Here is a 115343-nt window from a genome sequence, read left to right as displayed (position 1 = left end):
TGAGGTGAAACGTATCATAGCTACAAAAGGGCTGGCCCGCTATACCCGCCACACCATTACCGATCCGCGCCAACTTGAAGCGGAGCTGGCTAAAATTCGGGAGATGGGATATGCCGTTGACAACGAAGAAATCATGGACAGCCTGCGCTGTGTGGCAGCTCCTATAAGGGACCATAACGGCAAAGTCTGTGCCGCCGTAAGCGTTTCCGGTCCCGTCGCCAGGCTGGAGGGGGAAAAATTCCGGCTGGCCGTAGAACAAGTTGTACGTACGGCGGCAGAGATATCGGCGGGACTGGGATACAGGCCTGCTGTGGGAAGTGATATTAGTGGAACTTAGAGAATTTCTCTTTGCCCCTTTAGGAAGGCAGACCGCATCTTTTGCCATTACCGCCCGGGAAAAGGGGATATTATCCGGTGCGGACAGATTAAAGCAGGTAGCCGATGAGCTGGGACTGGAAGTAACCTGGTCGGCCCCCGAGGGGTATGCTTTAGAGCCGGGCAGTTGTCTTTTCCGGGCCATGGGCGAAGCCACGGTGATCATCCAGGCTGAAGAAATGCTCCTTGGTATAATCGGAAAACCTTCCGGAGTTGCCACGGCGGCGGCCGACTTTGTCCGCCGGGCGAGGGGACGCATCAAAGTCGTCTGCGGCGCCTGGAAAAAGGTAACCCCGGAAATACGAAGCGAGCTGCGCCGGGCCATCGCCACCGGCGGCGCCGGCATCCGCATTAGCGATGAACCCTTTATCTACCTGGATAAAAATTACGTCCGCCTTCTGGGAGGTATTGAGCCGGCGGTGGGCCGGGCACGGACATATGACTCGAAACGGGTAATCGCCGTGCAGATCCGCGGGGAGACCAGGCCCGTAGCCGCTGAAGCGGAGGCGGCTGTAAAGGCCGGCGCGGGAATTATCATGGTCGATACCGGTCGTCTGGAAGAACTGGCCACCGTAATCGAGGCGGCACGGCGAGGAGGATGGCGGGAGAAAGTGAAAATTGCCTTTGCCGGCGGCGTTACGCCGGCAAATCTTGAGGCAGTAATTGCCGTCGGAGCGGATATCGTCGACGTCGGCCGGGCCATTATCGACGCCCCCCTCTTAGATTTAAGCCTGGATGTAGAAAGAGTTTCATTATAAATGGAAGCATTGAACATGACATAATATACCATTGAAAACAAATTATAAAAATCATCGAACCAGTATTATGAAAAAAAGGGGATAAGAAGTGGAATGGGACCTGCTGGAGAAAACAACCTTCTGGATTGAGAACGTCGAGCTGAACAACGCCGATCTGGGGCTCGTAGCGGCAACGGCGGCCGCCGCCTTAGAACTGGAGCCCCGGGAAGTGATGGTGGTGGACGTGCGGCCGGGGCTGGTAGCCTTTGACATCCTGCGGCGCCGGGTGCAGGCGGAAACGGTGGCCGGTAAAGAACAAGAAATCTTACGGTCCCTGGCGGAATTGCCGGGAGTGAATATTAAACCGGGAGCCGCCGTCCACTCGGAAGGGGTACTTGGCTTAATTGCCCTAGAGCCGGAAGAAGCCGCCCGGGTGCTGGCAGAATCGGAGGCCATGGCCCGGGAAATCGGCCAGGCTGTCGCCCGGCGGGCTATCGTCTTTGCCTCTGGATCCGAAGTTATAGCCGGGAAAATTAAAGACACCAATTCACCATATATAATATCGGCCCTGGAAAAAACGGGTTACCGGGCAAAATACGGCGGCATCCTCGAGGATGATGCTGTAGCGGCGGCCAACCGTCTGGAAGGGGCCCTGGAAGAAGGCTACGGCCTCATCATTACTACCGGCGGTGTGGGGGCCGAGGACAAAGACTTCAGCATCGAAGCCATCCTGCGCCTGGATCCCGGGGCCTGTACCCCCTGGATCCTGAAATTTAAGCCTGATTACCATAGGCACCATAAAGAGGGGGTGCGCATCGCCGTGGGGAAGGTAGGCCTGGCCTACCTGGTAGCCCTGCCAGGTCCCCACGAAGAAGCCAGGTTGGGCTGCGACCGGCTCCTGTCCGGGCTGGAACAGGGACTGGAGAAAGAAAGCCTGGCGGAGTATATAGCCGGCGCCCTGCGGGAACGCTGGCGCAGTGTAATGAAAGAAGGAGGCCATGAACATGGATTACCAGGCCGTTGCTGCTGAACTTCTGACGGCAGAAGTCAGCTGCAAACCCATTGAACCTTTAACCGAGACTTATCCAGATTTAACGGTAGAAGATGCCTACCGCATCCAGCTCGCCGGCATCGAGATGAAGAAAGCCCGGGGCAGCAGGGTTATCGGCAAAAAGATCGGTCTGACGAGCAGGGCCATGCAGAAGCTTTTGGGGGTAAACGAACCCGACTACGGCCACCTGCTGGATAACATGTTGCTACTGGAAGGCGAACCCTGCCGGAGGGATGAGCTCCTTTTACCCCGGGTGGAAGGGGAACTGGCCTTTATCTTAAAGGACACCCTTAAAGGCCCCGGGGTGACCATTGCCGACGTCTTCCGGGCCACGGAAGGTATCATGCCGGCCTTTGAGATCGTCGACAGCCGCATCCGCGACTGGAAGATCAAGCTCCCGGACACCATTGCCGACAACGCCTCCAGCGCCCGCCTGGTCCTGGGCAGCCGTATGGTGCCCATCAAAGACCTGGACCTGCGCCTCATCGGCATGGTGCTGGAGAAGAACGGCGAAGTGGTCAGCACGGGCGCCGGTGCCGCCGTCTGGGGCCATCCGGCGGCGGCCGTGGCCTGGCTGGCCAACAAACTGGCGGCCTTTGACATCGCCCTGGAGGCCGGCGAAATCATCCTTTCCGGTGCCGTCACGGCAGCTGAAAACGCCAGCGCTGGCGATGTCTTCACCGTTTCCTTCTACGGCCTGGGGAGCCTGAGCCTGAAGTTTATTTAACAGGGTGAGCGAGTGACAACCAAAGTCAAATTAAAGGGGATGTGAGTGTGGAAAAAGTAAAAGTAGCCGTCATCGGTCCTGGAAATATCGGCTCAGATTTGATGTACAAGATCTTGCGCAGCCGGCATTTAGAGATGGCCCTCATGACTGGCATAGTCGAATCGGAAGGCATCAAAAGGGCCAGGGATTTAGGCATTAAAACCTCCATTGAAGGCGTCAATGCCGTCCTGGCCGAAAAGGACATCAAGATCGTCTTCGACGCCACTGGCGCCAAACCCCACCTCCAGCACGCACCACTGTTAAAAGAGGCGGGCAAAATTGCCATCGACCTGACGCCAGCCGCCGTCGGCCCCTATGTGGTACCCTGCGTCAACCTGGACCAGGTCAAGGCCGAGCCCAATCTCAATATGGTCACTTGCGGCGGCCAGGCGACGGTACCTATAGTTTACGCCATCAACCGCGCGGCCGGGGCAAAATATGCCGAGATCGTAGCCTGCATCGCCTCCAAAAGCGCCGGGCCGGGGACGCGCCAGAATATCGACGAATTCACCCAGACTACGGCCAAGGCCCTGGAGGTTGTGGGCGGGGCGAAGAAGGGCAAGGCTATTATTATTCTAAACCCCGCCGAACCCCCGATTATGATGACCAACACCGTTTACGTCGAAGTAGAAAAACCGGATGAGAAGGCCATTCAGGCCTCTGTGGAAGCCATGGTAAAGGAAATCCAGGGCTACGTGCCTGGCTATCGGCTCCGGGTGCCGCCGCTGCTTGATGGCAACAAAGTGACGGTCATCGTAGAAGTTGAAGGGGCCGGCGATTTCCTGCCTAAGTACTCCGGCAATCTCGACATCATCACCTCCGCTGCTGTGGCCGTAGCGGAAAAACTGGCCCAAAAGATTTTAGCAGGGGAAGTGGCAGCATGAACAGCACTCCATTTATTCACATCGTCGATACAACTTTACGCGACGGCAGCCATGCCGTCAGCCACCAGTTCACGGCTGAACAGGTCGCCGCCATTGCCGGGGGGCTGGATGCCGCTGGGGTGGAATATATTGAGGTTTCCCACGGCGACGGCCTGGCCGGTTCGTCCTACAACTACGGCTGGGCCAAACTCAGCGACGAAGAAATGCTTAAAGCCGCGGCCGGGGCCATCAAGAAGGGCAAATTAACCGTCCTGCTTCTCCCCGGCATCGGCACCGTTGAAGATTTAAAAATGGCGGCCGACTGCGGCGCCAAAGTCGTACGGGTGGCCACCCACGTTACCGAGGCCGACATCGGGGAGCAGCATATAGGCATTGCCAAAAAAATGGGCATGGAAGCCGTAGGTTTCCTGATGATGTGCCACATGGCGCCGCCGGAAAAGGTGGTGGAGCAGGCCAAACTCTTTGAAGCATACGGGGCCGATTATATTAATATCGCCGACTCGGCTGGGGCCATGCTGCCGGAAGACGTCAAAGCCCGGGTAGGGGCTGTAGTTGAAGCCGTAAAAGTCCCTGTCGGTTTCCATGCCCACAACAACCTGACCATGGCCACAGCCAACGCCCTGGCCGCTGTGGAAGCGGGGGCCACCTTCCTGGACGGCGCCTGCCGGGGCCTGGGGGCCGGGGCCGGCAACGCCCAGACCGAGGCTTTAGTCGGCGTGCTGGATAAGCTGGGCTACCAGACGGGTGTCGATTTCTACAAAATTATGGATGTGGCCGAGGATATCGTCGAGCCCGTCATGCACCGGCCCCAGGTGGTGCGCAACGCGCCGCTTATGCTGGGCTATGCCGGAGTCTACTCCAGCTTTCTCCTGCATACCTACCGGGCGGCCGAGAAATTCAACCTCGACCCCCGGGACATTTTAGTTGAACTGGGAAGGAGGCGGATGGTCGGGGGACAGGAGGATATGATTGTCGACGTAGCTTACCAGCTTGCACAGAAGAGGGGAGGGGCTTGAACTTTGAAGGTAGTCAATTTGCTGGCGGCAGTCGATGCCGAAAAGTGCCGGGGCTGTAAAACCTGCGAAAAGGTCTGCCCGGTGCTGGCCATCAAAGTGGAAAACAGGAAAGCTGTCGTCGATGCAGAACGCTGCCGCGGCTGCGCCGCCTGCGAACAGCGCTGCCCGGATTATGCCATTACCATGGTGAAACGAGAGCAGCCGATAGTCGTCAAAGTTGACGTCGACGCCGTCGATTACGGGCAAATTGAAGAACTCTGCCGTCGCGCCCGGTTGAACCCGGAGCAGATCATCTGCTACTGCACCGCCACCCGGGCGGAAGAAGTTGCCGCCGCCATTTTGCAGGGGGCGAGGTCCCCGGAAGAGGTTTCTTTCCTCACGGGAGCCCGTACCGGCTGCAAGGTGGAGTGCATCCAGCCCATCCTGCGCCTCCTGGAAGCGGCCGGCATTAAGCCGGAACCGCCGAAAGACGGCTGGCAGTGGTATGGCCGCACAGTGACTGTATGGGAGATACCTGAGGAAGTCAAGCGCAAGTATGCCACCCGCGGTTTTTACTTCGACGAGGACATCAAGCTTTTAGATCGGGTAGTGTCGGCACCGGTACAGGGAAGGAGGGAACCCGATGCGTCCTCCCATTAAACCTATACCGCCCCGGCAGTCCCAGTATGGCATTGACCCGGCGTTAGTCAAAACCAGGGTCTGCGAACTGCCGGGAATGACCTCCGTACTGCTGAAAGAGCTCTTCCCCGACCTGCCGGAGGTGATTTACCCTGGTGAAGGGGGAGTGGCCGCCGTCCGTAAAGCTACGGAGGAAGCCTTACAAAAAATCGATATGAGCAAGATCAAGCCGGAGCATTCGGTGAACATTCTGGCTTCTCACCACGGCTTCACCCTTTTAGGCGGCGAACCCTATGCCGAAATGCTAAAAACCATAAAAGACGTCATCGAAACCCGGACGGGGTGTAAGGATATCCGCTTGCGGGCCGGTGTGGGCCTGCGCTTCCGGGAGACGGAAGAGTATATCAAGCGTTATGGCCTCGACCAATACTTTAACGGCAAGGCCATCGGTGTGGCCCCCATCGACCAGGGGATCCCCATTGAAACGGAGATCGGCACGTTATACGGCATCCGCAAGATTTACGACGCCGACTGGATCGTCCACGCCCATAACAGCGACGTGCGTGAGGTCCACTTCCACCGCCAGGTAGACCGGGCCGTGAAGCCCTTCGGCATGTCCTACGCCCGCATTGAAACCCGGTCCACCTATCACCAGAACCTGGGGCCGCGGGCGGCCAACTTTACGGCCAGGGCCATCTTTGACTCGCCCTTCGTCCAGAAGAAATTTGCCTTTGCTTCCTTCCTGACGGTGGCGCCCAACGGCATCATCGGCGTCGACGCCGACAGCGACCTCTATGCCCTGAACGACCGGGTGACCCAAATCGGCTGCCTTTATTACGGTAAGATGATGACCCTCTTCGGCGAGATCGACGAGTGCATCGCCGCCCTGGACTTCCCCTGCCCGGTGGTGTATGTCTTCTCGGCCGGGGTCATTTACGCCAACTTCGCCGGGGCCAATACTGACCTCTACGACCTGGATCTGCCCCTGCCGGCCTATACCTGGTATACCGAGGCCTTCTACGGCAAGGCGGGGAGGCCCCTTTTGGCGGATATACCGCCGGTCAACCCGGCCATCAAGATGTGCGTGCACAACTACGCCTGGACGGGTTATCCCAGCGCCTTCTTCAGCGAGCACATCCCCACGGTGGTAGTGGGCCAGGAACAGGCGGACCTCTTCAACCGCGACCCGCAGAACCTGACCTATATGAAGCACGCGGTGGTGGCGGAAACCACGGAAGCGGCCATGGAATTTGCCTATAAGGTTACCGGCACCAGGAAGGTCATTATCTTCGACGGGGCCATGGGAGGCATCAACGTCAGCGAACCCATGGCGGAACTGCTCCTTAAAAAAGCGCCGGCCGTCAGCGAGCGGGTAGAGAATGAGCTCCTGCCTAAATGGCTGCGGCAGCGGGGCGTAGACAGATGAAGGAGGTGAAAAGTAAAAAATAATTGCGGCCTGGCAAAGTAAAGATTTTTAAAGTGGAGTAATATTAAGCCAGCTACGTAAAAAATACAAAAAAGGCAATTAATAAACGAAAGGGGCGAAAGATATGAGCGTTCAGTATTATTCACCCGGCAGTTTTACCGAGGCTTTACAAGTCCTGGAACGTAATAGCAATTATACACTACTGGCCGGGGGAACGGATGTCGTTCCGCGGCTGAATTTAAGGCAAGTAAAGGGTTTACAGGGTTTAATCTATCTCGGCAATATAGTGGAAATGAAAAAGATAGTTGAGCATAATGAGCATATTTTCATTGGCGCCTTGGTAACCCATGCCTGCATAGCCGCCTCGGAACTTATAAAACAAAAGGCTTATAATGTCTGGTACGCCAGCTACCATATGGGTACGCCAGCCATCCGTAACGTAGGTACTATCGGCGGCAACCTTGTCAATGCATCCCCTGCCGGCGATAGTTGTGTGGCTTTACTGGCAGCCGGTGCCCTGGCCAGTATAAAATCATTGCATGAAAACAGGCTGGTGCCTATTAAAGAGTTTTTTGTTGATAAAGGAAAGACGGTATTAAAACCGGGCGAAATTCTTTATGGTGTTTATTTACCCAAGGCGGCAACTGGTATAAAGAAAGGTTGTTCTTACCAGAGGATTGGAACCCTGAAAGGTAGTTCAACGGCTATTATAAACATCGCCGTGGAAATAGAACAGGATACCGATGGTATGTGCAGGGCCTGTCGGATTGGCGCCGGTGCTGTGGCAAGCACCCCTGTTCGTTTATACAGCTTGGAAGAAATTTTTGTAGATAAAAGAATAAATTGGAATTTAATCGAACAAGCGGCCAATGAGGTAGATGCGCATATCAATCCTATTGATGATACTTACGCGACAGCATGGTACCGTCGTAAAGTAATTAAGGTGCTGCTTAAAAGGGCTCTGGCCGAGGCGAGCGGCCTTGCAAGTGAGGAAAAGGAGGTTTAAAGAAATGGAAGTCAAGTTTGTTTTAAATGGAAAGGAAGTAAAAGTAGACGTCAAACCTACTGCTATTTTAACTGACGTTTTGCGTGAGAAACTGGGTGTAACCAGTGTTAAGAAGGGCTGTGAAACAGGCGATTGTGGTGCATGTGCTGTTTTACTTGATGGGGAACTAGTGAACTCGTGTATTGTTTTGGCTCCAACGGTAGCGGGTAAGAGCGTGACGACAGTTGAAGGTTTAATTATCAATGGAGAAATGGATATTATTCAGAAACGCCTGGCTGAATATCACGGTACCCAGTGCGGTTATTGTACTCCCGGTATGGTAATAGCTATTAAAGCCTTATTAAATAAAAATCCCAAGCCATCAGAAGCAGAGATCAGGCGGGCTATCGCAGGTAACCTTTGCCGCTGCACGGGTTACCAGAAGATAGTAGAGGCAGTCCAGAGTATTACAGCGTGAGGAGGGATATGTAATGGGAAAAGTAATCGGCCAGAGGATTCCGTTATATGATAGCTATCGTCATACGACGGGGCAGACTAAATATGTGGATGATATTTATCTACCTGGTATGCTCTATGTAAAAACAGCTAAAATACCAGTGCCCCATGCCCGCATTCTGAATATCGATACCAGCGCCGCAGAAAGAGTAGCAGGAGTGGCAGGAGTTATAACTTATAAAGATGTGCCCAATAATTACTGGGGACCTTTTGTTCAGGACCAACCAGTTTTACCCGATAAGTTTGTAAGGTATTTAGGTCAGCCAGTAGTTGCTGTTGCCGCAGTGGATGAAGATACCGCCTACGAAGCCGTAGATAAGGTTAAAATCGATTACGAAGAATTAACTCCTGTATTTGACCCTGAAGAAGCAATGCAGCCAGGAGCTCCTGAAGTTCACGAGGGTGGCAATATTGCCAAATTTGGCGGTTATGATGCCATGATGGTTCGCCTAGGTGATGTCGAAAAAGGTTTTGCGGAATCAGATTATATTATTGAGCATAAATTCCGTACTTCTATGAATGAACATGCTTCATTGGAACCCCATTGCAGCGTCGCAGAAGCAGATGCCAATGGCCATATTACTATTTATACTGCTTCTCAAACTACTTCCTGGCATCAGTTTTTAATCTGCGGTGTACTTGGTGTACCTATTAACACTGTGCGGATAGTCTCCAGTCCTACTGGTGGCGGTTTTGGCGGCAAGTCTAACCCGTCGACAGAATTTGTTTGTGCCCTCTTGGCTAGGAAGACCGGTAAACCTGTAAAATGGCGCTGGACTAGAGAAGAAGAGTTTTTAATTTCAACAGTACGCAGTGCTGATATCATGTGGATGAAGACCGGTTTTAAGAAGGATGGGACGTTGGTAGCCCGTAAAATTCGTTATATCCAGGATACTGGTGCTTACAATGATTTTGGCACCTACGGGATGATGAAATTAACTTCTCAAATTAATGGTCCTTACCGAATTCCTAATGTATGGTTTGATGGATATGTTGTTTACACCAATAAACAGGTGACTGGTCCTATGCGGGGTTACAGTATTACCCAATCTGTTTCGGCAAACGAAACACAAATGGAAATTATTGCCGAAATAACTGGTCTGGATCCGATTGAAGTACGGATGAAAAATCTATTAAAGGACGGTGATATACTCCCGACCCAGCAAGTACTTGAAGCAGTAGGTGTCAGGGAAACCTTGGAAGCTGTTATCAAGGCTTCCGGCTGGTATAATAAATAAACCTGAGGAGGGACAGGGTAATGAAAAGACGAGGTAAGGGAGTTGCAGTAACTATACATTCTTCAGGTTTAACTGGAGGCAATGACCCCAGCGAGGCTATTGTACGTTTGCATGCAGATGGATCTGTAACAGTTAATATAGGCTCGGTCGAAATGGGACAGGGTATAAAAACAGTAGCACGCCAGATAGCAGCAGAAGTTTTGCAACTCGACCCGAATCTGGTCAGTGTAATTGCCGGCGATTCCGATGCCGACCCCATGTGTACCGGACAGTTTGCCAGCAGGACAACCCTGGTTTGTGGCAACGCAGTGAAGAAAGCTGCTGAAGCCTTAAAGTATAAACTACTGGAGTATGCCGGTGCTAAATTCCAAACGCCAGTAGAAAAATTGATATACAGTGATGGTATAATTACCTCAATTTTAGAACCAGAAAAGAGTGTAAGTATAAAGGAACTGGCAGGTGAAGCTTTTTGGGTAGCTCAGGAAGCGCTTATAGGTATTGGACGGCATTGCCCAACTTTTGCACCCCGGGATAATGAAACAGGCAAGGCTGATTTTTTCCAGGCTCTCCAGTATATATCCTGTGTAGCTGAGGTTACCGTTGATGACGAGACAGGTGTTGTAGAAGTAGAGAAGATGTATGTCGCCCTGGAAATGGGCACGCCCATAAATCCTTTGTTGCTAGAAGGGCAGATAGAAGGCGGGGCCGGTTTTGGTATTGGCTTTGGTTTGTCCGAAGATGTATTGCCATATTATCCCTCTATTAAACATATGCGCACAAGTTTTCGAGAGTACCGTATTCCTACGGCATTGGATATGCCGCATATAGAAAGTATTCTTATTGAAAAGCCCAGTTCTTTTGGTCCCTTCGGTGCTAAAGGCTGTGGAGAGATAGTAGCCAACGTTGGAGGACCTGCTATCGTCAATGCCGTTTCCAATGCCCTGGGTGGGGTTAAGTTTTATGAGTTACCGTTAACACCTGAAAGGATTCTCCGAGCACTGGAAGAACAACGGCAGAAAGGTTAACCAAGAGGTTAACCCGGAGAATAAATAATAACCTAATAGGCGCTTGCAAAACTAACGTTCTTTAAAAATCAAAAAGAGCCCTTATGCAAAGTCAGGTTCTTCTACTTACAAATAATGGATTTAAGGTACCTGTTGTACCGAGTTTCAAAGAAAAAGATAACCAAGAGGCGCGGCTATATGGACAAGATAGGGAAGCAAGTTCTGCCCTAAGCAACAAGCCAGCGTATAGACCTTACTTTATCATTGAGCTTGGCTCTCAAAGCGATTAAAGCGACAAGATTTTGAGCAATCGCTGCCAGGACAAGATCGCAAGAAGCACTAGCAAAGTCCGTCACCGTTAATCGGCCAAGCATGAGGGGAAGCTTTAGCCGGGAGATGGCTTGCTCCACGGCAATGCGCAAAAGGTAGATTTTCTTCCATAGCTCAGAGTTCCTTGGGACGGGAGTATTTTTTCGGTAGTTGTCCTGGGGATAAGTGTAAACCATCCGGCCGCTTTTAGAGGGGGTACACGGGTCTTGACAGGTGCAAGTATAACCCTTTTTCCCCGGCTTACTTAAGGGGCAGAGCCATTTAATACGGTTTCTGGATTTACAGAAGCCGGCGTATTTAAACTTTAAGGATGGATTTTTGGGGCACACTGGTACTCCCTCGGGAGCGAGCCGGGGCTCAGGCAGCTCTTTAGTATTCCGGGGATTGAGGTTAATAACCGGCTTAAGGTTGCAATCTTGCACCAGGTAACGGAAGTTTTCCGTGCTGTCGAACCCGGCGTCACCGGCAAAAAACTCGTAACGGGAAAGGTCATGGTGCTGCCGGAAATCCTCCAGGACCGGTTTTACGAGAAGCGAATCTTTCTGTCCTTCAAAAAGCATCACATTCCGGACGAGGCCGAAACCGTTAGTCAGGATAGCAGCGGTGTAGGCATAAGCAAAGTGACCGTTGGTATACATGAGTTTGGCCTTTGGGGCGGCCCTGGCACATTTGGGCATTTTGGCAATAGTCATGGCATAAATCTCGTTTTCAGGTTTTTCAGGGGCTCCCTTCTCGACCTGGTTTTTCAAGGAATAAAAGAACTTCGGGTTATTTTCTCTTACCGGCACTTCTAAGCCGGTTGTATCCAGGACGAGAAGGGAGGCCGCAAAAGGGTCGAGCTTTTTTAAGTAGGGCTCGGTTAGTTCCACCAAACGGTCTAAGATTTTTTTAAGCTCCTTTGGCCCGATTTTATCTTTAAACCTCGAGAAAGTAGCGGGGTCAGGAACGCTTTGAGTAAAGCCGCAAAAGTCTCTCAGGGGCTCTGACAATTCAAGGAAGGTAACCAAAAGTTCAACTGTGGGAATGGATAAGATCTTCTGGAGGATTAAGGCAGACAACATGGACGCTAAAGAATAAGGGGGGCGACCAGTGGATTTGTAGTAAGCCAGTTTAACCTCTAAGGGGATAATCTCTTCGATGTCTACGTAATCGGTGAGCATTTTCAGTTTGTCTTTGCTTGAAGCCTGTTCAAATTCTTCGTAGAGATCACACAAGGAAATTTGCTTATGTTTGGGCAACAGGGGCTCACCTCCAGAGTAATTTCTCCTAAGTATTTCGATGAAAACTGGAGGAAACCCTGCTTAAAAAGCCTGCAAAATCCCTTGTCTCTCAAGACCTCTGGGGTTTTGCAGGAGGCTATAATAACCTAACTGAAGGAGGTATCTTTTATGAAACTGCAAGTGCCCTATGAAACTGCAGAGGATCGCGGCGTGTTCCTTGAACTTGAGGTAGATGAAAAGAATTTTGCAGGAAGTTTTATTCCTCGTGAGCAGACGCCCTTGCCCAGTATCGCCAAGGCCGTAGCTGAAGCAGTAGAAAATCCTGTGGGCAGTAAAAAATTATCTGAACTTCTAGTTGGTGCCAAGAAAGTTACAATTATCACTGAAAACCAATTTCGCCAGGCACCGGTGCGTGAGGTCCTGCCTGTACTGATTGAAAAGGCTAAAAACGCGGGCGCGCAGGTAACGATTGTCATCGGTTGCGGCAAGGTTCCGGCTCTATCGGCTGAAGAAATAGAAGAAAAGTTAGGGCATGATATTGTTGAAAGCGGTATCGAAGTCTATTGCAATGATGTAAGTAAGCCAGAAAACTATGTTTTTAAAGGTATCACTTCTGCCGGGACGCCTGTCTGGATCCACCGTAAGGTAGCAGAAGCAGATGTTATTCTTACAGTAGGTACTACGCAGGCTACTTTATGGGGTTATGGTGGGTCGGGTATGATTATACCTGCTGTATCCAGCAACGAAACGATTGAAATAAATCATATTATGTCTCTAGCACCGGATTGCGTGCCCGGTAATAATAATTGCCGGATGCAGCTTGATAAATACGAAGCTGCTCGCCTGGCGGGAGTAACGATGGGTATCAACATGATCGTCAATAATCGTTTTGAAGTAACTTATGTTAATGCTGGTGATTTTGTCACGGCTCACAAGGAAGCTGTCAAAGTTTATGATCAGGTTTATCGTTTTAAAGCCGATGCGTTTAAGAATAATAAGGCTGATATAGTCATTACCGGTTCATCAGCACCAACTGATCATTTGTTCTTCCATACCGGCTGGGCAATTGTCAACTGCCTTCCAATTTTGAAACCTGGAGGAACGGTAATCTTTACCTCTCCTTGCCCGGGCTATGGTTCCTGGCCGGGGTTTGCCCTGATGGACCTGGTAAAGGACTTTATGCCACCTACTCCAGAGAATAATGAAAAAGCCCTGAAGGCTTTCTATACCCATTCCCGGGAATTATGGGCGGGATGCATCTGGTACAAGATCTATAACGCAATGCTTCATGCTGATTATTATATTGTTACTCGCCCTGAAAACCTGGAGATGGCACGTGATTTTGGGTTTGTTGTTTATGACAATTTAGAGAAGGCTTATAAAGATGCCCTGGCCAAACATGGTGCCAGTGCCCGGGTGGCCTTTGTTCCTTATGGACGCTATAGCGTGCTTGAGGTGTAACCTCAGAATTGTTATTAACCGGGTACAGGCAAAATTTGCCTGTACCCGGACAAAAATAAGAAATTAAATAAAATAATTAGGAGGATTTATAATGGCTGCTATTGTATTATTAATTGCTGCTTTTATTTTCCTGGTAGATTCCGCTTTCATGTTTGGCAAAGTCAATCCCAAAGGGGCCGCAACCGCTAATGCCATAGTAGGCTCCTTAATGGCGGTTCTGGGTTTGTGGTTGTCTGGTACAGCTAAAGATGGGGCGACATTAATAGTTGCGGGACTTACGATGGCCTTTTCGATGTTTTATCTTATTCTTGCTTGGGACTTATTTGGTGAACATGATCTGGCCGGCCTGGGATATTATTGCCTGGGGGCAGGGCTTTATGTTGCCCTTACCTGTTATTACTATTTTAGTATCGGCGATTTACGATTTGGTATTTTCGCTTTGTCGTGGGCCGTATTATTCCTGGCGGCTTTTGCGTCTATGGCTTTGAAACTGGCGTGGGGAAAATTTATCGGCTGGCTATTGGCGGTAGAAGGTATAATCACTCTCTTATTCCCGGCTTTTCTAATAATGATCGGTAAATGGTAATATTGAGTATAGTATTAGCAAGTAGGGAGATGAATTGAAGGTAGCAGAGAGGGACTGCATCAGCGTTACTATTGACGCAAAACAGGTTCCCTTAACTGGACCGCCTGGCAGTCCCTTCCTTATTTAATATGGAAAAATTTGGGTAATTTATTGGGAACGGGTTCTTTCAATATAAAATGCCATACGATTAAATTATTTTTTAGAAGAGGTAGAAAAGATGCTCCAGAGAGTCCGCGTAGAAGACAGCGTAGGCATGGTGTTGGCCCATGACCTAACTAAAATCGTCCCGGGTAAATTTAAAGGACGGCGCTTCAAGAAAGGCCATATTATTCAGGCGGAAGACATACCCGAGCTGCTGTGCATGGGTAAAGAATACCTTTATGTAATGGCCCTGGGGCCGGACGAGATCCATGAAGATGAGGCTGCCATTCGCCTGGCAAGGGCGGCGGCGGGCGATGGCGACCACGGTTTGGAGTTTAGCGAACCCCAGGAGGGAAAAGTAAATATAATCGCCGCCAGGGACGGCCTGTTAAAAATAAACCTGGCCGCCCTGGAGGAAGTGAACAGCAGATCGGAGGTCATCCTGGCCACCCTGCACAACAACTATCCGGTGAAGGCGGGTCAGGTGGTGGCCGGTACGCGCCTTATACCCCTGGTGGGACCGCGGGTGGAGATTGAAAAGATAGAAGAAGTCTGCCGTCTGGCCGGAGGGATTATCCGGGTGGCGCCTTACCGCCGGCTGCGGGTAGGTCTAATCACCACCGGCAACGAGGTTTACAAAGGGCGGATAAAGGACGCCTTCGGTCCGGTTGTTCGCGCCAAGATTGCCGATTACGGTTCTAAAGTCGAGCGGGAAGAGGTCGTACCTGACGACGCCGAAGCAATACAGCAGGCCATCGCCGCCATGATTGGCGCTAGGATGGAAATGGTGGTATTGACGGGGGGCATGTCTGTAGATCCCGACGACGTGACGCCGGAAGGCATACGCCGCAGTGGGGCGGAGGTCGTCACCTACGGCGCCCCTGTGCTGCCGGGGGCCATGTTTATGCTGGCCTACCTTGGGGAGGTGCCGGTTATGGGCCTGCCGGGTTGCGTCATGTATTACCGGGCGACGATTTTTGATCTAGTGTTGCCACGGATTTTTGCGGGAGAAAGGCTTACGCGCAAAGATATAGCCGGGCTGGCGGCCGGGGGTCTCTGTCAGGGCTGCCCCCAGTGCCGCTATCCCGCCTGTGCCTTCGGTAAAGGGTAAGATGACAACATTGTGGAAGTGTGTAGCTATGTTTCGTAAAGCTAAAACAATAGTAATTTAAAATGTTTTTTAGCCTGGAAGGGCGATAGGAAAGACATAATTAGGGGTTGAAAAAGATGAAAATTGCCTACTTTGACTGCTTTTCCGGTATCAGCGGCGATATGTGCCTGGGGGCCCTGCTGGCCAACGGTCTCTCCCGAGAAGAACTGGTAGCAGGATTAGAAAGCCTGGCCCTGGAGGGATGGGAATTAGAAGCCAAAGAAGTCCAGCAGCAGGGTATTGCGGCTATAGACATAGATGTAAAGGTATCCGATCACCAGCCCCACCGCCACCTGGAAGATATCCTGAAATTGATTGACAATAGCCCGCTGCCTGCTCCGGTGCGGGAAAAAGCAGGGGCTGTCTTCCGGCGCCTAGCGCAGGCAGAAGGGAAAGTGCACGGCATTGCTCCCGAAAAGGTCCACTTCCATGAAGTCGGGGCCGTTGATGCCATTATCGATATCGTAGGAACCGTCCTAGGACTGCACCTACTAGGTATTGAGCGGGTTATGGCCTCACCCCTGCCTCTGGGTTCTGGCTGGGTCGAATGCCATCACGGCAAGCTACCGGTACCGGCCCCGGCGACCCTTTACCTGCTCCAGGGCTACCCTGTTTACGGCACTGATGATGAAGCCGAGCTTGTAACCCCCACCGGCGCGGCCCTCATCACTACCCTGGCTGATAGTTTCGGCCCTTTTCCGGCTATGAATTTGACCAGCGTCGGTTTTGGCGCCGGTAAAACCCTTCTCTCCCATCCCAACCTCCTGCGCCTTGTCCTGGGTGAGGTTAATAGCGGGCAACTAGAAGGGGAAGAAAGCAGCCTGGTTATCGAAACAACCATCGATGATATGAACCCCGAGTTTTTTCCCGCCCTAATGGAGCAGGTATTGACGGCCGGAGCTGTTGATGCCTTCTTCACCCCGGTACAGATGAAAAAAGGCCGCCCTGGTGTCCTCTTTACAGCCCTTTGCCCGGAAAACCGCCTTGCCGCAGTAGCGGCGGCTATTTTTCGCCATTCCAGTACCCTAGGCCTGCGCTTCCGCCGCGACCGGCGCCTGGTCTGCCGGCGGCAGAGTATCGAAGTGCTGACACCCTACGGGCCGGTCGCTGTCAAATTGGGAGTTTATCATGATCCCGATGGCCGAGCAATCACCAACATTGCTCCGGAATACGAAGCCTGCCGCCGGGCCGCGCTAGCCGCCGGTGTTCCTGTGAAGGAAGTCTACGCCGCCGCCATGGCTGCCGCCCGGGCCGTAAAGGTACAGTAAGGTACATGCCAGGGGGCTGGCTTTTTATTGCCACCATAAGGATGGAAGGGCAATAAAGACCAGAGAGGTAAAATGCTGCCGGCATCAGGCAGTTCTGAAGGAGGTACCATCGTGGTGGCGCGTTTCGCTAACCGTTTTGAAAAAGTCCAAAAATTAATGGCTATAGAAAACTTGGACCTCCTCCTGGTGGTCAACCGGGAAAACCTGATTTACTTTACCGGCCTGACCCAGATCGAGTGCCTGGCCGTGTTAATACCCCGAGAGGGCGACCCCTGTGCCGTCACCCTCTGGCTGGATGCCGCTTATGTAGAGCGAGAGTCGGGGCTTAAAACTTATGGCTACCACTTTCCGCGGGAGAGCCTGGCCAGCAAGGTCGTGGAACGCATTAATGCCTACGGGTTTAAAAAGCCGCGAATCGGGTTTGAACGCTATTTCGTCGACTTCGCCCTTTATGACGGCCTGCGCCGGGCCTTTCCGGAAAGCGACTTTGTAGGGGCTGCCGATCTGTTTTACCGGATCCGCGCGATAAAAGAACCGCAGGAAATCGAGCTTATGCGGCGGGCGGCGGCGGCCACGTGCCGCGGCATGGAAGCGGCCGTCAAAAGCATACGGCCGGGGGTGACGGAACTGGACATTTTAGCCGAGGCGGAATATGCCATGTTGAAGGCAGGTTCCGGCGGTTCCTCTTTTCGACCCCAGGTGGTATCCGGAGAGCGTACCCTCCTCACCCACCCCTGTGCCAGCAACAAAAGGATCGCTTCCGGCGAGGTAGTAGTCATTCACCTGGGAGCGACCTACGAAGGCTATTGCGCCAAAATGTGCCGGACGGTGGCGGTAGGGGAAATACCGGCCGAGCAGGAAAAAGTTTATAAGGTCCTTTTAGAGGCTCAGGAGCGGGCTATTGCCGCCTTAAGGCCGGGAGCTACGGCAGGTGAGGTCGACGCCGCTGCCAGACAGGTAGTAGAAAAGGCCGGTTACGGCAGTAATTACCTGGACGTGGTCGGGTACGGCGTAGGTCTGCGCCAATCGGAGTTTTATCCGATTATCGGTAAGGGCCGGGAAGAAATAATAGAGGCGGGCATGGTGGTGGATCTGCTCCTGCCGACCGTTTATTACCCCGGTATCGGCGGGCCCCGGGTTACGGATGTTATCTTTGTGGGCGAGAAGCAAAACGAGATCCTCACTGATTACCCGCGGGAAATGATGCGGATAGCCTAAAGATTGCTTCCGGCATGAAGGAAGAAATGGAGGCGGCGGCGAAATACTTCAACCGGTGGCGAAAGGGGAAGCGGGAACATGAAATTAGTCGTGGCGGTTACCGGGGCCACCGGCGCCATCTATGCCGTACGACTGCTAAAAGCTTTAAAGGCCAGACAGGTTGAGGTGCATTTAATTCTAAGTCGTTGGGCCGGGGAAACCCTGCATCTGGAAACAGGCCTGACCGAGGAAGATATCCGTCATTTAGCTTCGTATTATTATAAAGAAGAAGATTTGACGGCACCGGTGGCCAGCGGCTCATTCCAGCACCAAGGCATGGTCATTGTCCCCTGCAGCATGAAGACCCTCTCCGCGATTGCCCACGGATACGCGGAGAACTTAATAGTACGGGCTGCCGATGTTACTATCAAAGAAGGGCGGAAACTCATCCTTGTTCCCCGGGAAACGCCTTTAAATGCTATTCATTTGGAAAATATGTTGGCCCTGGCGCGGCTGGGAGTCACCATTATGCCGCCTATGCCCGCCTTTTATTACCGGCCGCACAGCATCGACGACCTGGTAGAGCACCTGGTAGATCGCATTTTAGACCATCTAGGGCTTGGAGGGGGAACGGCAACGCGGTGGCGCGGCGGGAAAAAGGGTTTTTAGCGCAGGTGTTCCAGAATCTGGAGCAGACGGAAGGCGGGTTCGTCGGTCGTTTTCAGATTTTGCCGTGCCGCATCCCGTAAGCGGCGGATGCAGGCGGTATAGTCGCGGTTGAGGACCAGCTCTACTGTAATGTCCGAGACAGGACAGTTTTCTTTTATGGCAAACAAATCTCGCACCAGGCCCCGGGATACCACCGGGGCCCAGAGCATGAAAACCGGCACCCGCCCGGGGAAATTGGCGGCGGCAAAGGCAGCTGCCCTTTTTATTTTATGAATAATACGCGTGCAGGTGGCGGCGTTGCTGTCGCCGTAAAGAAGACCCCGCAGGTGGGTGGCTACTTCACACAGGTACACCCGGCTGCCGTCCGGCGCCAGGGCGATGATATCTATTTCGCCGTTGCCTTCCAGGTGGCAGTTGTAGACGACGATTTTGCAGCCCAGGACATATTTAAAATAAGAACCGACCAGGCTTTCGCCGATGTCCAATCTATAATATCCCCCTTTATCCTGCCAGGGGAAGTTACAGGCAACCCTATTGTTACCGGGGGACGGCCCTGTTATAACTGAAGGGGTTTGGCAGATTGCAGGTACAAAAATTGTTGAATACTGTAAAAAGGGATGATATAATCTACCTGTATAAGTGAAAAGGCGTCCTTTTCATAGGGCGCTTTCATCTTTAGGGAGGAGAAACTAGTTAATGACCGACGGCAGGGAGACGGTTCTACAAAAAGCGGCCGATCTGGGCGTTAAATTCGTGCGCCTGCAGTTTACGGATATCTTTGGCGTTTTAAAAAATGTGGCCATAACCATCGACCAACTTCCCAAGGCCCTCAACAATGAACTCATGTTTGACGGTTCCTCCATCGAAGGTTTTGTCCGTATAGAGGAATCCGATATGTACCTGCGACCGGACCCCTCCACCTTTACCATCTTTCCCTGGCGCCCCAACGGCGATGCGGTGGCAAGGCTTATCTGTGACGTCTACAACGCCGACGGCACCCCCTTCATCGGCTGCCCCCGGGGAACCTTGAGGAGGGTCATCGCCGAAGCGGAAGCCATGGGATTTACGATGAACGTGGGGCCGGAGGCGGAGTTTTTCCTTTTTCACACCGATGCCAGCGGCCGGCCCACCCTGGAAACCCATGACCGGGCCGGATATTTTGATATGACACCGGTGGACCTCGGTGAAGACGCCCGGCGGGACATGGTGCTGACTCTGCAACAGATGGGCTTTGAGATCGAGGCCTCCCACCATGAGGTGGCACCGGGCCAGCATGAAATAGACTTTAAATACGCCGAAGCCCTGCGGACGGCCGACAACATTGCTACCTTTAAATTTGTGGTGCGTACCATTGCCCAGCGCCACGGCCTCCACGCCACTTTTATGCCTAAACCCATTTACGGCATAGCCGGGTCGGGTATGCACTGCAACATTTCCCTTTTCCGCGACGGTAAAAACGCCTTTTACGATCCGCAAGACAAATTGCAGTTAAGTGAAATTGCCTACTACTTTATCGGCGGCTTGATAGCCCATGCCCGGGGTATGACGGCCATTACCAACCCGACGGTCAATTCCTATAAACGCCTGGTTTCGGGGTATGAGGCGCCGGTATATATTGCTTGGTCACCCCAGAACCGCAGCCCGTTAATCCGTATTCCAGCCAAACGGGGCCTTTCTACCCGCCTGGAGGTACGCCATCCCGATCCGTCGGCCAACCCCTATCTGGCCATTGCCGTCATGCTGAAGGCCGGCCTGGATGGTATAAAGAACCGGATTCAGCCGCCGCCTCCCGTAAACGGCAACATATATCACATGGATAAGGCCACCTTAAAGGCCCAAGGCATAGAACTCCTCCCGGCCACCCTGGATGAAGCCCTGGATGAACTGGAAAGGGATCCCGTGATCCAGGAGGCTCTGGGTCCCCATATTTACCAGCGCTTTTTGGAAGCCAAGCGCATTGAGTGCGAGGAATACCGCACAAGGGTACATCAATGGGAAATCGACCAGTATCTTACTAAGTTTTAAGGAGGAAGGCAGCGATGGGTTACCAGATTGCCATCATCGGCGGCGGGCCCGGGGGCTATGTGGCGGCCATCCGGGCGGCTCAACTGGGAGCTAAAGTGGTGGTAGTCGAGCAGGACGCTTTAGGCGGCACCTGCCTCAACCGCGGCTGTATCCCCACCAAGGCGCTGCTGGCCGGTGCGGCCTTAATTAAAGGTATTCAGGGAGCTGCCGCCTTCGGCATCGACGTAACCTCTTACCGGGTAGACTACGGCCGCCTGGCGGCGCGCAAGGATGCTGTGGTCAAGCAGCTAAATCAGGGAATTGCCTTTTTGTTTAAAAAGAATAAAGTCGATCTCATTAAAGGGCGGGGTTATCTTAAAGGACCCGGGCGAGTGGCGGTGACCACCGCCGAAGGTGCCGTAGAAGACATCGAGGCGGAGAACATAATACTTGCCACCGGTTCGGAACCGGCATTGCTAACTTCCCTGGGCTACAACGGGAGCAGCGTTGTTACCAGCAACGAAGCCCTGGCCTGGACGGAAGTGCCGGGGGAACTCCTCATCATAGGTGGTGGGGTCATCGGATGCGAGTTCGCCAGCCTGTTTGCCACCCTGGGTAGCAAGGTTACCATTGTAGAAATGATGCCCACCATCCTCCCTATGATCGATGTTGAGATATCCCGGCGTTTCAGCATGCTGCTCAAAAAAGCCGGGGTGGAGATTAAGACTAAGGCCCAGATAACGGAAGTCCGCGAAGAAGGTGGCCGGGTGCGGGCCACCTTGGCAGACGGGCAGACCATAGAGGCCGACAAAGTACTTATTTCCATCGGTCGCCGCTTCAATACCCGTGATTTAGGCCTGGAAGAAGCCGGCATCGAACTGGGACCCAAAGGCGAGGTAATCGTCGACGAATATATGCGGACGAACGTCCCCGGAATTTATGCCGTCGGTGACATTACCAATAAGGTACAGCTCGCCCATGTGGCCTCAGCCCAGGGTTTGGCGGCGGTAGCCACCATCATGGGTCGACCCACAAAAGTTAACTACGATGCCGTGCCCAGCTGCATCTATACCCTGCCAGAGATTGCCGGAGTCGGCCTGACTAAAGAAGCAGCTGAAGAAAGGGGCTTCAAGGTCAAGGTAGGCAAATTCCCCTTCCAAGCCAGCGGCAAGGCTTTATGCAGCGGGGAAACGGAAGGCATGGTCAAGATAATTGCCGAGGCAGAAAGTGACCGGATCCTGGGAGTCTTTATCATGGGGCCCCATGCCACCGAGCTCATCGCCGAAGGCGCCCTGGCGGTAAACAAGGGTATTACTGCCGGCGAGCTTGCGGCGACCATCCATGCCCATCCCACCCTGTCTGAAGCGGTAATGGAAGCCGCCGAGGCGGTGCACGGGATGAGCATTCATATTTAAATTCTTATAAAGCGGGGAAGTAAAATGGCAAGTTCCTTTCAAGGGGGCGGGCACAGACGCCTGCCCCCTTGGCTGCACAAGCGGCTGCCTTCCTCGGGAAATATAGAAGCCACGCGGCAACTTTTAGCCGATCTCAACCTCAACACCGTCTGCCAGAGCGCCCTCTGTCCCAACCAGGGGGAATGCTTTGCCAGGCGTACGGCCACCTTTATGATTATGGGCAATACCTGCACCCGGAATTGCCGCTTTTGCGCCGTCGAACACGGTCGGCCGGAAGCACTGGACCAGGACGAACCCTTCCGTGTGGCGGAAGCGGCGCGGCGCCTGGGTTTAAAGCATGTGGTTGTAACCTCAGTAACTCGAGACGACCTGCCCGATGGCGGCGCCGGCCATTTTGCCGCTACCATTAGCGCTTTAAGGGCCGCCCTGCCGCAGGCTTATATCGAGGTCCTCACGCCGGATTTCCGCGGCGATGAAAAGGCCCTGACCACTATTGCTTTTGCTAAGCCGGATATATTTAACCATAACGTAGAGACGGTACCCCGCCTCTATCCCGAAGTCCGGCCCCAGGCCGACTACCGACGGAGCCTTATGGTTCTTAAAAAAATAAAAGACTATGACCCGACCATTTATACCAAATCGGGATTGATGGTGGGCCTTGGCGAAACGGCGGATGAAGTTTTACAGGTAATGGCCGATCTCCGGGCGGTAGGCTGTGATATCCTGACCATCGGCCAGTATCTGCGGCCTTCACCCCAACATCTAGAAATAAAAGAATTCATTACCCCGGAAACCTTTGCCTGGTATGCAGAAAAAGGCCGCGAAATGGGCTTTTTATATGTAGCTTCGGCCCCCTTTGTCCGCAGTTCCTACCATGCGGCCGAGTTCAGCGAGCAGGTAGCTGGAAAACACGTCCCTTGACATAGGGTGATTTTTTTGGCATAATACAATGTGTCGACGGTAAACAAAAAGCGGGTTCGTAGCTCAGTGGGAGAGCACCTCCTTGACGCGGAGGGGGTCGCAGGTTCAATCCCTGCCGGACCCACCAAAGGAAGAGAACGGTCCTGTGAAAGCAGGACCTTTTTTATTGAAAAAAATCCCTAAATGCCAATTTCCACCGGGGAAAAAACCTTACAATACATGGCCTTTTAAAAAGGGTCGGCAGCGACGTAACTGTATACAAAACATGGGCGGCACATATAATAGCAGCACAAGGAGGTGCTGCGTCCATGAATATTACGCTAGTTACTGCCAGGCCCATTGATTTTTTACAGGCCGAGTTTACCCATAGATTTGGTTACAGCGTTGGCCTCCACTTGTGGCAGGAGGGGGGCTTTAATTTCTGCCGCTGTTTTATGGAAACAGGTAGAGGGCGGACTGCAAAAAAAGACCTGAATTCCTTTAAAGAGCAGGTGGCCGAGATCGTGGCCGCCTTTGTTGTCGAAAGATGGGAAATGACTCTACTGGAAAATATGCTTTTAAACATGTATGAAGGCTTAGATGCCGAGGGTGTTGAAGAGATCTGCCGTCGTGCCAGATTTATCCTGGATCAGGGGGAGAATAGTTGCCTGCAGCTGCAGCAGCGGGAGGAGGCTATCGCCGCCCGCGTGCAGGAATATTTCCAAGAAAATTCCTGGCTGAATATCGACGGTTTCGTGCGTTTTCGTCTGCCCGATTATTTAGCAGAATTGGAGCAGGTCCTGGAAGAAGCCGTTGATGAGTACCTATTGGAAAAGGAATATGATGAATTTATCCGCCTTTTACGGTACTTTGTAGATGCCCAGGAACCGAGGGTGGAAAAGGTCCATGTAGTTTTGGGTCCGGGCGGCGGTTTTCAGCTTTATGACAGTGAAAATCGCAATTTAAACAGCGACTACCTGGAGGGTTTTGTCGTGGACATGGCCGATAGTGAGCTTAATTATGAAGACCTGTTAATAAGTGCCTTAATCACCATTGCCCCACGCCAGGTAATCCTCCATACCGTCGATAAAAGCCGCCACCATAACGCCGTGAACACCATAAAAAGCGTTTTTGGGGAACGGCTCATCCAGTGCGGCGGCTGCAGCCGCTGCCAGCAGTCCCTGCAGAAGCGCTGATAAGTTATACCAAGTTTTGCTCCAGCCGGGCCAGTTGTCATTTGGCCGGGCTTTTGTTATTATTGCACTTGTATGGGGTGAAATAAATGCTTGCCAGGTGGATCTTTATCCCTCTTATCGGCGCCTTTATCGGCTGGATGACCAATGTTATAGCCATTAGGATGCTTTTTCGCCCCCGCCGGCCGGTAAAAATTCTTTTTTGGACGCTGCAGGGACTTATACCCAGGAGAAAGGCTGAAATAGCGGCCAACATCGCCGGCGTCGTCGACAAAGACCTACTGCCCGTTAAGGAAGTATTGGCCTATTTTAATACGCCTGAAGCTACCGCGGGGCTGACGAAAATAGTGGCGGATCTGGTCAGGCGACGTCTAGTGGAGCGCCTGCCATCCTTTATTCCCCTAGGTCTCAGGGAAGCGGCGGGCAAGGCGATAGAAGAAACTATAATGAAGGAGATGCCTTCGGCCCTCGAGGAGCTCATTGAAGAGTTGAGCCGCAATCCCGCCTCTTTTTCTATAGGTGAGATTCTCGCCGAAAAATTTAACAAGCTGGATATAGCCCAAATGGAAGATGTAGTTGTAACGGTGGCCGGTCGGGAATTGCGTTATATAGAATGGCTGGGTGGTCTCCTGGGTTTATTGATCGGTGTAGTTCAGGCTTTTCTGGCAGGCTGGAGGTAATCTTGACACAATTTGTTTGATGCCGGTATAATGTACATAACGGCGAAGAAGGAGACAAGGCCCCTGGAACGGCCCTCCAGAGAGGGATGCCGCGGCTGGAAGCATCCCGGGCGACGGCAGGGCGCCGCACCACTCCGGAGCTGCCGGGCCGAAAAACAGTAAGCCCGGCCGGTCGGCACCGTTATCAGCCCTAGAGGGGGGGCTTCCCCTGAAGAAGGGTGGAACCACGGGATAATCTCCCGTCCCTTTGCGGGACGGGAGTTATTTTATTTACCACGGTTTTCGGAGGGAACAATGATGCAGGTAATTTTACCAGACAGCAGCGTTAGGGAATATGCCGCCGGTACTACGGCCTTAGATGTGGCCAGGGACATATCGCCGAAGCTGGCCCGGGAAGCCCTGGCGGCGCGGGTTAACGGCGAAGTGTGGGATTTGACCCGTCCTCTGCCGGAGGAATGCCGCCTCGAGATTTTGACCTTTGCCGATGAAGGTGGGCGTCTGGCTTACCGCCACACCGCGGCCCACGTATTAGCCCAGGCAGTGAAACATTTGTTTCCCGGCACCAGGTTGGGTATCGGCCCGGCCATCACCGACGGGTTTTATTATGATTTCGACAGCGAGCATAAATTCACGCCAGATGATTTAAACGCCATTGAGGCCGAGATGGCCAAGATTATTAAGGAGGATCTCCCTCTGGAAAGGCAGGAGATCAGCCGGGAGGAAGCGTTGGAACTCTTCCGCCGCCTCAACGAACCCTATAAAATCGAGCTCATTAACGACCTGCCGGAAGGGGTGCCCATTAGCACTTATCGCCAGGGCGACTTTATCGATCTCTGCGCCGGGCCCCATCTTCCCAGTACCGGCTATCTCAAGGCCGTTAAACTCACCAGTCTGGCCGGGGCCTACTGGCGGGGCAACGAGGCCAATCCTATGCTGCAGCGGATTTACGGCACCGCCTTCCCCAAAGCTAAAGACCTGGAAGAATACCTCCATCGTCTGGAAGAGGCTAAAAAGCGGGATCACCGGCGGTTGGGGGCTATGCTTGGCCTTTTCAGCCTCCAGGAAGAAGGGCCGGGTTTTCCCTTTTTCCATCCCAAGGGCATGATTATTCGCAACGAGCTGGAACAGTTCTGGCGGGAAGAGCACCGCAAAGCCGGCTACCTGGAGATCCGCACGCCCATAATCTTGAACCGTTCCCTGTGGGAGCAGTCGGGCCACTGGGATCACTACCGAGAAAATATGTATTTCACCAAGATAGACGAGGCCGATTACGCCATCAAACCCATGAACTGCCCGGGAGCCATTCTGGTCTATAAATCAGAGCAGCACAGCTATCGCGACCTGCCTTTGCGCCTGGCCGAGCTGGGGCTGGTGCACCGTCATGAAAAATCCGGCGTCCTCCACGGCCTCATGCGAGTACGGGCTTTTACCCAGGACGACGCCCACATCTTTATGCTGCCCCACCAGATAACGGCAGAGATCCAGGGCGTCATCGACCTGGTGGATCGTTTCTACAGCCTCTTTGGCTTTAAGTATCACGTCGAGCTCTCCACCCGGCCGGACAATGCCATGGGTTCGGATGAGATCTGGGAAACGGCTACCTCGGCTTTGCGCCAGGCCCTGGAGGCAAGGGGCATGGCCTATGTGGTCAATGAAGGAGACGGAGCCTTCTACGGCCCCAAAATCGATTTCCACCTGGAGGATTCCCTGGGCCGGACCTGGCAGTGCGGCACCATCCAGCTAGATTTCCTCATGCCGGAAAAATTCGACCTTCATTATATCGGCGAAGACGGCCAGAAACACCGGCCGGTAATGATTCACCGGGTCGTATTCGGCAGTATAGAGCGGTTCATCGGCATTTTAATCGAGCATTACGGCGGAGCCTTTCCCGTGTGGCTGGCTCCGGTACAGGTGCGGGTGCTGCCCATCACCGACCGTCATAATGAATATGCCTATAAGGTGAAAGAAGAACTGGTGCGGGCTGGCATCCGGGCCGACGTCAACGACCGCAACGACAAAATCGGCTACAAGATCCGCACCGCGCAGCTGGAACAAATCCCTTACATGCTGGTGGTGGGGGATAAGGAAGCAGCCGAAGGTACCGTATCTGTCCGGGAACGCCGCGCCGGGGATACGGGCAGTGTGCCGCTGCGTACCTTTATTGACAGGGTAACAGGGGAGATTCAAAGACGAGAATAAAACTTTCGCTAAAACAAGCCCACCTGGCAAGGAAGCCGGGCGGGCTTCTATGTAGGGCGGCTTAAATAAGTTTCACTTTGAATGCAACGACTGCTTCATGGATTTTATGAAATGCACCAGGGCCTTTATGGTCGACGGCTGTATTTCTGCTAATTCATTTATCAGCTCGCCGATCTCCGGGCGCAGATTGACAATAGTTGCCGCTTTGTTGCCCATATCTTCCATAAGAAGGTTAAGCTCGGCCTCATCCATAAGAAAAGAAGATAAGCAACGTGGAGTCGGAACGTTTTACCTGCCATAATTAACTTTGCGTTGTTGTAGTTTTTTGGGAGGATTTTGGAAAAAAAACGCGAATATATAATTACACCTAAGGAATTTGGAAGGAGATTGTTAAAATGGCAAAATATAGAAATGGGGGGGGGGGGGGTATATAATTCCCAAACCTCCCTATTATTGGAAACAAATCCTCTCTCCATCCTCTTTCTATTTTACCTTCTTTCCCTCTGTCTCGCCCGCGGTAAAATCATTCTTTTTTTTCCATAATTCCCCTAAATCAACATTAAACTCACTTTCCCTGCGTATCTTATGCTCAAGGGCAAACCATGTCGAAAGACATTGGCGCAGAGCCTTAAGCCCCTTTCATGGGTTTTATCGCCAGGCTGCAGCAGGTTTTTTGCCGGCCAGCCTTCAAAGTTACGAAGAATTAACAGCCCAGATTAAGGAGGGCAAAGTGTTGGCACTCACCTAGCTGCCTTTACAGGAAGAAGCTGGCGATAGTGGATCTTTTGAAGAAAAATAGCAGATTGCTTTCCCGATAAGCGATAACGCCAAATGTTTAAAGGGCGGTTAAATTGGAACTACCCTGAAGACTTATAATTGGCAAAAACTAACTACACCCGATCACCCCTGATACTAAGCAAATTGTTAAATAAGTCAACGTTAAGGGCAAACCCGTTAAAAGACGGGGTCGCAAAGCCATGGGCCTAAGGCTTGTATAAGCTATGGTTGCCAGGTTGCCGGTGGACCTTCGAGGAGATAAAGTGAATTGTATAGGCTCGTAGAGGGAACAGGTAACCTGTTCCCTTTATTTTTTGCTAGACGAAAATTATTTCCTCTAGTCACTATCGTATCCAAACAATGTTTGGTTAAAATGGTTAAACAAATACCGAAAACATTAAGGAGAAGTTTGTAATCATGGCAATTAATGCCTCTAAAACATTGGAGCCTTTACCTTCTGCCAACCGAGGAATATACGGCGAGACTCGCAAGGGTGAACCGGACAAAGAAAGCGATAAGAAAGAAATGGAGGCACGGACTTTTGCAAAGCTGCAACAGATTGCCGAGCGGATAGCCAGCGCGGCGGAAAAACTTTCTGCCGGCGTGGAGGAAGCCTCCAGCGCGGTAGAAGAACTACGAACTGCCATGGAACAAATAGCCAGCGGAGCCCAGAAAGCGAGCGGCGCTACCCAACAGTCCTTGTCCGCTATCCAAGCTATCGGCGAAGCTGCCAAGCTTTCGGTGCAGCAAGCGCGGGAATCCTTGAACCGGTGTGAAGCCATAAAGAATCTGGTGAGCCGCATGATTGACGATATTGAGGTTTTGATCCAAGGGGTAGACGCCAGCGCAGCCAGGAACGAGGAGTCGGCCAGGGTCGTAGCAAAACTGGAAGAAGAGGCGTCCAAGATTGACGAGATCGTCCGGACCGTAGTAAGGATAGCCGACCAGACAAACCTTCTAGCCCTGAACGCTGCAATTGAGGCGGCGCGGGCTGGGGAGCACGGCCGCGGGTTTGCTGTAGTGGCGGACGAAGTAAGAACCTTGGCAGAGACTTCCGAGAAAGCGGCCAGCGACATACGGAAGATAGTAGACAGTGTGCAGGAAGACGTGCGCACGGTGGCTGAAGCCATCAACAAGGCAGCTGAGGTAGCCAGGGGCGAGGCGGAAAAAGGTAAGACTATCACGGAAGAGCTTAAGAAGATTACTACTTCTGTAGCCAAAGTAGTGGAAGGAGCTGCTAGGATTGAGCAGCTGGTCACGGAAGTAGAAAAAGCGGTAGCCGAGTTCCAGAAAGGTAGCGAACAGATAGCTGCGACTGCTGAGGAGCAGGCCAGCGCCACTGAGCAGGCCTTGCAGGGGGTTGAGCAACAGGCCCGGGCACTAGAGGAGATAAGCAATAACAGTAATAATTTAGCCGATCTGGCTGATGAACTCAAGCACTCGACTGATGTGGTCAAATCGGCCGAGGGCCTGGCGGCAGCGGCGGAGGAACTATCCTCGGCCATTGAGGAGGCCAGCCGTTCGGCAGAAGAGATTAACGCCGCCCTAAATCAAATAGCGAAATCGGCAGAGCAACAGGCATCGGCTTCTGAGGAATTCTCCGCCGCCATCAAGCAGATCGAAAAATCGATGGGAGTAATTGCGAAGGAGGCCGATGAGTCTAAATCTGCAGTACAGGAACTTAGTGACTTGCTGGCTGAGAACAAAGTCAGGGTAAATGAGTTGATTAAAGGGATCAAGCAGGCGGCAGCCACCAACCTTGAGAACGTACACAAGGTTAACCAGCTAGAGTGGAACGCCCGCATGATCGATAAGATAGTAGACACCATAGAGAGCGTAAGCATCCAGACCAACATGCTGGCGGTAAGCGGCGTTATAGAGTCAGCCCGGGCCGGCGAGTACGGTAAGGGGTTCGCGGTAGTAGCTTCAGACATCCGGAACCTTGCCCAGGAGAGTGCCCGCAACGCCGAGCAGATCAAGGAAATGGTAAAGGGCATTCAAGAGCAAGTGATGAACGTACAGTGGGACATTACTACTATTGGGGATGTAATTCAAAAGGAAGCGGAAAAAGCCCAAAAAACAACGGCCGACCTTGACCTTATTGAAACCGATATGCGGGTGGTCGTTGAGGGGGTGGAAATGGTTAAAAAGCAGGCAGATGAAAGCCTCCTAAGGGTAGAAAAGGCAGCCAGAGGAGTAGAGCAGATAAGTACGGCTGCCCAGGAAGCCAGTAAAGCGGCAGAAGAAGCAGCCGCCGCCAGCCGCCAGCAAGCAGAAGGCATGAAAGAGCTTGCCCAGGCTATCGAGGAAATTGCAGCTCTGGCGGACGAGCTCCAGCAGGGCTAAAGAAATCGGAGTGAACGAGGAGGAAGGTATATGGCAATAGCCGGGGCAACGGTTGCAAGCCTTGACCAGTACGTGGTCTTTCGTCTGGGACAGAAAAGCTACGGCATAGCGATAGAGTACCTCCAGGAGATCATTCGTGTTCCATACGTGGTGAAGGTGCCCCTGACGCCCCCGTACATGCGGGGGCTCGCCAACCTCAGGGGCAACATTCTTCCGAGTATTAAGCGGCTGAATTTAAAGCGGGGAGCTTAAGGTAAGCCCCTTAATAGTTTACTCGACGTTTTCAAGGAGGAATTATAGAGGAACATGCTTACTTCGGATTCCCGTGAAATACCATCTATTGCGGAAGGTGCCAGCATCGCAGAAGCCATAAAAAAGATGCTTGAAAATGATAGTTTTGTATTGCAGGTAATCAATAATGCGGAAGAACCTGTAGGGTGGCTGCACGGTCTGGACATTCTGCGAACCTTTGTGAAGGAACCCGGCATGAATAGGATAATGGAAAGTGGCATAAGGGTATTCATAAAACCTATTGCCGAGGACGACTACCTGGAAGAAGAAGCAGGGCTTTCAGCTATATGTTTATGGGCGGAAAAGAGGGAGCACAACCCACCTTATTTCCTCACCAGGAAGGGGAAATCGGGCATCTTTACAACGTATGGGCTGTTGCGGGTAGCCCTGGAAGAACGCGACCGGGAAAGGGAACTGCGAAAAGAATCAAAAGTCCAGCTTGCAACGCTGCGCCATTCCCAGGAAGAACTTGAAATGGCCCTGGGCAACCTTATTGTCGATCCCGAAGTTGTGGCCCGGCTTAAATCCATACCGGAATACCGGGACGAGTACGACTCGGCAACCGGCAAAATAAAGATTACCGGCATTATAAAGGAAGGGGTTTACCGCCACGTCATCAATATTCTTCGGTTGTTGACGGAATTGTTTATGAAAGGGCTGAAGGCTGTCGACGGCATTTCAAGGGAAATATTAGTACAAACCTCTATCTATCACGATGTTGGTAAAGTCCAGCCCCATCTAGAGGTCGGCGATATGGTCGACCCTAAAGAAGCCTTCGAGCCGGGGCAGTACCACGCTTTCCGCAGCGCCTCTTTGGCCCGCAAGGTTTACCAACTGGAGCGGAGCATAGTTTATCTTATTCAATATCATCACCATCCCGACGGTGAACTGCCGTCCGATTTTCCTCGGGGCCTTTTACCCATGCATAGGCTCTTCCGCCTGCTGGATGGGCTTTCGGCGGGGATCACCAGGCGGGGCTCCAGGATAAGCCTGGCGGTAAGGGGAGCGATCGTCCAGGTGAGGGAAGAAAGCGCCCATCCGATTTATAACCGTTGCCTGGAACTCGATCTTCATTCCGGCCGTGTAGAAGTGAAGCCCCTGGAGCAGCGAGTGGAAACGAACTATTAATCTAAAGGTTTAACGACCTTTCTGCCGGAATACAGGTCCAGCTCCAGATGTTGGTTGTAGAGGGGAAAGGAGCTTTCTTCCCTAACGCTAATAAGGGTGCCGTTGGTTGTTAACTTTACCCGGGAGCCCCTCCTGGTGATACCCGCCGATAAACCGTCTAGGAGCCGGAAGAGGCGGTACATGGGCAGGAGGTAGAGGGGATACTCTGCCGGCAGGTCGTTTTCTTCATGGTGGTGATATTTTATGAGATTAACCGTCCGCTCGTCTATGTTGTAGATTCCCCTGGCCATGGAAGCGCTGCGGAAGGCGTGCACATAGCCGGGCTCAAAAACTTCCTGCGGGTCCACGACATCCCCCGGGTGTAAGTAAGGCTGCACCTTGGCCAGGTCGTGGAATATCGCCGCCTGAACGAGGACATCTTTATCTATGCCCGGCAGCTCGGTAAGCCCCTGTTTGGAGAGTTCGGCTATCAGGCGCAGGATGTTGATTACATGACGATACACGCCTTCCCGAATCACACCGGTGATTTTGATCCTTCCCGTCGCCGAGTCGTATTCGTCCATATATTCTACAATGGCTCGCAATCTGGCTTCCACCCGCTGATCGGGAAGGAGGGTGGCCAGCGCCATTTCGGCCTCCTGCTGGGCATATTTTACTTTTTCTACGAGCTGCTGTTCGGTAGTTACATCGACGAAAATAGCTAAATACCCGGGGGCTTTTTCTTTTCCGGACTTGACCACCCACAATTTGTAGGTGCGACTATTAGCCCTGATGGTTTTCGTTTCATTGTTATTCGCCATTTTTATTAAATCGACACAGCTGAGGGAAGCCGCTTGCAATAGTTGTTCCGCCAGGGAGTTGAGATGCAGGATTTCGCCCTGGGGGTTCAAAAAGGCCAAGCCCACCGGCGCCTCGGCAATTACTACATTGATGAGCTCTTCAAGCACCAGACGCAATTCCTGTTCCCTGGCGTGATTTTCCAGGGCCTGGGCCAGGAGTTTTTCGACTGAATACAGATCGTGCGCATTGTTATCCGGGTGTATGTAATCCTTAATCCGACGCGCCCTTAGGGTCGCGCCTTCAGGGGCGTCCTGAATGATTTTTAATATGTCGAGGTAATTGAGCCATCCTTCGGGGTTATCTCCTGCGCCGGCAATCTTTAAAACGAAACTACCGGTATTAATAATGGTGGCGATGGCCTCCCCTAGGCTGGTTGTAGGAGAAATAGTGGCTATATTGGGGGTATAGTTGTCAGGCATTTTTTGTCTCCTTTCGGCTCTTTTTAAGCCTTTCCCCAGGCTACCTGGTACCTCGTATCTGCCTCTCGGCGTTTTTTTCCATATATCGGTCTGGCGAATAGATTTCGGCCGCGTGTATTGGAATGATATCTATTCCACTCTCTGGGTTTAATCGAAATTTTATATACTGTTCGTAACCGCGGGTTATATAGGTATAGCTCCCGATATGAATATGGCTCACCTTCAGGATGCTCGATTATAAGTTTACCGTCTTTAACTGCAGCCCAATACTGGTGCCCTCGCCAGTTATCCATACCAGTCATCGCCTTTTTAGAAAGGCACCTTGCTCTACCGTAACAAAAGACAGATTATTAAATGAAAAAAGCCTAAATAAAAACCAGGCAACTACATACGTATTTTACTAGCCTGGCACCATCCTACAGCATCCTACCGGAAACCCGGCTGCCGTATCTCAAAAAAGAGATTTAGGCCCGTGGCTTTGCGTCCCCGTCTTTCGATCGAGTTTGCCCTTGGCGGTAGAGAAGTTGTATTTATTTTTTCTAAACCAATTTTTATATTAACTTTAACGAACTCCTCTTGTCAAGGAAATCCAAACCAGTTAATGAGTGAGGGGGTCGAGTAAGTAATATAATTTTTCAAAAATAAATGATTTAGCATATGAAGCAGGAAACAGGTGATAGGTATTGAATAAAATAAACACTATTTATTTTAGAAGGTGGATATTATTACCTGAAATTGGAGGGAAATTAATGGAGTTTAAAGCCCACATTAAAATAGAAGAACTGATTAATGAAGTGGCAGCTACAGGCAAGACGAAAAAGCTATGGTATGAGTTTTTAGCGGCGATCCTGAGCCCCGACAATAAAGACAAAAAGCAGCCAGAACAACTTAAAGAAACCTTAAGCTTATTATTAGCTGAAACTGGAGAGGAGGCTTTAACGGAAAAAATAAAGGTATTGGCTGAAAACCATCCCGATCTGCCTATCACCGACCTGCTTTTTACAATTATTAAGATTTGTGGGGAAATCCGTAAAGAACACGAGCAGACTATCACCAATCTACGCCGTATGCTTCCGGAACTGGCAACCCCAATAATTCGTATATGGACGGATATGTTGCTCGTGGCCCTGATCGGCAATCTAGACAGCCAGTGGGCGCAGAGCATAGCTGAGAGACTGCTAGACAGGGTAAGCGCTACCCGGACTAAAGTGGTATTGGTCGATGTAACGGGCGTTCCCATGATTGATACGGCCGTGGGCGGATTTTTAATTGAAATGTTTAACGCCATTAGATTTTTAGGGGCTGAAGTTATTTTGACCGGTATCAAACCGGAAGTAGCCCATACCCTGGTAAAACTGGGGGTGGATTTCCGTATGGTAACTATTGCCAGGGATCTGGAAGATGCTTTGAGAAAGGGTATCGCCATCATAGCTGATGAGAAGAAAAAACGTCGCCAGTTAGCTCGGGTTATAACTGGAAGCAGAGAGAGTGAAGACGATGGAGAACTTGAGATCTAACTACGGTGACTCCAGGGTTGTACCCATAATCGCTTTAAATGAGTTTTTACTCGTGCCGATTCAGATTGACCTTGATGATAGAACGGTAGGCCTCTTGCAGCAGCAAATATTGGAAGAAATAGAAAAAACCAGAGCTAGAGCGGTTATTATTGATGTACGCATGGTGGATATTATGGATAGCTATATTTCCTACACCATTTCCGAAACGGCGGCCATGGCGCGGTTGATGGGATGCCGGACGGTATTATGCGGCCTTCAACCTCCGGTGGCATTAACCCTGGCTCAAATGGGGGTTATGCTGCAAGATATTACCATTGCCCGGGACCTAGAGCATGCCCTGCTTTTAGCGGATAGCCAATCAGGAGTTGGGTAAGCTGTGTTTGATATCGCTAAGGTCTATGAAAGCCCTGCGGATGATTTTGATGTATTTATCCGTATAACCAGAGAAGAAGACATCGCCGTAGCCAGGCAAATGGCCAAACAGCTAGCCCAGGAGGCGGGGTTTTCCCTGGCCGATGTCACTAAGATTGCCACGGCCGTTTCCGAACTGGCGCGCAATATTTATCGTTATGCCGGCCAGGGTAAGATTATGCTCAAAAAAAAGACGGAAGAAAAGGAAGGACCATATTTAGAAATAATAGCTTCTGATCAAGGGCCAGGAATTGCCGATATTGATCTGGTCATGACTAAAGGCTATACTACATATGAACGCAGCTTGGGTATTGGCCTTACCGGCGTAAAACGCCTCATGGATTCCTTTGCTATATATTCAGAAGTAGGTAAAGGCACGGTAGTCATAGCTGGAAAGAAGGGACGCAAATTTTGACTTTATATTCCCAGCATAAGATAGGGGCAAGTGGCTGGCAGGTCTGGGGCTGCTGGCGTCCCCGCCATGGGTGCACCGTTGGGGGGGATTTTTGTTATATAGGCGGGTATAAGGAAAATAGCCTGTTGGTGGCCTGTGTCGATGTGCTGGGGCATGGGGAAGAGGCATATCGTTCTTTAGAGAGAATTCAAAGTGTAATAGAGAAGGGCGGGGAGAGCCTCGTAGATATTTTCCACAACATCGAGACAACCGCATTTCATCTGCGGGGCTGTGCGCTCTTTCTGGGCAAATTGGAAAAACGCTTTCTCGAATACATACTGGTGGGCAACATCCGCGCCTGGATAATAAACCCGGGAGATATTGATTGTCTTCTTGGCCAAAGTGGAGTTGTTGGTGGACGGAGAATAGTACCTGCTTTGCGCAGGGTACAATTGGGTGAGCAATCTATGCTGTTAACTTGTTCAGATGGGATTAAACGCAGTTTTTTTCCGGGAAACTTACCCCGGCAATGGTGGTGGGATGATGGCTTGGCCATTATTTGTTCCATCCTCGAGGAATTTGGTATAGGAGAAGACGATGCCAGCATTATTATGGGCAGGAGGTGGTAACTTGATCCACGAAGCTTTTTACGATACATACAGAAACTATTTAGAACGCTATGTGTGCGAGGGTGGAACAGAAGTCGTTCTCCTGGAGGCTTATCAGGATTTAACAGCAAATCTGGATGATTATTATGTTCAGGCTTCTAACATTCTTGATATACACACCCGTGCTCTACGGGAAGTGATGGGCATAAGAAGGGATAGTGACGCCGTTCAGTGGATTTATATCGATCGGGCTACAGAATTCCTGGCGCAAATCCTAGTGGTCATCGATACCTTTCTTCTCCAGTTAAAAGATCGTATTGAGCATGACCCCCTTACGGGATTATATAACCGGATAGCTATGTACCCAACCTTAAATAACTTGCTAAAAGAGGCACAGGAAAAAGGGACGCCTTTGGTTATAGCAATGTTGGACCTTGATGACTTTAAAGAAGTGAACGATCGTTTCGGACATCATGCCGGTGATGAAGTTTTGCGTTCTACCGCCTTGATTATCAAGAAGGCCCTCCGGGCGGCGGACAAAGTAATACGTTATGGTGGAGAAGAGTTTTTGGTCGTTTTGCCTGGTACCAGCCTGGAAAAAGCAGGAATAGCCCTGGAACGTATCAGGACCCAGATAGCCGCTCAAAAGATGATCCCTGACCATGAAGAAGTTACAATAACCGTCAGCATTGGTGCGGTGGAGTATCCTGGTAGTGGGCCTGGAGATTTAAATGATTTAATTGCCAGGGCAGACAGGGCCATGTACCTGGCAAAACGCCAGGGCAAAAACAGGATAGTTTACTTTGAACCCAACAAACCTAATTAATTATTGACGCGGAGTAACCTCTATGTTATACTTTCCCAAGAAGTAGAAGCCATCCGCTTCTCACCTTACGGCCCGGGGCCAGTAAGGTTTGCCCAGTAAAAGGTCTGTTTTTGGCGGGTGGATTCCACTCGCTTAAATTTTTTAAGGAGGTCTTTGACTGGGCGGTAAATTTTTCTGGAGGTGAAGCATTATCAGCAAGGATTTAAGGGTCAATGGAGAAATCCGGACCCGGGAAGTGCGCCTGGTTGGCGTTGATGGGCAGCAGCTGGGTATTATGCCGACCCGAGAAGCGCTGCGCATTGCCCAGGAACAGGGCCTGGACCTGGTAGAAGTGGCTCCCAATGCGCGGCCACCTGTTTGCCGCATCATGGATTTTGGTAAATATAAATACGAGCAAAGTAAAAGGGAGCGCGAGGCGAGGAAAAAGCAGCGCATAATAAATATTAAAGAGGTTAAGCTGCGGCCTAACATTGAAGAACATGACTTCCAGGTCAAAGCGCGCAATGCCATTCGTTTTCTACAGGACGGCGATAAAGTCAAGGTAACCGTTATGTTCCGCGGCCGGGAAATCGCCCACGCCGACCTCGGGATGAAGTTGTGCCAGCGCCTGGCCGACCAGGTGGCAGACCTTGCCTCCGTGGAAAAACCGCCCAAAGTTGAGGGTCGTAATATGGTCATGATCCTGGCCCCCAAGGCTTAAGGGAAATTCGATTCGAGGTGATATTATGCCCAAAATGAAAACTCACCGCGGCGCGGCCAAAAGGTTTCGCGTCACAGCTACGGGAAAAGTAAAACGCGCCAGGGCTTATAAAAGCCACCTGTTGGCCGGAAAATCGCCCAAGCGTAAGAGGCGCCTGCGCCAGCCTTCCTTAGTGGATATCACGGATCGTAAGCGCATAGCCAGGCTCTTGCCTTATCAGGCTTAAAGGGAGGTTTAAGGGATGTCCCGTGTTAAACGCGGTGTTACCAAGCACCAACGTCATAAAAAGATTCTAAAGCTGGCGAAGGGCTACTTTGGTGCCAAGTCCAAGTTATTCCGGCCGGCCAATGAACAAGTAATAAAATCATTGGCCTACGCCTACGCCCACCGGCGGCAGCGCAAGGGCGATTTCCGGAAACTGTGGATAGCCCGCATCAACGCCGCTGCCAGGATGCAGGGCCTGACCTACAGCCGTTTGATAAACGGATTAAAGAAGGCCGGTGTGGAAATCAACCGTAAGATGCTGGCCGATATGGCGGTAAACGATATAGCGGCTTTCAATCGTCTGGTGGATATGGCCAAAGAAAAATTGGGTCTTGGAGCATAAGAATAAGGGGAATGATAAAAAGAAGGGCCAATTGGTTTTTCTAAACTAATTGGCCTTTAGCATTGATCTTGACAAAGATTTTGCCTGGGAATAAAAATAAGTGTTATAAATGCAGAAAAGCAGGTGACGCCTACGACTAATATCCGTGAATGGCCCTTTCGTCTGCGGCCGCCCCAGATACTGGCCATAGGTTTTGCCCTGGTCATTGCCTTGGGTACAACACTATTGGCCCTGCCGGTTGCCAGCGAGACAGGACAACCGGTTTCCATTGTGGACGCCCTTTTTACGGCTACTTCGGCGACCTGCGTGACCGGCCTTAATACCGTGGACACGCCGACAACCTTTTCCCTGTTCGGGGAAATCGTGATCGTATTGCTCATCCAAACGGGAGGCTTGGGCTTTTTAACCCTGTCCACCATGGTGGCCCTCCTGCTGGGCAAACGCATTACCTTGAAGGAAAGGCTCCTCATGCAGGAAGCCCTCAACCAGTTGACGGTAGAAGGGGTCGTGCGCTTGACTAAATACGTACTCACCTTTACATTTATTTGCGAAGGGTTGGGGGCACTTCTCCTGGGCCTGCGTTTTAGCAGGGACATTCCTTTGGGTCAGGCCTTTTACTTCGGTATCTTTCATGCTGTATCCGCCTTTTGCAACGCCGGGTTTTCCTTGTTTTCCGCCAACTTAATGGATTATCGGGGCGACCTGCTGGTCAACCTGGTAATTACTACTCTAATTATCCTGGGCGGGTTGGGCTTCAGCGTGGTGGCCGATATTTATACCAAACGTTCGTGGCAGCGCCTTTCCCTCCATAGCAAGGTTGTGCTTACCACCACCTTTTGGCTGATCGTCCTGGGTACGATATTATTCATGGCCCTGGAGTATACTAATCCTTTGAGCCTGGCACCTTTACCCTTAAATGAAAAGCTTCTGGCTTCTTATTTCCAGGCCGTTACACCCCGGACGGCTGGGTTTAACACCTTAAATATCGGCGCTCTACGTCCGGTTACTCTTTTTCTCCTCATTATCCTTATGTTTATCGGCGCTTCCCCGGGTTCAACCGGAGGCGGTATTAAGACATCCACATTTACCACTATCGCCGTGGCTGTATGGTCGATTATTCAGGGTAAATATGACATTGAAATCTTTGGCCGGCGCTTGCCCCGGGGCATGGTTCTTAAGGCCCTGGCTGTGGCGGCGGTATCAATGATGCTGGTGGTTACCGTAACCGGTGTACTCCTGATTACGGAACAAAAGGAAATGGAGATTGTGCTTTTTGAAACGGTATCCGCCTTTGGTACTGTGGGCCTTTCAGCGGGTCTTACGCCGCAACTGACGGTGGCCGGCAAACTTCTCATCACCGCCACTATGTATTCCGGGCGAGTTGGCCCTTTAACCCTGGCCTTTGCCATAGCCCAGCGTTTGGGCCGTCAGGGTATAAAACATTATCCCGAAGAAGGTGTTATCATTGGCTAAAGGAGGCAGGGCCGTGAAACAGTTTGCCGTCATCGGCCTGGGCCGCTTTGGGTCCAGTGTGGCCCGGACCCTCGCACGCATGGGCCATCAAGTCATCGCCATTGATAGTGATGAGGCCAAGGTGGAGGCCCTCATGAACGAGGTCACTACGGCCATCCAGGCCGACGCCCGTGACGAGGAAGCCTTAAAGGCCTCGGGCATTCGCAATGTTGACGTTGCTGTCGTGGCCATCGGTGAAAATGTAGAGGCCAACATTCTAGTTACCTTGATCGTTAAGGAAATGGGCATTAAGTGCGTAGTTGCCAAGGCCTTGAACGACCTCCACGGTAAAGTCCTGGCCAAAATCGGCGCCGATAGAGTTGTTTACCCGGAACGGGACATGGGCATCAGGGTGGCCCATACCCTTGCTTCCGGCAACGTCCTGGAGCATATCGACCTGTCGCCTGAATACAGTATTGTCGAGATCGTGGCCCCGGCCAAGGCGGTAGGCAAAACCCTGGGCCAGTTGGATTTGCGCGCCCAGCACGGGGTCAGCGTCATGGCCATAAAACGTAATAATCAAATCATAGCCGCCCCTGGGGCCAACGACGTGGTGGAAGAAGGCGACATCATGGTGCTGGTGGGCCGGAACAAGGCTTTAGAAAGGCTGCAGGAGAGTTAAGTCCGGGAGTAATAAGGCGGTACTCTTAGAAGGTGAATTCTGCTGTGAAGCAAGCCGGGCAAATTACTTCTCCGGACAATCGCTATGTGAAGCTGGCCCGTTCCTTAAAGGAACGTTCATGGCGGGAGAAAAAGGGCCTTTATCTTATAGAAGGCATTCACCTGCTGGAGGAAGCCCTGCAGGCTGGAACACCCTTGGAGGTTGTTTTGTACGGCCCGCAGGTTTTTGCTACTCTCCGGGGTAAGCGGTTGGTGGCCGACCTGCAGGGGGCCGGGTGCCGCTGCTTTGCTGTGACGGAGGAATTGATGCAGGCCATCAGCACCACCGTTACTCCACAAGGGATTGTGGCCATAGCACCCATACAGGAACAACCGCTGGAGGCGCTGCTAAAACAAGTTTCGTCTCCTTCATCGCCCGTATTTATGATTGCCGCCGCCCTGCAAGATCCGGGTAACCTGGGCACCATCTGGCGCACGGCCCTAGGGGCCGGGGCCGCAGGACTGATATTGAGTCGCGGCTGTGTAGATCCCTATAACCCCAAGGTGGTCCGGGCGGCCATGGGCGCTACCTTTAAACTGCCGGTGGTAAGCGGCGTAGAACCGGCCGATCTAATCCGGAAACTAAAAGGCGCCGGGGTAAAGCTGGTGGTGGCCGACGTGGGAGCCCCCATTACTTTCTGGCAGGCGGACTTAAGAGGTCCCCTGGCTCTGGCCGTGGGCAGCGAAAACCACGGGCCGGGAAGGGAATTGCTTGATGCGGCGGCGGCCCGCGTGGGCATCCCCCTGGTAGGGTCGGTGGAGTCCTTGAACGCCGCCGTCGCGGCGGCTCTGCTTCTTTATGAGGCCCTCCGGCAACGTCGGGAATGAGTTAATTGAGAATATAGTTGAGAATGGTAAATTAAGTTGATTTGATGAAAATATTGGTTTAGAATGGGGGTGAAGGCAGGTGAGCGCCATGCCGGAGGAAAGCTTGCGGGAAATAGCAGCAACAAATGAACCGCCACGTACAATGGCATCAGCGGAGTTTTTCTTTCTTTTACAGCGTATAGACCGACTCGACGAAAAATTGACGAAAGAAATCCGGGATGGGGACCAAAATTCCGAAGAACGCATTAGCGCGGTGGAGCAAAAGCTAAGCCAGCGCATCGATGCAGTAGAGCAAAAACTAAGCCAGCGCATCGAGGCTGTAGAGCAAAAACTTAGCCAGCGTATTGATGCAGTAGAGCAAAAGCTTAGCCAGCGTATTGATGCAGTAGAGCAAAAACTAAGCCAGCGTATCGATGCTATCGAAGATAAACTAAATAAGCGTATTGATCAACTGGATGACAAGCTTAGTAACCTTAGATTCTGGGCTATCGGCGCCGTAATTACCATTGCTGTGGGTTTTATCGGGACCATAGCAACTTTGCTGTACAAGTGATGAGCCTCTCTACACCAATAGCCTTGGCCACATCATCCTGCCGAAGGCCAATTCAATGCCGCCTTTATGGCACTAGGTTCCATAAAGCTGCCTTCATGGACAATAAGGGAGATACGACTTGGGGCGCTTAAAACCTTATTTTTTGCCTTGTCACGACTGATGGAGCTATGCTATAATTAACCGTGAGGTTATCCCCCAAAAGCTCCAGGAAAGGTCGTGATAGGTTGTTCCTGTCGGCGGAGTTCTTTTGGAGGTTGTTTGAAAAGACAGGTTCTGTGGCTGCCTATATTATTTATCGCAGATTGGTAACTCAATAGAAGTAGACAAAAATATTAATAGCGTTTAAATGCTATGAATGGGCAAAGTAGCCGGTACAGAACCCACAGGGAGGCGGCGTCGTGGACTGGAAGCGCTGCCGGGGAAAGACCGCGTGAAGTTCGCCCAGGAGCAGCAGGCTGAAAGGTTAGTAGGCCGCGCCGGTGTTCCCGCCGTTAGAGGGGAGCGGCATGATGGTGCCGGAGACTTGGGGTGGTACTTAATTAAGACATGTTTAAGCTTTCGTCCCGAAGGGGCGAAGGCTTTTTATTTTGGGATACTTGAGGTGAAGCAGATGCTGGAAACGATTGAAACCATTAGACAGGCAGCCCTGGCCCGGGTGGCGGCCGCCAAAAGGAGTGAGGAACTGGAGGGCATAAGGATCCAGTACCTGGGGAAGAAAGGAGAACTGACCGGGGTTTTAAGGAATATGGGCAAGCTCCCGCCGGAAGAACGTCCTCGGATAGGGCAGATGGCCAACATGGTGCGGGAAGAGCTGGAAAAGGCCCTTGAAGAAGCAAGGGAGGCTATTGCCCGCCGGGAACTGGCCGAGCGTCTTCAGAAAGAAACCATCGACGTTACCCTGCCGGGACGTCCGTTTCCGCGGGGGAGCCGTCACCTTTTGTATCAGACCTTAAATGAAATAAAATCAATTTTTATCGGCTTGGGGTTCGATGTGGCCGAAGGCCCGGAAGTGGAGAGCGATTATTACAACTTCGAGGCCCTGAACCTGCCAAAAGAACATCCCGCCCGGGATATGCAGGATTCTTTTTATATCACCGAGGATGTATTGCTCCGCACCCACACCTCTCCCGTCCAGGTGCGGGTCATGGAGGCGCGGCGACCGCAGTTGCCCATTCGCATCATCGCTCCGGGTAAGGTTTACCGCCGCGACGATGACGCCACCCATTCACCCATGTTTTTTCAGGTGGAGGGTTTACTGGTCGATAGACGGGTGACCTTCGGTGAATTAAAAGGGACGTTGATGGCCTTTGTAAAGCAAATGTTCGGCGATGAAGTACAGCTGCGCTTCCGCCCCAGTTACTTCCCCTTCACCGAGCCGAGCGCCGAGGTGGATATATCCTGTGTTATGTGCGGCGGCAGCGGCTGTCGTACCTGCGGCCACAGCGGCTGGCTGGAGATTCTGGGATGCGGCATGGTGCATCCCCGGGTTTTAAGCATGTCCGGCTACGATCCGGAAGAAGTCTGCGGCTTCGCCTTCGGCCTCGGAGTGGACCGGGTGGCCATGCTAAAATACGGCATTGACGATCTGCGCCTGTTTTACGAAAACGATCTGCGCTTTTTGCAGCAGTTTTAAGGGAGTGAAAAACTTTGCGCGTATCTTACAAATGGCTTAAGCAGTACGTAGATATTCAACTGTCGCCTGAGGAACTGGCAGAAAAGCTCACCATGGCCGGTCTGGCCGTAGAAAATATAGAACAATTGCATCCGGGGTTTCAGGGGGTCGTGGCCGGGATGATAAAGGATATCGAGCCCCATCCCAATGCCGAGCACCTGGTCGTGTGCCGGGTGGACGCCGGTCGCGAATTGCAGCTAGTAACCGGGGCGCCTAATGTGTTTAAAGGGCAGAAGGTGGCAGTAGCCCTGGAGGGGGCGCGGCTTCCGGCGGGCCAGGAGATACGCCGGGCGACTTTCCGGGGCGTGACCTCGGAAGGCATGCTTCTTTCTGCCCAGGAAATGGGGCTGGATGTCGGCCTCGTCTCCCCGGCCGACCGGGAAGGGATCCTAACTTTGCCCCCTGACGCTTCTCCCGGAACCGATGTAGCTGCTGTCCTGGGACTGGACGACGTGGTTCTGGTGCTGGAACTCACTCCAAATAGGGCCGACTGCCTGAGCGTTTTAGGGGTGGCGCGGGAAGTTGCGGCCATTACCGGCGCACCGTTACGTCTGCCGGCCATTACCGTGGAGGAAAAAGGGCAGGGGATTGAGGGGCTTGCCAGAGTAGAAATTGAAGCTCCGGATCTCTGCGCCCGATATGTGGCCCGTCTGGTGCTGGACGTAAAGATCGGTCCGTCCCCTGCCTGGCTTCAGGCCTACCTGCGGGCCGCCGGCATGCGGCCCATCAATAATGTGGTGGATATAACCAATTTTGTCATGCTGGAAATGGGCCAGCCTTTACATGCCTTTGACTACGATCTCCTGCAGCAACATACCATTATCGTCCGCCGGGCGGCGGCCGGGGAAAAAATTACGACCCTGGATGGTGTGGAACGAGAGCTGGACAGGGAAATGTTAATCATTGCCGACGCCGCAAGGCCGGTGGCCGTGGCCGGCGTCATGGGTGGATTGGAGACGGAAGTCACTTCCGGTACGGTCAATATCCTCATCGAGTCGGCCCATTTTGACGGCACCTCCATCCGCCGTACCTCCAGAAAGCTGGGCCTGCGTTCGGAAGCCTCGACGCGGTTTGAACGCGGCGTCAATCTGGAAGGGGCGGCTGCAGCCGCCGACCGGGCGGCCCAGTTAATGGCCGAGCTGGCCGGCGGCAGGGTGGCCGGGGGACGTTTGGACAGATATGTAAGGAAGTATAAGCCGACAACAATTATTCTGCGGCCGGAAAGGGTAAACTTCATTTTAGGCACGGACCTTGCCTCCTCTACCATGAAGGAGATCCTAGAAAGGCTGCATTTAGAAGTTGAAGGAGAAGGGCCGTTTGAGGTTACCGTCCCCCCTAACAGGGGCGATCTGACCCAGGAAATAGACTTAATCGAAGAAATCGCCCGCCTGTACGGATACGACAGGATTCCGGCGTCATTGCCGGGAAATATCACCGCCCGGAAAAAAGAAACCCCTGGGCAGCGTTGGGAAGAGGCGGGCCGGGAGGCGGCGGCTGCCGCCGGCCTTGCGGAAGTGGTTACCTACAGCTTTGTCAGTCCCCGCGCCCTTGATAATCTAAGGCTGCCCGAAGAACATGAATGGAAACATACGGTAAAACTCCAGAATCCTTTACGGGAGGACCAGAGCATTTTACGTCCTTCCCTTTTGCCCGGACTTCTGGAAGTCACCGCCCGGAATGCCAGTCGCCGGGTACTGCCGGTGGCCATATATGAGGTAGGTCGGGTGTTTAAGCCCCATGGGCGGCAGTTGCCGGAAGAACATCTACGCCTGGGCGGACTGGTGATGGGATCCACCGGCCGCAGCTGGAACCGGCCGGCAGAGGAGATGGATTTCTTTTATTTAAAAGGGATTGTAGAAAATATCCTTGCCAGGGTAAACATTAAAGAAGTTGTTTGGGAAGCAACGGCGGACTACCCCTTCCTCCACCCGGGACGGGGGGCGAATATCAAAAAGGACGGGACAACCCTGGGCTTTATAGGGGAGCTGCATCCCGATGTTCTGGCGGTTTATGATCTCCCCGCGAGGGCCTGCGTTTTCGAACTCGATTGGGAGCAGGCGGAGAAATTTAACCGGCGGGAGGTGGGATACGATCCCCTGCCCCGTTTCCCGGCGGTGGAAAGGGACCTGGCTGTGGTGGTAAAAGACGATATTCCGGCGGCGGTGGTGGCCGAAACTATCCGCAGAGCTGCGGGGCGGGAGTTGAAAGAATGTACCCTCTTCGATGTCTACCGCGGCGCTCCTGTGCCTGAAGGACATAAAAGCCTGGCCTATTCTCTGGTGTACCAGCTACCGGATCGCACCCTTACCGACGCGGAAGTTAACGCCGCCCAGGAAAGGGTATGGAAGGCCCTGGAAGAGCAGTTGGGAGCCAGATTGCGCTAGCTAGTTTAAACCATGGCAGGATTTTCAAAGGCTTTAGGCGAAAAAGAATATGCGTTTGTAAAATCACAACCAGGCCGAGGGAGGGGTAGACTTGAATGATGCCAACCGGACCACAGTAAACATTAACGGCATGGAGTACGTGGTCAAGGGGGAAGAGCCGGAATACATTCAGAAGCTGGCCTCATATGTCGACAAAAAGATGCGGCAGGTCAACCAAAAGTTCCCCCATTATCCTCCGGTTAAGGTTGCTGTTCTGGCCGCCCTGAATATAGCCGATGAGCTATACAAAGTTCAGCAGGATTATGAGACACTGGTAAAGCTTATACAGGAGGAGAAACGGGGTTGACCAACCTGGAAATAGCCTGGGCGCTGGCAGAAATGGGAGATTTGCTTGAATTAAAGGGAGAAGAGCCCTTTAAAGTCAGGGCCTATCACCGCGCCGCCCGTGCCCTGGAAAACCTGGAAGAAGAGGCTGCCTCCCTTTTGGCCCGGGATGCCCTGGAAGAGATACCGGGAGTAGGAAAAAACCTGGCCAAAAAGATCGCCGAACTTTTAACTACAGGCCGTTCTACTTTTCTGGAGAATTTACGCCGGGAAGTACCGCCTGGGCTGAGGGAGATGCTGGCCATTCCCGGGTTGGGTAGCCGTTCGGTACGTCAGATTTACCAGGGGTTAGGCATAACTACCCTGGAAGAACTGGAAAAGGCCGCCCGGGAAAAACGCATCAGAACCTTGCCCGGGCTGGGCAGTAAAACGGAGCTGGCCATCCTTAAGGGCATAGAGATGTTGAGGGAGACAAAAGAACAGGTACCCCTGGGGATAGCCCGGCCCTTGGCCCTGATTTTCCAAAGCCAGCTCCTTAATATACCCGGGGTGGAGCAGGCAGCCGTAGCCGGAAGTGTCCGCCGCGGCTGCGAGATGGTGGGCGATATCGACCTGGTGACGGCGGTGCGCCCCGGCCATCAGGTAGCGGAGGTTATGAGCCGCTGTCCCCAGGTTAAGGAAGTGCTGGCGAGGGAACCGGACCGTCTGTCTTTCCGGACGGTTCTCGGGGTCAAGGTTGAGATTATCATGGTTCCTCCAGAAGAGTTTACGGCTGCGGTATTTTATGCCACCGGTTCTAAAGCCCACCGGCAGGCTTTGCTGCGTCTCGCTTTGTCCCGGGGATTAAGGGCCGCCGATATCGGGCTGGTTACCTCCCGCTGGCTGGCCGAAGAGGAAGCATTGTGTAAGGCGACAATTTCGACCGAGGATAATGAAAAAGAAATTGGCCAGAATAAGGGGATAGAAGCTGTAGCGGGGGATAAGGAAGGGGAGGAAGCCGTTTTCTACCATCGCCTGGGTTTACCTTATATAGTACCCGAGTTAAGGGAAGACCGTGGCGAAATAGAAGCGGCCTTGAAAGGCGATCTACCGCGCCTTATTACCCTGGAAGATATTCGCGGCGATCTACATATGCACAGCCGCTATAGCGACGGGGTGGAAACGATAGCGGCCATGGCGGCGGCAGCCCGGCGGCGGGGTTACCGCTATATAGCGGTTACCGATCATTCCCGGTCCCTGGTGGTGGCCCGGGGCCTCAGTGTCGAACAGATAAAGGCCCAGCGGGAGGAAATAGCCCGCCTGAATGAAGAGTTAGAAGATATTACTATACTTGCCGGAATCGAAGTCGACATTCTGGCCGACGGTACCCTGGACTATGAAGATGAAATCTTAAAGGAATTCGACCTGGTCATCGCCTCGATACATTCTGGCTTCCGCCAGGAGGAAGGCCAGATAATGGCTCGGCTGGAGGCTGCCTTGCGCCATCCTTATGTGGATATCCTGGGACATCCTACGGGTAGAATGCTTGGGCGGCGCCGTCCCTATGCCGTGGATGTGACCAGGATAATCGAATTGGCGGCGGAGACGGGGACTATTTTGGAGATTAACGCCAGCACCGACCGCCTGGACTTAAATGATACTGCCGTTCGCATGGCGAAAGAATACGGCGTGTCCATTGCTATCAATACCGACGCTCACGATCCCGGTCACCTGGCGGATATGGAATACGGCGTCCTTACCGCCAGGCGTGGTTGGCTGGAGCCGGAGAATGTGGTCAACACTTGGGAGCTGGAGCGGCTGCTGGCGAGACTCAAAAGAAACCGGCAGATGAAGAGGTGAGACATCCATGGCTAAACGTCTAGGCATCCTCACCGGCGGGGGAGACTGCCCCGGCCTCAATGCCGTCATCCGGGCGGCAACCAAAACGGCCAACAGGTACGGCTATGAGATGATCGGTTTCCTCGACGGCTATACCGGTGTAGTAGAGGGTCGCTACATCAAGTTGGATCCGCCGGCCATCTCCGGTCTTTTGCATAGGGGCGGTACCATCCTGGGGACCAATAACCGCAGCAATCCCTTTTACTTTCCCATAAAAGAGAATGGCGTTGTCACCTACCGCGATATGTCGGATAAAGCCGTGGAACGTTTGGAAAGAATGGGTATTGAGGTTTTACTCGTGGTAGGCGGTGACGGTACCCTGGCCGGGGCCAGGGATTTCAAGGCCAAAGGGGCACGGGTCATCGGTATACCTAAAACCATCGACAACGACCTGGCAGCCACGGATCAGACCTTCGGCTTCGACACGGCGGTGAGGACGGCCACAGATGCCCTGGACAAACTACATACCACGGCCGAGTCCCATCACCGGGTCATGGTCCTGGAACTCATGGGCCGTTATGCCGGCTGGATAGCACTCTACAGCGGCCTGGCCGGCGGGGCCGATGTCATCCTGATACCGGAAATTCCCTGGCATATTGAAAGCGTTTTAAAAAAAATAGAAGCCCGTCGGGCCGAGGGTAAGCCTTTCAGCATCGTCGTTGTCGCCGAGGGGGTCAAGTCCCCGGAGGGAGAACTGGTTGTCCAGCGTAAGGTGGAGGGCAGCGTAGAGCGGGTACGCTTAGGCGGCATTGGTCAGTTGGTAGGGAAGCTAATCGAAGAAAAAAGCGGCATTGAAACCCGGGTGACGGTTCTGGGCCATATTCAGCGGGGCGGCTCGCCGTCGTCCTACGATCGGGTCCTGGCCACCCGCTTCGGCGTAGCGGCAGCAGAGCTGGCCGTCAAGGGCATCCACGGCGTGATGGTCTGCCTGCAGGGCAATACAATTTCCCATGTTACCTTAGAAGAGGCCGTCGGTAAACCCAGGACCATACCACCGGATCACCAGCTCTTGGCCACGGCCCGGGCTATAGGCATCAGTTTTGGCGATGATTAGCCAACTCTGGCCGGGTACTTTACTACCTGGCCTTTCTTAATTCCATAAGGGCCGTTTCCTGGCGGGCGGTTTTGCCCAGCAGGTAATTAATATCTAGGGTGATTACGTCGAGGCGTTCATCTAGGTGTTTCCGTAACTGGGCAATCTCATCTCCCCGCAACTCAAAAGCGTCGAACAGGACGTTGATTTTCGGCAGGAGCTCGTTGTCGAGGCGGTTTTCGATTCTAATCTGCCTTTGCTGCAAGTAGTCTAGCTGCTTGCTGTGCTGGTTGAGGGTTTCGGTGTGCTGCTGCAGGATTTCAGTGTGCTGCTGCAGGATTTCAGTGTGCTGCTGCAGGATTTCAGTGTGTTGCTGCAGGGTTTCAGTGTGCTGCTGCAGGATCTCAGTGTGTTGTTGTAATGTTTTTTTAATCTCTTCCATTCCCTGAAGGAGTTGTTGCAGGATTTCTTCCATCCGCACTCACCTTTCCCGCTTCTTCTATTTAAGAATATTTTTTCGCCACCGGGTAAAAAATTCCTTCAGGAGGGATAGAAAAATTTGTTGCATCTTGGTTATTAATCGTGCAAAATAGATCTAGAACAAACCTGACCGTACGGGGAAATACACCGGTGCGGGAGGGCGGCAAAGTTATCCTGCGGTAAGGGGCAACCTGAGCCTCAGGGGAGGAGGGAATTACCATGAGCACTCGTTTGTAGCGCTTGTCGGTTGTTTGCCGCACCGGGAAGCGCTTTTTGGTTGGTTAAGTGAATTGGAGGAAAACGCCGGGCTATAAAAAACAAAGACGCCAAGGAGGATGTGGATGGAAAATCGTCTGGGAGTTGTGGGTATAGTTATTGAAAATCGAGAACATATTGCCTCCCGCGTTAATGCCATCCTCAGTGATTATGGCGACTGCATCGTCGGCCGTATGGGTATTCCCTACCGGGAACGGGGCGTGGCCGTTATCGCTTTAATCGTGGACGGGACCACCGACACCATCGGTGCCCTGACGGGAAAACTGGGCAACCTGCCGGGGGTAAAAGTGCGGGCAGCCCTGACGGGAAAAGAGAAGTAAAGAAGGAGAAACTTGTAATTTTGCAGCCTGCGGCTTTACGAACGGGTTGCTTATCGATGACGGTGGAGGAGAGGTATGCTGTGCGAAAGGAATTTGCCGCTAGTTTAGAGAAAGCGGCTGCCGGAGCGGAACTCACCAGAAAAGATATTATTAACCTGCTGGCCGCCGCCCCCGGCGCCGAAGAAGAGGCTCTCTACCGGCTGGCGGACAGCGTTCGTGCCCGAGTGGCCGGGGACGAGGTTCATCTGCGCGGCGTCATCGAGTTTTCTAATTACTGTCGCCGGCGCTGTTATTACTGCGGCCTGCGGGCCGACAATGTTAATTTACAGCGGTACCGCTTAATGCCGGAAGATATTGTGGCTGCCGCCAGGCGCGGGGCGGAACTGGGTTACGGCACCATCGTCCTCCAGTCGGGGGAAGATCCCTGGTATACGGGCCCGGTACTGGCCGGGATAATAAGGGAAATAAAGAAGCTGGGGGTAGCCGTAACCTTATGCGTCGGGGAGAGGACGCGGGATGAATACGCCCTGTGGCGGGAGGCCGGGGCCGACCGCTACCTTTTAAAGCATGAAACGGCCAACGCCGCTCTTTACAATCGCCTGCATCCCGGCATGAGCTGGCAGGAACGCCTCCAGTGCCTCCAGTGGCTGCGAGAACTAGGGTATCAGGTGGGTTCCGGCAATATAATCGGTCTGCCGGGCCAGACCCTGGAGGATCTGGCCGACGATTTAATCCTCCTGCGGGAACTGGATGTGGAAATGGCAGGGTTAGGCCCATTTATCCCCCACCCGGCAACGCCCCTGGGCGGGGAACCGGCGGGGAGCCTGGACCTCACCTACCGGGTGGTGGCTACCGCCCGGCTGGTCATACCATATGCCCATTTACCGGCAACTACAGCGGTGGGTACCCTGGCCCCCAACGGCCGCCAGCTCGCCCTGCAGCGGGGGGCCAATGTCATCATGCCTAACCTGACCCCGACCCGCTACCGCGCTGATTACCAGATCTACCCCAATAAGATTTGCATCAATGAAGGCCCGGAAGACTGCCGCCATTGTCTGGAAGGCATGGTGCGTGCCTTGGGCCGGCGGTTGGGGCGGGGTCCGGGGCATACCTTAAAGCCCCTACGGGTTCAGGTAACTGGTATTTTAACAAAAGACCATAAAACGGAGTGAAGACGGAGAGAAAGCGGAGAGAACCCGGAAAAGCGCTTAAGTATTATTAAACTATGAATGGGGGAATTTCCATGCAGGGCGGTTATCATGCCGACTTTATCAAACATGATGAGATAGAAGACTACTTGGAAGAAGCCAAAAGGGCAACGAGAGATGAGGCTGCCCGCATCGTTGCCAAGGCCCGGGAAGCCAAAGGCCTGGAGCCCTACGAAGTGGCCGTGTTACTTCAGAATGACGATCCAGGGGTGCGTCGCGAGATGTTTGCCGCCGCCCGGGAAATAAAGGAAAAGATCTACGGGCGGCGCATGGTCCTCTTTGCCCCCCTCTATTTCAGCGACTACTGTGTTAATAACTGCCGCTACTGCGGCTACCGACGGGATAACAAATTTGAACGCCGCCGTCTGGAACCGGAGGAACTGGAGCGGGAGGTGCGCATTTTAGAATCCCTGGGGCATAAACGCCTGGCCCTGGAAGCCGGCGAAGACCCCGTCCACTGCCCCCTGGACTACGTCCTGGAGGTAATCGACCGTGTCTATCACATAACCGAGGCCAGGGGCAACATCCGTCGGGTCAACATCAATATCGCCGCGACCACCGTAGACGCCTACCGCCAGTTAAAGGCCGCCGGCATCGGCACCTACATCCTGTTCCAGGAAACCTACCACCGGCCGACCTATGCCTACATGCACCCGTCCGGTCCTAAAGCGGACTACGACTGGCACACCACGGCCATGGATCGCGCCATGGAGGGGGGTATCGACGATGTGGGCCTGGGAGTGCTCTTCGGTCTTTATGATTATAAATTTGAGGTTATGGGCCTGCTCTACCATGCCCGGCACCTGGAGCAAACCTTCGGCGTCGGGCCGCATACCATCTCCGTTCCCCGCCTGCGGCCGGCTTACGGTATTAGCCTGGATAATTTCCCTTATCTGGTTAACGATGAGGACTTTAAGAAGATAGTAGCCATCATTCGCCTGGCCGTGCCCTATACCGGCATGATCATTTCCACCCGGGAGACGCCGGAACTGCGGACGGAACTGTTGGCTTTAGGCATTTCCCAGCTTAGCGCCGGTTCCTGCACCGGTGTCGGCGGCTATGGCCGCCACTATACTGAAAACGGCGACGACGTGCCCCAGTTTGAAATCGGCGACCACCGGCATCCGGATGAAGTAATCCGCGACCTGTGCCAGCGTGGTTATCTTCCCAGCTACTGCACGGCATGCTACCGCCGCGGCCGTACCGGCGACCGCTTCATGGCCCTGGCCAAAACCGGTGAGATCCAGCATGTGTGCCAGCCCAACGCCATCCTGACCTTTAAAGAATACCTGCTGGACTACGCCGGGCCGGCCACCCGGGAAGCAGGGGAAGCGGCTATCAGGGAGCACCTGGCTCAGATACCAAATGCGGCTATCCGGGCCGAAACCGAACGCCGCCTGGAGCGTATTGCCGCCGGGGAGAGGGATTTGTATTTCTAGTGCCGCTACCCCCAACCGTTACCCCCTGCCATCTCACGGCTGGGGGTTTTTATCATTTCAAGGACGCGTTAAGCGGCTTTTTCTTTTGCCTTCGTCTTTATATTTTTTTTACTCCCCGCGATTGTTTCTTTACACCTAATTGATCGCCAACGGAGATAAAATAAGCCTGCACGGAGGTCGGCGCCACCACCGCGTACCATGAAACCGGGCTAAGAAAAAGTGAACCTGGAATGCCTGGAGGATATTGAAGGTGTGGGGAATGTCCGGGGATAGCAGGCAGGGGGGGGAGAAGAAAGCTATAGTGAAGGATAAAGGTTCAGGAGAAGCGGGAAAATGTAAGCGGGAATTTCACCCCGGGGTAAAATAAAGCGGCAGGGGAGGAAGGTTTATGTTTGATTTTATTCTCGGTGGTTTAGTTGCCGTGGCGTTGCTGGTATATCTGGTCTATGCCTTGATGCGGGCCGAGGAGCTTTAGGGTGGGGTGACAGATGGCGGTAATAATTACGGATATCCTGCAAATAGTTCTATACTTGGTGCTGTTGTTACTCCTGGCTGTACCCCTGGGGCGGTATATGGCCAGGGTTTTTAGCGGGGAAAGGACCCTTTTCGACCCGGTACTCAAACCTCTGGAGGGGCTGATCTACCGCCTGGCGGGAGTGAATACCGACCGGGAGATGAGCTGGCGCGAGTATGCTGCCACGCTCCTGGTGTTTAATTTTCTGGGCATGGTTGCTGTTTACCTGATCCAGCGCCTCCAGGGTGTACTGCCCTTCAATCCCCAGCATTTCCGCGCTGTACCGCCGGACCTGGCCTTCAACACTGCCGCCAGTTATATGACCAATACCAACTGGCAGGCCTACGGCGGCGAGAGGACCATGAGCTACTTTACCCAGATGGCCGCCCTGACGGTGCAGAACTTCCTCTCCGCCGCCACCGGCATCGCCGTGGTCGTCGCCCTGACCCGCGGCCTGGCCCGGCGCTCGGCCAAGACCATCGGCAACTTCTGGCAGGATCTCATCCGGAGCATTCTCTGGGTACTGTTACCCCTTTCCCTGATTTTCGCCCTGGTTCTGGTATCCCAGGGGGTTATTCAGAATCTGAGCCCCTACCTGACGGTGACCACCCTGGAAGGGGGCCGGCAGACCCTGGCCATGGGCCCGGTGGCTTCCCAGGAAGCCATTAAATTATTGGGCACCAACGGCGGCGGTTTCTTTAACGCCAACTCCGCCCACCCCTTCGAGAACCCCACACCTTTGACCAATTTGCTGGAGATGCTGGCCATCCTGGTCATCCCGGCGGCGTTAACCGTGACCTTCGGCCACATGGTAGGTAACCGCCGCCAGGGCCTGGCCATCCTGGCCGCCATGCTGCTCCTTTTTGTCCTGGCTGTGGGGGTAGTTTACGGCAGCGAACGCTATGGTAATCCCACCCTCCGCGCCCTGGGGGTGAGCGGTCCCACGGCCATGGAAGGTAAGGAGGTCCGCTTTGGCATCGCCAGCTCTTCCCTTTTTGCCACTGTAACTACCGCCGCTTCCTGCGGCGCTGTCAACGCCATGCACGACAGCCTGACACCCCTGGGAGGTCTGATCCCCATGCTGCAGATAATGCTGGGGGAAGTTGTCTTTGGCGGGGTTGGTTCCGGCCTGTACGGGATGCTGATCTTTGTCATCCTCACGGTGTTTATCGTCGGCCTGATGGTAGGCCGGACGCCGGAATACCTGGGTAAGAAAATCGAATCGCGGGAGATGAAGATGGCCATCCTGGCTGTACTTATACCGGCGGCGACCATATTGCTGGGCAGCGGCCTGGCGGCCGCAACCAGGGCCGGTACGGCATCTATCTTAAATCCCGGCCCCCATGGTTTGAGTGAAATCCTTTACGCCTTTGCCTCGGGGGCGGGCAATAACGGCAGCGCCTTTGCCGGCTTAAACGCTAATAAACCCTTTTATAACATCGCCCTTGCCCTGGCCATGCTTATCGGCCGCTTCGGCGTTATCCTGCCGGTTCTGGCCATCGCCGGCGGTATGGCGGCGAAAAAAGCCGCACCGCCAGGTCCAGGAACTTTCCAGACTACTACCCTGCTGTTCACCGGTTTACTGGCGGCGGTGGTGCTCATCGTCGGCGCCCTGACCTTTTTCCCGGCCCTGGCCCTGGGGCCGCTGGTGGAACAGCTTCTGATGCTGGCGGGTAAAACTTTTTAAAGCAGGGAGGGAAAATTTTATGCCGAGGGAAGCTAATATTTCCAGCAGGCTGGCCGGGTCCAGGGGTAGCTTCAGCCGGGCTTTGATCGTCCCCGCCATTAAAGACGCCTTTCGCAAGCTCGATCCCCGGGTGCAACTGCGCAACCCGGTAATGTTTGTCGTGGAAATCGGCGCCCTGCTGACAACTATTTTTACTTTGCGGGATTTAGCAGCCGGCGGGCGCGCCATGGTCGCCTTAAATATCCAGCTGGCCGCCTGGCTGTGGATAACCGTCCTCTTCGCCAATTTTGCCGAAGCCCTGGCCGAAGGCCGGGGCAAGGCCCAGGCTGAGACCTTACGCCGCACCCGTAGCGAAACTACGGCTAAAAAACTGGTCAACGGCAGGGTGCAACAGATACCGGCATCACAGCTGCGCAAGGGGGATATTGTCCTGGTAGAAGCGGGGGATATTATCCCCGGCGATGGCGAAGTAATCGAAGGCATTGCTTCAGTTGACGAGAGCGCGGTGACCGGTGAATCGGCTCCGGTGATCAGGGAATCAGGTGGCGACCGCAGCGCCGTCACCGGCGGTACCCGCGTCCTGTCCGACTGGATCAAGGTACGGATAACTGCCAACCCCGGCGAGACCTTCCTCGACCGCATGATCAGCCTGGTGGAAGGAGCACGGCGGCAGAAGACACCCAACGAAATCGCCCTGACCATCATGCTCATAGGCCTGACCATCGTCTTCCTGCTGGCAGTGGCCACCCTGGAACCATTTGCCCTGTACTCCGGGGCCCCGGCCCCGGTGCCTGTCCTGATCGCTCTGCTGGTTTGCCTGATCCCCACCACCATCGGCGGCCTTTTGAGTGCCATTGGCATCGCCGGCATGGACCGCCTTCTCAAGCGTAACGTGCTGGCCATGTCCGGCCGGGCTGTGGAAGCGGCCGGCGACGTTGATGTCCTGCTGCTGGATAAGACCGGTACCATCACCCTGGGCAACCGCATGGCCACGGCCTTTATCCCGGCCCCTGGGGTAACCGAAGAGCAACTGGCCGATGCCGCCCAGCTCGCCTCCCTGGCCGACGAGACGCCGGAAGGACGCAGCATCGTAGTCCTGGCCAAAAATAAATTTAGACTACGGGAGCGGGATCTGGGCAGCCTGAAAGCCTCCTTTGTCCCCTTCAGCGCCCATACCCGCATGAGCGGCGTCGACTTGGAGGGAAGGCAGATTCGCAAGGGTGCCGCCGATGCCATTGAAGCTTTCGTCCGGGAACAGGGCGGTTCCCTGCCGGCGGAGGTTAGAGATACAGTTGCCAGGGTGGCCAAAGAGGGCGGCACCCCCCTGGTGGTGGCTGAAGGGGCCCGGGTCCTGGGGGTCGTTTACCTGAAAGACGTGATTAAAGGCGGTATCAAAGAACGTTTTGCCGAGCTGCGCCGTATGGGAATCAAAACGGTTATGATTACCGGGGACAACCCCCTGACGGCGGCTGCCATAGCGGCGGAAGCCGGGGTGGACGATTTCCTGGCCGAGGCCACCCCGGAGACCAAGTTAAAACTGATTCGCGACTACCAGGCGAAAGGACACCTGGTGGCCATGACCGGCGACGGCACCAATGACGCCCCGGCCCTGGCCCAGGCGGACGTGGGTTTGGCCATGAACAGCGGTACCCAGGCGGCTAAAGAAGCAGGCAACATGATTGACCTGGACAGCAACCCCACCAAGCTCATCGAGGTGGTGGAGATCGGCAAGCAGTTGCTCATGACCCGCGGTTCCCTGACAACCTTCAGCATTGCCAACGACGTGGCCAAGTACTTTGCCATTATCCCGGCTCTCTTCACCGTCACTTACCCGGAGCTGGGAGCCTTAAATATCATGAGGCTGGCTACACCCGAGAGCGCCATCCTTGCGGCCGTGATCTTCAACGCCCTGATCATCATCGCCCTGGTGCCCCTGGCCCTTAAGGGGGTTGCCTACCGGCCCCTGGGGGCCAACGCCATCCTGCGCCGCAACCTGGTCATCTACGGCCTGGGAGGCCTGGTGGCACCATTTATCGGCATCAAACTCATTGACATGCTCCTGGTGGCTTTGAGGCTGGCCTGAAGGGGCTGTGGCCGTTGCAAGCTAATGAAAGGAAGAGGGACCTTGACGAGAAAACTTCTAACAACCGCCCGGATGCTGGTGGTAATGACGGTCCTAACGGGCATTCTTTACCCCTTAGCCGTCACCGGTCTGGCACAGGTGCTTTTTCCCCGCCAGGCCGGCGGTTCCCTCATTGCACGCGATGGGCAGCCGGTAGGCTCAGCCCTCATCGGCCAGAGTTTCATGGGTCCGGGTTATTTCCACGGCCGGCCTTCAGCAGCAGGCAAAGAAGGCTATGACGCTGCTGCCTCGGCCGGGTCCAACCTGGGGCCGACCAGTAAAGAATTGGTGGCGATTGTAGCCAAGCGCCTGGCAGCAGTTCGTGCTGTAAACGGCTTGCCGGGCGGAGCACCGGTGCCGGCCGACCTGGTCACCGCTTCAGCCAGCGGCCTGGACCCGGACATCAGCCCGGAGGCTGCTTATTTACAGGTAGCGCGGGTGGCGCGGGCCAGGAATCTTCCGGAAGACAAGGTGCGCGCCCTGGTCGCCAGGAATATCACCGGCAGGCAATTGGGCATCCTGGGTGAGCCCCGGGTAAATGTGCTAAAATTAAACCTGGAGCTGGATAAACTAACACGCTAAAAATTGGCAAAGCATCTTGAACGGTGCCCCGGCTTTGGGGGCGGAAATGTTTACCTCCAATCGTCCTGGACGCCGGGATGGACTGGCCTGACCCGGCGGCATACAGGCAAGGAAGGGTGAAGTGATGGAAAGGGATGACGAAATCCGGCGGCCTGATCCTGAAGACCTGCTGGCCCAGGTAAAGGCCGAAAACCGGGGACGGCTGACTATTTTCCTGGGGGCTGCTGCCGGTGTCGGCAAGACCTATGCCATGCTGGAAACAGCCCACGAGCGTCAGGCCGACGGCGTTGATGTGGTCATCGGCTGGGTGGAGACCCACGGTCGCCCGGAGACGGAAGCTCTGGTCAGGGGATTATCCATCATACCGCCCCGGGAGCTGGTTTACCGGGGCAAGGTTTTTCGGGAAATGGATCTGGATGCCCTGCTGCAGCGTCGCCCCCAGCTGGCACTGGTAGATGAACTGGCCCACACCAATATTCCCGGCTCCCGGCACACCCGTCGCTACCAGGATGTCGAAGAACTTCTGGCCGCAGGCATCAACGTCTATACGACCTTAAATATCCAGCATGTGGAGAGCCTCAATGATATCGTCGCCCAGATTACCGGCATCCGGGTGCAGGAAACCGTTCCCGACCGCCTCCTGGAGGAAGCCGACCAGATCCAGCTCATCGACATCCCGCCGGAAGAATTAATCGAACGTCTAAAAGAAGGCAAAGTCTACGTACCGCCCCAGGCCGAACGGGCTCTGCAAAAGTTTTTCCGGCCGGGGAACATCAATGCCTTGCGGGAACTGGCCATGCGGTACACGGCCCGGCGGGTAGAAGGGCAACTGGATCACTATATGCGCCTGCACGGCATTGCCGGCCCCTGGCCGGCCGGTGAGCGGGTCATGGCCTGTGTCAGCCCCAGCCCCTTTTCCGCCCAGGTGATTCGCACAGCCAGGCGCATGGCTGCCGGCCTCAAGGCGGAATGGCTGGCCGTCTATGTGGAAACGCCAGATCGCCTTCCTGCCGATGAAAACAGGCGGGACCAGCTGGCGCGGAATTTACACCTGGCTGAAGAACTGGGGGCGGAAGTAATTACTTTAACAGGCAACGATGCTGCCGAAGAACTGCTTGCTGTGGCCCGGCGTAAGAACGTCACCCAGATTGTCATCGGTAAACCTTTACACCCCCGCTGGCAGGAACTATGGCGGGGTTCGCTGGTGGACAAAATTATTCGCGGTAGCCAGGGGATCAGCGTGCATATCATACCTGGAAGAACCAGTTCCAGGGAAGGCCACCGGGCCATTGGATGGCGCTACCGCCAGCGGGTCTCTTCCTGGCCCTATGCCGGGGTCCTGGTGGCTGTAATGCTGGTTACCGTCCTCAATAAAATCTTACAGCCGGTTTTTGATTTTACTAATATCGCTTTACTTTACTTGTTACCGGTGCTGTTCAGTGCCTCCCGCTGGGGCCGGGGACCTTCGATTCTGGCGTCCGTGCTGGGTGCGCTGGCCTTTGACTTTTTCTTTGTGCCGCCAGTTTTAAGCTTTACTGTCTATAATCTCCGCTACTTGCTCAGCTTCGTGATCTTTCTGGTAGTTGCCGTTATCACCAGTACCATGGCTACCCGGCTTAACATTCAAGTTGAAAATGCCCGGCGCCGGGAAACAAGGACAGCCGCTCTCTACGCCCTCAGCCGGAAAATGGCGGCGGAGACTGATATCGAGGGGATATTAAAGACCGTAGTTAAAACGGTAGCAGAAACTGTTGATGGCGAGGCCGTTATTTTCATGCCCGACGCTGCAGGCAAGCTGGAAGTGCGGGCTACTGTGCCCTCCTCGCCCGAAAAATGGCTTGACAACAATGAATACGCTGTAGCCGGGTGGGTTTTTACCCACGAACAGATTGCCGGCAGGGGAACCGATACCCTGGCGGGGGCAGACGGCCTGTACCTGCCCCTGAAAGCAGATGAAAATAACCTGGGTGTCCTGGGGGTGAAGCTTACCCATCCGGAGCGCCACCTGGAGCCGGAGCAGCGCCGGCTGCTAGAGGCTTTTGCCAGCCTCGCAGCCCTGGCTATCTTACGCCTGCAACTGGCGGCAGAGGCCCAGCAGGCCCGCTACCTGGAAGCCTCGGAGAAACTGCGTACTGCTTTATTCAACTCTATTTCCCATGAGCTGCGGACACCCCTGGCTTCTATTACGGCCGCGGTTACCGGCCTCCTGGAAGGGGATGAGGTCTATCATCCGGAGGAACGGCAGGCTCTTCTTCAAACTATAAAAGAGAGCGCGCGACGCCTGAATAGGCTGGTCGGCAACCTGCTGGACATGGCTCGCCTGGAGAGCGGTATGCTGCAGTTAAAACTGGAATGGTGCGATTTGGAAGATATTATCGGTGTTGCCCTGGGGCAGCTCCGGGAAACCTTGCAGGACCGGCCCCTGGAGGTTAGCATTTCTCCGGGATTGCCCCTGGTCAAGGTGGATTTCACCCTTATTGAACAGGTCCTGGTCAACTTGCTGGAGAATGCCGTTAAATATTCTCCTCCCGGGAGTAAAATTGACATTGCAGTGCGCCGGGAGGGAAAGGAGTTGCAGGTGGCCGTTGCCGACCGGGGTGTTGGCATTCCGGAAAGCGATCGGGAAAGGGTATTCGGTAAGTTTTACCGCTTGCAGTCACCCCGGCATGTGAGCGGCACGGGTCTGGGCCTCTCCATCTGTAAGGGGATTATTGAGGCCCACGGTGGTAAAATTTGGGTAGAGGCCCGCTCGGGGGGCGGAAGCGTCTTTTATTTTTCTCTTCCCCTGGCCGAACAGCCGCCGGGTGCGGTTCCTTCAGAAGGGGGAGGTGGCCAGGGTGACCGCTAAGGGTGCTCGCGTCCTTATTATTGATGATGAAACCCCTATCCGCCGCCTGTTAAAGGTTGCCCTGAAGGCCCACGGTTACGAAGTGGCCGAGGCGGTTTCGGGACTACAGGGAGTGCAGCAAGCTGCCTTGCTGCACCCGGATCTAGTTATTCTTGATCTGGGTTTGCCCGACATGGACGGTCTGGAGGTAGTTAAACGCCTGCGGGAATGGTCCCGGGTGCCCATCATCATCCTGTCCGTACGGGAGCAGGAGGATGATAAAATTAAGGCTTTGGACGCCGGTGCCGATGACTATGTCACCAAGCCCTTTGGTATGGGGGAGCTCCTGGCCCGGATGCGGGCAGCCCTAAGACATGCGGCCCAGAACGGTGATGAACCGGTACTTACCGTTGGGGGCTTGACCGTCGATTTGGCCCGCCGCCTGGTTACGGTTGACGGCCGGGAAATCAAGCTTACGCCTACTGAGTACGAACTCCTGAAAAACCTGGCCCTCAATGCCGGCCGGGTACTGACCCACCGCCAGCTTTTACGCACCATCTGGGGACCGGGGTATCAGGAAGAAACCCATTACCTGCGCGTATACATCGGGCAGCTCAGGCGTAAAATTGAACCCGACCCCACCCGGCCCCGCTATATCATCACCGAACCCGGAGTCGGCTACCGCCTGGTAGGCGGGGAATAAGTAAAAGATACAAACCATATTTGAGCGCGATAACCCTGGAAACAATGGTTGATGCAGGCCTTGTAGAAATACGCGATGTAGAGTTACCCCAGAGTATGCAGCGGGCTATGGCCGCCCAGGCTGAGGCGGAAAGGGAACGTAGAGCTAAGATTATCCACGCCGACGGGGAGTTCCAGGCCGCTGAAAAGCTGGCCGAGGCGGCACGGATCATTTCTACCCAGCCGGCTTCTTTACAGCTGCGATATTTGCAGACCCTAACGGAGATCGCCTCCGATAAAAGCAACATCCTTGTCTTCCCCGTACCCATGGATTTGTTTAAGGCTATTACAGAGCGCTTGGGGGACAAATAGGTGGTTATTATTCAAAAAACAAGATGTCAAAATGACGGATAATAGTGTTCAAAATGTTGAACGGCAAATAAGAATTTTATAAGACCTAGCAGGAAAATCAAAATTCATGGCGAATAAAATCCACATAAGAACTATCACAAGCATAAGATAAAGTGAAAGTGAAAAGTAAGCTATTATCAAGGGTCTAGCGCGGGCCTGTTTATTTTACCATTTATTGTGAAGTAATTCACCATTGGGGGAGGTCGGGCCGCTGAAACTTAAAGAAGTACAGGCCATCCTGAATGCCGAGGTCTTTACCGGTATGGATAAGCTGGAGTTAGAAGTGGAGGCCGGTTTTGCCTCGGATCTAATGAGTGACGTTCTGGCCTTTGCCAGCGGCCGGATACTGTTGTTGACGGGACTGACCAATCCCCATGTTATTCATACGGCTACCATGATCGACGCCGCGGCCATCGTTTTTGTTCGTGGCAAAAGGCCGGATAAAAGCCTTATTCAGGCTGCCAGGGAAGTAGGTTTGCCCCTTCTAGGGACCAGGTTTTTAATGTATGACAGCTGCGGCCGCCTCTTCCAGGCGGGCCTAAAGGGATGTTCCGGGGAGGACCGATAGAATGCTTGGAACGACCGGAGGAGATTTCCTTGGAGGATAAGATGCCGTCCCTCAAGCTGTCATTTCCCGTGCGGGCGCGTGACTTTCTCGCCGGTGGCCACGGGGCGGCACGTATCCGGCAGGTACTGCAGCAGGTCGGTTTTCCTCCGGAGATTATACGCAGGGCTGCCATTGCAGCCTATGAAGCTGAAATGAATATCATCATCCACTCCTACGGTGGTGAATTAAAGGCCCATATTACTCCTGGGGCAATTACCATTACGGCCGTTGATGACGGTCCGGGAATACCTGACATCGAACTGGCCATGCAGGAGGGCTATTCTACCGCACCGCGGGAGATCCAGGAGATGGGCTTCGGTGCCGGTATGGGCCTTCCCAATATACGCCGCTGTGCCGACGAACTGGAGATAAAGTCGGGAGCGGGGCAGGGGACAACTGTTAATATAATTATTTATAATCGCTGAAGGCGGTGGCGCGGTGGGTTATTTCCATTCCGTTCGCCTGGAAGAGGATAAATGTAAGGGTTGTACCAACTGCATAAAGCACTGCCCGACAGAAGCCATAAGGGTGCGGGAAGGCAAGGCGCGGATTATTCAGGAACGCTGCATCGACTGCGGCGAGTGTATCCGCATTTGTCCCAACCATGCCAAGATCGCCGTAGGCGATGACTTGACGGCCCTGGCCGCTTACAGGTATCGCATTGCCCTGCCCGCCCCGGCCGTGGTTTCCCAGTTTGCCGGTCAGGCTAAACTTGAGCATATTTTGGGAGCCCTAAAGGCTTTAGGATTTGATGCCATTTACGAAGTGGCCCTGGCGGCGGAAATGGTGGCCAGGGCAACCAGACGCTACCTGGATAATTACGGCGGGAAAAGGCCGCTTATTTCCCCGGCCTGCCCGGCAGTAGTAGGCCTAATACAAGTCCGTTTTCCTTCCCTGGTGGAGCAGATTTTGCCCCTGGTCACCCCCGTTGATTTGGCAGCCCGCTTGGCCCGGCTGGAGGGGATGAAAGCCACCGGCCTACCGTTAGAAGCCGTCGGCACCTTCTTTATTTCCCCCTGTCCGGCTAAGATTACGGCGGCGCGCCAGCCCCAGGGAAAAAGGGTAGGTCCCGATGGGGTCATTCCCCTGGCGACCGTTTATGGCGACATACTCAAGGGCCTTTCTTCCGCCCTCCCATATCCCTCCCGCGCCGGGGCAACCGGTTACGGCTGGGGGCACAGCGGCGGCGAAAACGCCAGCATTGGCGGTCGGCGCCTCCTGGAGGTCGATGGCATTCATCACGTTATTGAAGTCTTGACCCGTATAGAAGCGGGCGACTTCCAGGATATTGAATACATCGAGGCCCAGGCCTGTCCGGGTGGATGTGTCGGCGGAGCCCTGATGGTACAAAATCCCTACCTGGCAAAGCTGGAGTTGCGGCAGCTGGTCCGCGACCTACCGTCAAGATCTATGGATCTCCCGGTGACGGAAAAAGACCTGAGGGCGGAGCCGGTTTATCCCCGGCCAGCCCTGCAATTGGACGACGATTTGGCCACCGCTATTGAAAAGATGCGGCGCCTGGAAGCCACACAGGCCATGCTTCCGGGACTGGACTGTGGTTCCTGCGGCTCGCCCAGCTGTCGCGCCCTTGCCGAAGATATCGTCCAGGGTGAGGCGCAGGATACGGATTGCGTTTTCGTCCTGCGCGAGCGGGTACGGGTCCTGGCGGAAGAGGTGGTGGAACTGGCGCGGAAATTGCCGCCGTCCATGGCCCGGCCGGAAAGGGGAGATGAAGATGCGCCTTCGGGAAATCGTTGAACGCCTGCATTTACAAGTATTAGCAGGGGAAAAGGCCCTGGACAGGGAAGTTACCGGCGGTTACTGTTCCGACCTGATCAGCGATTTTATGGCCAACGGTACGCCCGGATGTCTCTGGCTGACCCTGCAGACCCATATGAACGTAGTGGCCGTTGCCCTTCTGACCGGAGCAGCGGGGGTGGTATTCACCGGCGGCAGGGGCATTCCGCCGGAGGTTTGCCGCAAGGCCGAGGCAGAAGGCCTTCCCCTTCTGCAAACCCCCCATTCTACTTTTGAAATGGCCGGCCGGCTTTATCAGCTCCTTAATGAGAAGTGAGCAGGGAAATTATGACCTTCTACCGTGCCGATCTCCACATCCATACCGCCCTGTCGCCCTGCGCCGGGGAAGAGATGACGCCGCCCCGGATTGTGGCCGCCGCCCTTATGGCGGGACTGCAGCTTATAGCCGTTACCGATCACAACAGCGCCGGGAATATAGCGGCCGTCCAGGAAGCCGCCCGGGGGACGGGGCTTATAGTCTTCGCGGGTTTGGAAGTTCAGACAAGGGAAGACGTGCATCTGGTTTGCCTCTTCAATAGTGCGGCAGAGGCCCTGGAATGGCAATCAATAGTATACCAACGTCTACCTGCCGAAGAAAACCGGGAAGAGTATTTCGGTTGCCAGTTGCTTTTGGATGCTGCCGGGAGGGAGATAGGACGGGAAAAAAGGCTTCTCCTGACAAGTGTCGACATGGGGTTGGAAGAGGTGGTCAGGGAGGTAAGCGGGCGTGGCGGCGTTTGTATACCGGCCCATGTGGACCGGCCATCATACGGCCTACTGGGCCACCTCGGGTTAATACCAGAAGGACTGCCGTTTGCGGCCATGGAGCTGGGCCTGCTATATCCCGATGAGGCCTTAAAGCAATTTCCGACCCTGGCCGGTTGGCCCCTGACGATCGCTTCTGATGCCCATTACTTAAAAGATATCGGCCGCCGGGTTACCATATTTGATTTCGTGGAGGAAATCAATCTGAAGTCACTCCATCAATCCTTAAGACGACAGCAATTTAAGGTGGTGGTAGGCCAAAGGGATAATTTCAGATAAATAACATTTTGAGTTCGGTATTCTGTAAAAACCATTCTTTCAAGGAGGTATTGTGTTATGGAAGCCTGTCAATGCGAAGCCAAATGGGAGGAGCTCGATAAGATTATCGCCGCCCACCGCGGCCGTCCCTCCGATCTTATCGAAGTACTTCATAAGGCCCAGGAGCTTATCGGCTACCTGCCCCGTCAGGTGCAAGTGGCCATTGCTGAAGGCCTGGGCGTTTCGCTGGCGGAGGTTTACAGCGTCATCTCCTTTTACCATCATTTCACAGTAAAACCCAAGGGCAAATACCAGATTTCCGTCTGCAAGGGGACGGCCTGCTACGTCAAGGGTTCCCCGGAAATCCTGGAGCGTTTGGAAAAGGAGCTCGGTATCAAGGCCGGGGACAGCACCGAGGACGGCAAGTTTTCCCTGGAGGTTGTTCGGTGCCTCGGCGCCTGTGGCTTGGGACCCGTTATGACTGTCAACAAGCGCGCCCACGGGCTGCTGAAGCCGGAAACGGCAGTGGAAGTGCTGAAGCAATACCAGTAAAGCCATGGAAGAATTGGCATTACACATTCTCGATCTTCTAGAAAATGCCCTAGCGGCCGGAGCCCGCCGGATTATCGTTACCATCACCGAAGATACGGAGCGGGGGTTAATCACCATCGAGGTTGAAGATGACGGTCGCGGCATAGAGGCCGAAGCCCTGGCGCAAGTCCTGGACCCCTTTTATACCACCAGAAAGACGCGCAAATTGGGCCTGGGGCTCCCCCTCTTTCAGGCTACGGCGGCTCAATGCGGTGGAGATTTGACCCTGGAATCGCGACCCGGACAGGGTACCAGGGTTGTAGCCACCCTGCAGTTGGGGCATCCCGATTTACCACCCCTGGGGGATATGGGAGCCACCATAGCGGCTGCTTTAAGCAGCGAACAGGAAGCCGACATAATTTACCGTCACCGTCGGGGACAGAAAGAATTTCAATTTTCCTCATCTTGGTTGAAGCTCCACCTGGGGGAAGTTCCGTTAAACTGCGGACCGGTTTTGGACTGGGTCCGGCGATATATCAATAAAGGATTGGCAGAATTACACGGAGGTGAAGATTGGTGATCAAGTCCCTGGAAGAGCTGCAAAGGATTAAAGAAGCCCAGCTGGAGGCTATTCGCCTCCGCGAAGCGGACCAAAAGGCCAAAATCGTCGTGGGGATGGGCACCTGCGGGATTGCTGCCGGTGCCCGGGAAGTAATGAGCGCCATTTTGGATGAGCTGGGCAAGCGGCGCCTCACTGGTGTTGCCGTCACCCAGACAGGGTGCATCGGCCTCTGCGCCCAGGAACCGTTGGTGGACGTCATCCTGCCGGGGAAACCGCGGGTTACCTACGGCAAAGTAGACGCCAGCAAGGCGCGGCAGATTGTCGCCCAGCACATAGTTAACGGTATTGTTATCAGCGAATGGGTTGTTAACAGGGGGGAAGAGTAAATGGATTTTTATCGCGCCCACGTTCTGGTTTGCGCCGGCACCGGCTGTACGGCTTCGGAAAGCCCGGCCACGAAAGAGGCCCTCATAAAGGAACTTAAGGCAAGGGGCCTGGACAAGGAAATCCAGGTCGTCGATACCGGTTGTTTCGGTTTCTGCCGCTTCGGCCCCAATATGATGGTTTACCCGGAAGGGGTATTTTATACCCAGGTTCACCCGGAAGACGTACCGGAACTGGTGGAGGAGCATTTCGTTAAGGGCCGGGTGCTGGAGCGTAAACTCTATAAACAACCGGAGACGGAAGCGGCTGTCAAGGCCTTTGAAGAGATTCCTTTCTTCAAACATCAGGTGCGCATCGCCCTGCGCAACTGCGGACTTATAAATCCGGAATCTATAGATGAATATATTGCCCGTGACGGCTACCAGGCCCTGGGGAAAGTTCTCACCACCATGACCCCGGCGGAGGTAATCGATGTAATTAAAAAGTCAGGACTGCGCGGGAGGGGCGGCGGCGGGTTCCCCACGGGTTTAAAGTGGGAGTTTGCCCACCGCTCGCCGGGACCGGTTAAATATATCGTGTGCAATGCCGACGAAGGTGACCCGGGGGCCTTTATGGACCGCAGTATCCTTGAGGGCGACCCCCATGCCGTCCTGGAGGGTCTGGCTATCGGCGGCTACGCCATCGGTGCCAGTCAAGGCTACATCTATGTGCGCGCCGAGTACCCCATAGCCGTAAACCGTTTGAAAATTGCCATCCAGCAGGCGCGAGAAAAGGGCCTTTTGGGCAAGAACCTCTTTAACACCGGCTTTGACTTTGATATCGATATCCGCCTTGGTGCCGGCGCCTTTGTCTGCGGTGAAGAAACGGCGCTACTGGCCTCCATCGAAGGCCGCCGCGGTGAACCGCGGCCGCGTCCGCCTTTCCCGGCCGTATCCGGCCTGTGGGGCAAACCTACGGTTATCAACAATGTGGAAACTCTGGCCAATATTCCCACCATTATCCGCGAGGGCTGGGAATGGTTTGCCAGCATCGGTACCGAAAAGAGCAAGGGGACCAAGGTCTTTGCCCTGGCCGGAAAAATCAACAACAACGGTCTGGTAGAAATCCCCATGGGAACTTCCCTGGGCGAAGTAATCTATGACATCGGCGGCGGCATTCCCGACGGCAAGAAATTCAAAGCGGCCCAGACGGGCGGGCCTTCGGGCGGCTGCATCCCGGCCGAATATCTAAATACCCCCATCGATTACGAATCCCTGACGGCCTTGGGGACCATTATGGGTTCCGGCGGTCTGATCATCATGGACGAGGACACCTGTATGGTGGACCTGGCCAAGTTCTTCCTGGATTTTGTCAAAGACGAATCCTGCGGCAAATGTACCCCCTGCCGTATCGGCACGACCCGGATGCTGGAAATCCTCGATCGTATCTCTAAAGGCCAGGGCAAAGAGGAAGACCTCGACCTGCTGGTGGAGCTGGGCCAGCAGATTAAAGATACGGCCCTCTGCGGTCTGGGCCAGACGGCTCCCAACCCGGTTTTGAGCACCATTAAATACTTCCGGGATGAATACCTGGCCCACATCCGCGATCACCGCTGCCCGGCCAGCGTCTGCGCCGCCCTCTTTAATTCGCCGTGCCAGAACACCTGCCCGGCCAACGTTGACGTACCCATATACATCGACCTCATCCGGCAGCGGCGCTTCGCCGAAGCCTACGAAGTTATCCGGCGGGAGAACCCCTTCCCGGTGGTCTGCGGCCGCGTTTGCAACCATCCCTGCGAGGGCAAGTGTAACCGGGCCAAGATTGACCAGCCCCTGGCCATTCGCGAACTCAAGCGCTTTGCCGCCGACTACGCCATGAAGCTCAACGGCCAGCGGCCAAGACCGGAAGTCTCGCCGCCCAACGGCAAAAAGGTGGCCGTAATCGGCGCCGGCCCGGCGGGACTGACGGCAGCCTATTACCTGGCCCAGAAAGGTTACGGTGTAACAGTATTTGAAGCCCTGCCGGTGGCCGGCGGCATGATGGCCGTAGGAATTCCGGAATACCGCCTGCCCAAGAAGACCCTCCAGGCGGAGATTGATACCATTCTGGAACTGGGCGTGGAGCTTAAGACCGGCAAAGCTTTAGGCCGCGATTTCCGCCTGGAAGACCTTAAAGAACAGGGTTATGAAGCCGTCTTTGTGGCCATCGGCGCCCATAAGGACCAGAAACTCGGCATCCCGGGGGAGGAACTGGAGGGCGTATATGCCGGAGCCACTTTCTTGCGACAGCTTAACCTGGGCCAGGTGTTAGACCTAAAGGATAAAGTGGTGGCCGTCGTCGGCGGCGGTAACGTGGCCATGGACGCCGCCCGTTCGGCTCTGCGTCTGGGAGCTAAAGAGGTGCACATCATTTACCGGCGCCAGAAGGACGATATGCCGGCCCTGCGTGAAGAAATACACGAGGCGGAAAAGGAAGGCGTAAAGATTACCTGCCAGGCCAATCCCGTTGCCATTCTGGGCGAAAACGGCAAGGTAACTGCCGTGAAGTGTATCCGTATGCGGATGGGCGAATTCGACCGGAGCGGTCGGCGCCGGCCGGTTCCCGTCGAGGGCTCTGAATTCACCATGCCGGTGGATATAATCATAGCCGCCATCGGTCAAACGGTTGATCCGGAGAGCATACCCGAAGGCCTCGAAGTGAGCCGGGCGGGTACAATAGTGGCTGACGAGAAGACCGGCGCCACCAAGGTGTCCTGGGTTTTCGCCGGCGGTGACTGCGTAGCAGGCCCGGATACCGTTATCGGGGCCATTGCGGCCGGCAAAAAGGCGGCGGCGGCCATCGACCGATACCTCGGCGGCGACGGCGTGATTGTACCGGAGATGGAAATCAAGCGCCAGCGGACGGCACCGGTGATAGAGGAGAAGACGCCGCGGGTGGCGGCGCCCAGCCTGGAAGTGACGGAACGCCTGGCGGGCTTTGCCGAAGTGGAACTGGGCTACGACCTGGAGGCCGCGGTTGCCGAAGCGTCGCGCTGTCTGCGTTGCGACGTGCGGGAATAGGTGGAAGATAGGAGGCGAAAACAAGGTGAGCACCGTAAAACTTACCATTGATAATATCCCGGTGGAAGTAGAGGCCGGAACGACGATCTTGAAAGCCGCCGAAAAGGCCGGCATCCACATCCCCACCCTATGTTACCTGGAAGGCATCAACGAGATCGGCGCTTGCCGGGTCTGCGTGGTAGAAGTAGAGGGAGCCAGAACTTTGATGGCCTCCTGCGTGGCTCCGGTGGCCGAGGGCATGGTGGTCAAAACCAACAGCCCCAGGGTGAGGATGGCCCGGCGGTTGAATGTGGAGCTGCTCCTCTCCAATCATAAGATGGAATGCCCCACCTGCATCCGCAACCTGAACTGTGAGCTGCAGTCCCTGGCCCAGGAACTGGGAATCCGGCAGGTGCGTTTTGAAGGAAAAAGGAGCGAATACCCTATAGACGATTCTACCCCGGCCATTATCCGCGAGCCCGACAAATGCATCCTCTGCCGGCGGTGCGTAGCCGTTTGTGAGAAGGTCCAGGGGGTAAAGGCCATCGCCCCCATAGGGCGCGGTTTTGACACCGTCATCGCCCCGGCCTTCCAGGATAAACTGCTCAATATCCCCTGTGTAGAGTGCGGCCAGTGCACCCTGGTTTGCCCGGTGGGTGCTCTGTACGAGAAGGATTATACCAACGAAGTCTGGGCGGCACTGGCCGATCCGGAAAAATTCGTCGTCGTCCAGACGGCCCCGGCCACCCGTGTGTCAATTGGCCAGGAGTTTGGCCTGCCGCCGGGAAGCATCAACACCGGCCAGATGGTGGCGGCCTTAAGGCGGCTCGGTTTTGACCGGGTCTTTGATACCGACTTTACCGCCGACCTGACCATTATGGAAGAGGGCTCCGAGTTTATCGAGCGCTTTACCAAGGGCGGTCCCCTGCCGTTGATTACCTCCTGCAGCCCGGGATGGATCAAGTTCATGGAGCACTTCTATCCCGAATTTATTCCCAACGTGTCGACGTGCAAATCGCCCCAGCAGATGTTCGGAGCCGTGGCCAAGACCTACTATGCCCAAAAGGTGGGTATCGACCCGGCCAAAATGGTCGTGGTTTCCATCATGCCCTGCACGGCCAAGAAGTTTGAGTGCCAGCGGCCGGAGATGCGGGACAGCGGCTACCAGGATGTGGACTACGTCCTCACCACCCGCGAGCTGGCGCGGATGATAAAAGAAGCGGGGATCGACTTCAAGACCCTGCCGGAAGAACAGTATGACGATCCTTTAGGCGAATCCACCGGGGCGGCGGTGATTTTCGGCGCCACCGGCGGCGTGATGGAAGCGGCCCTGCGCACCGCCTATGAGTTGATCACCGGTAAAACCCTGCCTTCCCTTGATTTCCATGATGTCCGGGGCCTTGAAGGAATTAAAGAAGCCACCGTGGATATCGAAGGCACCAAGGTTCGGGTGGCCGTAGCCCACAGCCTGGGTCATGCCCGGCAGCTTTTGGAACGGGTGAAGGCTGGGGAGCAGTACCACTTCATTGAAATCATGTGCTGTCCGGGCGGCTGCATCGGCGGCGGCGGTCAGCCCATTCCCACCACTACCGAAATCAGAGAACAGCGGATTAAAGGCATTTACCAGGCCGACGCCCAGATGCCCATCCGCAAGTCCCATGAAAATCCGTCCATCCAGGCCCTGTATCGCGAGTTCCTGGGCAAGCCTCTAAGCGAAAAATCCCATCACCTCCTCCACACCCATTACACGCCCAGGGGAAAATATTAGGACGGAAAAACAAAAAGGGGATAGGACCGGGTTTGTCCGGTTTCTATCCCCTTTTTCTATTGCCTTTATCCATTAATAAGCGTAAAATTTTAGACGGATCTTTCTTCGAGGAAGGAATGGGTTTCATGGCGAAAATCGATATTGTCGGCATGGGCGACAGCCTGACGTGGGGTTATCCCTTTGGGCCGGAGGCTTCCTGGCTGGAGCTAGCCGCCAGGGAAACCGGACTCGTAGCAAAAAATCAGGGTATAAGCGGCGAGACAACTGGAGAAATGCTGGCCCGTTTTGATGATGACGTGATCCGGCTCAAGCCCCATGTGGTGACCATCATGGGCGGTACCAACGATGCCTGGGTAGGCTACACGGCCGCCGAAGTAGAGGAAAATCTGAAGGCAATGGTGGCAAGTGCCCTGCAGGCGGGTATTAAACCCGTTCTTTGCCTGCCGCCGCCCCTCTGCCGGACAGGGTCAGATATTCCCTTATCTTTTTTAGAAAAAATGGCTGCCCTCCTGGCAGAATATCGTAATGTTTTTCGCCAGCTGGCCGCCATTGAAGGATTAAAACTTATCGACTTTTTCAACCCCCTGCTTGATCCGGCTACAGGCTGGGGGCGTAAAGAGTATTTTGTCGACGATGCCCATCCCAGTAAGGCCGGTTACCGCGTTATGGCCGCCGCCGTCCTTCCTTTCTTTCGCGAAATAAAGAGGGGAACATAAAGTTAGTCGCGATTATCGCGTAATATACGATAATAAGCATAACCGGCTTTATCAATTTTCCCCAGGGCCAGGTAACCCGTCATTCGCTTCCCTTCACTGGTAAAGACTGCTTTTTCATATATCCCGTCGTCCGTCTTCATATATATATGACTTTTTCCTGCGGCGGTGTATCTACCGGTGGAATCGCCCAGGGCCACGCCATTTAAGCCGAAAAGGTGAAAAGAATTCATGGATATAGAACCGTAATATATTGACGGAACATCCATTATATTTTCTGCGGCTATCCTTCCCTGACGCACAGCGTTATACCAGACGGCGTTGACATCGTTAACCCGCCTTACTATATCGATGCTTTCCACAACATCACCGGCGGCCCAAATTCCCGCCACCGACGTCGCCATATGTCGATCGACGACGATGCCTTTTTTTATCTTTATACCTGTACCTTCAAGGAAGGAAATATTGGGTCGGACGCCGGCAGTCAACAGCACCATCTGGCAGGGAAGAAATTCGTCTTCCATGATTATCCCTTCAACAGATTTTGTTCCGGCGATGGCGGTGACCCGTCTACCGCAATAGGTGATTATACCCGCCTCTTCGAGCCGTCTTTGTAAGATCTGTGCGGCCTCTTCATCAAGTTGGGAAGGCAGGACCTGTTTTTCGCGTTCTACCAGATAGATGTTTACGCCGTGACGGACCAGAGCTTCGGCCGTTTTTAACCCTATTAAACCGGCACCGATTACGGCTACGTTCTTTACTTCCGGCAGATATTTGCGGATGGCCTCAGCATCTTGCCGGGACCAAAGGTGGAAGACGCCGGGCAGTCTCGTTCCTGATAAGGGTAGATCCACGGGGGTAGAGCCGGAAGCTATTAACAGCCTGGTGTATTGTATTGCCTCGCCGTTATCAAGTTTTACCCTTTGATCCCCGGGGTGAACGGCAACGACTTTTCTGCCGGATATAACTTCAAGGCCTTTTTGCCGGTAGTAATCTTTCGGGCGGTTTAACAATTCTTCTCCACCAATTAAGGCCGCGGCGTATTCCGGCAGCCGCAGGCGGCTGTAAGGTTGACCTTTTTCGGCCGTAATAAGGAGCAGAGGCACGTCGGGATCCAGTTCCCTGATCCTGTCGACTGCCGCCAGACCGGCTGCACTACTGCCGATTATCACTATTCTGCCCACAGGCCTCTCTCCTTTAGAATTCATCTAGGCACCACAAATCTACGAGCTGGGATAAAATTTTGGCCGCCCGGGCGGGATTGAAAACCCCGCACACACAGGGATAGGCCAATTTTTGCGCCGCCTCTTCGACCTGAAGGCGGCCTCTTTTTACTTCCAGCAACATTTTGCGCGCCAGGCGACTGGAAACCATGCCGTGGCCGCACATGGTGGTAATCTGCAAAAGCTCATCCTCGGGAAGCCGTGAGAGTTTCCCCATAATTCCCAGGGAGTGTTCAACCGTATGGGGTTTTATTCCTACCTGGCCGCATATTTGGTGCACGTCGGTCATAATACCGCTGACAATCACGGATATTCCCAGATCGGCTTCCTTAACTTCTTTAATAACCTTCGCCACTTCTTCTTTAGAAGTAAATACGGCGTGGACGATGGAAGTATCCTGTACGTTGGCGATTATGTTTTCGGCACCGGCGCTGAAAAGGTTGCCCGTTTTCATATCCCCCATGTTGACGGGATGATGGCGGTGCATGATGCGTAAGAAATGTTGTAGCTTATCCTTCGAGTTTTTATCATTTATTCCTTTGGCCGACATGGCAAAGACTATAATATCTTCTTTGAGGTTTTCCTCATTTCCCCGACGATGGAGTGTATGGCTCATGTTTTACACCTCCCGGGCAAGGGGCCGGCCGAGGCCCAGATTGGTTTTCCCGTTTATTGATATCTTGTAACCGTGTTCGGCCGCGAGAAGGGCTCCGGGAGATAAACCATTTTCATCGGCCCGGCTGGTTAAATCTACGCTGAATACGGTGTTTATTTCCGCGGCCACTTTCTTGACCGCCTGGAGGACCCGGGGCACCTGGTCCAGGGGAATGAGCATCTCGATTATGGCCGAAAGTACTTTTTCGTTCATGGCCTCGGGATGCATTTTCCCCGTCTTGCGGTCCACAATTAGGCTAGTCAAGGGGTTCTTGGTTTCAAATTCTACACCCAAGGCCGCCAGGGCCATGACTACCTTTTCAATTTCCGGCATTTTGGCTCCCGTTCCCGGCCGGCCCATTTCTACTGCCAGGCCGACGAAGCCCGGACGATAACGCCCTGTGACGTCGTTAGTTTTCATTTCTTCAGTACCGCGTCCCGGTACTTTGGTTTCCTTGTGTTCGGCCAAAGGATTGCTGAAAGTACCGCGAATGGAGCGGGGCCAATCGTGGATTGGTTGATACAAAGCGTCGACGGGGCAAACTTTGGCGCGCTCGCAGACGCCGCAGTCGACACATTCTTCTTCATTCACGGCGGCGTGGACCTTGCCCATGGTCTGGCGAAAATATATGGCCCCCATCGTACAGTAATGCTGGCAGCGTCCGCAGCCGACGCATTTTTGGCTGTCGATTTTCATGATTACGCCCCTTTCATCCCTTGGAACATTCCCTTGGCCGTCAGGAACGGTTCCAGGGTGGTTATCACTTTTTCTGGATTTTCAGGGGTAGTGACGAGGATTAAACCTTCGCGCCGCAAACGGTCCGCCGTATCCCGGCTCCCCCATATAGGCAGGAGAGTGCCGATGTAGGTAGGGATACCATGGCGGGCTATACCGAAGGCCTGACTCAATTCCATGGACGTGTTCATCTCGGGATAGATGGCTATGGCCGGTAAATCACTAAGGCTCAATCCCAGCCGCCTGGCCAATTCCGCCAGCAGTTTCCGGCCGCGCCCCATGGCAAAAAAGGAGCCTAAGGGGATCACCCCGTCTATTTCGTCGTATTTGGCGAGGTTTAAAAGGGCGTCGCCGGCGACGAAACAGGCAACGTCGTTGGCCGTTAGTGTTTTGGCTAGATAGGCAAGAGCCTCGTCACCCGTATGCTTGACATTGCTGCCGCCCCCCAGAAGGCAAAAACCGCGGTATTTTTTGTTTTTATAGCCGCTTACCAAATCCTCAAGGATTTTTTCCATATCAAAATTAAATTGGGGTTTCTTGAAGGCCGCCAGGGAGGCGTTTCCCGTACGAGGCGAAGGATTGGCGGCCTTTTCCCGTATCGTATCCCAGACGGCAGCCGCCCCTTCCGCGTTGAATCTAGAGGGTACGCTTATAACTTTTATGTTTAAGTTTCTGGCCAAATTACCAGGCCCACAGCCTTCAAAAGAATCACCAGTCAGAACCAGATCAACCAAACCGCTGAGGAGTACGGCTTCGTACCGGCTGGTGGGTATGGCGGGCAAATCCAAATACTCGAACAGGCTGTCGCCGCCAAGCAATAATAGAGACATCTTGAGACCGGCGTCCCGAATTTTTTCCTTAAGCCAGGCGATGAAAAGGGGAGAACAGTTATGAAGGAGGACATTTGCTTTTTCAGGCTCCGGCCTATACTCCTTATAACCCGCATCCTCCCCGGCGTTTCGAGGCCATAAGCGATGGGCGAGGTCTATGATAGCTTCGTCATAGGATAGGGACGTATATGCTTTTTCCATGCACATATTAAGGATGTCTATTTCGCTGCCGTGAGAAGTATTATCTTTAAAAGGGATTTCTTCGGAGATTCCTCTGGCCTGGGCGGCCTCAAACATTTCCTGCAACAGGGCATTCCTTTTGAAGTTGGCCAGGGTGATATTTTTCAGCAACCAACCTGCGATCAGATCATCACTGCTACGGCCGCAGATAGTAACTTGGGGTTCTTCGCCAAAGGGATGCAGCCGGCAGGGTCCCTGAAGGCAATCGTAGCAGCTCAATCCCAGACGGGCAAAACCGTCCTGGGGCAATTGCCTTTCGTAACGATCCCACACAAGGGCGAAACCCGTCTTACGGGAAGCTTCAATTAGTGCCGGTAAAAGGGGGTCGATGGTTTTACGCCTTACCTGTTTCATAATTAAACTTCCTCCTTTTTCCATGGGTTGCCGATTCCGGCGGCAATCTGGGCCCATACTGCAATTTTCTCGGTAATTAAGGAATCATCTTCTGTATCTTTAATGGTCAACGCCTTTGTCGGGCAGGAAGCGACACAGAACGGCTCTTCCATATTAAAACAGCCGTCGCACTTCCATGCCCGTCCCAATTCGGTATTAGGACGCACCAAGCCGAAGGGACAGACCATTACGCACATCCAGCAACCGATGCACCGGTCTTCCTGCAGGAAAACGACGTCGCTTTCCCCGTCTCTTTGGAGGGCCCCGGTTGAACAGATTTCCAAACAGGGCGCCGACGTACAATGACGGCAATGAAGGGCAATCTGCCAGCCTTCGCCCCCCCGCACCTGAACGCGGGGGCGGGGCAGGGGCGCTTCCCGTGCCGCTTCAATGAGGTTTTTGCTTATTGAGGCACGGCCCACGGCACAACTTAATTCGCATGTGCGGCAGGCCATACATCTTTCTGCGTCGGCTACAATAAGATGCATTTTCCGGTTCCCCCTTTTTTAAGGCCGTACGACCACTTTAATTGCTCCCGGATCTTGAACCGCCACTGCAAAGGCCTCGGCGATGCGGTCAAGTTGGAACTCATGGGTTATCAATGAACGGACGTCGATCTGTCCCTGGATTACCGGTCTCAAAGCCCAGGGCGTCCAGATGTAACGCTGTTCGCGGGTATGATGCACCAGACAGGTCGTTCTGATTTCCAGGGCATCATCATGCCATCTGCCGATGTTGAGGGTGACCGGCTGGGTAATCCAGCTATAAAGGGCGAGGATTCCGTTGTGTTTCAACATGGCAGTGGCCTGATTCATGCTTTTTTCGCTGCCGGCCGCTTCCACTACGACGTCGGCACCCACACCGTCGGTGAGATCTAAAACTGCCTGGACGGGATCTTCGAGAGCGGCATTGATGATTATATCGCTCCCCAATTTTTTTGCCAGCTCGAGTTTTCCAGGAGCCACATCAACGGCTATAACGCGGTAGGCCCCCATGGCTTTAACGGCCTGGGCGATGATCTGGCCGGCAAAGCCCATTCCGTAGACGACCACCGTATCTCCCAGTTGGGCGCCGCATGTAAGGGCCGAGTACATGGCGCAGGCTACGGGTTCACCCAGGGCGGCTATATCCGGATCTAATCCTGCCGGCGCAGGTTGTAATCCGGTGACGGGAACTTTATAATATTCCGCAAAGGCATTGCACCAGTTGAAGACCATAACGCGGTCCCCCGGTTTATATTCCCTGACCTTGCTTCCTACGGCGATCACTGTTCCTCCGCTTTCATGGCCGATATAAAAGGGCAAAGTGATATTGGGCGGCAGGTCGCCCTTGTATATCGATTTGTCTGAGCCGCAAATACCGGTAAGATGGCATTTGACCAGGACTTCATCTTCGCCCAATTCTAATTCCCTTGTTGTAATTTCAAGGTTTCCCGGTGCAGTTAAGACCGCCGCTTTTGTCTGCATCGTCTATCCCTTCCTTACCTGTTGTTTTTGCCTGTCCTATAATCGTCCGGCAGGCAATAAACGAAATATGCAAATTTAATGCCATAAAAGATTCTGCCGGGAGTGATATTGGGTCGAGGAAGGGTAGTATACCAAAATGAAAAGGTCGTTATTTTATAACGAAACAACTTGAAGAGAGGGGGTAGAGGGTATGGCGGCCATTACCATGGTGGCTACTTATCAATCCCTGGCGGAGATGGCCATGGCCATCTGTCAGGAGAACAAATGGGAAGTAGATATTGTCGTCGGCCAGCTGGAGCAGGGAGTGGAACTGGCGAGGGCGGCGGTTAAAGGCGGCAGTCGTGTTATCATTTCCCGCGGCCTTACGGCACGATATATACGTAATGCCCTGGAAGTTCCGGTCGTCTCAGTTCCGGTTACCGGCTACGACCTCCTGCGCGCCTATTGGCAGGCCCGCCAGGAAGGGACGCCGGTGGGGGTGGCGGAAGAAGAAGAAGTTATAATGGGTTTTAACGCCATCGGCGAAATCTTGGGAGAAAAAATTATGGGTGTGGCCGTAAAAGATATAAAGGGGATGCGGCGCGCCATCAGGTATCTAAAGCGGGAAGGGGCGAAGGTTTTCGTAGGAAAAGGTACCGCCACCCGCCTGGCGCAAGCTTATAGCCTTAAAGCCGTAATGATAACTTCCGGTTGGGAAGGTGTCCTACAGGCCTTGGAAGAGGCATGGCGCGTCCTCAAGATTTACGAGCAAGAGCAGGCCAAAATACAGCAGATGAAGGCCATTGTCGATTTTAATTCCGACGCCATCATAGCCGTAGACGAGAATATGGTAATTACTACCTTTAACCCTGCGGCCGAGAGGTTGCTGGGCCGCTCCCGCGATGAGGTTATCGGCGTTCCCATCACCCAAATTTTTTCCTGGCCGTTTTTAGATAGGATCCGGCGTACAGGCCGGGAGGAAAAGGGGGTGCTCATGCCCCTAGAAGAACGCCAAGTTGTAATTAACGGCATCCCCATAAAAGTCGAAAACCGCATCCGCGGTTTGATTATTACCCTGCAAGACGTACAACAGATACAGAAACTGGAGCATAAAATACGGCGTAATCTTGTGAACCGCGGCCATGTGGCCCGCTATACCTTTGACGACATCCTGGGAGATAGCGCGTCCATTAAGGAAGCCGTAAGAAAAGCCAGGAAATTTGCCACGGCCGACGCCACCGTTCTCCTGCAGGCGGAGACGGGATGCGGTAAAGAAATGTTCGCCCAGGCCATTCACCGGGCTAGCAGGCGAAAGGACGGCCCCTTCGTGGCCGTCAACTGCGCCGCCCTTCCGGAAAACTTGTTAGAAAGCGAACTTTTTGGCTACGCAGAAGGGGCTTTTACCGGTGCCCGCCGCGGCGGGAAGCCTGGGCTTTTTGAAATTGCCCATGGCGGGACCATATTTCTGGACGAAATCGGTGAAATGTCCGGTCAACTCCAGGCCAGGGTATTGCGGGTCCTTGAAGAAGGTCAAGTTATGCGTCTGGGTGATGACAGGCTCTTACCCGTGGACGTACGCGTTATTGCCGCCACAAACCGCAACTTAAAACAAATGGTGCAGGAAGGACGATTTCGCGCTGACTTATATTACCGCCTGCACGTTTTGACCCTTAATATACCGCCACTGCGGGCCCGTGGCGAGGATATAATAATTTTGTTTTATAGTTTCCTGCATGATTTTTGCATTAAATTCCAAAAGGAAATACCGGCAGTGGGGGAACAGGCTTTAAATTTGTTAAGGCAGTATACCTGGCCGGGAAATGTGCGGGAATTAAAAAACATGGTAGAAAGGTTGGTTTTGTTAGCCGATAAATCGGCAATCACCGCGGGATTAATCAAGGAAATGCTAGAAGAGGAAAGCTTCTCTCCCAGCGGCATTGCGGATCTAGGAGGGGAAAGCCAGAATCTCCTCGATAAAACCGAATGGGCGTTGATTGAAAGGGTTCTGGCCGCCACCGGCGGCAATCAGGCCGAGGCAGCGCGGCGTCTGGGTATCGGGCGCACAACCCTGTGGCGTAAGCTAAATAAATATCGAAAGGGCGGCCAAGGGACCGGGTGATGTAACGTCCCCGCAAGGGGACATTTTTAGTGTTTTAAAAAGAAAAGCCGAGTATTTCATTATGGTATAGAAAGGCGCATAAAAATTTAAAACGATAATGCCAAACCTTTTGTTTTTATGGCCCGGGATTTTGTGGCACGAAAATTGCATAAAAATATGGCACGAACCTTTGTGGGAGGTGAAGACGGCGTGGGCTGATTTTTAAGGGTGGGTTAGCAATAGATAAAAGTTTAAAAAGGTAAAAAAGGAGGAATGAGAAAAGTGTCTTTACCGGTTATATCCTTAATAGCGCTACTTTTTGCTATTGTCATAAGCTGTGTGACGACATTGAATATTGGCACTTTATCTCTGGGCTTGAGCCTTTTGGTAAGCTATATCGGCGGCGTTAAAATTAGCGAAGTTATCAAAGGCTATCCTACTAATATTTTCCTGATGTTGGCGGGGAGCACTTATCTTTTTGCCCTGGCCCAGGTCAACGGTACCCTGGAGAAGATAGTCAAATATACCATTAAAGGTGTAAGGGGAAATACCGCCCTTTTACCGTTTATATTCTTTTTCCTGGCCTTTATCCTCTCGTCGATGGGTCCGGGACCTACGGTCATAGCCGCCCTGATGGCCCCGATGGCTATGCTACTGGCCGAGGAGGTAGGCATAAGCCCTTTGATGATGTCCATTGTCGCCGGCAACGGCGGCCAGGCGGGCTCCATGTCACCCATTGCTATCGGCGGCATCATCACCACCGGGATTACGGCCAAAATGGGTTTGACCAATATCGGATGGAAATTGTGGCTTAATATGTTAATCACCTATTTTATAATTTCATTAATTGCCTATATTCTTTTTGGGGGGTTGAGGCTTTTTAAAAAAGGGGACGGTGGTCAGCGCGAGACGCTGGCCAGGATCCAGGTTGAGCCTTTCGACCATAATCAACTTATAACTTTACTGGGGATTATAATTTTCGTCGTTGGCGCCCTTGCGTTTAAAATGGACGTCGGCCTGGGAGCGTTTCTCATCGGATCAATCCTTTCGTTTTTTAAAGTGGCGGACGAAGGCAAGGCCATCAAACAAATGCCCTGGGGAGCCATCCTTTTTGTTTGCGGCGTTACCGTGCTTATCAACTTAATGGGACAGATCGGCGGCATGGATCTTTTCGCCAGTCTCATCGCCAGATTTTCAACACCCTTTACCATTACTTTGGTTGCGGGATTCATCGCCGGCTTGATATCCGCTTACGCGAGCACCACGGGCGTCATTCTCCCGGCCTTTATTCCCATGGCGCCGATGCTTTTAGAAAAGGTCGGCGCCCCGCCGTCAGAACTATTGGCCCTCATTTCGGCAATCGCCGTTTGCGGCTTCATGACGGATATGAGTCCTTTGTCGACCACCGGGGCCCTATACTATGCCAATGCCGGTCCGAAAACCGACAAGCAAAAACTCTTCCGGGATATGTTGATATGGGGGTTATCTATGTCGGTAGTAGGCGCCATAGTTAGTTGGATTTACTTCAGTGTATTCCATCTGGCCTGATATTTTCATTTACCTTCAGGTTCAAAGCCGGGGGTGCCGTTAAGATGGTCCCCCGGCTTTTCCTTTTCGATTTTTTTTAAGGCGTTATACCAACTGCGGGCGAGTCTTTTCCTCTGCTGGGGAGTAAGATCGGAAAGGCGTTGAAATAGATATTGAAATAAAGGATCTTCGTGTGGATTGCTATTTGTTTCCTTAAGGAAGGGTAGTTTTTTAGATAATTTTTCGTTTTGGATTTCATATACCGCAGGTAGAGAGGATTCGTCACGACCCAACAGGTAATCAACAGAAACCCTGAAAAAATCAGCCAGCTTTTGTAACGTTGCAGCATCAGGGGTGCGCTTATTCTTTTCGTACATGGCAATGGTGCTCTGGGCCATATTAAGGCTGCGGGCCAATTCGGCCTGGGTGAGGTTTCTTTCTCTTCGTAGAGCCGTCAGTCTTTCGCCCAATGTTTTCATTAGTACACCCCTAAACTTTCTCATATCACGCACCAGCTACTGCCAATTTAACACTCTAAGTGATAATAAGCAATATTTTATCACTAAATGTGATAAAATGCTTTCGCACTTGACAATTATCGCGATACGTGATTAAATTATTACTAGCAATAGTTTCTCTATATGGTGAACTTTATGCGCAATGAAAAAATGTACCAACTGCGCCGGGAACGCGGCCTCACTCAAAAGAAGGTGGCGATGGCGGTGGGTATCACCCAGAGTGCCTATGCCATGATCGAAAGGGGCCGGCGTTACCCGCGTAAAGACACCATGAAGAAACTGGCTGATTTTTTCGGTTTGACTGTTGATGAATTGTTCTTTGATGAGAATTAAAGCAAGAAAACGACGTACACCGCCTCCTTTTTTGCTGCCTTTTTATGAGGCGGCTTTTTTATGTCCTTTTTAGTTCAAAATTTTGTCTCGCCATCCGAAGCGGTGTATTGTATAATTATTAGAGAAAAAAGGTACGGCAAAGGGTGGTATACAATGGAAATAGTGAAAACAATCACAGGTAAATGTCGCATGTGTTATGCCTGCATTCGTAACTGCCCTGTGAAAGCCATAAAAGTAGTGGAGGGTCAGGCCAGGGTTGTCCCCGAACTCTGTATTGCCTGCGGCCACTGCGTCCAGGTATGTGCCCAGCAGGCCAAGGAAGTGCAACGTGAGGTAGAGAAAGTGGAGGGGTATCTCACGACAAAAAGGACTATTGCCTGCCTGGCTCCTTCTTTCGTGGCCGAGTTCCATCCTGCCTGGCCCGGACAGGTAGTGGCGGCTTTAAAGCAGATGGGGTTTGCCGAGGTCCATGAAGTGGCCTTTGGCGCCCATTTAGTCACCCTTGAATACCGCCGCTACCTCCAGGAAGCCGGGGAACGCCAGGGATTAATCAGCACCCCCTGCCCGGCGGTGGTCAACCTTGTGAGCAAATATTATCCTAAATTATTATCCCAGTTAATCCCCGTTGTTTCACCGATGATTGCCCTGGGCAGGTATCTTAAAAAGAAGGTTGGTCCGGACAGCCGGATAGTTTTTATAGGCCCCTGTGTGGCCAAAAAAGGGGAGGCCCAGGAAGACGAAGTTGCCGGGGCCGTTGACGCCGTCCTGACTTTTTTGGAAATAAAGGAAATGCTGGCCGTCAGGCAGATCGACGTTAATTCCTGCGGTAATATGGATTTCGACAGCGAACCGGCCTATCTAGGACGTTTGTACCCGGTAGGCGGCGGTCTTTTAAGGAGCGCGGGGGTGGACGCCGACATTTTGGCCAACCAGGTACTGGTAATAGAGGGCCGGGAAGACTGCCTGGAATTTTTAAAAGCCGTCAATGAAGGACAAATGATGCCCAAAATGGTAGATATGCTCTTCTGTAAAGGTTGTATAAACGGGCCCATGCAGGAAAATAAATTCTCCGCCTTTCGCCGGCGCAAAATTGTGGCCGAATTTACCCGCCAGGGGTTAGAAAAGGCAACACCGCGGCCGATAAACCCCGATATTATCAATTTACGCCGGGAATTTCACGATAAAAGCGTATTTTTCCCCCGTCCAACCGAGGCCGATATACGAAAAATCCTTGCCGAGTTGGGCAAACTCACCCCCGAAGATGAACTTAACTGTGGCGCCTGCGGCTATTCATCCTGCCGGGAGAAGGCCATCGCCGTTTATCACGGTCTGGCCGAAAACCGCATGTGTCTGCCTTATCTCATCGCCCAGCTGGAAAAAAGTAACCTTAACCTGCGCCAGGAACTTAAGGTTTTTCAGGGGCAGTACGGCCAATTGGTCGGTAACAGCGCCGTCATGCAGGAAGTATATCGTATGATTGAAAAAGTCGCCAAAACCGATGCCACCGTTCTCATCCGCGGGGAGAGTGGCACCGGCAAGGAACTTGTGGCCAGGGCCATCCATTACCGCAGTCGCCGCAGCGAAGCGCCCTTTATCAGTATTAATTGCGCCGCCCTGCCGGAAACGCTCCTGGAAAGCGAGTTGTTCGGCCATGCCCGGGGCGCCTTCACCGGCGCGGTGACGGCCAAGAAGGGATTGTTCGAGGAAGCCCATGAAGGAACCATTTTTCTGGATGAGATCGGCGACATTAGCCCGGGGCTCCAGAGCAAGCTTTTACGCGTTTTACAAGAAGGAGAGTTTATAAGAGTAGGCGAGACACGACCCACCCGGGTTAACGTGCGTGTTCTGGCAGCCACCAACCGCGATCTTGAGAAGGCTGTAAAAGAAGGGGCTTTCCGTCCGGAGCTTTTCTACCGCCTAAATGTTATAACCATCTGGCTGCCGCCGCTAAGGGAACGGCGGGACGATATTCCCTTACTGGCCAGGCATTTCTTAGAGAAGTATAGTCGCCGCTTAGGAAAAGAGATAACCGGTTTTACCAGCGAGGCCATGGACGCCCTGGTTCGGGCCGACTGGCAGGGTAATGTCCGGGAACTGGAAAACGTCATCGAAAGGGCGGTGATCCTGGCGGAGGGCAAAAAAATAGAAGTGGGAGATCTGCCGCGCCAGTTCCGCAACTTGTCCGCCAACGCTTCCGGCTGGGCTTATACCAAGGGAATGAGCTTTAAGGAGGCCGTAACAGCATATGAAATCAACTTGTTAGTTCAGGCCCTTGAAGAAAGCCAGTGGGTCCAGGCGAGGGCGGCGGAAATCCTCGGCCTTAAAAGAAGCACCCTGAATGAAATGATTAAACGTTATAAACTGCGGCCGGCGAAAAAATAATACAAAATTACGAATGAAGTCCAAAAAAATAGATACAGAAAAAGTGCCACCATAACTCCTTTGATGGAATTACTAATTCAATAAATTGAATAAAGACGACAAAACTATAAATATAAAAAAGAGGACTTTCTCAAGGCGTTTCAAAGGAGAAAGTCCTCTTTTATATTATCCTGGCATAGAATTTGCTATATGATATTATCGGCAATGGAAATACAAAAAACCGTTCAGGAGGGGTTTTCATCCATTGAAAAGGTAAAATCGACCTTGTAGCAGGAGAATGACGCAAATGTTAAAAAAGTGTGGTAAAATAATCCTAACAAAAGGAGAATGTAGAGGGGGGCTGTAAGATGGCACAGGTTTTGGCGAGGGTAAAATATGAACGGGGGTTGCCGCTCCTTACCATTAGGGAATTGAACGAAGCCTATGCCCGCCTGGATGAACGCTATAATTGTTATAGGTCCAACTGGGAGTGGTTTACTTCTGTCAAGCACACACCGGAAAATGGGGTGTGGCACAGGGTGGAACAGAATTAATAAGTTATTGGATTTTAAAGCCGGTGGCGCTATTTTACCACCGGCATTTTTTATTGTCTTTTTCGGCGGTATAATATGTTTTGAGGTGTCTTTATGACAAGGGTTGAATTAATGGCCCCGGCAGGCAGCCCCGAGGCTTTAAAGGCTGCGGTAAACAACGGTGCCGATGCCGTGTACCTGGGCGGCAAACAGTTTAACGCCCGCGAGGGGGCTGCGAATTTTTCCCGGGATGAGCTACGGGATGCCGTGGCTTATGCCCACGAATGCGATGTGCGGGTTTATGTAACCGTCAATACCCTCCTGTCAGACTGGGAGCTGGCAGAGGCTGTGGATTATCTCTACTTCTTGGGAGAAAACCGTGTTGACGGTATTATTGTTCAAGATCTGGGGCTGGCCAACTTATCAAGGAATATTATGCCCGAATTACCTTTAATCGGCAGCACCCAGATGACGGTAACCAACGCGGCCGGGGCTGAGTATTTGGCGAGACTCGGTTTTAAAAGGGTTGTCCTCGGCCGGGAGTTATCATTAAGGGATATTAAGGCCATTAGCAGTAAAGTGGGGATAGAGCTCGAAGTTTTTGTTCACGGCGCCCTTTGTTTTTCATATTCCGGCCAGTGCCTTTTCAGCAGCATGGTAGGGGGACGGAGTGGCAACCGCGGTCGGTGCGCCCAGCCCTGTCGCCTGGCCTACACGCTGGTGGATGAAAAGGGACGGGCACTGGAAGAGAAGCCGGAACACCTGTTAAGTACCCGCGACCTCTATACCCTGGACCGCATACCGGAACTAATAGCCGCCGGCGTCAAGGCCTTTAAAATTGAAGGGCGGATGCGCCGGCCTGAGTATGTGGCGGTGGTAACCCGGGCATATCGTCGAGTTATTGATCGATTTTATAACAATCCCGAAGACTTTCAGGTATTTACCGAAGAAGAGAGGGAAGTGGCCCAGATTTTTAACCGCGACTTTACGCCAGGGTATCTTGACGGCAATCCGGGGGCAGAATTAATGAGTTACGGCCGCCCCAGTAACCGCGGGCTTTATTTAGGGCGGGTGGAGCGGCGCCAGAACGACGGCTTTCAGGTTCATCTGGAAGCCCCCTTAAGCCGCGGCGACGGCTTGGAAGTTTGGGTGAGCAAAGGAGGCCATCAGGGCCTTGTAGTTCATCACATCCGGCAGGGGGAGCGAGAGGTAGACTCTGCTCCGGCGGGGGCTACCGTTACTTTAAAACTACCGCCCGCGACCAGACCGGGGGACCGCATTTTTAAGACGAGCGATGCCTTACTTTTACAGGAAGTGAGGCGTACCTTTACTACCATTCCGGAAGAAAGACGCCTGCCCCTAACCATGAAAGTTTATGCCCGGGAGGGAGAACCTTTAAAGCTGGAGATAATCGACCCCGGCGGAAACCGGGCGGAGGCCCAAACGAGCAGGGCCGCCGAAGCGGCCGAGCGCCATCCGTTAAACGAAGCCGTCCTGGCGGAGCACCTGGGGCGCCTGGGAAATACACCTTATCGATTAGGGCACCTTATTGTCGAATTGGAAGGTCGGCTGATGGTGCCTTTAAGCGAATTAAACCGCATCCGACGGGAGGCCATCGAAAAACTGCGCCAGATGCGCCTTGAGGCGTGGCCCCGGCGAGTGCCCCCGGAAGAAGAATTCCGCAAAAGGCTATTAGAACTCCGGCAGCCACCGCAGGCGGCAGACGGAGAAAGAACCGGCAGGCGACGACAAGAGCCCCCGCGCCTGGCGGTGGCGGTGGGCGACCCGGAAGGCGCCAGGGCGGCTTTGGCTGCGGGAGCCGAACGCGTCTATCTTGCAGGTGAAATATGGCGGGGGCACGGGGTTCCTGGAGGGAACCTGTTGCGTGATCTTATAGAGGAGGCAAAAATAAAGGGGGCAACCCTGGTACCGGCCTTGCCGCGCATCTGGCATGAAACGGAGGTGGCAGGGGTCGGCAGACGGCTTGAGGAACTTGTCGATGCCGGCGCCGACCTAATCCTTGTCGGCAATTTCGGCGGCATTGAGCTTTTAAGGAAATACGGCTTGGCCGGTTGGGGCGATTATCCTTTAAACGCCTTCAACGGCTGGTCCCTTCAAGCCCTGGCCGAGGCGGGATTAAAGGGTGTTACCCTTTCCCCGGAGGTGAACCGGGAGCAACTGCGCCGGCTCGTATCCCCATTACCCCTGGAACTCATTGTGCACGGCGCTTTGCCCCTGATGATTTCCGCCCACTGCGTCCTGGGGGCACGTTTGGGCGGTCAAAGGCCCGGCCGCAAATGTACCGCTCCATGTCTTAAGGGTCGCTATGGTTTAAAAGATCGTCTGGGACTTGTATTTCCCATTGCGACCGATGATAAGTGCCGGTTTTATTTATACAACGTCAAGGAAATAAATCTCCTTAAGCATTTAGAAGATATATCTTCTTTGGGTTTTCATTGGGTTCGAGTTGAGGCTACGGAAAAACCTGCCGGCTACATCAGGCGGGTAACGTCCCTGTACCGGACTGCCCTGGACCTCGTGGCCCGGGGGGAAGGAAGGGAAGCCCTCGCAGAGCTGTCCCTGGAGGCAGAAAAGATGGCTCCGGGCGGTATTACCCGGGGTCATTATTTCCGAGGAGTGCTTTAGTAGAACTGTTGATCTTACATTCCGGGACGGATATCATCAGGACGGAGAAAGAGAGATGGGGGCATATTAGTTGAATAAGACGTATTTGAAATTGGAGCTGGACAAGGTTCTGCTGCGCCTTGAGGAAAAATGTCTTTCATCCCTTGGGGTAGAGCTCGTCCGGACCCTTGAACCGGTTCGGGACCTGGAGGAAGTCCGCCGCCGTATCAAAGCCACCAGCGAAGCTGAAGAAGTACTGCGGCGTTATCCCGATTTACCCTTTAGTATCTATGACGTGCGGCCGCAATTGGCCCGGGCGGCTGTGGGCGGGATTCTGGAAGGGGAAGAGTTGCTGCGGATAGTGGCCACCTTAAAGAATGGACGGCGGGTGCGGCGGTATCTCCTGGGTCTTGAAGGTCGCCGGCCAATTATTACCGCCATAGCAGAGAGGATTGGCGAATTTCGTGAACTGGAAAAGGCCATTGAACAGGCCGTCGGTCCCGATGGAGAGGTTGTAGACCAGGCAACGCCGCGGCTTTATTCTTTGCGGCAGCAGATACTAAAGATCCAGGAGAGGATAAAAGAAAGCCTGGACACTTTCCTGCGTTCCACGGAAATGCAGAAATACCTTCAGGATAATCTTTACACCATACGCAACGACCGTTACGTCCTGCCCATAAAACAGGAGTACCGCCACCACGTTCCAGGACTGATTCACGATCAATCGGCCAGCGGGGCAACCCTTTTTATTGAGCCCATGGTCTTAGTAGAGCTCAATAATGAGCTCCGTCACCTAAAAGCGGCTGAAGCCAGGGAAGTTGAGGCTATTTTAAGGCACCTCAGCAGCCTGGTTGGTCGCGAAAAGGAGGGATTGGCAGCCACCCTAGACGCCTTGGCGGAGTTGGATTTTACCCTGGCAAAAGGGCGTTTGAGTCTGGAGATGGGGGCCGTAGAACCCCAATTAAACAATGAAGGACGCTGGCGCATTAAAAGCGGCCGCCATCCCCTCCTGAAAGGGAAAGTGGTACCTGTCAGCCTCACCCTGGGGGAAGATTTTACTACCCTGGTCATCACCGGCCCCAATACCGGCGGCAAAACGGTAACGCTGAAGATGGTGGGGCTCTTTACCCTTATGGCCCAGTGTGGCCTGCACCTGCCGGCGGGCGAGGGTACGGAAGTAGACCCAACGGCCGCCGTTTATGCCGATATCGGCGACGAACAAAGTATCGAGCAGTCTTTAAGCACCTTTTCCGCCCACATGGCCCAGATCGTTAAGATCATTAATGAAGTAACGGCCGGAAGTCTTGTCCTCCTGGACGAACTGGGCGCTGGTACCGACCCCACTGAAGGAGCGGCTTTGGCCATGGCCATCCTCGATTACCTAACCGATCTAGGTGCGAGGAGCATTGCCACCACCCATTACAGCGAATTGAAGGCCTATGCTTATGCCACTCCAAAGGTAGAAAACGCCGCCGTGGAATTCGACAGTGAAACCCTTGAGCCAACCTACAACCTCGTCATCGGTACGCCGGGCGAAAGCAATGCTTTCGTCATCGCCGCCCGCCTGGGACTTGCCCCGGATATTATTGAACGGGCCAGCAACCTCCTTGGTGAAGAAAACCGGCGGATAAGCCGCCTGATAGCCGGTCTGGCGGAAGACAAACGGGTTAGCGCGCGGGAAAGGGAGCAGGCCGAAATTTTGCGCCGGGAAGCTGAAAAGGTCCGTGAGGAATTGGCCAGGGAAAAAGAGGAGTGGCAACAGCAGGCGGCGAGAGAGATGGAGAAGGTCCGCCGAGAAGCCAGGGCCATCTTAAGGCGGGCCAAGGCAGAGGTTAGGGAGATTATGGCCCGCATAGAAAAAGCCCTGGCAGAAGAAAACTTGCGGGCCAGGCAGCAGGCGATCAATAAAGCCCAGCGGCAATTAAAAGAACTGGAGGACACTATTGAAGCCGGGGCGGCCCGTTATGAGCCGGTCGACAGCGGCGCACCCCCGACAGAACTCCAGGTGGGCGATACCGTTTTTCTCGTTTCCCTGGGCCAGACCGGTAAAGTGTTGAGTCCCCCCAACGAGCAGAGGGAAGTTCAGGTACAGGTGGGAGTTTTGAAGATAAACGTAAATATAAGGGAATTACGGCTGATAAAAGGCGAAGGAAAAGTACCCGGAAAAATTGAAAGCAAGGGCTGGACGGTAAAGTCAGTAAGCCACGAAGAAGTCAAGCCGGAAATCGATTTACGGGGGCTGACGGTAGAAGAAGCCTGCCATCGAGTTGATGCCTATCTGGATGATGCCGTGCTGGCGGGTTTAAACCAGGTACGTTTAATCCACGGTAAAGGGACGGGAACCTTGAGGGAGGCCCTAAAGGATTACCTGCAACAGCATCCCCTGGTCAAAAGCTATCGTCTGGGCGGGGCCGGTGAAGGAGGTAGCGGCGTTACTATCGTATATATCGGTCGTTAAAAAACCCCGGGTCGAAGGCCCGGGGTCTAATCTATTTTTTGGGGATGGCAATGGTTACTTCATTGGAAGGCGTGCTTAAATTGCTTTTCTCATCAAGGGCAATTACCCGGTATCGATAGGTAAAACCGGGCTTGACGCCGGTGTCAGTATAAGTGGTATCCCTAACGATGGCCAGGCTTCGCCGGCCGGTGCCCTGACTGCTGCGTTCAATGGAAAAAAGATAGCCTTCTCCTGCGGGGAATTCCCATTGCAAGACGACTTTGGGCTCGCTAACGTTGGGCCCTACTTCCAGGCGGGCCGTTAAGCTTGGTGCAGGAGGGCCCGTTTCTTCATTTGCCGAACCCGATGTTTTTTTTGTCAATTGATGGTCGGGCAGATTGCAATACCTGGTGGGGATTTTCTCCGGCGGCAGTTCCACTTGTTTAACGTATTGGGGTGGGCAACCCCCTTCTTCTCCCTTTTTCGGTATATTAGCCAAAAAAAGTTCGGCCCCATGGCGCGGATCGGTACAGATGCTTACCAATCCTTGTTTTCCATTGCCGGCGCCGCCGTGGAGGGTGCAGACCACCGTAGGTGCTTCCAAATAGGCATCTTCGGGCTTTATCGAACCGCTGTAGTTGTCGGGACGTTTTAAAAAGACACCCGTCTTAACATCCGGACAGTTGGGGGAAGCCAGTTGGCCTGTAGTTACACAGACTTGGGCCTGCACCCATACGTCGGAAACCTTTGTCGGCAACATATTCTGGGTAAAAATTTCTTTAACTATAAATTCCTTGGGCGTCAACTCGCTTGGTAAAAGGCCTGATTTGGCATCGACGTCGGCATAAATTATGCCGGCCGGCCGCGGGAAATCTTGTACCGGCTGATCCTTTAAAGCGGCGCTGATCACCTTTTTCCAAATTAGTGCCGGGTAACCGCCGCCGGCGACGTTTTTTAGATAATGTTTGGGGTCCGTCTGATCATAACCCATCCATACGGCGGCCACCAGTTCAGGTGTATAGCCGACAAACCAAGCATCCTTTTCTCCTTTAAGTCCACGGTATTCAGGTGTGTCCGGCAGGGAGGTGGTACCCGTTTTACCTGCAGCCGGCCGGCCGATCTGGGCATTCGTACCGGTGCCGGACCTGACCACTGTTTCCAGCATATCGGTCATCAGGTAAGCGACCTGTTCGCTCATGACTTCTTGGCGCTGGGGTTTGTTGACGATTAAATCCCGATCGTTGCGATCAGTTATCCTGGTGACAAAATGGGGTGCAATGTAGATCCCCTGGTTGGCGAAGGCCCCGTAGGCCCCCGCCATCTGCAGGGGGGATACCCCCGTGGTCAGGCCTCCCAGAGCCAGGGATAAGTTTTTGTCTTCGGGCTTTAAGGGCAGACCCAGACGGCGGCCGAATTCATACCCCGTTTCAATACCGATGGTATTGAGCATTTTGACGGCGGGAATATTAACCGACCAACGAATGGCCTCCCGCATGCTGATAAGGCCACGATAGCGGCCGTCGTAGTTGACGGGGGTGAAGGGTTTGGATGCGCCGGGAAAACTAACAGGTACATCATCGATGACAAAGGCGGGAGGGTATCCCTTTTCCAGGGCCGGGCCGTATACGACTAAAGGTTTGATGGTCGATCCCGGCTGGCGTGCGGCCTGGATGGCCCGGTTGAAACCACGTTTGGTGGTATAATCTCTTCCGCCGACAAGGCCGCGCACTTCACCCGTATGGGGATCGAGGACCACCATGGCGCTCTCTATCTGCCGGTCTGGGCTGCCGGCGGGGAAATTGTTTTTATCGGCATAGACTTTTTCTATCTCGGTTTGAATCTTGGGATCGAGGGTAGTATAAATTTTCAAGCCGCCCCGGAAAAGTTCGGCGGCATCTATTCCCTGACTTTCCAGCAGTCTTCCGGCTTCGTCGATAACGGCGTCTATAAAATAAGGATATTTTTCGGTCTTAGTTTGTGGGGCTTCATGGTATTCCAACTTTTCTGCCTTGGCCTTTTCTGCCTGTTCGGGGGTGATGTAACCGTACTTGACCATGTTGTCAAGGACCTGTTCCTGGCGGGTTTTGGCGGCTTCTTCGTGATGGCGCGGATCGTAATTCGCCGGGCTCTGGATTATGCCGGCGAGCATGGCCGCTTCGGCAAGATTAAGGTCGGACACCGATTTGCCGAAATATAACCTTGACGCCGCTTCTACTCCATAGGTGCCCGGACCAAGGTAGACGATGTTGAGATAATTTTCCAGGATCTCTTCTTTGGTATACATACGTTCCAGTTCAATGGCCATAATGGCTTCCTGGATTTTGCGGCGTAAAGTGCGCTCTGGATTTTCAATGAAGGCGTTTTTGGCCAGCTGCTGGGTGATGGTGCTGCCGCCTTCGCGTATACCGCCGCTGCGCAAATTGATCCATAACGCCCGGAAAATGGCTTTGAGATCAATGCCGTGGTGCTGGTAGAAACGGGCGTCTTCGATGGCCACGACGGCGTTTTGAAGATCTTTCGGGATTTTTTCCAGGGGGACGACAATGCGGTTTTGTTCGCCGTGCAGCTCTTCGACCAGCTGGCCATTTTTATCATATATAAAAGTGGTCATGGCCAGCTGGAGTTTGTCCGGTTGCCAATCGGGCATGGTACGGATAATGCCGATGGCAAAACCTACACCCGCACCGGCCAGGGTTACGGCCAACACTAAAAAAATCAATAAGAAAACGCGGAAGACGTTTAATTTGCGTTTTCGTTTTTTAGGGGATGTCATCGTGCCAATGACCTCCTTTACGGCCTTTTTATTATAACATAGCTTTCCCCCCAGGGGAATGATAAGAGCTTGAAGGCCGGTCATGGCTTATGTTAAACTTAAACGGGTCTGTTATTTTTTTTAGTAACTTTAAAGTAGAGAGCCGAGTTGTGGAGGAGGATGGGGTTGCAACGAGAAGTAGAGCGACAGCTTAAGATTATACGTCGTGGTGTGGCAGAAATTATTCCGGAGGAAGACCTTAAAGATAAGCTGGAGCGTTCCCTTGCGGAGGGAAAACCTTTAAGGGTGAAATTGGGTCTGGATCCGACGGCACCGGACATTCACCTGGGACATACTGTGGTGCTCCAGAAGCTGCGCCAGTTTCAGGAACTGGGGCATCAGGTGATCATTATCATCGGCGACTTTACCGGAAGGATCGGAGACCCTACCGGCAAATCAGAAACCAGGCGGCAGCTTTCGGAAGCAGAAGTACTCGCCAATGCCGAAACCTATAAGGAGCAGATCTTTAAAGTCCTGGATCCGGCCCGTACGGAAGTGACTTTTAACAGCCGCTGGCTGGCAAACTTAACCTTTACCGACGTTATTCAACTGGCGGCAAAAATAACGGTGGCCAGGATGCTGGAAAGGGAAGATTTTGCCCGGCGCTATCAAGAAAACCGGCCGATAAGCGTTCACGAATTCTTTTATCCATTGATGCAGGGTTACGATTCCGTCGCCTTGGCCGCCGACGTCGAGTTGGGAGGGACGGACCAGAAGTTCAACCTCCTGATGGGCCGTCATTTACAGCGGGAATACGGTCAAGAACCTCAGGTGGCCGTCATGATGCCAATTCTGCCCGGGCTTGACGGAGTGCAGAAGATGAGCAAGAGCCTGGGCAATTATATCGGCATCAATGAACCGCCGAAAGAGATGTACGGAAAGACCATGTCTTTGCCCGACGAGCTGATGCTTACCTATTTTGAGCTAGTGACCACAGTTTCCCTTGAGGAGCTGGAAGAGATAAGGAAAGGCCTGGCAGATGGCACTTTGCACCCGCGGGACGCGAAGATGCGCCTTGCCCGGGAAATAGTGGGCCTCTACCACGGCGAAGCTGCGGCCCTGGAGGCAGAAGAGGAATTCCGCAAAGTTTTTCAATTGGGCGACCTGCCGCAGGACATACCGGAGGTTGAGGTTAAAGAGACGCAAATTTGGTTACCGCGGTTAATGGTTCAGGCCGGATTAGCACCCAGTACAAGTGAAGCCCGGCGTCTGATCCGCCAGGGGGCCGTAAGAATTGACGGTCAACGTTTGGACGACCCCGATGCCGAGTTAGTAGTTCGGGACGGTGCGGTTCTTAAGGCCGGTAAACGCAAATTTGTACGCCTGCGCCGCGGTTAAAGCTCATAAAAGATTTTCACATTTTAACCGCCCCGGGAGTATACTTCTATATGGGGGTGGTATGCTTTGCGGCGGCGGTGGCGGCGGCCGGGGCGTTGGCGACCGTTGGGGCCGGTATTTCTAGCCGTGGCGGCAGGGCTGGTGTTCCTTACTCTGCTGGAATGGCGCCTGCACCTGGCCATGGAGAGGATTGCCGATGCCCAGGCCCGGTGGACGGCCACCGACGCTATTCAGGGGGCTGTTTTAGATAAAATAACCGGCCAGGTAAATTATAACAACTTGATTAAACCGGAAAGCGGCAACGGGCAAATAGTTTTCATGCAGGCCGACGCCTTAAGCATCAGCCGCCTTCAGGCCGAGGCCCAACTGGCCATTCAGGAACGCCTGACCCAGCTAAAAAGCAAGACCTATTATCTACCCTTAGGCCAGATCCTGGGGATGAAATTGCTGGCCGCCTACGGGCCGCCGGTGCCCCTGCGCTTTATCCCTATGGGAACCGTCAACGTCGACATAGGGGATACTTTTGAAGCGGCCGGCATCAACCAGACGCGCCACCGAATTTATCTTCATGTGGAAAGCGAAGTTCAGGTAATAGCGCCTTTGTTTAAAAAGGACGTTTTTGTTACCGCCACTATACCGGTGGCCGAAGCAATAATCGTGGGCCCCGTACCGCAGACCTATATCTCCCTGAGTTCCGAGTTATTAAAGGGAATCTTGCGGACACCCCAATTTTAAAATTTTAGCAACCCCAGGAAGGAATCGGAGATTTAAGGGCGAATAATAAATACTAAAGCGGTGTGGAGACCGCGCTGGATGGAAGGCCACGAGGAGGTCGGAGTCGACACTGGAGTCGACAAGGTTCTCAGTGGCCCTTTTTTACATTTTTGATACATTTTCTCCAGGGAGTGATTTTTATCTGCGTATAGCCGTAGTGGACGGTCAGGGAGGCGGCATCGGCAGGCATATCACCATTAAACTCAGGGAAGAACTGGACCCGGAAGTAGAAATCCTGGCCCTGGGGACCAATGCGGCCGCGACAGTGGCCATGTTAAAAGCCGGAGCCAATGAAGGAGCGACCGGAGAACGGGCCATTATCTATAACGCTCCCCGGGTGGACGCCATAACCGGTTCGGTGGCGATTATCCTCGCCGATGCCATGCTCGGGGAAGTGACGCCGGCCGTAGCGGCGGCCATCGCCGCCAGTCCGGCGCGCAAATTTCTGCTCCCTATAAACAAGGCCGGCGTTGAGATAATCGGTGTAACGCCTGAGCCCCTGCCCCATTTGATCGACGCCCTTGCGAGGCGTCTAAAAACCTTTTGTGAAGGAGGTTGCCGCAGAGATGTGTGAGGCCAACGCCTACTTCTTGAAAGAAGGTGGAGAAGAAGAGCTGGTGTTTGAAAACGTTGACCGTATTATTCCCCGGGAAGACGGCATCCTTATGGAAGATATTTTTGGCAAAAAGAAAATCTTCCGTGCGCGCATTAAAGAAATGGCCCTGGTCGATCACAAAATCTTCCTCGAAGCCATATAACCCGATATTAATTATCGGGCATCCTTTTAAGCCACTGCAATAATCTTTGAGATAGGCAGTGGCTTTTCTCTTGACAGGGACTTTAACCGGGGATTAAAATATAATAAATTCCGATATGAAAACTATAATTTACGGAGGAATGACCATGCAGATAGCCGACGACATTACCAGGTTGATTGGCAAGACACCGGTGGTGAAGCTGCAGCGCCTGGCGGAAAACGGGGCGGACGTGTATGTAAAACTGGAATATTTTAACCCCGGGGCCAGTGTGAAGGACAGGATAGCCCTCGGTATGGTGGAAGCCGCGGAGGCGGAAGGCAGGCTTAAACCGGGGTCCACCATTGTAGAACCGACCAGCGGGAACACCGGAATAGGTTTGGCCATGATCGCCGCCGTTCGCGGCTATCGTTTAATCATTGTCATGCCGGAAACCATGAGCATTGAGCGGCGCAAGCTCCTGGCGGCTTATGGCGCGGAATTTATTCTTACCCCGGGGCATTTGGGTATGAAAGGCGCCGTGGAAAAGGCCCAGGAGCTGGTCCGGGAAAATCCCGATTATTTTATGCCTCAGCAGTTTGAGAACCCGGCCAATCCTGAAATCCACCGTCGTACCACCGCCCGGGAGATCCTGGAGCAAATGGGTAAGGAGCTGGATGCCTTTGTGGCCGGAGTGGGTACAGGTGGGACCATTACCGGCGTCGGCGAAGTTCTAAAAAGGGAAATTCCGGGTATAAAGATAATTGCCGTGGAACCGGCTGCTTCACCCGTCCTTTCCGGAGGCAGGCCCGGTCCCCATAAAATTCAAGGCATCGGGGCCGGTTTTGTACCGTCGGTTCTTCGCACGGATTTACTCGATGAAATCATAACCGTTTCCAATGAAGACGCCATCATGACTGCCAGGAATCTGGCGCGGAAGGAAGGTCTGCTGGTAGGCATATCTTCCGGTGCGGCAGTATATGCCGCCCTGCAGGTGGCCAGGACCCTGGGACGAGGAAAAAAAGTACTGGTCATCGCCCCCGATACGGGCGAACGTTATTTGAGCACCGAACTCTTTAAAATGGCATAAAAGAACAGCCCCTTTTAACCGCCGTGATTAAAAGGGGCTTTTGTTCTTAACTATTTGCCGATAAACAGCTGAACCCAATAGTTCCGGTAACTGCCGCCCATCGTATAGCCGACGCCGATGGAGGTGAAATTAGGATTTAAAATGTTATTGCGATGACCAGGACTGCCCATCCAGGCTGCGACCACTGCCTCCGGCGTCTGATAACCGGCGGCGATGTTTTCACCGGCGGTGCGGTAAGTAATGCCGAATTTCTGCAACATGGTGAAAAAAGAACCGTAGGTGGGCGATTCGTGGCTGAAGTAATTATTGTCCCGCATGTCTTCGGCCTTGAGACGTGCTACCCTGGCCAGCTGTATGTCTAAAGTCAGGGGTTTTAGTCCGGCTTTGGCGCGTTCGGCATTGACCAAATCGACGACTTTCTGTTCAAACTCATGGAGCTGATAGTTTTCGTTCTGCGGTTCAGGCTGCGGAGCCGGAACTGGTACCGGTTTTGGTGCCGGGGCAGGCAGCGGTGCCGGCTGCGGTTGAGCATATCTAGAGTATAAATATTTTAGTGGTGCAAAATGGAAGGCATAATAGTTACCGCTGTAAGTGGCGGCTTGCACCGGTGGAAGGGGTGCGAAGGTTAAAACTAAAACGGTGACGACGAGGCAGGCAATTAAATATGCGGTCGGAATTTTAACCTTAAACCGCAAAATAATTCCCCCCTATTTTTTTCCTACCATCCGCGATAACAACAACTCACCTCCCCTAGTGATCGCGGCGGTGAAAAAGTTACTGTATGAATTCTATCATATTACAGGCAGAAAGTTAACATAAAACTTACGTCTTTGGCGAGGTAATATATACCAGGAATGCCGGGGGCTTATTGCTTAATTGGAGGATTATATGCTAGAATTTTGACGGCAGCTTAAGGAAAGGGGGGCAAAGGATGTCTGGCCATTCCAAGTGGGCTAATATAAAGCACCGCAAAGCCAAAATGGATGAGAAACGCGGACGCCTTTTTACCAAAATTGCCCGGGAGATTATTATCGCCGCCCGGCAGGGCGGTGGCGATCCGGAAGGCAATCCGCGCTTGAAGGCGGCCATAGCCCGGGCCAAGGAAGTAAATATGCCCAATGATAATATTCAGCGGGCCATAATGAGGGGTACCGGAGAACTAGAAGGTGCGGCGTATGAAGAGATGGTTTATGAGGGGTACGGTCCCGGCGGCGTAGCTATGCTGTTAAATATCGCAACAGACAATCGTAACCGCACGGCTTCAGAAATCCGCTATATTTTTTCCCGCAACGGCGGCAGTTTGGGAGAAAGCGGTTGTGTGGCCTGGATGTTTGACGCCAAAGGGGTCATTACCGTTGAAGTTCCAGTGGGAGAAAAGCGGGAAGAAATAATCCTGCAGGCCATTGAGGCCGGGGCAGAAGACGTCGATGACAGCGATCCCGCGGCCATAGAGATCAAGACGGCTACCGCAGATATGGAGAAGGTAAAAAAGGTCCTGGAGGAGGCCGGAGCTAATATTGCGAGCGCCGAAATCGCCATGGTACCCCAAACTACGGTAACTATCGACGACCCGGAAACGGCCGCCAAGGTAATGCGCTTGGTAGACCGTCTGGAAGATCATGATGACGTTCAGGCTGTTTATACCAACGCCGATATTCCCGCCCATATTTTAGAGCAAGTGGAGTTATAAACTGGTATAAAACTGGGAAGCGCCGGTAAAGCTAGAAGGTGGCAATTATTGTTAGAAGGAGAGGTGCCGCCTTTGCGTAAGGCTTACCGGCGCTTAAGTATTATCGGTTTTATAATCTTTATGCTAGGTATTGTTGTAGCCTATCAGCAAGCAAGGGTTAACAATGGGCTCAATCCGGTTCTCCTCAGGGTGCCCGGTCTTTTGGAACCGCGGGTACTGGAAGAACCGAGGTTGGAAAAATATTATCGTTTTTGTGGCCATCGGGAAGCTCTTCCTTTACCGGCGGGGGTTAAATGGAATTGGGCCGGAGTAGAGGAATTGCACATTCTTTTTCCGGCGTCCGAGGGCTGGCGTATAACCTGGGAGGGTGAACGTTTGGTCATCACCCAGGAGATAGACGGCCTCTGTCCGACAGATTCCCCCAAACGTCACCTGGCCGTTAAAGACGGAATGGTGGCTGTTTATCAGGGGCCGGCAGGCAGCCTGGGGCCCCTAATGCGGGTAACAAATATAAAGGTCACAGCTTTACCCAGGGGATGGAAGGAAAAGATAGAAAGCGGCCAAATAGAGTTTAATTCCGAAAAAGAAATGCTGGAAGCCCTCGACAGCCTGGATGAATTTCGCTCCTGAGTTAATTTTTATTCAGCCGCCAGCAGGGCGGCTCCCAGGGCGCCGATGATCTGGGGATCTGGGGGTACGCGAATGCTGGCACCCAGCTGTTCTTCCAGGCTTTTTACCACTCCTAAATTTTTGGCCACGCCGCCGGTCATGGCCACCGGTTCTTCCCACCCGGCCCTCTGGGCCATGGCTACCACCCGCTGGGCAATGGCGTTGTGCAGGCCCTTTATAATTTCCGGTACGGGGCGGCCTTCGGCCACCAGGGAGACGACTTCCGTTTCGGCAAAAACGGTACACATGCTGCTGATGTTGGCTCCCTGCACGGCTTCAAGGGAAAGGCGGCCCATCTCCTTTACCGGTACTTCTAAAGCGTTGGCCATAACTTCCAGGAAGCGGCCGGTGCCTGCGGCGCATTTTTCGTTCATCACAAAATCCCGCACCCTGCCGCCTTCATCTAAGAGAATGACTTTGCTGTCCTGGCCGCCGATGTCGATGACCGTGCGCACGTCGGGCCACAGGTGATAAATTCCCCGGGCATGGCAGGTTATTTCCGTGATGCGACGCCGGGCGAAGGAAACGCGGATGCGGCCGTAACCCGTGGCCACAATCCCCGCCAGATCGTCTTCCTTAAAACCGGCCCGGGACAGGGCTTCCTGTAAGGCCGTGCGGGCGGTAGCTTCACCGTCAACGCTGCTTTTTAAAACGGCAGCGCCCTGCAACTGACCGTCCGCCACTACCACCGCCTTCGTTGTCAGGCTTCCGATATCTATTCCTGCCGTCAAAATCACAGTTTACAACCTCCTCTAGGTTAATAACATTTCTATAAAACCCTCCAGGCGCGTCCGCACGGCGCCGGGAGCGTATTTGCTTTGATCAATGCAGTCTCCTTCCAGGTTGAGGAAGGATATGCCCTTCTCCCGTAAAGCCTCCTGCAGCAGGCGTATGGCGCCCGCGCTCTGGCGGCATCCCCAGTGGGCGAAATGGATTACCCCGTCGGCTTTATAGGATTCCGTCATGGCCAGGACGGCTTCTATCCTCCGGCTTATGGGCCCCAAACCGTGATGGCTTAAAACTTTACGCGCCAGGCTGTAAAAGGGCCTCTCCGGCTCCAGGGGTTCCCAGTAGACATGGTTCATTTCTTCACAGACGATAATTATTCCGGCCTCTTGCTCCAATATCTGAAAAATCTCATTGGGATAATAAGGCTTAAGGTGCAGCCATACCACCCGGGCCTTTTCTTCCGGCACGGCAGGTTCATTCTTCCGGTAACTTCGTTCCAGCTGATTCAGCAGCTCTTCGTATACGGCAACGGTAGCGGCCGCTCCAAAACCGGCAAGCATCAGGTAAATAAAGCTGTGGGCTTCTTCCCCCCGAATGCAGGCCGGGCGCTTTTGCCGCAGGTTGTTTATGGCCATCAGGCGTTCCCGGGCGGCGTTGGAATTGACGAGGGCTTGCTGGAGGCGCCCTTCATCCCACGTCAGGTTTAGGGATTCTACCATGGAAAAAGTAATGGTCTTGAGCTGGCGGGCAACGTAGCTCAAGGCGGCGGCGTCCTGTTGGTGAGGCACATCCAAAAGATAAAAGGGTACACCGTGGTAAGCCGCCGCAGCCGCCAGGGACTGGGGAGCAGTATCGCACAGGTGGGAACTGCAGACCACCCCTGACGGCCGGGGGAAGTAACCCAGGCGATCGCAGCCGTAGGCTAAACGGTGAAAAGTGCAGGTTTCACCGCTTACCCAGTCGCCTTCGGCCTGCTGCAGGGCCTTGGCGGCTATGCCCAGACCTGTGGCTGCCACCGCGGCCGCTTCCGGGGCAAAGGGGATTACTCCCAGGCCATAAAGAACCTCGGTAGGGAAGAAAACATTATGCCAGATCACCGGGCCCTTTTGCAAAAAGGCGGCAGCGGCCTGGTCGATGGTATGAAGGAGGAGGCTGTGGGCCGCCTGCCAGGAAAAACTTTTTCTCCGGGCGGCAACGGCCTGTCTTAAAACCCTATATGTCCAGGGGGATTTTAAGGCTCGTTGGCGTAAAGCCGTCTCAAGGTAAGAGCGCAGCAACTGGTAGATGTCCATTACTGCACCTCCAGCATCTCAAGGAAAGCTTCTATCCTGGTCCGCCACTGTCCCCGGTTACCGCCGCTGAAGTCGCCGTCGAGGCGGAGAAGGGGTAACCCTCTTTTTTCACAGAAGTTTTTTAACGCTAAAAAGTCATACACGGCGGCATCGCAAAATTTCATGGCATGATAGATGGCTCCTCGAATCTGGAACTGCTCTACCGCCGCGGCCCAGTAGCGGCTGCGCCACCCCCGTACGGGCACCATCCTCGGGCAGGGCGGACCTCCCAGGTAGAGCTTGGCCAGATAAAGGAAAGGATCCCTTTCGTCGCCGGTGACCGGCGCCAGTAAAAGCCGCCAGCCGTTGCAGCCGTCCGCAAATGTCACCAATCCGCCCAGTTCTTCGATCATTTCAACCAGCTCTTGGGGGATGATGCTTCCGGCAAGAAAAAGACGCGGACGTTCGACGTCTTTTTTCTGTTTTCCATCGGCCGTCAGGCTAATGAACGCCTGACTATTTGTTGCCTTAACGGAAGCGGCGGGGGACTGCCATCTGGTTAGCTTGGCCATTATTTCCGTACCGGATAAAGGCGTTTCTTCCGCCCGGCGGGAAAGCAGTTCCCGCCAGCCCTCCCGCTGTTCCTCCCACCAGTTTATGGCCGTCCACAGGTTTTCTTTATCAATATTTGTGGTTCCTGTAAGTTCTTTTGTCAGACGACGCAAATTTTGGGCAAAATAAAGTACGGCGTCGTCGTCAAAACGGCGGGGCACATCTAGGACGAAGGTTTGGCCTCTGGTAATGTAGCGGGGCCATAAGTTGGCCAGGTGCATCATGGCATTGCAGGAGCGGGCGATTACTACGCCTTTTAAGGGAGGCAGCTCATGGCGGAGGGCCGCTTCGAGGCAGCTTTGCACATAAGGACAAAGGTTGCCGGAAAAATAGGTAGCACTTCGTGAATTATTGCCTTTTCTCCCCAATAGCCGTAAGGGTATGTAGCCTGCTGCGGTGATAACTTCTACCGGCGTATAATGACACAGCCAGCCTATAAAATCACCCATTGTCTGCTCCCCTCATGGTAATGCTTTCCACACCTTGCTATTAACAGCATCTATTATAACTCTTTCCGGGGGCTTATTAAAACAAATAGTTTTGCCGGTATAAAAAAGGAACTATAATCTTCAACGTCGAATAATTGCCTGGGAGGAGTAAAAGGATGCTAATCCTGGGAATTGACCCTGGTACCGCCATAATGGGTTATGGTTTGATAGAGGCCGGCAACGGCGGGACGTTGCAGGCCTTTGCCTACGGCTGTATTAGGACGCCGGCGGAGTTAAAGACCAGTCGGCGCCTGGTTATGATATACGATCGCCTACGGGAAATAATAAAGGAGCACCACCCGGACATTATGGCCGTGGAGGAGCTGTTTTTTAACAAAAACAGCCGTACGGCCATGGCTGTAGGTCAGGCCCGGGGAGTGGCCATCCTTGCGGCGGCCCACGGGGCCGTTCCCGTCGCCGAGTATACACCCCTGGAAGTAAAGCAGGCGGTCACCGGCTACGGCCGGGCTCCCAAGGAACAGGTGCAGCGGATGGTCCAGACCCTGCTGGGCCTGAAAAACCGGCCGGAACCTGACGACGTTGCCGACGCCCTGGCCGTGGCCATCTGCCATGCCAGCATGGCTTCCTGGCCTCGCCGGAAAACAGGGGTGTGGCGCCAATGATCGGGTACCTGCGCGGGCCGCTTCTCCAGGTAACGGCCGAAGGTATACTATTGGAAACCGGAGGCATCGGCTGGCATGTCCGCACCTCGCCGGCAGAGAATTGGCCGCCGCTGGGAACGGAGGTCGCCGTCTACACCCACCTGGTGGTTAAGGAAGACGCCCTGGAATTGTACGGTTTTACCAGCCCCAAAGGACTAAAGCTCTTTACCCTCCTTCTGGGAGTGGCGGGCATAGGACCCCGGGGAGCGATGCAGATCCTGGCGGCGGCCGATCCAGATAGGCTGGCCCAGGCCATTGTTGCTGAAGACACCGCGTTTTTGACCGCCCTCCCCGGCATAGGGACAAAAAAGGCCAAACGCCTTCTTCTGGAACTAAAGGATGCCCTCTTGAAGGCAGGTTTTGCCGCCACAGTATCGGAAAGGGCCAATAATGATGAAGCCCTGGCTGCCCTTCTGGCCCTGGGGTACGGTCGCGAGGAGATAGCCCGGGTTTTGGCCCGGGTGGAGGCGGAGCTTGGGCCCGGGGCCGACACGGCGGCCGTTGTCCAGGCCGTTTTGAAGATCATGGGTAGGGGAGGTGGAGCGGCTTGACGGTGGAGCGCCTGCTGGCCGGTAACCTGCATCGGGAAGACGAAGAATTGGATGTGAGTTTAAGGCCGCGTTTTTTAGCAGAATATATCGGCCAGCAGCATGTTAAAGAAACCCTCGCCATATTCATCCAGGCGGCCCGGGAACGGGGAGAAGCCCTGGATCACGTTTTGCTTTACGGTCCGCCTGGTCTGGGAAAAACTACCCTAGCCGGTATAATTGCCAATGAAATGGGAGCCAACCTTAGGGTTACTTCAGGGCCGGCTTTGGAACGCGCCGGTGATCTGGCGGCCATCCTTACCAATCTGGAACCGCGGGACGTTTTATTCATTGACGAAATTCACCGCCTGCCCCGTCAGGTGGAAGAGATTCTATACCCGGCCATGGAGGATTTTGCCCTGGACATTATCCTCGGCAAGGGCCCTGCCGCCCGCTCCATTCGTCTGGATCTGCCTCCCTTCACTTTAGTCGGGGCCACCACTAGGGCGGGCTTACTATCTTCGCCCCTGCGGGACCGTTTTGGCATTAATTCCCGTTTGGAATTTTATCGCATAGAGGAGCTGGAGCAAATTATTCTCCGGGCGGCGGCCATACTGCAGGTAAAGATTGAGCCTGAAGGCGCCCGGGAAATTGCCTGCCGGTCCCGAGGGACCCCGCGGGTGGCCAACAGGCTGCTGAAAAGGGTGAGGGATTACGCAGAAGTTCGCGCCGGGGGGATCATCACCCGGGAAGTGGCGATGAAAGCCCTCGAGTTCTTGCAGGTCGACGCCCTTGGTCTGGACAATTCCGACCGTCGCCTGCTGTTAACCCTTATCCAAAAATTTGGCGGCGGCCCCGTAGGCCTTGACACCCTGGCGGCGGCCGTCAGCGAAGAACCAGATACCATCGAAGACGTTTATGAACCCTTTTTACTGCAGCATGGCTTTATCCAGCGAACCCCCAGGGGCCGCATTGCCACCGCCAGGGCTTATGACCATTTGGGTATAAAGCGGCTGGACAGCCTGTTTTAATTGGAGGGAACGTCATGGGTGATTGGAGTTTTTTTGGCAAACTTTTGCTCGGTATGGGTTTGTTTCTCGCTTTGATGGGCCTCGTAGTTTTGTTAATGGGCAAGCTCTTTTCAATAGGTCGCCTTCCCGGGGACATTTATATTCAAAAAGGCAATTTTACCTTCTATTTTCCATTGGTGAGTTCCCTTCTTTTAAGCCTCATCCTGACGATAGTTTTAAATTTAATTTTCCGGCGCTAGATGAATGGGCAAAAAACAGTTATGACCTGCGAAAATTATGAGAGGTGAGGCTACACGTGCCGTCAGAAGCAGATCCCAGCCAGTTGCTGCTAAGGGCGAGGGAGGGGGATACGGGTGCCAGGGAAGAGTTAATACGCCGCTTTACCCCCTTTATCCTGGCCGTAGTATCCCGGGTGACCGGTCATTTTATCCGCCTGGGGGAAGACGATGAAGCCAGCGTCGGCCTGATGGCCTTTAACGAAGCTATAGATAGTTTCCGGCCGGGCGGAGGTGCCAACTTTCTAACCCTTGCCGAAACCATTATTCGCCGTCGTTTAATAGATTATTTTCGCCGCGAAGGGCGTCACCGCCAGGTTTTATCCCTGCACGCCCTTGATAATGAAACGGCGGCCGCCCTCGATTCCCAGGTCGAAGAAGAAATAAATCTGGTCAACGAGCTGGCCGACAGACGCCGGGAGATTGAACGCTATCGGGAAGAGCTGGCCAGCTTCGGTATTACCTTTAAAGATCTGGTAAAGGCCACCCCCCAGCATCGGGACGCCCGCGACCGTGCCCTGGCGGCCGCCCGGGTGGTGGCGGACAATCCCCTATTCCGCCGTTACCTTAAGGAACATAAAGCCCTACCTTTAAAGGCACTGGAACAATCCTTGGACACAAGTCGTAAAACCCTGGAACGCCACCGCAAATACATCATAGCCGCGGCGGTTATGTTAATGGGTGATTATGAATACCTGGCGGATTACATAGGTCACAGTAAAGGAAGTGGTCGGAATGGGTAACCCGGTACGAGGGCTGGTGGTGGCCAAGCAGGGACGTGAAGTGATCGTGTTGACGCCGGAAGGGGAATGGCGCTCTATCCCTTTGGCCGGACCTGTACCGGAAGTTGGGGAAGAAGTCATGCTGCCGCCGGCAAAAAAGGCTTCCAGACGGCAGGTATTGATGGCAGCGGCGGCGGTCATATTACTGCTTGTCCTAGCCCTCCCCCTGGCCCGTCGGGCCATAGTTCCTTCCGTTCCCGTCGTTCCTGCCTATTATGTCGGCATTGACATCAACCCCAGCATCGAGCTGGCTGTTGACGGGGAAGAACGCGTGCTGAGTGCCCGCGGTTTCAACGAAGACGGCGAAAAGCTCCTCGGGGCTGTAGCCTTAAAAAATGAGAAAATCGCCGAGGCCGTCGCCATTTTGACCACCGAGGCGATCCGGCAAGGGTATTACCTTCCCGACCGTAAGGGAACAATGGTGGTAACGGTAAGTCCTGCCGAAGGCAGGGCGGAGGAAGAAAGGGAGGCCGGTGACGCCCTGGGCCAGAAGGTGTCCGAGCGTGCCCGAAATATCCTCCGCCAGGCCGGGGTAGAGGCTGTAGTGGAAACGGCGGTCGTTGACCCGGAAATCCGCAGTCGTGCGGAAGCTTACGGCCTATCACCCGGTAAATACGGCATTCTCCTGGAAGCCCTGGAAGCCGGTCTGCCGGTTACGGCAGACGATTTAAAACAAGAAAGTATCGCCGGTGTACTGGGGCGGTTTGGCGACAATTGGGAAGAACTCCTGCACAGGCTGCACCAGGATCGAGAACTTTTACAAAAGGAGCGGCAGCTGGATGCGGCTTTAAAAAAGGCCCTGGGTAAAAAAGAGGCAAATGAAAATAGTCCCGACACGGCCGCGAGTGGGAAAGATAATGCTTCCGGCAAGGTGGGGCGGGACGGCAACTTAAAGGACAAAAGCCGTGAAACTGGTGAAAATGCCTCCCGGGGACGGCTACAGGAGAACGACGGTGTGGCGAAAGAAACTGCGCCGGAACGGCTTAAAGATGATACAGTTAAGCGTGACGCAGGGCCAGAACCCAAGAAGGCGACCCCAATTAATCCGCCAAGGGATAACAAACAATCACGATCCCATGTTGATAGCAGGTGAGAGATTTTGCGCCTGGAAGACTTTGATTATTATCTACCAGCGGAATTAATAGCCCAAACACCGGTGGAGCCGCGGGATGCCTCGCGGCTCCTCGTCCTGCACCGGGAAAAAGACATGCTAGAACATCGTCATTTCTATGATTTACCAGATTATCTATGTGATGGGGATGTCCTTGTTTTAAACGAAACCCGGGTGCTGCCGGCCCGCCTGTGGGGCCGCCGGGCCGGTACCGGGGCCAGGATCGAAGTCCTTTTGCTTACAAGGCGTACAGGGGATATCTGGGAGACCCTGGTCCGTCCGGCGCGGCGGGTACCGGTGGGTACGGAGATAATCTTTGGTAGAGGGGAATTGAAGGGGCGAGTTATATCCGTAGGCAAGGAAGGAGAGCGGCTTTTGGAGTTTGCCTATGAGGAAGGGCCCTTTGAAGCACTGCTGGAGCGCCTCGGGGAAATGCCCCTGCCCCCATATATTAAAGAAAAACCCGAAAACCCCGGTCGGTACCAGACGGTATATGCCCGGGTAGACGGCTCGGCCGCGGCGCCGACGGCCGGGCTGCATTTTACTCCGCGCCTAATGGAGAGACTTCAGGAAAAGGGCATAAAGCTGGCATATCTCCTCCTCCACGTCGGTTTGGGAACCTTCCGTCCCGTCAAGGTCGAAAACATTGAAGAACACCGAATGCATGCCGAGTATTATGAAGTGACTCCGGAGACGGCGGCGGCCATTAACGAGGCCCGGTGCCGGGGTGGAAGGGTGGTGGCCGTAGGGACGACGGTGGTCCGCACCCTGGAGACGGTGGCCACCTCGGAAGGTGTAATCCGTCCGGGAAAGGGGTGGACGGACATCTTTATTTATCCCGGTTATACCTTTAAGGCCGTCGACTGTTTGATTACCAATTTCCACCTGCCCAAATCGACCCTCATCATGCTCGTCAGCGCCTTTGCCGGTCGGGAAAAAATCCTGGCCGCATACAAAGAGGCCGTAGCGGCGGGGTACCGTTTTTTCAGCTTTGGAGACGCCATGTTGATTTTATAGCGTTAGGGGGAAGTACACTTGCCTCCGGTTACCTTTACCCTGCAAAAAAAAGACCGCAATACCGGTGCCCGTCTGGGGCTTCTGCAAACGCCCCACGGTACCGTTAAAACACCGGTTTTTATGCCCGTAGGCACCCAGGCCACCGTCAAGACCATGACGCCCGAAGAAGTAGCCGAAGTTGGGGCGGAGATAATCCTGGCCAATACCTATCACCTGTACCTCCGTCCCGGGGCCGACGTCGTCCGGGAAGCCGGCGGACTGCATAAATTCATGCACTGGGAAAGGCCGATTCTTACCGACAGCGGCGGTTTTCAGGTCTTTAGCTTGGCCGGTTTAAGGGAAATAAGCGATGATGGCGTCACCTTCCGTTCCCATCTGGACGGATCTACCCATTTTATGGGGCCCAAAGAATCAATGGCTGTACAGGAAGCCCTGGGCTCCGACATTGCCATGGCCTTTGATGAATGCGTGGCCTATCCGGCCGGTCGCGAAGAAGTGGAAGCAGGGGTGAAACGTACCAGCCGCTGGGCGGAAATCTGCCTGGAGGTGCATCAAAGGGAGGACCAGGCGGTTTTTGGCATTATCCAGGGCGGGGTTTTTCCCGATTTACGCCGCCGCAGCGCGCGGGAGATTACCGCCCTTGATTTTCCGGGGTACGGTATAGGGGGGTTAAGCGTCGGGGAACCGAAAGAATTGATGTACAGCGTCCTCGACGAGCTCCAGGAATATCTTCCGGAAAACAAACCTCGCTACCTCATGGGCGTCGGTTCGCCGGACTGTCTCATTGAAGGGGTAAAAAGGGGAGTGGATATGTTTGACTGCGTTCTTCCCACAAGAATCGCCCGCAATGGGACGGTGATGACCACCTACGGCAAGCTGGTGGTGCGCAACGCCGCCTATGCCAGGGATTTTCGCCCCCTGGATCCTGAGTGTGCGTGCTATACTTGTCGCAACTACACCCGGGCTTACATTCGCCATCTCCTTAAAGCCGGTGAAATCCTGGGGTTGAGGCTCACCACCATCCATAATTTGTATTTCCTTTTGAAGTTAATGGAGCGCATTCGGCGGGCCATAGAGGCCAACGATCTAGAAGCCATGGCCGCCGAGTTTTATGCCAAATATAATTCGGGAAAAATTTAGAGCAGGGCAGGTTTTTACCGGGTGGACGTCGAATGTTTAGCAAGGCCAAAATAGTTAAAGATTAAGAAAGGATGGATGTCGTTTCATGCAGCAGTGGGCGGGAACCATATTTTACATGCTGGTTTTCTTTGCCATTTTGTATTTTTTAATGATTCGGCCGCAGCAGAAACAACAAAAGCGGCGTCAGGAAATGTTGAACAGCTTAAAGGTCGACGACCGGGTGGTTCTGGCCGGCGGCCTCCACGGGCGGATTACGAAAATTAAAGATAGAACTATCATGGTCCGCATTGCCGACAAGGTCGAGGTGGAAGTGGACAAGGCCGGTGTCGCTTATGTTCCTGGACAGGAGGAATAGTAGGTATTGGACAGGGTTACCCTGGAAGAGGTAAAAAGAGATCCGGAAGTAGATACGCTGATCGTTCAAGGTAATGAGCACCTCGGTGCCATGGGATTTACCGAACACAGTCACCGCCATCTGAATCTGGTGGCCAGCATAAGCTATAACGTGATAGAACACCTGGGATTCGACCGGCGGACGGCCGAACTGGCGGCCATCGCCGGTTATCTGCATGACATTGGAAACGTCGTAAGCCGGCAGGATCACGGCCAGACGGGAGCCCTGCTGGCTTACCGTATTTTGACCCGCATGGGCATGCCCGTACATGAGGTCGCCGTAATCATGGGGGCTATCGGCAACCATGAAGAAGAATACGGCCAGGCCGTCAATGCTGTCGGGGCGGCCCTCATCCTGGCGGACAAATCGGACGTCCATCGTTCCCGGGTACGCAACAAAGACATCAGCACCTTCGACATTCACGACCGGGTAAATTATGCCGTCAAGCATTCCTTTCTGCGGGTGGAGGCAGCTCGGCGCTCCATTACCCTGGAGCTAAACATCGACCTTTCCGTGAGCACACCCATGGAGTATTTTGAGATCTTTATGACGCGCATGATGATGTGTCGGCGGGCCGCCGCTTTCCTGGACTGCCACTTTGGCCTCATTGCCAACGGGGCGCGCCTGCTGTAGGCAAAAAACATTGACGGATAACTTTTACTAGAGTTATAATAGGTTGTCACATAATCGGATTTTTTCAAGGAGGCAGGAGAGTTTTGGCAGGGGGAAAAAGAGGAGGCGGCCTTCTTAAGGTCGCCGTCGTATTCATTGCCATTCTGGCATTGGGAGTCGGAGCCTTTAAACCCCTGTTGGGGGCCATGAAACTGGGACTGGACCTCCAGGGCGGAGTTTATGTCCTCCTCCAGGCCCAGAGCACGCCGGAACATGCGGTAACGGGCGAAGACATGGCCGCCCTGGAAAGGGTTATGCGCGATCGGGTCGACCAGCTGGGTATAGCTGAACCGGTAATCCAGCGGGAGGGTAGCGATCGCCTGATTATCCAGCTGGCCGGGGTCAGCAACCCGGAAGAAGCCATTAAAATGATTGGCAAAACGGCCATGCTGGAATTTAAGACCAGCGACGGCCAGGTAGTGGTTACCGGTAAAGATTTGAAGGACGCCAAGGCGGTTATCGATCAGCAGACCAGGGAGCCGGAAATTTCCCTGAAATTTAACGCCGAAGGCACTCAAAAATTTGCCGAAGCAACCCAGAAATTAGTTAACAGCTACGGCAGAGGAGATCCCAAGCGGCACATAGCCATTTATCTGGATAACCAGCTTTTGACCAATCCCCACGTTGATGAGGCCATCCCCAGCGGTGAGGCGGTGATCAGGGGCGGCTTCGCTTCCTTCCAGGAAGCGGCTAACTTGGCGGCCCTTTTGCGCGGCGGCGCCCTGCCGGTGCCGGTGCAAATAATCGAACGCCGTACTGTAGGACCGACCCTGGGGGCCGATTCCCTAGCCAAGAGCAAAACGGCTATAATTACCGGCTTAGTATTGATCGCCCTCTTTATGCTTGTTGTTTATCGTCTACCGGGATTGGTGGCCGATTTTTCCTTGATTATTTACGGTTTGATCGTTTTAGGAGTCCTTTGGGCATTAAAGGCAACCCTGACATTGCCGGGTATAGCCGGTCTCTTGCTGTCGGTGGGTATGGCCGTCGATGCCAATGTAATTATTTACGAGCGCCTTAAAGAGGAACTCCGCAACGGCAAAACCCTGCGAGCGGCAGTCGATGCCGGTTTTAAGCGGGCCTTTACCACTATATTCGATTCAAATGCTACCACGGTTTTGGCGGCAATAGTTCTTTATTTTCTGGGGAGCGGCACCGTGCGCGGGTTCGCCATTACCCTTTCCCTGGGTATTGCCGCCAGTATGTTTACGGCTATCACCTTGACGCGTTTCCTGCTGCACCTTGTAATCGGCGTTCCGGCCTTCCAAAGGTTATGGCTTTTTGGCGTTAAAGAAAACCAGATTCCAGTAGCAGCGAGGGGTGAGATTTAATGAGTTTCAATTTTGATTTTGTCGGCAGGCGCAAGTGGTGGTACGCCCTTTCGCTGCTAATAATTATTCCCGGTCTAATTGCCATGGCCTTGCACCGTCCGGTCCTCAATTTTGGCATTGATTTTACCGGTGGTAATATTATTGATGTCCAATTCCAGCAGCCGGTCAGCGCCGGTCAAGTACGCGAGGTGCTGGACAGCCTCGATTTAGGTACCAGCTCTATTCAGGCCACGGGGAATAACGAGTTTTTAATCCGGACTCCGGAACTCAATGAAGAACAGACGGACCGCCTTATTGGCGCCCTGCGCGATAAAATAGGGCAATTGGATTTAAAACGTAACGAAAAGGTCGGCGCTACCATCGGACGGGAGCTGACCATCAAAGGAATCGAGGCCATGGCCATTGCCTGGGTGTTGATGGTTATCTACATTACCATTCGCTTTGAATTTTTGTCCGGGCTGGCGGCCATACTGGCTCTCATTCATGACGTGCTGGTAACTGTGGGACTTTTTGCCGTCTTTCGCTGGGAAGTAGACAGCACCTTTGTGGCGGCCATACTCACGATCATCGGTTATTCCATAAACGATACCATTGTTATTTTCGACCGCATCCGGGAAAACCTGCGCCTGCGCCGGAAGGAAACCATTGAAGAACTGGTGAATCGCAGCATCAACCAGAGCTTGACCAGATCGATAAATACCGTCCTGACAGTAATCATCGCCCTTCTGGCTTTAATGATTTTGGGCGGCGAAACAACCAGGACCTTTGCCCTGGCCATGCTCATCGGCACCATAAGCGGAGCCTATTCATCCATATTTACCGCCAGCCCCTTATGGATAGATTTGCGCAACCTCAGCCGGGAGCGCCACCGCCAGGCGGCGACCTCCAAGGCAGCGACAAAAGCCAAGCCACGAAAAGCCCCTTCCCATTGAGGTGAACTGTGACAACAGGTTGTAGGAAAGCAGGCCTGCCCGCCAAATGGGCAGGCTTATTTTATAATGGGTTTGTGGCATAGGTTGACAGGTGACAACCTATATAATAAAATAAAGTTGGCAGTAAGGAGAGAATAAAAATGTGCGGTGTACAGGGTGAAGAACTGTCCCGTTACGAACAAATTGCGCTTATGATTGCCGGCGAGATAATACGGGGAACTTACAACGAAGGGGAAAAAGTTTCGGGAAGAACCATTTTAGCCGGGCAGTACGGTGTTTCGCCGGAAACTGTAAGAAAGGCCCTAGCCCTCCTTCAAGCGCGGCAGGTGGTCGATGTAGTTCCGGGGAGCGGGGTGATTATCCTTTCCCGCCAGGCCGCCAAAGAGTTCATCGAAGACTTTCATGAACATAATTCCCTTGAGGTTTTGGAGCGCCGTTTGGATAACCTAATCCGGCAGCGCAATAAACTTAACGCGGAGATCGATAAACTGGTTAAAGAAATTGTCCACTTTAAAACAAGCCTGTTGAAAAACATGCAGAATGCTGAAGAGGTCCTGGTTGCCCCGGATTCGCCCCTGGTGGGAAAAAGTGTGCAAGAGGCCCAGTTACGGACAGTTACGGGAGTTATCGTTACCGCTGTTAGGCGCCGGGGCCGCTGGTACGCTTCGCCAGGGACGGAACTGCGACTAAGCCCTGGAGATTTGCTCCTGGTAGTTGGGAAGCAAAAGGCAGTGGAAAGGTTGCGCCGGCTGGCTGAAGGTAAACTTGAGCATCCGGACGGTTAATACCAGGTCTTGATGCCTAGGACAAATCCTGTTGAAAGGAGGACGCCATGCTTACCTTCGAGCACGTCGCAAAAGTATATGACGGCAATCGAATAGCCGTGGCCGATTTTGATCTGGAAGTGGAAGCCGGGGAATTTATTGTGTTAATTGGCCCCAGCGGTTGTGGCAAGACCACCACCTTAAAAATGGTTAACCGCCTTATCGAACCCACCTCCGGGACTATCTACCTTAATGGTAAAGATATCCGGAAACAGAATCCCGTGATGTTACGGCGGCAGATTGGCTATGTTATCCAGCAGATCGCCCTGTTTCCTAACATGACTATTGCCCAGAATGTAGATGTGGTACCTCGTCTATTGGGTTGGCCGACCGAACGCCGGCGGCGGCGCGTCCGTGAATTACTGGAACTGGTGGGTATGGACCCTGATGAATACGCCGACCGGTATCCTTCGGAGCTAAGCGGAGGGCAGCAACAACGCATCGGCGTGCTAAGGGCCCTGGCGGCAGAACCACCCCTCATCCTTATGGATGAACCCTTTGGCGCCCTTGACCCCATTACACGGGAAAACCTCCAGGAGGAATTGAAGGCCCTGCAAGCCAAGCTGCACAAGACCATTCTCTTTGTTACCCACGATATGGACGAGGCCCTGAAACTTGCCGACCGGATTGTAGTAATGAAGGACGGCCACATCGTCCAAGTGGCAGCGCCCGAAGAGCTGCTGCGGCATCCGGCCAACGAGTTCGTGGCATCGTTTATCGGCAAAGAGCGATTGGCTTCCGGGCTGGAATTGCGCACCGTAGAACAGGTGATGATTGGTGAACCGGTGACGGTGCGACCCCATACGGGTATTGCCGAAGGAGTTGCCATCATGCGGCGTAAAAAGGTAGATACGCTGCTGGTTACCGATGCGTCAGGCCAGCTTTTAGGGGCGGTATCTATCGAGGAATTGGACCGCAACTACCAGCGGGCGCACCAGGTACAGGACTTGATGGCGCGCGATGTTCCCACAGTCCTTGAAGGAACACCGGCCCGGGAAGCTTTTGACTTGATTGCCCGGGAGCGACTAGAATACCTGCCGGTAATTGATAAGGAGGGGCGTTTGAAGGGACTGGTTACCAGGACCAGCATGGTCAATGCCCTGGCATCGGTAGTATGGGGGGATGAGGTTAGTGCTTAGCTGGAGAGACTTTCTGGCTGCCAAGGGTTCAAGTATCCTGGCCGCCACCGCTGAACACCTGCTGCTTTCGCTAGGTGCGGTGCTGCTGGGGACCATTATTGCGGTGCCCTTGGGTATTCTGCTCGCCCGCCATCAGCGAGTGGCGGCGGTGGTGCTGGGTATTTCCAGTACTATTCAAACCATTCCCAGCCTGGCGTTTTTTGGTTTTGTTCTGCCTTTTCTCGGTATTGGTGTAGTTCCGGCTATGACTGTATTGTTTCTTTACTCAATTCTCCCTATCCTACGCAACACCTATACCGGCATTCGCGAAGTAAACCCTGCCTACCTGGAAGCCGGCATAGGTATGGGAATGAATCAAAGACAGCTTTTAACCTGGATACAGTTCCCCTTGGCCTTCCCGGTTATCATGTCAGGGATACGCGTGTCTACTGTATATATTATCAGCTGGGCCACCCTTTCAGCTTTAATTGGCGCCGGGGGATTGGGCGATCCAATACTTGCCGGCATCCATACCTATGACGCCAAGCTCATCCTAGCGGGGGCATTACCCGCAGCCATGCTGGCGCTCCTGGCCAGCTGGTTGCTAGGGGCTATAGAGCGCATGGTAACCCCGCGTGGCCTGTGATAGCTGTTTCGCCTTTTGGTAAATAACGGGAAAGGAGGCGAAAGATGAATAGGGTCCTGGCTTTGAGCTGGCAACACCTCAGCCTGTCGGTCATGGGAGTAGCGTTGGCAGCTGCGGGAGGTATCCCGCTGGGGATATTCTTGACGCGGTACCGGTGGTTAGCCAAGCCCATCATGGCATTCATTGAAGTGCTCCAAACAATTCCCAGCCTGGCTATGTTAGCTCTATTGATGATGCTGTTCGGGCTGGGGGATACCACCCTCGTTGTATCTTTGTTCCTTTATTCCCTGTTGCCCATCGTGCGTAATACCTATACGGGGCTGTTAGGAGTAGATACCAGTTTGCTGGAAGCAGGTAAAGGCATGGGTATGACCAGGAGGCAATTGATTTGTCGGGTGCAGGTGCCGATTGCCCTGCCGGTGATCCTGGCCGGCCTGCGTGTAGCCCTGGTGACCGCTATTGGCATTGCCACCATTGGTGTGCTCATCGGCGCGGGTGGACTGGGGACGTTAATCTGGCGGGGTATTCAAACCAGGAACAATTCCATGGTCCTCATGGGAGCTGTACCTGCGGCACTGTTGGCCATTGTTACCGACGGTGTGCTAGCCCTCTTGGAACAGGCGTTGATCCCACGGGGGCTAAAGAAAAAGACTGTAAATGCATTATAATTTTTTTAAGGAAAGGGTGGGATATTTTGCATAAGAAAACTGCACGGGTGGGGGGAAAGTTTTTTGCGTTGGTTATGAGCTTCACCATACTCCTACTTGGCATTGTCGGTTGCGGCGGTGGTCCGGAGGTAAAGGATACGGTGGTGGTGGGTTCCAAGGACTTTACCGAAAATATTATCCTGGGGGAGATAATGGCCCAACTCATTGAAGCCCACACGGACCTGAAGGTTGAACGCAAATTAAACCTTGGCGGTACCCTGGTTAACTTTAACGCCCTTAAAAAAGGCGATTTAGATCTTTATGCTGACTACACCGGTACCGGCCTGGTGGCCATCTTGAAAAAGGATGTTATTAATGACCCCCAGAA

Annotated in this window: 113 protein-coding genes, 1 tRNA gene and 2 riboswitches (2 of these 116 cut by a window edge); of the genes, 97 read left to right on the top strand and 17 right to left on the bottom strand. The window is 53.6% G+C overall.

The window, feature by feature from the left end:
• From MHFGQ_RS09725 to MHFGQ_RS09670, 12 genes are all read left to right on the top strand, one after another.
• Positions 1-337 carry the 3' end of an IclR family transcriptional regulator gene (locus tag MHFGQ_RS09725; RefSeq protein WP_106006492.1) on the top strand. 455 nt of this gene lie to the left of the window's left edge, so only the last 337 of its 792 coding nucleotides appear in the window; its start codon lies off the left edge, out of view; its stop codon occupies positions 335-337.
• On the top strand, positions 327-1133 hold the full coding sequence (locus MHFGQ_RS09720; RefSeq protein ID WP_170066408.1) for a nicotinate-nucleotide pyrophosphorylase: 807 nt from the start codon (positions 327-329) through the stop codon (positions 1131-1133). Before MHFGQ_RS09725 ends, MHFGQ_RS09720 begins: the two co-directional genes overlap by 11 nt.
• An 88-nt stretch (positions 1134-1221) precedes the next feature.
• Positions 1222-2142 carry a molybdopterin-binding protein gene (locus tag MHFGQ_RS09715; RefSeq protein ID WP_106006493.1) on the top strand — a complete coding sequence of 307 codons (921 nt, stop codon included), beginning with the start codon at positions 1222-1224 and terminating at the stop codon, positions 2140-2142.
• Positions 2117-2890: a 2-keto-4-pentenoate hydratase gene (locus MHFGQ_RS09710; RefSeq protein WP_106006494.1), complete on the top strand. Its 774-nt coding sequence runs from the start codon at positions 2117-2119 to the stop codon at positions 2888-2890. Before MHFGQ_RS09715 ends, MHFGQ_RS09710 begins: the two co-directional genes overlap by 26 nt.
• A 47-nt stretch (positions 2891-2937) precedes the next feature.
• Positions 2938-3813: an acetaldehyde dehydrogenase (acetylating) gene (locus MHFGQ_RS09705; RefSeq protein WP_106006495.1), complete on the top strand. Its 876-nt coding sequence runs from the start codon at positions 2938-2940 to the stop codon at positions 3811-3813.
• Positions 3810-4829: a 4-hydroxy-2-oxovalerate aldolase gene (gene dmpG / locus MHFGQ_RS09700; protein ID WP_106006496.1), complete on the top strand. Its 1020-nt coding sequence runs from the start codon at positions 3810-3812 to the stop codon at positions 4827-4829. The genes MHFGQ_RS09705 and dmpG overlap by 4 nt, the downstream gene beginning before the upstream one ends.
• Before the next feature lie 3 nt (positions 4830-4832).
• Positions 4833-5468 carry a 4Fe-4S binding protein gene (locus MHFGQ_RS09695; RefSeq protein ID WP_106006497.1) on the top strand — a complete coding sequence of 212 codons (636 nt, stop codon included), beginning with the start codon at positions 4833-4835 and terminating at the stop codon, positions 5466-5468.
• Positions 5452-6873, top strand: a complete 1422-nt coding sequence (locus MHFGQ_RS09690; RefSeq protein ID WP_106006498.1) for a hypothetical protein — start codon at positions 5452-5454, stop codon at positions 6871-6873. Before MHFGQ_RS09695 ends, MHFGQ_RS09690 begins: the two co-directional genes overlap by 17 nt.
• Positions 6874-6997: 124 nt before the next feature.
• Complete coding sequence (locus MHFGQ_RS09685) at positions 6998-7879, top strand: FAD binding domain-containing protein (RefSeq protein WP_106006499.1); 882 nt, start codon at positions 6998-7000, stop codon at positions 7877-7879.
• A gap of 4 nt (positions 7880-7883) precedes the next feature.
• The gene (locus MHFGQ_RS09680) at positions 7884-8336 is read left to right on the top strand and encodes a (2Fe-2S)-binding protein (RefSeq protein WP_106006500.1); all 453 of its coding nucleotides are present in this window, start codon (positions 7884-7886) and stop codon (positions 8334-8336) included.
• A gap of 13 nt (positions 8337-8349) precedes the next feature.
• Complete coding sequence (locus MHFGQ_RS09675) at positions 8350-9612, top strand: xanthine dehydrogenase family protein molybdopterin-binding subunit (protein ID WP_106006501.1); 1263 nt, start codon at positions 8350-8352, stop codon at positions 9610-9612.
• Between the two features lie 20 nt (positions 9613-9632).
• Positions 9633-10637, top strand: coding sequence for a xanthine dehydrogenase family protein molybdopterin-binding subunit (locus tag MHFGQ_RS09670; protein WP_106006502.1), 1005 nt, complete (start codon positions 9633-9635; stop codon positions 10635-10637).
• Between the two features lie 206 nt (positions 10638-10843).
• Here MHFGQ_RS09670 and MHFGQ_RS09665 read toward each other — a convergent pair whose 3' ends face one another.
• Positions 10844-12184 carry a transposase gene (locus MHFGQ_RS09665; protein WP_211292901.1) on the bottom strand — a complete coding sequence of 447 codons (1341 nt, stop codon included), beginning with the start codon at positions 12182-12184 and terminating at the stop codon, positions 10844-10846.
• A gap of 150 nt (positions 12185-12334) precedes the next feature.
• Between MHFGQ_RS09665 and MHFGQ_RS09660 the strand changes: the two genes are divergently transcribed.
• The 6 genes from MHFGQ_RS09660 to MHFGQ_RS09635 all read left to right on the top strand — a co-directional run bounded on the left by MHFGQ_RS09660 (position 12335) and on the right by MHFGQ_RS09635 (position 18638).
• Positions 12335-13627 (top strand): lactate racemase domain-containing protein, encoded by a 1293-nt coding sequence (locus MHFGQ_RS09660; protein WP_106004165.1) that lies wholly within the window; start codon positions 12335-12337, stop codon positions 13625-13627.
• Positions 13628-13718: 91 nt separating this feature from the next.
• Positions 13719-14213: an AmiS/UreI family transporter gene (locus MHFGQ_RS09655; RefSeq protein ID WP_106004166.1), complete on the top strand. Its 495-nt coding sequence runs from the start codon at positions 13719-13721 to the stop codon at positions 14211-14213.
• 217 nt (positions 14214-14430) lie between these two features.
• Entirely contained in the window at positions 14431-15465 is a 1035-nt protein-coding gene (locus MHFGQ_RS09650) for a molybdopterin-binding protein (protein ID WP_106004167.1), read from the top strand.
• 116 nt (positions 15466-15581) lie between these two features.
• Positions 15582-16772, top strand: coding sequence for a nickel pincer cofactor biosynthesis protein LarC (larC, locus tag MHFGQ_RS09645; protein WP_106004168.1), 1191 nt, complete (start codon positions 15582-15584; stop codon positions 16770-16772).
• Between the two features lie 111 nt (positions 16773-16883).
• Positions 16884-17990 carry a M24 family metallopeptidase gene (locus MHFGQ_RS09640; RefSeq protein ID WP_106004169.1) on the top strand — a complete coding sequence of 369 codons (1107 nt, stop codon included), beginning with the start codon at positions 16884-16886 and terminating at the stop codon, positions 17988-17990.
• Between the two features lie 78 nt (positions 17991-18068).
• Positions 18069-18638, top strand: a complete 570-nt coding sequence (locus MHFGQ_RS09635; protein ID WP_106004170.1) for a UbiX family flavin prenyltransferase — start codon at positions 18069-18071, stop codon at positions 18636-18638.
• Here the strand turns inward: MHFGQ_RS09635 and MHFGQ_RS09630 are convergent.
• On the bottom strand, positions 18635-19123 hold the full coding sequence (locus MHFGQ_RS09630) for an NERD domain-containing protein (protein ID WP_106004171.1): 489 nt from the start codon (positions 19121-19123) through the stop codon (positions 18635-18637). The genes MHFGQ_RS09635 and MHFGQ_RS09630 overlap by 4 nt on opposite strands.
• A 211-nt stretch (positions 19124-19334) precedes the next feature.
• Here MHFGQ_RS09630 and glnA point away from each other — a divergent pair, with 211 nt between their 5' ends.
• The 7 genes from glnA to thrS all read left to right on the top strand — a co-directional run bounded on the left by glnA (position 19335) and on the right by thrS (position 27029).
• A complete protein-coding gene (glnA, locus tag MHFGQ_RS09625; RefSeq protein WP_106004172.1) occupies positions 19335-20663 on the top strand; it encodes a type I glutamate--ammonia ligase in 1329 nt (442 codons plus the stop codon).
• Between the two features lie 14 nt (positions 20664-20677).
• Complete coding sequence (gene lpdA / locus MHFGQ_RS09620; RefSeq protein ID WP_106004173.1) at positions 20678-22057, top strand: dihydrolipoyl dehydrogenase; 1380 nt, start codon at positions 20678-20680, stop codon at positions 22055-22057.
• Positions 22058-22081: 24 nt separating this feature from the next.
• Positions 22082-22978, top strand: a complete 897-nt coding sequence (lipA, locus tag MHFGQ_RS09615; protein WP_106004174.1) for a lipoyl synthase — start codon at positions 22082-22084, stop codon at positions 22976-22978.
• A gap of 52 nt (positions 22979-23030) precedes the next feature.
• A tRNA-Val gene (locus MHFGQ_RS09610) sits at positions 23031-23105 on the top strand.
• A gap of 181 nt (positions 23106-23286) precedes the next feature.
• The gene (gene ytxC, locus MHFGQ_RS09605; protein WP_106004175.1) at positions 23287-24153 is read left to right on the top strand and encodes a putative sporulation protein YtxC; all 867 of its coding nucleotides are present in this window, start codon (positions 23287-23289) and stop codon (positions 24151-24153) included.
• Positions 24154-24239: 86 nt separating this feature from the next.
• Positions 24240-24830, top strand: a complete 591-nt coding sequence (locus MHFGQ_RS09600; protein WP_106004176.1) for a DUF445 domain-containing protein — start codon at positions 24240-24242, stop codon at positions 24828-24830.
• A 294-nt stretch (positions 24831-25124) separates the two neighbouring features.
• Positions 25125-27029 (top strand): threonine--tRNA ligase, encoded by a 1905-nt coding sequence (gene thrS, locus MHFGQ_RS09595; protein ID WP_170066097.1) that lies wholly within the window; start codon positions 25125-25127, stop codon positions 27027-27029.
• Positions 27030-27101: 72 nt separating this feature from the next.
• On the opposite strand, the gene MHFGQ_RS09590 is transcribed toward thrS, so the two are convergent.
• A complete protein-coding gene (locus MHFGQ_RS09590; RefSeq protein WP_170066098.1) occupies positions 27102-27245 on the bottom strand; it encodes a hypothetical protein in 144 nt (47 codons plus the stop codon).
• Positions 27246-27963: 718 nt separating this feature from the next.
• Positions 27964-28050: riboswitch (cyclic di-GMP riboswitch) on the top strand.
• Positions 28051-28223: 173 nt separating this feature from the next.
• On the opposite strand from MHFGQ_RS09590, the gene MHFGQ_RS09585 reads away from it, so the two are divergent.
• The 3 genes from MHFGQ_RS09585 to MHFGQ_RS09575 are packed head-to-tail and all read left to right on the top strand — an operon-like array spanning position 28224 to position 31571.
• Entirely contained in the window at positions 28224-30152 is a 1929-nt protein-coding gene (locus MHFGQ_RS09585) for a methyl-accepting chemotaxis protein (RefSeq protein WP_106004180.1), read from the top strand.
• 30 nt (positions 30153-30182) lie between these two features.
• A complete protein-coding gene (locus tag MHFGQ_RS09580) occupies positions 30183-30404 on the top strand; it encodes a chemotaxis protein CheW (protein WP_106004181.1) in 222 nt (73 codons plus the stop codon).
• 54 nt (positions 30405-30458) lie between these two features.
• On the top strand, positions 30459-31571 hold the full coding sequence (locus MHFGQ_RS09575; protein WP_106004182.1) for an HD domain-containing protein: 1113 nt from the start codon (positions 30459-30461) through the stop codon (positions 31569-31571).
• Here the strand turns inward: MHFGQ_RS09575 and MHFGQ_RS09570 are convergent.
• Positions 31568-32830, bottom strand: coding sequence for an HD domain-containing protein (locus tag MHFGQ_RS09570; RefSeq protein WP_245907722.1), 1263 nt, complete (start codon positions 32828-32830; stop codon positions 31568-31570). The genes MHFGQ_RS09575 and MHFGQ_RS09570 overlap by 4 nt on opposite strands.
• A 428-nt stretch (positions 32831-33258) precedes the next feature.
• Positions 33259-33348: riboswitch (cyclic di-GMP riboswitch) on the bottom strand.
• A gap of 231 nt (positions 33349-33579) precedes the next feature.
• Between MHFGQ_RS09570 and MHFGQ_RS09565 the strand changes: the two genes are divergently transcribed.
• From MHFGQ_RS09565 to MHFGQ_RS09485, 17 genes are all read left to right on the top strand, one after another.
• Positions 33580-34347: an STAS domain-containing protein gene (locus MHFGQ_RS09565; RefSeq protein WP_106004183.1), complete on the top strand. Its 768-nt coding sequence runs from the start codon at positions 33580-33582 to the stop codon at positions 34345-34347.
• A complete protein-coding gene (locus MHFGQ_RS09560) occupies positions 34328-34720 on the top strand; it encodes an STAS domain-containing protein (protein ID WP_106004272.1) in 393 nt (130 codons plus the stop codon). The genes MHFGQ_RS09565 and MHFGQ_RS09560 overlap by 20 nt, the downstream gene beginning before the upstream one ends.
• A gap of 3 nt (positions 34721-34723) precedes the next feature.
• A complete protein-coding gene (locus MHFGQ_RS09555) occupies positions 34724-35173 on the top strand; it encodes an anti-sigma regulatory factor (RefSeq protein ID WP_277996981.1) in 450 nt (149 codons plus the stop codon).
• The gene (locus MHFGQ_RS09550; RefSeq protein WP_106004184.1) at positions 35170-35781 is read left to right on the top strand and encodes a hypothetical protein; all 612 of its coding nucleotides are present in this window, start codon (positions 35170-35172) and stop codon (positions 35779-35781) included. The genes MHFGQ_RS09555 and MHFGQ_RS09550 overlap by 4 nt, the downstream gene beginning before the upstream one ends.
• Before the next feature lies 1 nt (position 35782).
• Positions 35783-36586: a GGDEF domain-containing protein gene (locus tag MHFGQ_RS09545; protein ID WP_106004185.1), complete on the top strand. Its 804-nt coding sequence runs from the start codon at positions 35783-35785 to the stop codon at positions 36584-36586.
• Positions 36587-36776: 190 nt separating this feature from the next.
• Entirely contained in the window at positions 36777-37286 is a 510-nt protein-coding gene (gene infC, locus MHFGQ_RS09540; protein ID WP_106004186.1) for a translation initiation factor IF-3, read from the top strand.
• Between the two features lie 25 nt (positions 37287-37311).
• On the top strand, positions 37312-37512 hold the full coding sequence (rpmI, locus tag MHFGQ_RS09535) for a 50S ribosomal protein L35 (RefSeq protein WP_106004187.1): 201 nt from the start codon (positions 37312-37314) through the stop codon (positions 37510-37512).
• A gap of 15 nt (positions 37513-37527) precedes the next feature.
• Positions 37528-37893 (top strand): 50S ribosomal protein L20, encoded by a 366-nt coding sequence (rplT, locus tag MHFGQ_RS09530; protein ID WP_106004188.1) that lies wholly within the window; start codon positions 37528-37530, stop codon positions 37891-37893.
• Between the two features lie 123 nt (positions 37894-38016).
• Positions 38017-39366, top strand: a complete 1350-nt coding sequence (locus MHFGQ_RS09525; protein ID WP_245907724.1) for a TrkH family potassium uptake protein — start codon at positions 38017-38019, stop codon at positions 39364-39366.
• A gap of 13 nt (positions 39367-39379) precedes the next feature.
• Positions 39380-40027: a potassium channel family protein gene (locus MHFGQ_RS09520; protein ID WP_170066100.1), complete on the top strand. Its 648-nt coding sequence runs from the start codon at positions 39380-39382 to the stop codon at positions 40025-40027.
• Between the two features lie 44 nt (positions 40028-40071).
• Positions 40072-40893, top strand: a complete 822-nt coding sequence (locus MHFGQ_RS09515; protein ID WP_170066101.1) for a TrmH family RNA methyltransferase — start codon at positions 40072-40074, stop codon at positions 40891-40893.
• 88 nt (positions 40894-40981) lie between these two features.
• Positions 40982-41446 carry a hypothetical protein gene (locus MHFGQ_RS09510; protein WP_106004276.1) on the top strand — a complete coding sequence of 155 codons (465 nt, stop codon included), beginning with the start codon at positions 40982-40984 and terminating at the stop codon, positions 41444-41446.
• A 610-nt stretch (positions 41447-42056) separates the two neighbouring features.
• Positions 42057-43079 carry a phenylalanine--tRNA ligase subunit alpha gene (gene pheS, locus MHFGQ_RS09505; protein WP_106004277.1) on the top strand — a complete coding sequence of 341 codons (1023 nt, stop codon included), beginning with the start codon at positions 42057-42059 and terminating at the stop codon, positions 43077-43079.
• Positions 43080-43093: 14 nt separating this feature from the next.
• Positions 43094-45502 (top strand): phenylalanine--tRNA ligase subunit beta, encoded by a 2409-nt coding sequence (pheT, locus tag MHFGQ_RS09500; protein WP_106004191.1) that lies wholly within the window; start codon positions 43094-43096, stop codon positions 45500-45502.
• A 91-nt stretch (positions 45503-45593) separates the two neighbouring features.
• Positions 45594-45848, top strand: a complete 255-nt coding sequence (locus MHFGQ_RS09495) for a cell division protein ZapA (protein WP_245907727.1) — start codon at positions 45594-45596, stop codon at positions 45846-45848.
• Positions 45845-47665, top strand: a complete 1821-nt coding sequence (locus MHFGQ_RS09490) for a PHP domain-containing protein (protein WP_106004192.1) — start codon at positions 45845-45847, stop codon at positions 47663-47665. The genes MHFGQ_RS09495 and MHFGQ_RS09490 overlap by 4 nt, the downstream gene beginning before the upstream one ends.
• 7 nt (positions 47666-47672) lie before the next feature.
• On the top strand, positions 47673-48758 hold the full coding sequence (locus MHFGQ_RS09485; RefSeq protein ID WP_106004193.1) for a 6-phosphofructokinase: 1086 nt from the start codon (positions 47673-47675) through the stop codon (positions 48756-48758).
• A 22-nt stretch (positions 48759-48780) separates the two neighbouring features.
• On the opposite strand, the gene MHFGQ_RS09480 is transcribed toward MHFGQ_RS09485, so the two are convergent.
• Complete coding sequence (locus MHFGQ_RS09480) at positions 48781-49218, bottom strand: hypothetical protein (protein WP_146127110.1); 438 nt, start codon at positions 49216-49218, stop codon at positions 48781-48783.
• A 340-nt stretch (positions 49219-49558) separates the two neighbouring features.
• On the opposite strand from MHFGQ_RS09480, the gene MHFGQ_RS09475 reads away from it, so the two are divergent.
• From MHFGQ_RS09475 to MHFGQ_RS09380, 21 genes are all read left to right on the top strand, one after another.
• Positions 49559-49813, top strand: coding sequence for a TM1266 family iron-only hydrogenase system putative regulator (locus tag MHFGQ_RS09475; RefSeq protein WP_106004195.1), 255 nt, complete (start codon positions 49559-49561; stop codon positions 49811-49813).
• 80 nt (positions 49814-49893) lie between these two features.
• Positions 49894-50985, top strand: a complete 1092-nt coding sequence (gene hydE / locus MHFGQ_RS09470; RefSeq protein ID WP_106004196.1) for a [FeFe] hydrogenase H-cluster radical SAM maturase HydE — start codon at positions 49894-49896, stop codon at positions 50983-50985.
• 71 nt (positions 50986-51056) lie between these two features.
• The gene (hydG, locus tag MHFGQ_RS09465) at positions 51057-52460 is read left to right on the top strand and encodes a [FeFe] hydrogenase H-cluster radical SAM maturase HydG (RefSeq protein WP_106004197.1); all 1404 of its coding nucleotides are present in this window, start codon (positions 51057-51059) and stop codon (positions 52458-52460) included.
• 388 nt (positions 52461-52848) lie between these two features.
• The gene (gene kdpF, locus MHFGQ_RS13995; RefSeq protein WP_106004198.1) at positions 52849-52935 is read left to right on the top strand and encodes a K(+)-transporting ATPase subunit F; all 87 of its coding nucleotides are present in this window, start codon (positions 52849-52851) and stop codon (positions 52933-52935) included.
• Positions 52936-52948: 13 nt separating this feature from the next.
• Positions 52949-54661 carry a potassium-transporting ATPase subunit KdpA gene (gene kdpA / locus MHFGQ_RS09460; RefSeq protein WP_106004199.1) on the top strand — a complete coding sequence of 571 codons (1713 nt, stop codon included), beginning with the start codon at positions 52949-52951 and terminating at the stop codon, positions 54659-54661.
• Positions 54662-54680: 19 nt separating this feature from the next.
• Positions 54681-56744, top strand: a complete 2064-nt coding sequence (kdpB, locus tag MHFGQ_RS09455) for a potassium-transporting ATPase subunit KdpB (RefSeq protein WP_106004200.1) — start codon at positions 54681-54683, stop codon at positions 56742-56744.
• A gap of 24 nt (positions 56745-56768) precedes the next feature.
• The gene (gene kdpC / locus MHFGQ_RS09450; protein ID WP_106004201.1) at positions 56769-57365 is read left to right on the top strand and encodes a potassium-transporting ATPase subunit KdpC; all 597 of its coding nucleotides are present in this window, start codon (positions 56769-56771) and stop codon (positions 57363-57365) included.
• Between the two features lie 124 nt (positions 57366-57489).
• Positions 57490-60213 carry a sensor histidine kinase gene (locus tag MHFGQ_RS09445; RefSeq protein ID WP_106004202.1) on the top strand — a complete coding sequence of 908 codons (2724 nt, stop codon included), beginning with the start codon at positions 57490-57492 and terminating at the stop codon, positions 60211-60213.
• Positions 60203-60895 carry a response regulator gene (locus MHFGQ_RS09440; protein WP_106004203.1) on the top strand — a complete coding sequence of 231 codons (693 nt, stop codon included), beginning with the start codon at positions 60203-60205 and terminating at the stop codon, positions 60893-60895. The genes MHFGQ_RS09445 and MHFGQ_RS09440 overlap by 11 nt, the downstream gene beginning before the upstream one ends.
• Before the next feature lie 20 nt (positions 60896-60915).
• Positions 60916-61245 (top strand): hypothetical protein, encoded by a 330-nt coding sequence (locus MHFGQ_RS09435; protein ID WP_277996984.1) that lies wholly within the window; start codon positions 60916-60918, stop codon positions 61243-61245.
• A gap of 232 nt (positions 61246-61477) precedes the next feature.
• The gene (locus tag MHFGQ_RS09430; RefSeq protein ID WP_245907728.1) at positions 61478-61852 is read left to right on the top strand and encodes a hypothetical protein; all 375 of its coding nucleotides are present in this window, start codon (positions 61478-61480) and stop codon (positions 61850-61852) included.
• Between the two features lie 41 nt (positions 61853-61893).
• The gene (locus tag MHFGQ_RS09425; protein ID WP_106004280.1) at positions 61894-62316 is read left to right on the top strand and encodes an ATP-binding protein; all 423 of its coding nucleotides are present in this window, start codon (positions 61894-61896) and stop codon (positions 62314-62316) included.
• Between the two features lie 13 nt (positions 62317-62329).
• Positions 62330-63649, top strand: a complete 1320-nt coding sequence (locus MHFGQ_RS09420) for a [Fe-Fe] hydrogenase large subunit C-terminal domain-containing protein (protein WP_106004204.1) — start codon at positions 62330-62332, stop codon at positions 63647-63649.
• Positions 63627-63965 (top strand): DRTGG domain-containing protein, encoded by a 339-nt coding sequence (locus MHFGQ_RS09415; RefSeq protein WP_106004205.1) that lies wholly within the window; start codon positions 63627-63629, stop codon positions 63963-63965. Before MHFGQ_RS09420 ends, MHFGQ_RS09415 begins: the two co-directional genes overlap by 23 nt.
• A gap of 11 nt (positions 63966-63976) precedes the next feature.
• Positions 63977-64732, top strand: coding sequence for a PHP domain-containing protein (locus MHFGQ_RS09410; RefSeq protein ID WP_106004206.1), 756 nt, complete (start codon positions 63977-63979; stop codon positions 64730-64732).
• Positions 64733-64789: 57 nt separating this feature from the next.
• On the top strand, positions 64790-65263 hold the full coding sequence (locus tag MHFGQ_RS09405; protein ID WP_106004207.1) for a complex I 24 kDa subunit family protein: 474 nt from the start codon (positions 64790-64792) through the stop codon (positions 65261-65263).
• A gap of 4 nt (positions 65264-65267) precedes the next feature.
• Positions 65268-65822, top strand: coding sequence for an ATP-binding protein (locus tag MHFGQ_RS09400; protein WP_106004208.1), 555 nt, complete (start codon positions 65268-65270; stop codon positions 65820-65822).
• Complete coding sequence (locus MHFGQ_RS09395; protein ID WP_170066113.1) at positions 65822-66190, top strand: (2Fe-2S) ferredoxin domain-containing protein; 369 nt, start codon at positions 65822-65824, stop codon at positions 66188-66190. The genes MHFGQ_RS09400 and MHFGQ_RS09395 overlap by 1 nt, the downstream gene beginning before the upstream one ends.
• Positions 66191-69226, top strand: coding sequence for an NADH-quinone oxidoreductase subunit NuoF (nuoF, locus tag MHFGQ_RS09390; protein ID WP_106004210.1), 3036 nt, complete (start codon positions 66191-66193; stop codon positions 69224-69226).
• A gap of 25 nt (positions 69227-69251) precedes the next feature.
• The gene (locus MHFGQ_RS09385) at positions 69252-70973 is read left to right on the top strand and encodes an NADH-dependent [FeFe] hydrogenase, group A6 (RefSeq protein WP_106004211.1); all 1722 of its coding nucleotides are present in this window, start codon (positions 69252-69254) and stop codon (positions 70971-70973) included.
• 125 nt (positions 70974-71098) lie between these two features.
• Entirely contained in the window at positions 71099-71689 is a 591-nt protein-coding gene (locus tag MHFGQ_RS09380) for an SGNH/GDSL hydrolase family protein (RefSeq protein ID WP_106004281.1), read from the top strand.
• A 2-nt stretch (positions 71690-71691) separates the two neighbouring features.
• Here MHFGQ_RS09380 and MHFGQ_RS09375 read toward each other — a convergent pair whose 3' ends face one another.
• The 6 genes from MHFGQ_RS09375 to MHFGQ_RS09350 are packed head-to-tail and all read right to left on the bottom strand — an operon-like array spanning position 71692 to position 77228.
• Positions 71692-72870 (bottom strand): NAD(P)/FAD-dependent oxidoreductase, encoded by a 1179-nt coding sequence (locus tag MHFGQ_RS09375; protein WP_170066104.1) that lies wholly within the window; start codon positions 72868-72870, stop codon positions 71692-71694.
• Between the two features lie 13 nt (positions 72871-72883).
• A complete protein-coding gene (locus MHFGQ_RS09370; protein ID WP_106004213.1) occupies positions 72884-73525 on the bottom strand; it encodes a hypothetical protein in 642 nt (213 codons plus the stop codon).
• Between the two features lie 3 nt (positions 73526-73528).
• The gene (locus MHFGQ_RS09365; protein WP_106004214.1) at positions 73529-74260 is read right to left on the bottom strand and encodes a 4Fe-4S dicluster-binding protein; all 732 of its coding nucleotides are present in this window, start codon (positions 74258-74260) and stop codon (positions 73529-73531) included.
• A 2-nt stretch (positions 74261-74262) separates the two neighbouring features.
• Positions 74263-75723, bottom strand: coding sequence for a hypothetical protein (locus MHFGQ_RS09360; RefSeq protein WP_106004215.1), 1461 nt, complete (start codon positions 75721-75723; stop codon positions 74263-74265).
• A 2-nt stretch (positions 75724-75725) separates the two neighbouring features.
• The gene (locus tag MHFGQ_RS09355) at positions 75726-76250 is read right to left on the bottom strand and encodes a 4Fe-4S dicluster domain-containing protein (protein ID WP_106004216.1); all 525 of its coding nucleotides are present in this window, start codon (positions 76248-76250) and stop codon (positions 75726-75728) included.
• Between the two features lie 18 nt (positions 76251-76268).
• Positions 76269-77228: a zinc-dependent alcohol dehydrogenase gene (locus tag MHFGQ_RS09350; RefSeq protein WP_106004217.1), complete on the bottom strand. Its 960-nt coding sequence runs from the start codon at positions 77226-77228 to the stop codon at positions 76269-76271.
• 190 nt (positions 77229-77418) lie between these two features.
• Here MHFGQ_RS09350 and MHFGQ_RS09345 point away from each other — a divergent pair, with 190 nt between their 5' ends.
• Both MHFGQ_RS09345 and MHFGQ_RS09340 read left to right on the top strand, forming a co-directional pair.
• Positions 77419-79326 (top strand): sigma 54-interacting transcriptional regulator, encoded by a 1908-nt coding sequence (locus MHFGQ_RS09345; RefSeq protein ID WP_106004218.1) that lies wholly within the window; start codon positions 77419-77421, stop codon positions 79324-79326.
• Positions 79327-79587: 261 nt separating this feature from the next.
• A complete protein-coding gene (locus tag MHFGQ_RS09340) occupies positions 79588-80853 on the top strand; it encodes an SLC13 family permease (protein WP_211292826.1) in 1266 nt (421 codons plus the stop codon).
• A 5-nt stretch (positions 80854-80858) separates the two neighbouring features.
• On the opposite strand, the gene MHFGQ_RS09335 is transcribed toward MHFGQ_RS09340, so the two are convergent.
• The gene (locus MHFGQ_RS09335) at positions 80859-81311 is read right to left on the bottom strand and encodes a helix-turn-helix domain-containing protein (protein ID WP_106004220.1); all 453 of its coding nucleotides are present in this window, start codon (positions 81309-81311) and stop codon (positions 80859-80861) included.
• A 174-nt stretch (positions 81312-81485) separates the two neighbouring features.
• On the opposite strand from MHFGQ_RS09335, the gene MHFGQ_RS09330 reads away from it, so the two are divergent.
• The 5 genes from MHFGQ_RS09330 to MHFGQ_RS09310 all read left to right on the top strand — a co-directional run bounded on the left by MHFGQ_RS09330 (position 81486) and on the right by MHFGQ_RS09310 (position 89660).
• A complete protein-coding gene (locus tag MHFGQ_RS09330) occupies positions 81486-81683 on the top strand; it encodes a helix-turn-helix transcriptional regulator (protein WP_245907730.1) in 198 nt (65 codons plus the stop codon).
• Between the two features lie 153 nt (positions 81684-81836).
• Complete coding sequence (locus MHFGQ_RS09325; protein ID WP_106004222.1) at positions 81837-84065, top strand: sigma 54-interacting transcriptional regulator; 2229 nt, start codon at positions 81837-81839, stop codon at positions 84063-84065.
• Between the two features lie 347 nt (positions 84066-84412).
• Positions 84413-84598: a hypothetical protein gene (locus MHFGQ_RS09320; protein WP_106004223.1), complete on the top strand. Its 186-nt coding sequence runs from the start codon at positions 84413-84415 to the stop codon at positions 84596-84598.
• 93 nt (positions 84599-84691) lie between these two features.
• Entirely contained in the window at positions 84692-87223 is a 2532-nt protein-coding gene (locus MHFGQ_RS09315) for a DUF3656 domain-containing U32 family peptidase (RefSeq protein ID WP_106004224.1), read from the top strand.
• A gap of 70 nt (positions 87224-87293) precedes the next feature.
• Positions 87294-89660: an endonuclease MutS2 gene (locus MHFGQ_RS09310; RefSeq protein ID WP_170066105.1), complete on the top strand. Its 2367-nt coding sequence runs from the start codon at positions 87294-87296 to the stop codon at positions 89658-89660.
• Positions 89661-89691: 31 nt separating this feature from the next.
• On the opposite strand, the gene MHFGQ_RS09305 is transcribed toward MHFGQ_RS09310, so the two are convergent.
• Positions 89692-92412 carry a transglycosylase domain-containing protein gene (locus tag MHFGQ_RS09305; protein ID WP_106004225.1) on the bottom strand — a complete coding sequence of 907 codons (2721 nt, stop codon included), beginning with the start codon at positions 92410-92412 and terminating at the stop codon, positions 89692-89694.
• A 165-nt stretch (positions 92413-92577) separates the two neighbouring features.
• Here MHFGQ_RS09305 and tyrS point away from each other — a divergent pair, with 165 nt between their 5' ends.
• The 5 genes from tyrS (at position 92578) to cysK (ending at position 96387) form a co-directional block, all read left to right on the top strand.
• A complete protein-coding gene (tyrS, locus tag MHFGQ_RS09300; protein WP_245907731.1) occupies positions 92578-93789 on the top strand; it encodes a tyrosine--tRNA ligase in 1212 nt (403 codons plus the stop codon).
• A gap of 66 nt (positions 93790-93855) precedes the next feature.
• A complete protein-coding gene (yunB, locus tag MHFGQ_RS09295; protein ID WP_106004227.1) occupies positions 93856-94524 on the top strand; it encodes a sporulation protein YunB in 669 nt (222 codons plus the stop codon).
• Positions 94525-94705: 181 nt separating this feature from the next.
• The gene (locus MHFGQ_RS09290; RefSeq protein WP_170066114.1) at positions 94706-95137 is read left to right on the top strand and encodes a DUF3842 family protein; all 432 of its coding nucleotides are present in this window, start codon (positions 94706-94708) and stop codon (positions 95135-95137) included.
• Positions 95130-95321: a CooT family nickel-binding protein gene (locus tag MHFGQ_RS09285; RefSeq protein ID WP_106004228.1), complete on the top strand. Its 192-nt coding sequence runs from the start codon at positions 95130-95132 to the stop codon at positions 95319-95321. The genes MHFGQ_RS09290 and MHFGQ_RS09285 overlap by 8 nt, the downstream gene beginning before the upstream one ends.
• Before the next feature lie 145 nt (positions 95322-95466).
• The gene (gene cysK / locus MHFGQ_RS09280; protein WP_106004229.1) at positions 95467-96387 is read left to right on the top strand and encodes a cysteine synthase A; all 921 of its coding nucleotides are present in this window, start codon (positions 95467-95469) and stop codon (positions 96385-96387) included.
• 50 nt (positions 96388-96437) lie between these two features.
• Here the strand turns inward: cysK and MHFGQ_RS09275 are convergent, their stop codons facing one another.
• Positions 96438-97082 carry a CAP domain-containing protein gene (locus MHFGQ_RS09275; protein ID WP_211292827.1) on the bottom strand — a complete coding sequence of 215 codons (645 nt, stop codon included), beginning with the start codon at positions 97080-97082 and terminating at the stop codon, positions 96438-96440.
• A 236-nt stretch (positions 97083-97318) separates the two neighbouring features.
• Between MHFGQ_RS09275 and MHFGQ_RS09270 the strand changes: the two genes are divergently transcribed.
• Both MHFGQ_RS09270 and MHFGQ_RS09265 read left to right on the top strand, forming a co-directional pair.
• Positions 97319-98077, top strand: coding sequence for a YebC/PmpR family DNA-binding transcriptional regulator (locus MHFGQ_RS09270; RefSeq protein ID WP_106004231.1), 759 nt, complete (start codon positions 97319-97321; stop codon positions 98075-98077).
• Between the two features lie 72 nt (positions 98078-98149).
• The gene (locus tag MHFGQ_RS09265) at positions 98150-98707 is read left to right on the top strand and encodes a BofC C-terminal domain-containing protein (protein WP_170066106.1); all 558 of its coding nucleotides are present in this window, start codon (positions 98150-98152) and stop codon (positions 98705-98707) included.
• 8 nt (positions 98708-98715) lie between these two features.
• On the opposite strand, the gene MHFGQ_RS09260 is transcribed toward MHFGQ_RS09265, so the two are convergent.
• Genes MHFGQ_RS09260 through MHFGQ_RS09250 form a run of 3 tightly spaced genes read right to left on the bottom strand, consistent with a single transcriptional unit; the run spans position 98716 to position 101807 of the window.
• Entirely contained in the window at positions 98716-99483 is a 768-nt protein-coding gene (locus MHFGQ_RS09260) for an acyl-CoA dehydratase activase (protein WP_106004232.1), read from the bottom strand.
• Between the two features lie 15 nt (positions 99484-99498).
• The gene (locus tag MHFGQ_RS09255) at positions 99499-100767 is read right to left on the bottom strand and encodes a 2-hydroxyacyl-CoA dehydratase subunit D (RefSeq protein ID WP_106004233.1); all 1269 of its coding nucleotides are present in this window, start codon (positions 100765-100767) and stop codon (positions 99499-99501) included.
• Positions 100767-101807 (bottom strand): 2-hydroxyacyl-CoA dehydratase subunit D, encoded by a 1041-nt coding sequence (locus MHFGQ_RS09250; protein ID WP_106004234.1) that lies wholly within the window; start codon positions 101805-101807, stop codon positions 100767-100769. Before MHFGQ_RS09250 ends, MHFGQ_RS09255 begins: the two co-directional genes overlap by 1 nt.
• 155 nt (positions 101808-101962) lie before the next feature.
• Here MHFGQ_RS09250 and ruvC point away from each other — a divergent pair, with 155 nt between their 5' ends.
• The 17 genes from ruvC to MHFGQ_RS09165 form a co-directional block, all read left to right on the top strand.
• Positions 101963-102469 carry a crossover junction endodeoxyribonuclease RuvC gene (ruvC, locus tag MHFGQ_RS09245; protein WP_106004235.1) on the top strand — a complete coding sequence of 169 codons (507 nt, stop codon included), beginning with the start codon at positions 101963-101965 and terminating at the stop codon, positions 102467-102469.
• The gene (gene ruvA, locus MHFGQ_RS09240) at positions 102466-103059 is read left to right on the top strand and encodes a Holliday junction branch migration protein RuvA (protein ID WP_106004236.1); all 594 of its coding nucleotides are present in this window, start codon (positions 102466-102468) and stop codon (positions 103057-103059) included. The genes ruvC and ruvA overlap by 4 nt, the downstream gene beginning before the upstream one ends.
• Positions 103056-104066, top strand: coding sequence for a Holliday junction branch migration DNA helicase RuvB (gene ruvB, locus MHFGQ_RS09235; protein ID WP_106004237.1), 1011 nt, complete (start codon positions 103056-103058; stop codon positions 104064-104066). The genes ruvA and ruvB overlap by 4 nt, the downstream gene beginning before the upstream one ends.
• Positions 104067-104080: 14 nt before the next feature.
• Positions 104081-104305, top strand: a complete 225-nt coding sequence (locus MHFGQ_RS09230) for a DUF2905 domain-containing protein (RefSeq protein ID WP_106004238.1) — start codon at positions 104081-104083, stop codon at positions 104303-104305.
• A 56-nt stretch (positions 104306-104361) separates the two neighbouring features.
• Complete coding sequence (sigI, locus tag MHFGQ_RS09225) at positions 104362-105084, top strand: RNA polymerase sigma factor SigI (RefSeq protein ID WP_106004239.1); 723 nt, start codon at positions 104362-104364, stop codon at positions 105082-105084.
• The gene (locus MHFGQ_RS09220; RefSeq protein WP_106004240.1) at positions 105077-106216 is read left to right on the top strand and encodes an anti-sigma factor domain-containing protein; all 1140 of its coding nucleotides are present in this window, start codon (positions 105077-105079) and stop codon (positions 106214-106216) included. The genes sigI and MHFGQ_RS09220 overlap by 8 nt, the downstream gene beginning before the upstream one ends.
• 6 nt (positions 106217-106222) lie before the next feature.
• Complete coding sequence (queA, locus tag MHFGQ_RS09215; protein WP_106004241.1) at positions 106223-107251, top strand: tRNA preQ1(34) S-adenosylmethionine ribosyltransferase-isomerase QueA; 1029 nt, start codon at positions 106223-106225, stop codon at positions 107249-107251.
• An 18-nt stretch (positions 107252-107269) separates the two neighbouring features.
• Positions 107270-108391 (top strand): tRNA guanosine(34) transglycosylase Tgt, encoded by a 1122-nt coding sequence (gene tgt, locus MHFGQ_RS09210; protein ID WP_106004242.1) that lies wholly within the window; start codon positions 107270-107272, stop codon positions 108389-108391.
• A gap of 85 nt (positions 108392-108476) precedes the next feature.
• Complete coding sequence (yajC, locus tag MHFGQ_RS09205) at positions 108477-108746, top strand: preprotein translocase subunit YajC (protein WP_106004243.1); 270 nt, start codon at positions 108477-108479, stop codon at positions 108744-108746.
• A 6-nt stretch (positions 108747-108752) separates the two neighbouring features.
• Positions 108753-109418, top strand: coding sequence for an HD domain-containing protein (locus MHFGQ_RS09200; RefSeq protein WP_106004244.1), 666 nt, complete (start codon positions 108753-108755; stop codon positions 109416-109418).
• Between the two features lie 83 nt (positions 109419-109501).
• A complete protein-coding gene (gene secD / locus MHFGQ_RS09195) occupies positions 109502-110788 on the top strand; it encodes a protein translocase subunit SecD (protein WP_245907733.1) in 1287 nt (428 codons plus the stop codon).
• Positions 110788-111720: a protein translocase subunit SecF gene (gene secF, locus MHFGQ_RS09190; RefSeq protein WP_106004245.1), complete on the top strand. Its 933-nt coding sequence runs from the start codon at positions 110788-110790 to the stop codon at positions 111718-111720. The genes secD and secF overlap by 1 nt, the downstream gene beginning before the upstream one ends.
• 140 nt (positions 111721-111860) lie before the next feature.
• Complete coding sequence (locus MHFGQ_RS09185) at positions 111861-112505, top strand: TrkA C-terminal domain-containing protein (protein ID WP_106004246.1); 645 nt, start codon at positions 111861-111863, stop codon at positions 112503-112505.
• 47 nt (positions 112506-112552) lie between these two features.
• Positions 112553-113683 (top strand): betaine/proline/choline family ABC transporter ATP-binding protein, encoded by a 1131-nt coding sequence (locus MHFGQ_RS09180; RefSeq protein ID WP_106004247.1) that lies wholly within the window; start codon positions 112553-112555, stop codon positions 113681-113683.
• Positions 113667-114308: an ABC transporter permease gene (locus MHFGQ_RS09175; protein WP_106004248.1), complete on the top strand. Its 642-nt coding sequence runs from the start codon at positions 113667-113669 to the stop codon at positions 114306-114308. Before MHFGQ_RS09180 ends, MHFGQ_RS09175 begins: the two co-directional genes overlap by 17 nt.
• 44 nt (positions 114309-114352) lie before the next feature.
• Positions 114353-114976, top strand: coding sequence for an ABC transporter permease (locus MHFGQ_RS09170; protein WP_106004249.1), 624 nt, complete (start codon positions 114353-114355; stop codon positions 114974-114976).
• Positions 114977-115050: 74 nt separating this feature from the next.
• Positions 115051-115343, top strand: partial view of a glycine betaine ABC transporter substrate-binding protein gene (locus MHFGQ_RS09165; RefSeq protein WP_170066117.1) — the 5' portion only. The gene runs 580 nt beyond the window's last position; 293 of the gene's 873 nt are visible here — the first part of the coding sequence; its start codon is at positions 115051-115053; its stop codon lies beyond the right edge, outside the window.

Origin of the sequence: Moorella humiferrea (genome assembly GCF_039233145.1) — a bacterium.
GTDB classification, from domain to species: Bacteria; Bacillota; DSM-521; order Neomoorellales; family Neomoorellaceae; genus Neomoorella; species Neomoorella humiferrea.
Note: the sequence above shows the minus strand (reverse complement) of the source record. Positions and strands in the feature narration are given on the sequence as shown.

Excerpts from the sequence above, each read along its gene's own strand:
- MHFGQ_RS09710 (WP_106006494.1), top strand. The coding sequence starts at position 2,117 with ATGGATTACCAGGCCGTTGCTGCTGAACTTCTGACGGCAGAAGTCAGC.
- dmpG (WP_106006496.1), top strand. The coding sequence starts at position 3,810 with ATGAACAGCACTCCATTTATTCACATCGTCGATACAACTTTACGCGAC.
- MHFGQ_RS09690 (WP_106006498.1), top strand. The coding sequence starts at position 5,452 with ATGCGTCCTCCCATTAAACCTATACCGCCCCGGCAGTCCCAGTATGGC.
- MHFGQ_RS09685 (WP_106006499.1), top strand. The coding sequence starts at position 6,998 with ATGAGCGTTCAGTATTATTCACCCGGCAGTTTTACCGAGGCTTTACAA.
- MHFGQ_RS09680 (WP_106006500.1), top strand. The coding sequence starts at position 7,884 with ATGGAAGTCAAGTTTGTTTTAAATGGAAAGGAAGTAAAAGTAGACGTC.
- MHFGQ_RS09675 (WP_106006501.1), top strand. The coding sequence starts at position 8,350 with ATGGGAAAAGTAATCGGCCAGAGGATTCCGTTATATGATAGCTATCGT.
- MHFGQ_RS09670 (WP_106006502.1), top strand. The coding sequence starts at position 9,633 with ATGAAAAGACGAGGTAAGGGAGTTGCAGTAACTATACATTCTTCAGGT.
- MHFGQ_RS09660 (WP_106004165.1), top strand. The coding sequence starts at position 12,335 with ATGAAACTGCAAGTGCCCTATGAAACTGCAGAGGATCGCGGCGTGTTC.
- MHFGQ_RS09655 (WP_106004166.1), top strand. The coding sequence starts at position 13,719 with ATGGCTGCTATTGTATTATTAATTGCTGCTTTTATTTTCCTGGTAGAT.
- MHFGQ_RS09650 (WP_106004167.1), top strand. The coding sequence starts at position 14,431 with ATGCTCCAGAGAGTCCGCGTAGAAGACAGCGTAGGCATGGTGTTGGCC.
- larC (WP_106004168.1), top strand. The coding sequence starts at position 15,582 with ATGAAAATTGCCTACTTTGACTGCTTTTCCGGTATCAGCGGCGATATG.
- MHFGQ_RS09635 (WP_106004170.1), top strand. The coding sequence starts at position 18,069 with ATGAAATTAGTCGTGGCGGTTACCGGGGCCACCGGCGCCATCTATGCC.
- glnA (WP_106004172.1), top strand. The coding sequence starts at position 19,335 with ATGACCGACGGCAGGGAGACGGTTCTACAAAAAGCGGCCGATCTGGGC.
- lpdA (WP_106004173.1), top strand. The coding sequence starts at position 20,678 with ATGGGTTACCAGATTGCCATCATCGGCGGCGGGCCCGGGGGCTATGTG.
- lipA (WP_106004174.1), top strand. The coding sequence starts at position 22,082 with ATGGCAAGTTCCTTTCAAGGGGGCGGGCACAGACGCCTGCCCCCTTGG.
- ytxC (WP_106004175.1), top strand. The coding sequence starts at position 23,287 with ATGAATATTACGCTAGTTACTGCCAGGCCCATTGATTTTTTACAGGCC.
- MHFGQ_RS09600 (WP_106004176.1), top strand. The coding sequence starts at position 24,240 with ATGCTTGCCAGGTGGATCTTTATCCCTCTTATCGGCGCCTTTATCGGC.
- thrS (WP_170066097.1), top strand. The coding sequence starts at position 25,125 with ATGATGCAGGTAATTTTACCAGACAGCAGCGTTAGGGAATATGCCGCC.
- MHFGQ_RS09590 (WP_170066098.1), bottom strand. The coding sequence starts at position 27,245 with ATGGGCAACAAAGCGGCAACTATTGTCAATCTGCGCCCGGAGATCGGC.
- MHFGQ_RS09585 (WP_106004180.1), top strand. The coding sequence starts at position 28,224 with ATGGCAATTAATGCCTCTAAAACATTGGAGCCTTTACCTTCTGCCAAC.
- MHFGQ_RS09580 (WP_106004181.1), top strand. The coding sequence starts at position 30,183 with ATGGCAATAGCCGGGGCAACGGTTGCAAGCCTTGACCAGTACGTGGTC.
- MHFGQ_RS09575 (WP_106004182.1), top strand. The coding sequence starts at position 30,459 with ATGCTTACTTCGGATTCCCGTGAAATACCATCTATTGCGGAAGGTGCC.
- MHFGQ_RS09570 (WP_245907722.1), bottom strand. The coding sequence starts at position 32,830 with ATGCCTGACAACTATACCCCCAATATAGCCACTATTTCTCCTACAACC.
- MHFGQ_RS09565 (WP_106004183.1), top strand. The coding sequence starts at position 33,580 with ATGGAGTTTAAAGCCCACATTAAAATAGAAGAACTGATTAATGAAGTG.
- MHFGQ_RS09560 (WP_106004272.1), top strand. The coding sequence starts at position 34,328 with ATGGAGAACTTGAGATCTAACTACGGTGACTCCAGGGTTGTACCCATA.
- rpmI (WP_106004187.1), top strand. The coding sequence starts at position 37,312 with ATGCCCAAAATGAAAACTCACCGCGGCGCGGCCAAAAGGTTTCGCGTC.
- rplT (WP_106004188.1), top strand. The coding sequence starts at position 37,528 with ATGTCCCGTGTTAAACGCGGTGTTACCAAGCACCAACGTCATAAAAAG.
- MHFGQ_RS09510 (WP_106004276.1), top strand. The coding sequence starts at position 40,982 with ATGCCGGAGGAAAGCTTGCGGGAAATAGCAGCAACAAATGAACCGCCA.
- pheS (WP_106004277.1), top strand. The coding sequence starts at position 42,057 with ATGCTGGAAACGATTGAAACCATTAGACAGGCAGCCCTGGCCCGGGTG.
- MHFGQ_RS09485 (WP_106004193.1), top strand. The coding sequence starts at position 47,673 with ATGGCTAAACGTCTAGGCATCCTCACCGGCGGGGGAGACTGCCCCGGC.
- MHFGQ_RS09475 (WP_106004195.1), top strand. The coding sequence starts at position 49,559 with ATGGAAAATCGTCTGGGAGTTGTGGGTATAGTTATTGAAAATCGAGAA.
- hydG (WP_106004197.1), top strand. The coding sequence starts at position 51,057 with ATGCAGGGCGGTTATCATGCCGACTTTATCAAACATGATGAGATAGAA.
- kdpF (WP_106004198.1), top strand. The coding sequence starts at position 52,849 with ATGTTTGATTTTATTCTCGGTGGTTTAGTTGCCGTGGCGTTGCTGGTA.
- kdpA (WP_106004199.1), top strand. The coding sequence starts at position 52,949 with ATGGCGGTAATAATTACGGATATCCTGCAAATAGTTCTATACTTGGTG.
- kdpB (WP_106004200.1), top strand. The coding sequence starts at position 54,681 with ATGCCGAGGGAAGCTAATATTTCCAGCAGGCTGGCCGGGTCCAGGGGT.
- kdpC (WP_106004201.1), top strand. The coding sequence starts at position 56,769 with ATGAAAGGAAGAGGGACCTTGACGAGAAAACTTCTAACAACCGCCCGG.
- MHFGQ_RS09445 (WP_106004202.1), top strand. The coding sequence starts at position 57,490 with ATGGAAAGGGATGACGAAATCCGGCGGCCTGATCCTGAAGACCTGCTG.
- MHFGQ_RS09425 (WP_106004280.1), top strand. The coding sequence starts at position 61,894 with ATGCCGTCCCTCAAGCTGTCATTTCCCGTGCGGGCGCGTGACTTTCTC.
- MHFGQ_RS09415 (WP_106004205.1), top strand. The coding sequence starts at position 63,627 with ATGCGCCTTCGGGAAATCGTTGAACGCCTGCATTTACAAGTATTAGCA.
- MHFGQ_RS09410 (WP_106004206.1), top strand. The coding sequence starts at position 63,977 with ATGACCTTCTACCGTGCCGATCTCCACATCCATACCGCCCTGTCGCCC.
- MHFGQ_RS09405 (WP_106004207.1), top strand. The coding sequence starts at position 64,790 with ATGGAAGCCTGTCAATGCGAAGCCAAATGGGAGGAGCTCGATAAGATT.
- MHFGQ_RS09400 (WP_106004208.1), top strand. The coding sequence starts at position 65,268 with ATGGAAGAATTGGCATTACACATTCTCGATCTTCTAGAAAATGCCCTA.
- nuoF (WP_106004210.1), top strand. The coding sequence starts at position 66,191 with ATGGATTTTTATCGCGCCCACGTTCTGGTTTGCGCCGGCACCGGCTGT.
- MHFGQ_RS09380 (WP_106004281.1), top strand. The coding sequence starts at position 71,099 with ATGGCGAAAATCGATATTGTCGGCATGGGCGACAGCCTGACGTGGGGT.
- MHFGQ_RS09370 (WP_106004213.1), bottom strand. The coding sequence starts at position 73,525 with ATGAGCCATACACTCCATCGTCGGGGAAATGAGGAAAACCTCAAAGAA.
- MHFGQ_RS09365 (WP_106004214.1), bottom strand. The coding sequence starts at position 74,260 with ATGAAAATCGACAGCCAAAAATGCGTCGGCTGCGGACGCTGCCAGCAT.
- MHFGQ_RS09360 (WP_106004215.1), bottom strand. The coding sequence starts at position 75,723 with ATGAAACAGGTAAGGCGTAAAACCATCGACCCCCTTTTACCGGCACTA.
- MHFGQ_RS09355 (WP_106004216.1), bottom strand. The coding sequence starts at position 76,250 with ATGCATCTTATTGTAGCCGACGCAGAAAGATGTATGGCCTGCCGCACA.
- MHFGQ_RS09350 (WP_106004217.1), bottom strand. The coding sequence starts at position 77,228 with ATGCAGACAAAAGCGGCGGTCTTAACTGCACCGGGAAACCTTGAAATT.
- MHFGQ_RS09345 (WP_106004218.1), top strand. The coding sequence starts at position 77,419 with ATGGCGGCCATTACCATGGTGGCTACTTATCAATCCCTGGCGGAGATG.
- MHFGQ_RS09335 (WP_106004220.1), bottom strand. The coding sequence starts at position 81,311 with ATGAAAACATTGGGCGAAAGACTGACGGCTCTACGAAGAGAAAGAAAC.
- MHFGQ_RS09330 (WP_245907730.1), top strand. The coding sequence starts at position 81,486 with ATGCGCAATGAAAAAATGTACCAACTGCGCCGGGAACGCGGCCTCACT.
- MHFGQ_RS09325 (WP_106004222.1), top strand. The coding sequence starts at position 81,837 with ATGGAAATAGTGAAAACAATCACAGGTAAATGTCGCATGTGTTATGCC.
- MHFGQ_RS09320 (WP_106004223.1), top strand. The coding sequence starts at position 84,413 with ATGGCACAGGTTTTGGCGAGGGTAAAATATGAACGGGGGTTGCCGCTC.
- MHFGQ_RS09315 (WP_106004224.1), top strand. The coding sequence starts at position 84,692 with ATGACAAGGGTTGAATTAATGGCCCCGGCAGGCAGCCCCGAGGCTTTA.
- MHFGQ_RS09305 (WP_106004225.1), bottom strand. The coding sequence starts at position 92,412 with ATGACATCCCCTAAAAAACGAAAACGCAAATTAAACGTCTTCCGCGTT.
- MHFGQ_RS09285 (WP_106004228.1), top strand. The coding sequence starts at position 95,130 with ATGTGTGAGGCCAACGCCTACTTCTTGAAAGAAGGTGGAGAAGAAGAG.
- cysK (WP_106004229.1), top strand. The coding sequence starts at position 95,467 with ATGCAGATAGCCGACGACATTACCAGGTTGATTGGCAAGACACCGGTG.
- MHFGQ_RS09270 (WP_106004231.1), top strand. The coding sequence starts at position 97,319 with ATGTCTGGCCATTCCAAGTGGGCTAATATAAAGCACCGCAAAGCCAAA.
- MHFGQ_RS09255 (WP_106004233.1), bottom strand. The coding sequence starts at position 100,767 with ATGGACATCTACCAGTTGCTGCGCTCTTACCTTGAGACGGCTTTACGC.
- MHFGQ_RS09250 (WP_106004234.1), bottom strand. The coding sequence starts at position 101,807 with ATGGGTGATTTTATAGGCTGGCTGTGTCATTATACGCCGGTAGAAGTT.
- ruvC (WP_106004235.1), top strand. The coding sequence starts at position 101,963 with ATGCTAATCCTGGGAATTGACCCTGGTACCGCCATAATGGGTTATGGT.
- ruvA (WP_106004236.1), top strand. The coding sequence starts at position 102,466 with ATGATCGGGTACCTGCGCGGGCCGCTTCTCCAGGTAACGGCCGAAGGT.
- MHFGQ_RS09230 (WP_106004238.1), top strand. The coding sequence starts at position 104,081 with ATGGGTGATTGGAGTTTTTTTGGCAAACTTTTGCTCGGTATGGGTTTG.
- MHFGQ_RS09220 (WP_106004240.1), top strand. The coding sequence starts at position 105,077 with ATGGGTAACCCGGTACGAGGGCTGGTGGTGGCCAAGCAGGGACGTGAA.
- yajC (WP_106004243.1), top strand. The coding sequence starts at position 108,477 with ATGCAGCAGTGGGCGGGAACCATATTTTACATGCTGGTTTTCTTTGCC.
- secF (WP_106004245.1), top strand. The coding sequence starts at position 110,788 with ATGAGTTTCAATTTTGATTTTGTCGGCAGGCGCAAGTGGTGGTACGCC.
- MHFGQ_RS09185 (WP_106004246.1), top strand. The coding sequence starts at position 111,861 with ATGTGCGGTGTACAGGGTGAAGAACTGTCCCGTTACGAACAAATTGCG.
- MHFGQ_RS09180 (WP_106004247.1), top strand. The coding sequence starts at position 112,553 with ATGCTTACCTTCGAGCACGTCGCAAAAGTATATGACGGCAATCGAATA.
- MHFGQ_RS09175 (WP_106004248.1), top strand. The coding sequence starts at position 113,667 with ATGAGGTTAGTGCTTAGCTGGAGAGACTTTCTGGCTGCCAAGGGTTCA.
- MHFGQ_RS09170 (WP_106004249.1), top strand. The coding sequence starts at position 114,353 with ATGAATAGGGTCCTGGCTTTGAGCTGGCAACACCTCAGCCTGTCGGTC.